We start from the raw sequence: 113,502 nt of genomic DNA, 5'->3' as shown, positions 1-113,502 counted from the left end.
GCGGGTCCTGCCCGGCGGCGCGGATTGCGCCGATCACAGCAGGGACCGCGCCATACACCAGGGTGGCGCTGCCATCGCCGATGCGGCGCAGCATCTGCTCGTAGTCCGCTTCCTGCGACAGCAGGCGATAGCCTTGCTTCTGCAGGCTGTTCGAACTGAGCGCGCCGCGCAGGGTGAGTACCTTGGCTGCGCGAGCGCCCGTCTCGTCGATGCCCGCCGGCCAGCGGCTGCGCAGGCCCATCAGGGCATAACGCTGCGTATAGAGCGGCACCAGCCAGCGGTATTGGGACTCGCGCTCCGGCGTGCGGGCCAGTGGCGCCATCAAGACCTGGCGACCTGTGCGTGCCATCAGCGTGGCTCGGGCGAAGGGGTAGAAGTGCGGGTGGAGCTCCCAACCCGCTCTGCTGCAGAGCAGGACCAGGAAGTCGCCCAGCGGGCCCGGTGCCTCACGGCCCTGGGGGCTGATCACGCCGGGGAGGTCGGCGCTGGCCAGCTCCATGGACCGGGCCGGTGCTGAGGGCAGGGCCAGGGAGAGTCCGCAGGCCAGCGCGATGCGCAGAGCGGCCTGCCAGGTGCTGCACAGCCAGCCTTGCAGGCCGGGAAGTCCAGGCGGAAGAGGAGCTGCTGCCATGCCGGGGTGGAGGTGGTGGTGGGCAGGAAGGGGCCGTTCGGCCCCATTGGAACCCAGCGCCCCAGCCTCCTGCAAGCCGCCCGGAGCCCGGCTCCGCGTTCAGTCCTCGTGCTTGGAGCCGGGCAGGGCCGCGGCCAGGCCCAGCACCCCGGCGACCAGCAGCACGTACCACAGCGAGAGGCTGGTCTCCAGCTTCAGCACGCCGGCGCTGGACAGCACCAGCATCGCGGCAGCGCTGCCGGCCAGCAGCAGCAGGGCCGCGCCAGCCACGCGGGTGATCATCAGGCTCTGGTCTCGGCGCGCGGCCATGGTGAAGAGCACATAGCCCAGCAGGCTGAACAAGGGAAAGAAGACCCACAGGCCCGTACCGGCGCTGATTTGGGCCAGGTGCAGGGGTTCGGCCAGCAGGGCTGCGCCGGAGAACAGGCCCAGCAGCAGCAGGAAGGCAGCGGCGATGCGCATCATGTCGAGGCTCCTTGTCCGGTGTCAGGGTGCAATGCAGAGGCAGTGCACGGTGGTGGCGAAAGGCTTGCGGCCCTCCAGCAGCTCGCTGGCCATGGCCAGGTCCTGCTGTGACTGCAGCAGGACCGGGGGGACCTGGAAGCCCAGCTGGGCGCGCACCGAGGCGGCGACGCCCGGGGCAACCGCATCGCCTAAGCTCTGCAGCAGCTTTTCCAGGCGGCCCGGTTCCTTCTCGATGTAGCTCACGCGCGGCTTGCCCTCGAGCTTGGCGCGCTTGGCAGCGGCCTGCACCGCGTCATCCAGGCTGCCCAGGCGGTCGACCAGGCCGCGCTCCAGGGCCTGCTTGCCGGTCCACACGCGGCCCTGGGCCACAGCGTCGATCTCGTCCACCTTCTTTTTGCGCGCAGCCGCAGCCTTGCCCGTGAACTCGTCGTAGATGTGCTGGATGCTGCTCTGAACCGCCGAGGCCATGCGCGGATCCAGCCCGGTGCGGAAGTCGTAGCCCTTGCCCAGCCAGGTGGTGGTGTGGCCGCCGGTGTGCAGGGAGAGCTTCTCCATCAGCTTCTCGCCGGTGGGCAGCAGGGCGAAGACGCCGATGGAGCCGGTGATGGTGGCGGTGTCGGCAATCACCTCGTCCGAGGACATGGAGATCCAGTAGCCGCCCGAGGCCGCCACGTCGCCCATGGAGATCACGACCGGCTTGCCCGCCTTCTGCGTCAGCTCCAGCTCGCGGCGGATGATTTCCGACGCGAAGGCGCTGCCGCCCGGCGAGTTGACGCGCAGGACCACGGCCTTGATCTGGTCGTCCTCGCGGGCCTGGCGGATCAGTCCGGCGGTGGAGTCGCCGCCGATGGTGCCTGGTGCGGCCGATCCATCCCTGATCTCTCCCTGGGCGACGATCACGCCCACTGCGGGGCCGACGGGCAGGGCCGGCTTCTGGCGGCCCAGGTACTCACCCAGGCTGACGTGGGCGAAGCTGTGGCCTTTCTCGTCCTTGGCGCCGCGCTCCATCAGCAGGGCGCGGACTTCGTCGCGGGTCTTGATGCCGTCGACCAGCTTCTGCTGCAGTGCCAGCTTGGCCAGGTCGCCGCGCAGGGCCAGCAGGTCCTTGTCGGCCTGATCGACGGCGCGGGCCAGGCTGCCGGACTCCAGCTTGCGGACCTTTTCGATGTCGGCCAGGAATCCGGACCACAACTCGTTGTAGAGGTAGCTCTCGGCTTCCAGCGAGGCGGGGGAGGGGCCGTTGGCGATGTAGGGCTCGCCGGCATTCTTGTAGGTGCCCACGCGCAGCAGGTTGGGGCTGATGCCCACGCGTTCCAGCGCGTCCTTGTAGTACAGGCGCTGGCGGCCGAAGCCTTCCAGCAGCACGCCCCCCATGGGATGCACATAGACCTCATCCGCCTGGGCTGCGAGGTAGTAGGCGCGCTGGCTGAAGTTGTCGCCATAGGCCAGCACCTTCTTGCCGGAAGCCCGGAAGCGCTGCAGCGCCGCAGCCACCTCGTGCAGGCCAGCCAGGCCTGCGCCGCTGAAGCCATCCAGTTCCAGCAGGACCTGGCTCACCTTGGGGTCCTTGCCCGCGGCGTCCAGTGCGGCCAGTACATCGCGCAGGCGCACTTGCTTGGGATCCTCGCCCTGCAGCTGCTGGAGGGCCTGATCACGGGGCGAGCCGGAGAACTGTTCCACCAGCGGCCCATGGAAGTTCAGCACCAGGGTGCTCTTGTCGCGCAGGGGCTTGGGGCCGCCGCTGACCAGGCCCCAGACCAGCGCGGCCAGCAGCAGGAGCAGGAGGATGTTGAACAGCGCACGGCGCATGCCGTCCACCACCCACCATACCTTCTTCAGCAGCCACCAGACGGGTGAGATGAGGGTCTTGATGCCCATGCGATTCCTCCAGGTAGGGCGCGCGCTTGGCGCAGGTCTTGATGCGCGCCGATTGTGCAGCAAGCCGATATCTGTGGCGTGTGTGCAAAGGCACTGCACTGCAGCGTGACAGCGGCCCGCTTTGGTGCTGCACTGCAGCCCTGGGGACGGGTGCCGGGGTCGGGTCTTGCGACGGGGCGCCGCCCCGCTTCAGGAGACCGCCCGCATGCTGCCCTGGCTCAGAAAAGTCGACGACTACTTCCCCCTGCGCTACCTCAGCTGGTGGCTATGCGGCCTGGGCGCGGTGCTCAGCGCGGTGGGCACCTGGTACTTCTGGCCGGCCTGGCCGTGGTTCATCCTCTTCATGGGCCTGAGCGTGTTGGGCTTGCGCGACGTGCGCCAGACGCGGCGCGCCGTGCTGCGCAACTACCCGGTGATCGGCCATCTTCGCTTTCTGCTGGAATACATCCGGCCGGAGATGCGCCAGTACTTCATCGAGTCCGACAATGAGGCCACACCCTTCTCCCGCCAGCAGCGCTCCCTGGTCTACCAGCGGGCCAAGGGCGAACCGGACAAGCGGCCCTTTGGCACGCAGAAGGACGTGGGCGCCCCGGGCTACGAATGGATCAACCATTCCATGCAGCCCACTCAGCTGCAGGGACACGACTTTCGCGTCACCATCGGTGGCGAGCGCGCCCAGCCCTACTCGGCCAGCGTCTTCAACATCTCGGCGATGAGCTTTGGCGCGCTGTCGGCCCATGCCATCCTGGCACTCAACGCGGGCGCGCGCCAGGGGGGCTTTGCCCATGACACGGGCGAGGGCTCCATCAGCCCTTACCACCGCCAGCATGGCGGGGACCTGATCTGGGAGATCGGCTCGGGCTACTTCGGCTGCCGCACGCCCGCCGGCCGCTTCGACCCCGAGAAGTTCGCCGCCAATGCCCGTGATCCCCAGGTCAAGCTCATCGAGATCAAGCTGAGCCAGGGGGCCAAGCCCGGCCACGGCGGCGTGCTGCCGGGCGCCAAGGTCACGCCCGAGATCGCCCTCACGCGCGGCGTGCCCGCAGGCGAAGACTGCAACTCGCCTGCAGCGCACGCCGCCTTCACGACGCCGGTGGAGCTGATGCAGTTCATCGTCGAGTTGCGCCGGCTCTCGGGTGACAAGCCGGTGGGCTTCAAGCTGTGCATCGGCCATCCCTGGGAGTGGTTCGCCCTGGCCAAGGCCATGCAGGAGACGGAGATCCTGCCCGACTTCATCGTGGTGGACGGGGCCGAGGGCGGCACAGGCGCCGCACCGCTGGAGTTCACCGACCACGTCGGCGCACCCCTGCAGGAGGGCCTGCTGCTGGTGCACAACACGCTGGAGGGGCTGGGCCTTCGCGAGCGTGTGCGCATCGGCTGCGCCGGCAAGATCGTCAGCGCCTTCGACATCGCTCGCGCCATGGCCCTGGGCGCGGACTGGTGCAATTCGGCGCGCGGCTTCATGTTTGCCCTGGGCTGCATCCAGGCCCAGGCCTGCCACACAGGACGCTGCCCCACCGGCGTCACCACCCAGGACCCGCTGCGCCAGCAGGCCCTGGTGGTGCCGGACAAGGCGGAGCGGGTCTACCGCTTTCACCGCAACACCCTGCAGGCCTTGCAGGAACTGGTGCAGGCGGCGGGCCTGCTGCACCCGGGTGAGATCAGCGCCAATCACATCGTGCACCGTGTCAGCCAGCACGAGGTGCGCCTGCTGACCAATCTGCTGCCCTTCGTGCGTCCGGGCGCCCTGCTGGAGGGGGAGCTGCCCGGCCCAGTGTTCAAGACCTACTGGCCCATGGCCAGTGCGCATAGCTTCGAGCCTGTGCGACCCCTGCGCAGGGGCTTTGTCGAGGCCTGACCCGGGCCGCTGGTCCGGATTCTTGATCTTGCGCAGATGCGCGCAGGTTCGGGCTTCAGCCCCGTGCCTGCGGGGTGGTCAAGTCCCCCCGCTGGGGGAGAATGCGCGGCTTGTAACCAAATGCACGCATGTCCTCGGTCTTCCTGCTTCGCCACAGCCAGCGCTCCCTGAACCGGGCAGCGCAGGACCTGGCAGCCACTGGCTGGCATTGCCTGGGCACCAGCCAGCACTGGCAGGAGGCGGCCGTCAGCCTGGGACATGCGATGCCGGACTATGTGGTCAGCGACGTGCACCTCAGCGATGGCCATGCAAGCCGCCTGCTGCAACACCTGAGCACCCTGGCGCCTGCCCTGGCGCGGCCTCGCGTGCTGCTCATCAGTGATGCGGTGGACGACATGAGCCTGTTCCGTACGCTCAGCTGCGGGGCACATGCCTATCACCTGGAGCAGCCCCGCGGCCCGCGCCTGCAGGACAGTCTGCGGGCCCTGGAGCAGGGTCGAGCCCAGATGTCGCCAGCGATCGCGCGCGAGGCGCTGCAGAGCTTCGGAGCCTCGCGGCGCCAGGTGAGCGAGGCACGACGCCTGGAAGCGGGCCATGATCGCCAGCCGCTGTCGGCGTTGAGCCTGATCAGCCGGGCGGAGCAGGCCCTGCTGAGCCTGCTGGCCCACGGCTGGCTGGTGCCTGAAATCGCTGAGGCCTGGTTCGTGATGCGCGATGAGGTGGAGCGCCGCATCGCCCGCCTGTACCGCAAGCTGCATGCGCTGTGCCCGCCTGCGCATGTGAGTGTCGCTGCTGCGGAGCAGCGGTTGATTGCGGCTTGATCGCGGCCGGCACCGTGCCGACGCGGGCCTGCAGAGCGCAGCTCAGGCTGCCGGCGGGGCGGTGTCGACGAAACTCTGGCGCGTGGCCAGCTTGGCCAGGTGGCGGGCCAGATTGGGGTATTCCTCGCGCCAGGCGATGGCGGGGAAGCGGAAATCCAGATAGGCCAGGGCGCAGCCGGTGGCGATGTCGGCCAGGCTGAAGTGATTGCCTGAGCACCAGGGCTTTTCGCCCAGGCCCAGGCTCATGGCCTTCAGCGCGGCCTGCATCTTGTCCAGCTGGCGATCCACCCAGGCGGCGCTGCGCTGAGCCTCGCTGCGGCCCGACCAGGTCTGCTCCAGGCGCGCCAGGATGGCGGCGTCCAGCAGGCCGTCTGCCAGCGCTTCCCAGGTGCGCACCTCGGTGCGCTCGCGGCCCCGCTCGGGGATCAGCTTGCCCACCGGCGACAGCGTGTCCACGTATTCAACGATCACGCGCGAGTCGAAGACCGCACCGCTGATCGAGTCCTGGCCTTCCATGACCAGGCAGGGGACCTTGCCCAGCGGGTTCATCTTCATGATGGCATCGGAGGCCCAGACGTCTTCCAGCACGAACTGGTAGTCGAGCTTCTTCTCCGCCATCACGATGCGGACCTTGCGGACGTAGGGGCTGGTAAGTGAACCGATGAGTTTCATGTGTGGGCAGGGGACGCTTGTCCTCGTTTCGGCCGGATTCTAGGGGCAGAGCCCTGCGCTCAGGCTGACACCCGGGGCGCAATCCAGGCCTCGCATGGGGGATTGCTGACGGGCAGGAAAGCACGGCTTGCCAGCGCCTGCCTGCCCCGTGACACTCTTGCGCGCCCCATCACCTCTCCTGAGGGGTGCACGCCGGTGCATCCCGCTGCTCCATGACTCCTGCTCCTGCCGCCCTGTCTGCCACGCCCGCGATCTCCCTGCGCCATGTGCGCGAGGAGGACATGCCCCTGCTGATCCGGGCGGTGACCGATCCGGCCTGGCGCGGCCCCTTCGCGCCAGGCCGCGTGACCTCGCCGGCCACGCTGTGGCAGCGCTTCCGCGACAACGGCTTCTCAGGCGAGGACATGGAGCGCCTGATGGTGATCAACGCCCAGGGCCGCGTGGTGGGCGATGTGGTGCACTTCCTGGCGCATCGCTATTCGACCGCCCGCGAGATCGGCTGGTCGGTCTACGACCCGGCGGACCGCCGCCAGGGCTATGGCGCCGCCGCAGCGAGGGCGCTGGTGGACTACCTCTTCCGCAGCCTGCCCATCCACCGGCTGTGCTGCAGCCTGTCGCCCGACAACATCGCTTCGGCACGCGTCGCGCAGAAGGCCGGCTTCCATTGCGAAGGCCTGATGCGTGGCGTCGTGTTCTCAGGCGGGGAATACCTGGATGGCGAGTTCTACGGCATGACGCGCGAAGACTGGCGCCTGGCCAAGGCGGTCTGTTCAGAATAAATGTTCTAGACATTTTGTTCTAGAAAATCTATGCTGGCGACATGAAGACAGCGTCCCCCCCTCTTTCAGCGCCCAAGCCGACCCCTGCCGAGCTGGACCTGCTGCGCGTGCTGTGGCGCCTCGGCGCGGCCGATGCCCGCCAGGTGCACGAAGCCCTGCTCGCCGAGCGTCCCGAAGCCAGCTACGCCACGGTGCTGCGCCAGCTGCAGCTGATGCATGCCAAGGGCCTGGTCGAGCGGGATGAATCCTGCCGGCCGCATCAGTACGCCGCCGCGCAGGCGCAGCAGACCCTGCAGACCCGTCTGCTGAAGGACCTCATCGCCAAGGCCTTCGCCGGTTCCGGCAAGGCCCTGGTGATGGCCGCGCTCAAGGGCCATGTGAGTCGCAAGGAGCGTGAAGAGATCCGCCGCCTGCTGCAAGGAGGCGAGGAATGAGCGAGATCCTGGATCTGCTGGACACCCTGCCCTGGCTGCCTGCCCTGGGCTGGGCCTTGCTGAATTTCGTGTGGCAGGGCGCGCTGATCGGCGTTCTCATCGCGCTGGCCTTGCGCCTGCTGGCCCAGGCGCCCGCGCGGCACCGCTACCTCGTCTGCGGCCTGGGCCTGCTGTGGTGCCTGGCCCTGCCCCTGGGCGCTTGTCTGCAGGCCTGGATGGCTGCGCCCGGCGAGCTGGAGCAGGCCCTGGAGTTCAGCAGCGAGCTGTTGTGGATGCAGGCCCTGACCGAGCTGATGCCCCAGGTCGTCCTGGCCTGGGGTCTGGGCGTGGCGCTGATGAGCCTGCGTCTGGGGGGCGGGCTGTGGTGGGTGCGCGGCCTGCGCCGCGAGGCCAGGCCGGCGCCGGCCGCCTGGCAGGCCCGCCTGGAGTCATTGGCCCGGCGCCTGGGCCTGCAGCGTCCGGTGCAGCTGCTGCTGTCAGAGCGCGTCAGCGGCCCGGTGGCCCTGGGCCTGTGGCGTCCGCTGGTGATCCTGCCCTGCAGCCTGCTCAGCCAGATGCCCCCGCCGCTGGTGGAGGCCTTGCTGGCCCACGAGCTGGCGCATGTGCGCCGCTGGGACTACGGCATCAACCTCCTGCAGAGCCTGGCCGAAGCCCTGCTCTTCTTCCACCCGGTGGTCTGGTGGCTGTCCGAGCGCATGCGGGCCGAACGCGAGCAGGTGGCCGATGCCCTGGCGGCCCAGGCCCTGGCCCAGCCGCGCGACCTGGCCCGTGCCCTGCAGCATCTGAGCGAATGGCAGCCGCCTGCCATGCCTCTGGTGCAGGCGGCTCGCGGTCCGAGCGGTGGTCTGCTGCTGCGGCGTGTGCGTAGCCTGCTGCAGCCGGGCGAGCGCCTGTTGCCGGCCTGGAAGCTGGCCTTGCCCGCCCTGGTGCTGGCCCTGGGCGGCCTGCTGGCCCAGGCGCAGGCCAGAGTCAACGCACGCACAGAGGCCGACGCCGTGCTCGCCGCCGCGCCTCAGCCGGCGGCCTCGGCGGCCGCACCCGCAGCGGCCGCCAGTGAGGCTTCAGCGCCAGAAGCCGTCCTGCAGTCCGCCACCCAGGCGGCCTCCCAGCCCATGGCCGTCCAGGCTGTGCCGGCAAGGCCCAGCACCGCTGCTTGGCACCTGCCCGTCAACGCCCGTCATGCCGTGGTGATCGAGGAGGGCAGCGGCCGGGTGCTGATGGCCAAGAATGCCGATGAGCCCGTGCCCATCGCCTCGCTCACCAAGCTGGTGACGGCCATGGTTGTGCTGGACGCGCGCCAGGATCCGCAGGAGCAGCTGCGCATCGCCGACGAGGACGTGGACCGCCTCAAGCACAGCGCCTCCCATCTCAAGGTCGGGACCCGCCTGCCGCGCGATGCGGCGCTGAAGCTGGCCCTGCTCTCCTCCGAGAACCGCGCGGCCTCGGCCTTGGCGCGGGCCTATCCGGGCGGCCTGGAGGCCTTCCGCCAGGCGGTGCGCCGCAAGCTGCAGGGCCTGGGCCTGCAGCACACGGTGATCCAGGAGCCCACCGGCCTGTCGCCCGAGAACGTCTCTACCGCCAGCGAGATGGCACGCATCGCCGCCGCCGCCAGCCGCTACGGCGAGATCAACGCCATCACCAGCGCTTCGAAGGCCAAGGTTCCTGTGAATGGTCAGGCCCGCGAGTTCCACAACACCAACCGCCTGGTGGGGCGCAAGGGCTGGGACATCCTGCTGTCCAAGACCGGCTACACCGAGGAGGCCGGCCGCTGCCTGACCATGCGCATGAAGGAAGCCGGCAAGGCTGTCACCGTCGTGCTGCTGGACGCCGACGGCTCGGCCCAGCGCCTCAAGGACGCCGCCGCCATCCGCCGCTCGCTGGGGCGCTGAGCCCCCAGGCAGCGGGCCATCCAGCGGCCCGCTGCCTCCACTCCCTTCCCGTGCAGACGGGCCGGCATGACCGGCCCGGGCTGCCGCATGCCTTGCATACCCTGCCCTGGAGGCCCATGTCCCGCCTGATCCATCTCCTGTTCGTGCTGGGGGGCCTGCTGCCCTGGGGAGCGCCTGGCGCTGCGCTCGCCCAGCCGGCAGCTCAGCCCGTGCCTGCGCCCTATGCGCTCGACCGCACCGAGGTCCACCGCCTGCATTCCCGGCTGCTGCAGCGGGACTACGAGCTCTACATCGGCCTCCCGCCCGAGAGCGAGGCCGGTGCGCGCCTGCCCCTGCTCTTCGTCACCGATGCGCCGGTGGCCTTTCCCCTCATCCATGCCATGAGCCGGCGGCTGTCGCACGAGGGGCCGCAGTCCCGGCAGATGGTGCTGGTGGGCCTGTCCTATGCCCTGGGCGACAGCCCCACGGTGAGCCGCAACCGCGACTACACGCCCAGCCAGCGCGCCTCTTCCGCCGAGGACAGCAGCCCCCGCTACGGCCAGGCCGAGGCCTATGTGCGCTTCATCCGCGAGGAGGTGCTGCCCTATCTGGCGGCGCACGTGCCGCAGGCCGATATGTCACGGCGCTATTTCGCGGGGCATTCCTACGGCAGCCTGCTTGGCGCCCACGTGCTGCTGCATCACCCCGGCCTCTTCCAGCGCTACATCCTCAGCAGCCCCTCGCTCTGGTATGACCAGGAGCGGGTGTTGCGCGAGGCCGAGCAGCTCGCGGCGAAGCGGCAGCCCCTCCATGCGCAAGTGCTGCTGCTCGCAGGCGCGAAGGAGCAGACGGCGCCCGGCCGCCGCCCGCGGCCGGGCCAGGAGGCCGATGGCGACATCGTCGGCAATGTGCGCCGTTTCGAGCGCCTGCTCAGGCAGATGCCCGGCGTGCAGGTACAGGCCCGGATCATTCCTGACGAGGACCATCTCTCAGTTTTCCCCAGCGCCATGGTGCGCGGCCTGCGTTGGGCCCTGCCGCAGCGCTGAGGGCGTTCAGCGCAGCGACTGGTGACTGGCCTGGTCAGCGCATGGCGGACCGTCGTGCCAGGTGATGGGCAGACGCTTGAGCAGATACGCCGACGGCTCGGCTTGAGTGCACAGGCCGGACCCGCGGAGGGCAGCACCATGGCTCGGCAGCAGATGGCGGTGGTCGTGGCCCTGCGGCGGCTGCAGGACGAGATGGCTCCGGACCACATCCTCCCCCGAAGGAGGTGGGGCGCCGCGGCCCCAGGCTCGGCGACACTCCCGCCCGGCCGCAGCGGGGCTGCGCCACGACGCTTCCGACGACTCCTCCAAACGCTGGCATGAACGACACCGCCCAACGATTCCTCGACGCCTATGCCCGTGGCGAGATGCCCCCGGGCGGCTGGCTCTTCCCCACGGCCCTGCAGCAGTCCCGCCTGGACCATTCCCAGGACAGCCTGGCCCGGCTGGACCACCTCATGGATGCCATCCTCCGGCGCGTCAAGCCCTCGCGCGAGCAGCTCTTCGAGAGCGAGCCCGGCCGCAACTTCTGCGCGCTGATTGCCTTCTACCTGATCGAGCAGGCACGCCGCCGCACGGGAGCCTTCATCGAGTGGTTCCCGCGTGAGGCGGCGCCGCAGGTGCTGGCGGATGGCCAGGCCCTGCCGGACGAACCTTTCGCCCGCTTCTTCGCGCGGGCGCCGGACCAGGACCTGGTCTTCTTTCCCCTGGGCTGGGTCGAGTCGCGCCTGATGGGCGAGGACTCGCCGATGCCGGCGGCGGACTACCTGGCGCGTTCGGTCGCGCGTATCGAGCGCGCCGGCCCGACGCACTGGTGGGACGGCATGCACGCGCTGGGTGTGCTGGCGGCCTGGCAGATGATCATGGCCTGCGGCGGCTCGGTGTTGCCGACCCTGCTGAGTTCAGCCCAGCCGCGCACCTTCGTCGGCTTGGGGATGCCCGGCATCTCAGAGAGCCTGGAGGACTCGCTCCAGCAGGGCGCCGACCGGCTCGACACGAATCCCGACGGCGCGCAATGGCAGGTCTTGTCCTACGACGGCTGGCTGGAGGGCCCGGACGGGCGTCAGGATGCCGTGATGGTGGTTCTGCAAACCTATGGCGAGTCACCGCTTGCCATCAAGCTGGCCTTTCCCTATCGGCCAGCGACGGCGAGCCGGCCGCTTGTCATCCTGCAGCCCGTCATGCAGGGGGCCAATCAGCCGACCGAGACACTGACCTTGTTGCAAGGCGCCCTGTGGCGCGGTGTCTACAGCGTGCAATGGCCCGAGGGGGAGAGCTGGGATGGGCACCGGGAAGGCCCGGCGCCCACGGCCGTCGCCGCTGCGCCCACGGCTGCCGGCGATGCCGAACTGGCGCCCCTGCTCGACAAGCTGCGCGCCAGCTTCGAGCTGCGCCAGCAGCGCATGAGCGATCTGAGCCTGGCCTCGGTGCTGGCGCCCGGGCCAGAGTGGATGGGGCCTTCGGACGGGCTGAACGAGGTCGTGGCCCAGCAGCGTCTGCTGCTCACCGAGGGCCACATCGTGTGGGGAGCCCTGGTGCAGGCCAATGGCCAGCTCTTCCAGCCGGGGATCGAGGACCTGCCCGCCCTGCTGGTGCATTCGACGGACCGCCATTTCGATGCACACCCGCAGGAGCTGCGCCAGGTCGGCCAGGCCCTCTTTGCGCTGAAGGACACGACGCCGGCCGATCCCGAGCTGGCGCGGCTGGCTGCGCTGGTCACGGGCGAGAAGGAGCGGGTCCTGGGGCTCGACCTGCCCCCGGTGCTCTCCAGCCGGCCGGTGCGTGCGGGCGTTTTCATGGTGTACCGCAAGCATGTGCCCACCGGCATGCTGCGCTGCGGGCTCTTCCCCGTGCTGACCCACCCGGCCACGCCGGTGGCGATGATGCTGCCCTTCGAGTACTGGCCTATCGAGCTGATCATCCTGTGGAAGGAAGGGCGGCTGTAGCCCATGTCGAGTTTGCGACCGTCCGTCGCATGTTGCTGGACCTGAGGGGGCCGCTGGCTAGCATGCCCCCCAGTCGGCCGCGGAAGGCCTGCAGTCCGGTGGAGAGACGATGCGTGTGATGCGATGCGTGCTGGGGGGCCTGTTGCTTGGGCTGGCTTGCTCATGGGGCCAGGCCCAGATGCCGGCCGCGCAGGCTCCCGCAGTGGAACTGGTCCGGGATTTGAACGCCGCCGACCTGGACACTTTTCTGGACGGCTACCTTCCCCGCGAGCTGCAGCGCAGCGGCATTGCCGGCGCGGTGGTGGCTGTCGTCAAGGACGGCCGCCTGCTGAGCGCCCGGGGCTACGGCTTCGCTGACGCCGAGCGCCGCCAGCCCGTGAGGCCGGACCAGACCCTGTTCCGCGTGGGCTCCATCTCCAAGGTCTTCACCTGGGTGTCGGTGATGCAGCTGGTGGAGCAGGGGCAGCTGGACCTGGACGCCGATGTGCAGCGCTACCTGGATTTCCCCTTGCCGCCCGGCCCCCGCGGCGCCGATGGCAGCAGTCCGGCCATCACCCTGCGCCAGCTGGCTTCTCACACGGCTGGCTTCGAGGAAAGCTATCGGGAGGCCTGGTCGCTTGCGCCGCAACCGACAGCGCTGCGCGAGCTTCTCGTGCGCACCATGCCGGCGCGCATCTATCCGGCTGGTCAGGTAGCGGCCTATTCCAACTACGGCGTGACGCTGGCGGGCTATGTCGTGCAGCGTGTCAGTGGCCTGCCCTTCGATCAGTACGTGCAGCAGCGCGTGCTGCAGCCGCTGGGCATGGCGCACAGCAGCTTTGCCCAGCCCCTGCCGCCGGCCCTGGCGGCGCAGATGTCCGCGGGCTTCGAGGACGCCAGGGGCCGGGCCCAGGCGTTCGAGATCATCAACCTCGCGCCAGCCGGCGCTCTCTCGGCCACCGCGACCGACATGGCGCGCTTCATGCAGGCCGTGCTGGGGGGTGGTGCGCCCCTGCTGCAGCCGCAGTCCCTGCAGCAGATGCTGTCGCCCCAGCAGCGCCTGCGGCCCGAGGCGCCCTTCGTCGGCCTGGGCTTCTATGAGGACGGCGGCTGGCCCGTTCGCGTGGTTGGCCACAGCGGGGACACGCAATGGTTCCATGCCGGGCTCTACCTGATGCCTGAGCGGGGCCTGGGCGTTTTCATTGCGCAGAACAGCAGCGGGCAGCAGGTGATGCGTAGCGACCTCTTCGCCCGGCTCCTGGCACGCTACGTGGGCAGCACCCGGGCCGCGGCACCGAAGCCCCAGGCCGGGGCCGCCGAGCGCCTCGCTGGCTGGTACCTCGACAGCCGTCGTGGCGAGACCCATCCCTTCTACGGCTTTGCCCTGGCGGGCGCCCTGCATCTGAATGCGGATGAGCGCGGGCGGCTCTTCAGCAGCCACTTCAAGGGACGGGACGGTCGACTGCTGCACTTCGTCCGCGTCGGCGAGGGGGTCTGGGAAGCCGAGGAAGAGCCGCGTCGCCGCCTCTACACGCAGACCCTGGCGGATGGGCGGCAGGCCGTAGGCATGCATCACGGGGTCTCCATCTGGTTGCCGGCAGGCTGGGCGCAACGGCCCTACTGGCTGCTGGGTCTGGGCGGTCTCAGCGTGGTGCTGGCCGCGCTGTCGCTGCTGGCATGGCCCGTGGCCAGCGCAGTCAGGCGGCAGATGCTGGGCCCCCGGCGGCCGCAGCATTGGCCGGGCCGGTGGACGCTGCGCGCCCTGGCGCTGTTGCTCTTGCTGCCTCTGCTGGGCCCGGCCTGGCTGGTGCTGGACAGTGCCGGCGGCTTTGCGGCCGTGATGGGCGAGCCGGGCCTGACCGCGGTTCGCGCCGCCCAGGTCCTGGCATGGCTGCAGATGGCCGCGCTGCCTGCTGTGAGCTGGCTGGTCGTCAGGCACTGGCATGCCTCGCCCTGGCCGCGCCGGCTGCACCAGTCTGCCCTGCTGCTGAGCCTGGTGGCCCAGCTGCTGCTGAGCTGGCAGTTGCAGCTGCCCTTGTGGAACGGGCGCTTGTAGGGGGGGCCGGCCGGTCTTTCCCGGCTGCGATGGATCCCACGGACGGGCTGGCGGGCGCACCGCTAAAATCCCCCGGGTTTGCCCTCGCTCTTCCTGACATCGCCCGGCTTCGCCGCCGGCTCCCGCCATGAACCTCTCCGCCCTCACCGCCCTGTCTCCCCTGGACGGCCGCTATGCCTCGCGCATGGGCAGCCTGCGCCCGCTGCTGTCCGAGTTCGGCCTGATGCACCGCCGCGTGCAGGTCGAGGTCGAGTGGTTCATCGCCTTGTCGGATGCCGGCTTCGATGAGTTCAAGCCCCTGTCCACCGCCGCCCGCGAGCTGCTGCGCGCCCTGGTGACGAACTTCGGCGAGGCCGATGCCCAGGCCATCAAGGACATCGAGAAGACCACCAACCACGACGTCAAGGCCGTGGAGTACTGGATCAAGTCCCGCTTCGAGGGCCATGCCGAGCTGAAGGCCGCCGGCGAGTTCGTGCACTTCGCCTGCACCAGCGAGGACATCAACAACACCAGCCACGGCCTGATGCTCAAGGCCGCCCGCCAGGACGTGATCCTGCCGACGCTGGACCGCATCATCGAGAAGCTCAGCAGCATGGCCCACACCCTGGCCGCCGTGCCCATGCTCTCGCGCACCCACGGCCAGACCGCCAGCCCCACCACCGTGGGCAAGGAGATCGCCAACGTCGTGTCCCGCCTGCGCAATGCCCGTGCCCGCATCGCCGACGTCAAGCTGCTGGCCAAGATGAACGGCGCCGTGGGCAACTACAACGCCCACCTCAGCGCCTGGCCCGCCTTCGACTGGGAAGCCTTCAGCCAGCGCGTGATCGAGCAGCAGCTGGGCCTGACCTTCAACCCCTACACCATCCAGATCGAGCCGCACGACTACATGGCCGAGCTGTTTGATGCCGTGACCCGCGCCAACACCATCCTGATCGACTGGTCGCGCGATGTCTGGGGCTACGTGAGCCTGGGCTACTTCAAGCAGCGCACCAAGGCCGGCGAGATCGGGTCCTCGACCATGCCGCACAAGGTCAACCCCATCGACTTCGAGAATGCCGAGGGCAATTTCGGCCTGGCCAATGCCATGCTGACCCACCTCAGCCAGAAGCTGCCCATCAGCCGCTGGCAGCGTGACCTGACCGATTCGACCGTGCTGCGCAATATGGGCGTGGGCCTGGGCTACGCGCTGCTGGGCTACGACTCCCTGCTCAAGGGTCTGGACAAGCTGGAGGTCAACGAGGCCGCCCTGGCCGCTGACCTGGACGCCGCCTGGGAAGTGCTGGCCGAGCCCATCCAGACCGTGATGCGCCGCTACGCCCTGCCCAACCCCTACGAGCGCCTGAAGGAGCTGACCCGCGGCAAGGCCATCACCCGCGAGTCCATCCAGGACTTCATCCGCGGCCTGGAGCTGCCCGAGGCCGAGAAGGCCCGCCTGCTGGAACTGACGCCGGGCGGCTACACCGGCACGGCCGAGTCCCTGGCCCGCCGCATCTGAACGGACCCGGGGCCGCCCTGAAGACCACTTCATGAGCCGCCCCGCCGACGGCGCCACCCGCTTCGCCACCCTGCGCCGCATCCCGGGCGCCGTCTGGGTGCTGGGCTTTGTCAGCCTGCTGATGGACATCTCCTCGGAGATGATCCACAGCCTGCTGCCCCTGTTCATGATGGGCAGCCTGGGGATGAGCGCCACCGCCGTGGGCCTGATCGAGGGCGCGGCCGAGGCCACGGCCCTCATCGTCAAGATCTTCTCCGGCATGCTCAGCGACCACTGGGGCCGTCGCAAGCCTCTGGCCCTGCTGGGCTACGGCCTGGGCGCCCTCAGCAAGCCGCTCTTCGCGCTGGCACCGGGCGCGGGCCTGCTGGTCACTGCACGGCTCAGCGACCGCATCGGCAAGGGCCTGCGCGGCGCCCCGCGCGACGCCCTGGTGGCCGACATCGCGCCGCCTGAATTGCGCGGCGCGGCCTTTGGGCTGCGCCAGTCGCTGGACACCGTCGGCGCCTTCCTCGGCCCCCTGCTGGCGGCAGCGCTGATGCTGCTGTGGGCGGGTGACTTCCGGGCCGTGTTCTGGGTCGCCTGCGTACCGGCCGTGGCCTGCGTGCTGCTGCTGGCCGTGGGCGTGCGGGAGCCGGCGCTGCCGCCGGCCGCGCATCGCCCCAATCCCCTGAGCCGCGCGCAGCTGGCCCAGCTCGGGCCGGCCTTCTGGTGGGTGGCGGGCCTGGGCGCGCTCTTCACCCTGGCGCGCTTCAGCGAGGCCTTCCTGGTCCTGCGCGCCCAGCAGCAGGGCATTCCCCTGGCCCTGGTGCCGCTGGTGATGGTGGCGATGAACCTGGTCTACGCCGCCTGTGCCTACCCCTTCGGCAAGCTGGCCGACCGCCTGCCTGCCACGCGTCTGCTGGCCTGGAGTCTTCTTGTGCTGCTGGCCTCCCAGGCCTTGCTGGGCGTGGCCCAGGGCTGGGCCTGGGTGCTGGCCGGTGTGGCCCTGTGGGGCGTGCACATGGGCATGAGCCAGGGCCTGCTGGCGGCCCTGGTGGCCGAGGTCGCGCCGGCCACGTTGCGCGGCACGGCCTATGGCTTCTTCAACCTCTTCTGCGGCCTGGCCATGCTGGTGTCGGGCGGCATGGCCGGCTGGCTATGGGATGGGCAGGGACCGGGCAGCACCTTCGCGATGGGCGGGCTGTGCAGCCTGCTGGCGCTGGCGGCGCTGAGGCTGCGGCCGCGGGCTTGAGCCGTCCTCGCGCCAGGTACGGACCTGGGCGCGGGTCGCGCACGGCCACCCTGCCCGGTCCTGTCCGGCGCGGAAAATGGTCGCCGCTGGACAAGTAGGACGAGGACATGGGGACAAGTCGACAGAGCCGCCGGGCACGCAGGAAGCCGGGCGCATGGATCTGAACAGGATGGCGGCCAGCGCCGAGGCCGGGACGGCCGCGCCGAACCGCCGCATGAATGCGGTGCTGGACCACATTGACCGCCACCTCGAGGCGCCCCTGGACCTGGCCGTGCTGGCGGAAGTCGCGCACTACTCGCCCTTCCATTTCCATCGGCTCTTCGCCGCCTGGCTGGGGGAGTCGGCCGCCGCCTACGTGACGCGCCGGCGCCTGGAGGTGGGTGCCCTGTCGCTGGCCTCGTACCCGGCCCTGAACGTCACCGAGGTCGCGCAGCAGGTCGGCTTCGGATCGCCGGAAGCCTTCGCGCGGGCCTTCAAGCGCCACTTCGGCCTGACGCCCTCGGCCTGGCAGCGCGACACCCCGCAGCGCTGGGAAGCCCTGCGCGATGCGCGCCGCCTGCAGGACCGCAAGCTGGATCAGGCGCCGGCTTCGGACCCTGGGCAGCATGCGAGCTCTTTCAACGAGGAGCTTGTGATGATGAAGGTGACGGTCACTACCGTGCCGGCGACCCGGGTCGCCTACTTCCGCCGCCTGGGGGCCTATGGCCCGCAGATCGGCCAGTTCTGGGCCGAGACCGTGCGGCCCTGGATCCAGGCGCAGGGCCTGGAGTCGGCCCGCTGCTATGGCGTGGGCTGGGACGATCCCCAGCTGACCCCGCCGGGCAAATGCCGCTACGACGCCTGCGTCGAGCTGCCCGCGGGCTTTGCGGCGCCCGGTGCGGTGAGTGTCCAGGAGTTGCCGGGCGGGCGTTACGCGATGGCCGCCTTCCAGGGAACGGGTGCAGAGCTGGCGCAGGCCTGGCAATGGCTGCTGACGGACTGGTTCCCGCGCAGCGGCCACCAGCTGGACATGCGGCCCTTCTTCGAGCGCCTGTCAGCCGCGGCGCGCCCCGATCCGCAGACCGGCGCATTTGCCTGCGAGCTGTGCATCCCCATTCAGCGGTCCTGAGGACGCCTGCCCCGGGCCTCAGCGCACCACGCCTTCCGCGAACCACTGTCCCCAGACGGCCGCCTGCAGGCGCTCGTCCGTGCGGCCGGGCAGGCGTGCCAGGGCGGCCTGCAGCGGGGCCTCGTCAGTGCCGGCGCGGAAGAGCACGTGGTCGATGGGCCCGGCCTGCATCGCATACCAGGCGCCCAGCGTACCCTCGTCGACCAGGGCCTGCAGCGCGGCTTCGAGCTGCAGGCGTTCCTCGGGACGCAGCGCCGCGGCGCCGGACAGCATCACGATGCGGTTCTCGACGATCTTCTTCAGGTTCAGGCCCGTGGTGTTCAGAGCCTTCTTCACCTCGCAGGGCTGCGCATTGAGCGTCATGTGGCCCAGGGCCACGTACTCGTCCTCGGTGAAGTAGGTGTGCAGGGCGTCCAGATCGGGGGCGCGCACCACCACGATGCCGCGCTTGTGCTGGGAGGGGTCGCGCATGGGGCCGGCGGCGAAGAGCTTGCCCGCCGCGAAGAGGCGGCCGAAGTTCTCGATGTGACCCTTCTGCATGGCCATCACCCGCTCCTTGTCCGGCGGGGTAGGCACGCCGCGTTCCAGAAAGACGAACCAGTCGCGGCCCGGCACGGGCGTGGGCGCGGGGGCCTCGTCCGCATGGACACGGGGCAGGGCCATCGAGGCGGCGAGGCCGGCGGCCCCTTGCAGCACAGAGCGTCTTTGCATGGCGAACTCCTGAGAGCGGGATGCCCGAAGCATAGCGGCGGCCTCAGCGCCCGGGAGGCGTCTGCTGCGGCCAGCGGATCAGCAGGCGCGCGCCGCCGAGCTCGGGGGCACGCTGCATCAGAGCCTCGCCGCCGTGGCTCTCGGCCACATGGCGCACGATGGCCAGGCCCAGGCCGAAGCCGCGTGAGCGGCGGTGGCGCTCCAGGCGCTTGAAGGGCGTGAAAACCAGCTCGCGCAGGGCCTCGGGCACGCCCTCGCCGTCGTCGTCGATGGCCAGCCAGATCTGCTCCTGGTCCAGCCAGGCCTGCAGGCAGATGCGGGAACGGGCATGGCGGGCCGCGTTACGCAGGCCATTGCGCAGGGCATAGGGCAGGATCTGGGCGTCGAAAGGCAGGGCGGTGTCGGGCAGCTTGAGGGTCAGGCTGAGGTTCTTGCCGTCCAGCAGGGGGCGCAGGCTGTCGGACTCGGCGTTGAGCAGCTCCGTGAGATCTCCCGGCTCGGGCTTGGCGCTCAGGGCGCCGGTGTCCAGCCGGGCCAGCATGAGGCTGGCGTCGATCAGGCCCTCCAGTTCTTCGATGTCGCGCTCGCAGGCCTGGACCTGGGCCTCGCGCCGGGCGGCGTCGTCCTCGTCAATGAGAGCGTCGATGGCGAAGCGCAGGCGCGCCAGCGGTGTGCGCAGCTCGTGCGAGACCGCGCCGGTCAGCTCGCGCTGGCTGGCCAGGGCGCTGGCCAGGCGCTGCAGGGTGGAGCGGATGGCATGGGCCAGGGGCGCGAAAAGCCGGCTGCGCGGGCGCGGCAAGGGCGTGTCGAAATGGCCGGCGCTGATCTGGTCGGCGGCGGCCTGCAGCTCGCGCAGGTCTCGCCAGGCCGGGCGCAGGAGCCACCAGGCCAGGCCCATCACCGCCACGGCCAGCGCCAGCGCGGAGAAGAGCTGCAGCCACAGCTCGCGCGGCAGCTGCCAGGATTGGCCCGGCTCCCAGTCGGCATTGAGCGGACCCAGCTGCAGCACGGCGTCGCCCTTGGGGTCCAGCCGGGCATAGACGCGCCGGTTGAGGCCGGCCACCACCAGCTCGCCGCGCAGCAGCTGCTCCTGGCGCGCACCGCTGAGGTCCTGCATGCGGACCAGGCTCACCGGGTAGGCGAAGGTCTGGTCCAGCTGGCGGATGCGGGCTTCACGGGCCTTGGGGTCCAGGGGGCGCAGCTCGTTGACCAGCACGTCCACCGTGCCGCGCATGAAGCGCTTGACGTAGTCCGCCGTGAACTGGTCGACGGCCACCGCCACCAGGCCCTGGGCCAGCAGCATCAGCGTGAGCACCGCCAGGCCCAGGCCCAGGGCGATGCGCGCCAGGGGCGAGGGCTTGAAACGGGGCAGGCGCAGCCAGCGCGGCATGGCGTCAGGGGACAAAAAGATAGCCCTGGCCGCGAACGGTCTTGATGCGCTCCGGCGCATGCGCATCATCGCCCAGCTTGCGGCGCAGGCGCGAGACGCGGGCGTCGATGGCGCGGTCCAGGCCGTCGAACTCCAGGCCGCGCAGGCCCTGCATGATGTCTTCGCGCGAGACCACCTGCCCGGCGCGCCGGGCCAGGAAGAGCAGCAGCTCGTACTCGGCCGTGGTCAGCTCCACGGCCTCGCCGTTGACGCGCAGCTCGCGTGCGGCGGGGCGGATCTGGACGGGGCCGAAGTCCATCTCATCGCCTGCTTCGGCGGGGGAAGCTTCCAGCGGCGGCGCCGACACATCCCGGCGCAGCAGGGCCTTCAGCCGGGCCAGCAGCACGCGCGGGGCGACGGGCTTGGTGATGTAGTCGTCGGCCCCGCCTTCCAGGCCGAGGACCTGGTCGATGTCGTCGTCGCGGGCGGTCAGCATGACGATGCGGCCCTTGAAGTCACGGCGCACGTCGCGCAGCACGTCGAAGCCGTCCTTGCCGGGGAGATGGCCGTCCAGCAGCACGACATCGAAGGGCTCGGCGCGCAAGCGGGCTTCGCCCTCGGCGCCGTCGCTGCAGCATTCAACGGCATAGCCGGCCTTGCGCAGGGCCTCGGCCACCAGCGCGGCCAGGCGGTCGTCGTCTTCAACGAGGAGGATGCGGGCGGGGTCCATGGGGGCGGTGCTCATTGCTGGCGCAGTGTATGCAAGCGGGCGTCCGGAGCCAAAAGATACCGGGATTCGCAAGAGGACCTCAGCCGCCCTCCCCCGCATTCAGCCCGTACTTGCGGATCTTGTCCGCCAGCGTGGTCTTGGGCGTGCGCAGGGCCTGGGCGCTGCGGGCGATGTTGCCGCCGTGGCGCTGCAGGGCCTCGCGGATGAGGCTCTTCTCGAAATCCTCCACCGTCTCGGCCAGCGAGAGGGCCTGGGGCGCGGGGGCGGGGGCGCTGCTGTCTCCGGGCACATCGCCCAGCACGTCGCTGCGCACGCCCAGCACCAGGCAGTCGGCCACGTTGCGCAGCTCGCGCACATTGCCGGGCCAGTGGTGGGCGGTGAGGGTGCGCAGCTGCAGGGCGCTGACCGTAGGCACGGCCAGGCCGTAGCGGCTGGCGGCCAGCAGCAGGAAGTGCTCCAGCAGCAGGGGGATGTCCTCGCGCCGCTCGCGCAAGGGCGGCAGGTCGATGGTCACCACATTGAGGCGGTAGTAGAGGTCGCTGCGGAAAGCGCCCTGGCGGGACTTCTCCAGCAGGTCGTCCTTGGTGGCGGCCACCACGCGGCAGTCCACGGGCAGGGGCTGGTTGGAACCCAGGCGCTCGATCTGGCGCTCCTGCAGCACGCGCAGCAGCTTGATCTGCGCGGCCATGGGCATGCTCTCGACCTCGTCCAGGAACAGCGTGCCGCCGCTGGCGTGCTCGATCTTGCCGATGCGGCGCTTCTGCGCGCCGGTGAAGGCGCCGGGCTCGTGGCCGAAGAGTTCGCTGTCCAGCAGGGTCTCGGGCAGGCCGCCGCAGTTGAGGGCGACGAAGGGGCCGCTGCGCCTCGCCGAGAGCTCGTGCAGGGCCTGGGCCACCAGCTCCTTGCCGGTGCCGGTCTCGCCGCGGATCAGTACGTCCACCCGCGACTCCGCCACGCGGGCCACCAACTGGCGCACGGCCTCGATCTGCGGTGAGCGCCCCACCAGCTGGCCGGCCACGCCGTCGCGCCGGGCCAGGGCCTCGCGCAGCTGGGCGACCTCCAGCGTCAGGCGGCGCTTGTCCAGCGCGCGGCGCACCACCTCGACCAGGTGCTCGGGCGAAAAGGGCTTGGGGATGAAGTCATAGGCGCCGGCCCGCATGGCCTCCACGGCCAGGCTCACGTCGCCATGGCCGGTGATCATGATGACGGGCAGGGCCGCGTCCATCTCCTGGCACTGGCGCACCAGGCTCAGGCCGTCGGCGCCGGGCAGGCGCATGTCGGTGACGACCACGCCGGCAAAGCCCTTGTGCAGCAGAGGCCGGGCCTCCTCGACCGAGGCCACGGCGCGCGCCGCCAGCCCCGCCAGCTGCAGGGCCTGGACGCAGCCCAGCTGCATGTGCAGATCGTCCTCGACCAGCAGGACGGACAGCTCGGTGGGGGGCGGCAGGCTCATGACGGCATTGTCAGGCCTGGGCGGGGCTGTCGGGCGCGTCGGCGGCGGGCAGGTGCAGGATGAATTCCGCGCCGCCTTGCGGGTGGTTGCGGGCCTCCAGCTCGCCGCCGCCTTCGCGGGCGATGTCGCGCGAGATGGCCAGGCCCAGCCCCAGGCCCACGCCCTGCTCCTTGGTGGTGAAGAAGGGCTCGAAAAGGCGCTGCAGCGCTTCCTCGCCCAGGCCGGGGCCGCTGTCGTGCACCAGCAGCAAGACCTGACCCCCGGCCTGCGTCGCCTGCACCCGGATCAGGCCCTCCTCCTGACCCTGCACGGCGTCCAGGGCATTGCCGATGAGGTTCAGCAGCACCTGCTCCAGGCGATTGGGGTCGAAGAAGGCGAAGACCTGGCCGGGCGCCAGCTGGCGCTCCAGGCTGACCTGCTGCTGGCGGATGCGCTGGTCATGCAGGAAGAGGGCGTTGCCCAGGGCCTGGCCCACGTCGCAGCGCTGCGGGCGGGCCTGGCTCTTGCGGGCGAAGCCCTTGAGCGGCTGGATGATCTGGCCCATCTGGTCCGCCAGCCGGGTGAGGATCTCCAGATTGCCCTGCACCGAGCGAAGGTCCTCACGCCGCATGAACTCCAGCGCGTTGCCAGCCAAGGTGCGTATGGCCCCCAGGGGCTGCGCCAGCTCATGGGTGATGCCGGTGGCCAACTGGCCCAGGGCGGCCATCTTGCCGGCGTGCACCAGCTCGTCTTGCGCGCGGCGCAGCGTGGCCTCGGCCTGCTGACGCTCGTTGACCTCCTGGGCCAGCTGGGCATTGGCCTCGGACAGGGCCTGTGTGCGGCGCGCCACCTGCTCTTCCAGGGCCGCATGGGCCTCCAGCTTCTGGCGCAGGATGCGGCGGCGCTGCTGCAGGATCATCGCGCTGAGCAGCACCACCCCCAGGACCAGGCTGGCCAGCAGGCCATGGGTGCTGGCTTGCTGGCGCACGGGGCGCAGGTCGCTGAACATCATCAGCCGCCAGTCCATGCCGTTGAGCGTGCGGCCCATCACCAGCATGGCGCGGCTGGCCAGGCGTGGCGTGGAGGCGGCAGCGCCCAGGCCGTTGGGCAGCACGCCCTCGACCACCTGGCTGTCCTCGTCCACCCGCAGGTCCACCTGCAGGGGGAAGCGTGGCAGGGGCTGGGCGGCGTAGAGGCGCGAGAGCTGCAGGTCCACGCGCTGGTCCACGCTCAGCTCGGCCAGGCTGGTGTAGCGCCAGGCGGGCTCGGAGGAGAGGATGACGACCTGGTTGGAATCCGCCAGCAGGGCCGGCGAGCCCAGGGTGGCCCAGGCCTCGTTGATGGGGTCCAGCTTGATCTTGATGGCCGCCACGCCTACCACGCGGGCGCCGTCGTGGATGGGATGCGAGACGTAGTAGCCCGGTCGCCCGTCCCGCGTGCCGATGGCGAAGTGCCGGCCCACCCGGCCGGCCAGCGCCTCCAGGAAATAGGGGCGGAAGGACAGGTCCTCGCCCAGCAGCCCGGGCTCGCTGGACGCCAGCACCAGGCCCTGCTGGTTCTGCACGAAGAGCTCCAGGCTGCCCAGGTGGGCATTGAGCCGGCGCAGGTAGAGGCTGGCGGCCTCGGCGCGGGCGGCGGACTGCGGCTCGCGCAGCAGGGCCAGCACCTCGGGGCTCAGCTGCAGGGTGGCAGGGATGGACTCCTGCCGCTTGATCACGCCCTCCGCCGCGGCGGCGAAGAGCTCCAGCTGGTGGTTGGACTCGCGCCGCAGCACTTCCGTGCCTTGGCGCAGGCTGGCGGTGTAGGCCAGCCAGCCCGCGCCGCCGACCAGCAGCGCCGCGGCCAGCGAGCCGAGCAGAATACGCAGACCTCTTTTCAAGCGAACACCAGCATGCTCAGTACTCTGGCTTGGACGGGGCGGAGCCACCGAAGGTGGCCAGCCCCTCAGGCACGGCGTGCGCGGATCCGGCTCTGCCGGGCCGTCGCATGCGCCCCCCTGGGGGGCTGAGGCCGGACACCAAGGGCATGCCCTTGGTGCCTGCCGAAGGGGCGGGCCTCTGGCCCGGCGTGGTCGGCACGACCGCGAAGCGAGTAGGGGGGGTCAATGATTCAGAATTTTCGAGAGGAAGTCCCTTGCACGCGGCGAGCGCTCCTCGGGCTTGCCGAAGAAGTCCTCCTTGCGGCAGTCCTCGACGATCCTGCCGGCGTCCATGAAGATCACGCGGTGGCTGACCTTCTTGGCGAAGCCCATCTCGTGCGTGACGCACATCATGGTCATGCCCTCGTTGGCCAGCTGCACCATCACGTCCAGCACCTCGCCGACCATCTCGGGGTCCAGGGCCGAGGTGGGCTCGTCGAAGAGCATCACGATGGGGTCCATGGACAAGGCCCGGGCGATGGCCACGCGCTGCTGCTGGCCGCCGGAGAGCTGGCCGGGGAACTTGTCCTTGTGGGCGGAAAGGCCCACGCGGTCCAGCATCTTCAGGCCGCGCGTCTTGGCGTCGTCGGCATTGCGGCCCAGCACCTTGATCTGCGCCAGCGTCAGGTTCTCGGTGACCGAGAGGTGCGGGAACAGCTCGAAGTGCTGGAACACCATGCCCACGCGCGAGCGCAGCTTGGGCAGGTCGGTCTTGGGGTTGGCCAGGGAGATGCCGTCCACCACGATGTCGCCCTTCTGGAAGGGCTCCAGGGCGTTGACGGTCTTGATCAGGGTGGACTTGCCCGAGCCCGAGGGGCCGCAGACCACCACGACCTCGCCCTTGCGGATGCTGGTCGTGCAGTCGGTCAGCACCTGGAAGCTGCCGTACCACTTGGAAACGTTCTGGATCTCGATCATGGGGCCACCTCAGCGGATGATTTGGATGCGACGCTGCAGCCGGCGCACAAGCATGGACAGGCTGAAGCAGATCACGAAATAGAGGCCCGCGGCCAGCAGATAGGTCTCCACCGGGCGGTTGAAATTGCGGCCGGCCACCTCGAAGCCCTTGAGCAGGTCGTAGGCGCCGATGGCGTAGACCAGCGAGGTGTCCTGGAAGAGGATGATGGTCTGCGTGAGCAGCACCGGCAGCATGTTGCGGAAGGCCTGGGGCAGGACCACGAGGCTCATGGCCTGGCGGTAGTTCATGCCCAGGGCGAAGGCGGCGTGGGTCTGGCCCTTGGGCACGCTCTGCACGCCGGCACGCATGATCTCGGCGTAGTAGGCCGCCTCGAAGAGCGTGAAGGTGATGAAGGCCGAGAGCTCCGCGCTGATGGGGCCGGTGAGCAGGGGTACCAGCAGGAAGAACCACAGGATCACCATCACCAGCGGGATGGAGCGCAGCAGGTTCACGTAGGCCGCGGCGGGCTTGCTCAGCAGCGGGTTGCTGGACAGCCGCATCAGCGCCAGCACCGTGCCCAGCAGGATGCCGCCCACCATGGCCACCAGGGTCAGCTGGATGGAGAAGAGGAAGCCCTTGGCGATGAAGGCGCGCAGGAACTCGCCGGTCAGGAAGGAGAAGTCGAGATTCATTTGTGGCCCGCTCCGGCAAGACCTGGCACCCGGACCCAGCGCTCGATCAGCGCGGAGACCAGGTAGACCGCAAAGGCGGACAGGAAGTACAGCAGGGTCACCATGGCATAGACCTCGGTGGGGCGGGAGGTTTCCTCACCGACCTGCCGCGCGAACTGCGTCAGCTCCAACACCGACAGCGCGAAGGCCACGGAGCTGTTCTTGACGATGCTCATGGCCTCGCTGGTCAGCGGCGGCACGATGATGCGGAAGGCCACCGGCAGCAGGATGTGGCGGTAGGTCTGGGGCAGGGTCAGGCCCAGGGCCAGGCCGGCCGCCTTCTGGCCGCGCGGCAGGCTCTGGATGCCGGCCCGCACCTGCTCGGAGATGCGCGCCGAGGTGAAGAAGCCCAGGCCGATGGCCGCGATCAGGAAGCTGGGCATGGTCTTCATCACCGGCACGAGTTCCGGCATCACGAAGAACCACAGGAAGAGCTGCACGATCAGCGGGATGTTGCGGAACAGCTCCGTCCAGGCCTCGCCCAGGAAGGCGAGCTTGCGGTTCGGGCCGGTGCGCAACACCCCCATCAGCGAGCCCAGCATCAGGGCGATCAGGAGGCCGATGGCCGAGACAGCCAGGGTCCAGCCCCAGGCCGAGAGCAGCCAGTCCAGATAGGTCTGGGTGCCGGGCTCGCCGAAGCAGCCCTGGACGACCGTCCCTTCGACGGTGTCCTTGCACCAGAGTTCCTGCCATTCGAATGTCATGGGGATCCTTTCTGCGGGGTCAGGTCTTGCCTGACCCTGGGCGGCCGGTGCGGCCGCGTCTGCTTACTTCTTGGCGTAGGCTTCCATGGGCTTGTCATTCGGTGCGGCCAGCACGGACTTGAGGTTCTCGCTCATGGGCAGGCCCACGCGGGCGTTGGTCGGGGGGATGGGCTGCATCAGCCACTTGTCGTAGAGCTTGGCGATCTCGCCGGATTTCATCATCGCCACCAGGGTGTCGTCCACGGCCTTCTTGAAGGCGGGATCATCCTTGCGGAACATGATCGCGATGGGCTCGACGGACAGCACCTCGCCGACGATCTTGAAGTCAGCCGGGTTCTTGGCCTTGGCGATCAGGCCGGCCAGCAGGGAGCCGTCCATCACGAAGGCGTCGGCGCGGCCGGATTCCAGCAGCAGGAAGCTGTCGGCGTGGTCCTTGCCGAAGACCTCGTGGAAGTCCACGCCCGTGGCGCGCTCATGCTTGCGCAGGGTCTGGACCGAGGTGGTGCCGGTGGTGGTGGCCACGGTCTTGCCGGCCAGCTGGCCGATGTTGGCGATGCCCGAGCCGGCCTTGACGGCGATGCGCACTTCCTCGACGAAGGTGGTCACGGCGAAGGCCACGTCCTTCTGGCGGGTCAGGTTGTTGGTGGTGGAGCCGCACTCCAGGTCCACCGCGCCGTTCTGCACCAGGGGGATGCGGTTCTGCGAGGTCACCGGCTGGTACTTGATCTCCAGCTTGGCCAGGCCCAGCTGCTTCTGCACGGCGGCGGCCACCTTCTGGCAGATCTCCACGTGATAGCCCACGTACTTGCCGTCGCCCAGGGTGTAGGAGAGCGCGCCGCTGGACTCACGCACGCCCAGGGTGATGGTGGCGCTGTCCTTGATCTTCTTGAGCGTGTCCTCGGCGCGGGCGGGTGCGGCGCTGAGGGCGGCCAGGCCCAGCAGGGCGGCCAGGGCGGAGGTGCGGAAGGAGGTCTTCATGCGGATGCCTGTCTCTTGACTTGTTGGAAGGGAAGGGTTCATTGCAGGGCGCGGTCCGAGGGCTGCCGGTACAGCTGCAGCAGGGCCTCGGTCGGCGGCCAGTTGAGGTTCAGCCCCTTGGGCGGGATGGGGCGCTGGAACCAGCGCTGGTAGATCTTCAGCGCCTCGCCGCTTTGCATGAGGCGGCTCAGCTCGCGGTCCACCAGGGTCTTGAAGCCGGCGTCGTCGCGGCGCAGCATGCAGCCGTAGACCTCCGAGCTCATGGGCGTGCCGGTGAGACGCCAGTCCTCGGGCTGGCTGGCCTTGGCGCGCTCGCCCAGCAGCAGCGCGTCGTCCAGCATGAGGGCGTCGACCTTGCCCGTTTCCAGGGACTGGAAGGCCTCGCCATGGTCCCGGGCCGAGAGCAACTGGATGCGCCCGCCGTGGGTCTCGTTCCAGGCGCGCAGCAGGCGCTCCGAGGTGGTGCCGGCGGTGACCACGGCGCGGCGGCCGGCGAGGTCGGCGAATTCCTGCAGGGAGGAGTCCTTGCGCACCAGCATGCGGGTGCTGACGATGAAGATGGAGACCGAGAAGGCCACCTGCCTCTGCCGCGCCAGGGTGTTGGAGGTGGAGCCGCACTCCAGGTCCACGGTGCCGTTCTGCACCAGGGACATGCGGTTCTGCGAGGTGACGGGCACCAGGCGCTGGGTGATCGCAGGCAGCCTGAGCTCCTGGCGGATGCCCTCGACGACCTTGAGCATCAGGTCCTGCGAGTAGCCCACGACCTGGCGGCGCTGGTCGTAGTAGGAGAAGGGCACCGAAGACTCTCGGTGGCCCAGGTTGATGGTGCCGGTGGCGGCGATGCGGCGCAGGGTCTCGCTCTGGGCGAGCAGGGGGCTGGCGTCCTTGCCGGCGGCCAGGGCGCTGCCGGCCAGCAGGGGCAGGCTCAGCAGCAGGGCGGGGACGGACAGGCGGCGCAGCATGCCCCGCTTCTTGCAGGGGCCGTGCCAGCTCGGGTTATCCCTTGGGTTTCAGGACCTGGGATGCCGCAAGTGCTTGATTTGACGGGGAGGGCGGGCGCCAACCTTTGGAGGCCTGAACGGAAAACCGTCCGGGCGGGGCGGGGCGGGACGGAATCCCGTGCGATCAGCGACGGCGGCGGCGCGCCGCCCCCACCGCCAGGTCGCCCAGGGCCAGGGTCTGGGGCTCGTCGACCTGGGACTTGCCGTCCAGGAACAGGTCTTGGAAGCAGTACTGCCCGGTCGAGTCCTTGAAGCCGCCGGTGTAGACCATCTTGAGGCTGAAGACGTTGCCGGTGTTCAGCCGGCTGATCCGGCGCTAGGCCTCCACATCCTCCCACAGCACCGCCGCGATCTTCCAGCCCCGCGCGGTCTTCACGCACTGCAACAGCTTGTGCCCACGCCCCTCGAAGGCCAGGCCTTCGCGCCGTCCGGCCTTGGCGTAGTGAAGGCGCAGTTGGGCCAGGCCCCCTTCGTGCTCGATGCGCAGGGTCTCGATCCATTCGTGGAAATCCTGCAGAGTGCCGCTGGCAAAGGCCGCGGTGCGGGGCTCGATGAACTCGCGCAGGCCCAGGCTGCTCAGGGCTTCACCCTGGCGCACCACGATGCGGGCCTCGGGTATCAGCCAGTGCGGCAGGGCGGCGAGCTGCGGGATGCGGCCCTCGCGGTTGTCGAAGGCACCCAGGAAACGCTGCACCAGGGTGCGGAGCTGCTGTGCATCGTCGCCCGCGGGCTCCGCTGCGCGCCATTCGTAGACACGGGACAGGCCCTCGTGCGCCTCGGTCTGCTGCAGGCCCAGGTCCTGGAAGCCGATGTCCATCAGCACGCGGCCTGAACTGTCGTTGTGGGGGGCGGTGGTGGCCAGCAGATGGCGCAGGCCCAGCACCTCATGGGCATAGCGCAGGGCGGCTGCGGCGGCCTCGCGGGCATAGCCCTGGCCCCAGTGGCGCTCGGCCAGGCCATAGCCCAGGTCCGGTTCTGGCAGGCCCTCGCGGTGGATCAGGCCGGCCAGGCCCAGGCGTTCGCCGTCGTCCTTGCGCTCTATGCACCAGAAGCCATGGCCCTGGGCCCAGTAGCGGTTGAGCAGGCGGTCCTGCATCCACTGGCGGGCCTGCTCGGGCGTGCGCACGCCCGGGTCGGCGATATTGGCCTTCCAGGACGGCTCGTTGATCAGGCCCAGGACGAAGGGCACGTCGCTGTCATTGAACCAGCGCAGGCGCAGGCGCTCGGTCTCCAGAATCTGCATCGTCGGGTCTCCAGATGGTGTCGGGGCGGTGTGGAAACGGCAAGAAAACCGGCCAGAAGCGAGACAATACGGCACCTCCACCAGCCCAGCCCGCCCAAGGGTGCGATCCATGACCTTCCTCCAGCAACTCCACGCCGCCGAACGCCTGAACCAGTCGATGCTCTGCGTGGGCCTGGATCCGGAACCGGCCAAGTTCCCCGGGGCCTGGAAGGGCGATGCCGGCCGCATCTACGACTTCTGCAGCGCCATCGTGGACGCCACCAAGGACCTGGTCAGCGCCTTCAAGCCGCAGATCGCCTACTTCGCCGCCCACCGCGCGGAGGACCAGCTCGAGCGCCTGATGGCCCACATCAAGCGCGTGGCGCCCCAGGTGCCGGTGATCCTGGATGCCAAGCGCGGCGACATCGGCTCCACCGCCGAGCAGTACGCCCGCGAGGCCTTCGTGCGCTACCAGGCGGACGCCGTCACCCTCTCGCCCTTCATGGGCTTTGACACCATCGAGCCCTTTCTGCGCTACGCGGACAAGGGCGTGATCCTGCTGTGCCGCACCTCCAACCCCGGCGGCAGCGACTGGCAGAACCAGCGCCTGGCCGACATCCCCGGCCAGCCGCGTCTCTACGAGCACCTGGCGCAGCTGGCCCAGACCGAATGGAACAAGACCGGCCAGTTGGGTCTGGTCGTGGGCGCGACGTTCCCGGAGGAGATCGCCCGGGTGCGCGAGATCGCTCCGACCCTGCCCCTGCTGATCCCTGGCGTGGGCGCCCAGGGTGGGGATGCCGCGGCCACGGTGCGCGCGGGCTGGCGCGGCACAGCCGAGGGCAGCAGCGCGCCCATCATCGTGAATTCCTCCCGCGCGGTGCTGTACGCCAGCAGCGGCGAGGACTTCGCGGCCGCAGCCCGCCGCGTGGCGCTGGCGACACGCGAGCAGCTCCACGCCGCCCGCAGCTGAGCCTTCGCCGTGCCAGCTCCTGCGCATTCCTTCTCGCTCGCCCGGCGGGCGTTGTGCCGGACGGGGATTTGAGGGGCCGCATGGCTGGTCAGCCAGCCTGGTCTGACCGAGACTTGCGACCAGCCATGGTCCCGCGGTGGGGCTGGCGCCTTTGGAGCACGGCCGCCCCGTGAGCACGGACCCTCTCGACGACCTCAGCAGCCTGGTGGGCCAGGAGATGTCGCTGGATGAGCGGCGCCTGGCCCTGGAACGGGGCCTGCGCTGGCGCTCGGTGCGCATGCTGCTGGGCGCCTCGGCCCTGATCGGCGGTCTGGTCACCCTGCTGCTGGCCGCCACCGTTCGCGAGGGGGAGCCATGGGGTGGTGTGCTGCCGCCCCTGCTGGCCGGCCTGGTCTGCATGGTCGGCACCGCCTTCTACCTGCGTCTGCCGCGTGAACGGGCCAAGTCCGGTGTCATGCTGCTGATGAGCCTCGTGATGATGATGGGCCTGGCCCTGGCCTGGTCCCGCGGCGCGGGCCTGGGCTCGCCGGGCCTGGGCGTGCTGGCCCTCATGGTGGCGCTGGGCACCGCCCTGACGGGGTTGACCGCCGGCCTGTGGCTCTTCGGCGTGGGCGCCCTTTGCCTGGTGCTGATGGCCTGGCTGGAGGCCCACCAGATGATGCCGCCGGTGCTTGCCGGCTCCAGCGTATCGGCTCAGCTCATCACGCAGCTGGTGCTGCTGAGCACGGGCCTGGTCGTGGGCCTGGGCACCCTTCGCCTGGTACGACGCTCCATGCGCGAGGCCAGCGAGCGCAATGCGCGCTTCCGCCACCTGCTGTCCATGGCCGCGGACTGGTACTGGGAGATGGACCGCGACTTCCGATTCACCCACATGGCCGAGAACATCCCCGGCCAGTCGGGCCTGGACCTCAACAACCGCCTGGGCAAGACGCCCTGGGAAGTGGACCAGGCCCAGGGCCTGGGTGACGAGGACATGGACGCCCACCGCGCCGACCTGGAAGCCCACCGCCCCTTCCGCGGCATGGTGGCCCGCCGCCGCGGCGAGGACGGCACGCTGCGCTACGTCTCGGTCAGCGGCGAGCCGCGTTTTGATGCCGTGGGCAATTTCCGCGGCTATTGGGGTGTGGGCCGCGACGTCACCGACGAGGTGCAGGCCGAGCAGGCCATCGTGGCCACCGAGGCCCGCTACCGCGAGCTTTTCCGCCGCTCACCCTCGCCCCTGGTGCTGCACCGCTGGGGCCGGGTGCTGGACGCCAACCCCGCCGCCATGGCCATGTTCGGCTACACCCAGCGCTCCAGCATGATAGGCCAGGACCTTTTCGCCCACTACGAGACCGGCGAAGACGAGCGCGCCCGCGAGCGCGCCGCCAAGATCGAGTCCATGCCAGTGGGTGCCATCCTGCCCGTGGCGGAATTCAAGCTGCGCACGCTGTCCCGGCGGCGGCGCCTGGTGCAGGTCACCAGCGTGCGGGTCGAGGCCGCCAGCGGTCCCGCCACCCTGTCCTTCTTCATCGACCAGACCGAGGCTTCGCGCGCCCAGGAGGCGCTGCGCCGCTCCGAGGGCCTGCTGTCCCACCTGGTGGCCACCAGCCCGGATGTGATCACGCTGACCGAGATCGCCACCGGCCGCTACGCCATGGTCAACAAGACCTTCGAGGAGCTCTCCGGCTACAAGGCCGAGGAGGTGCTGGGCCGCACGGCGGACGAGCTGGGCGTCTGGCACAACCCCGAAGACCGCCAGCGCCTGGTGGACGGCGTGCAACTGCACGGCCGGGTGAACGACATGCCGGCCGCCTTCAAGTGCAAGAACGGCGAGCTGATCTCCATGGTGATGTCGGCCGCGCCCTTCAACATGGAAGGGCAGGCCTACCTGGTGATCAACGCCCGGGACGTGTCGGAGTCGGAACGCACGCGCCTGATCCACGCGGCCATCCTGGAGAACGCCTCCATCGGCATCACCCTTACCCGCGACCAGCGCTTTGTGCAGGTCAACCGCGCGGTAGAGGAGATGTTCGGCTGGCCGGATGGCAGCTTGATCGGGGAGTCCGGCCGCGTGGTCTGGCCCAGCGACGAGGAGTACCGTGACGCCGGCCGCGAGATGGGCCCGCGCCTGGCCGCCGGCGAGCAGGTCGAGACCGAGCGGCGCATGGCCCGCCGGGACGGCAGCACCTTTCTGTGCCGCATCCTGGCCCGCGCGGTGGACCCCGACCACCCCAGCCGCGGCGGCACCATCTGGATCCTGGAAGACGTCACCGAGAAGCGCCGCGTCGAGGCCGCCCTGGCCCAGGCCAAGGACGAGGCCCAGGCCGCCAGCCGCGCCAAGAGTGCCTTCCTGGCCAACACCAGCCATGAGATCCGCACCCCGCTCAATGGCGTGGTGGGACTGGCCCGCATGCTGCAGCAGCCGGACCTGGACGAAGAGACCCGCCGCCACTACCTGGACCAGATGCTGGACAGCGCCGAGAGCCTCTCCGGCCTGATCGCCGACATCCTGGATCTCTCCAAGATCGAGGCCGGCCGCCTGACCCTGGAGTCCCAGCCCTTCGCCCTGCGCGACATGCTCTCCACCATGCGCATGGCCTACCTCACTTTGGCGCAGGCGCGCGGCCTGGCCTTCCGCATCGACGTGGACGAGGACGTGCCCGGCTGGGTGGTGGGCGACCCGGTGCGCACCCGCCAGATCCTCTCCAACTACCTCACCAATGCGCTGAAGTTCACCGAGAACGGCTCGGTCTCGGTACGCGTGGCGCGCATCAGCGACGAACGCCTGCGCATCGAGGTCACCGACACCGGCCCCGGCATCACGCCCGAGGTGCAGGCCCGCCTCTTCCAGCCCTTCACGCAGGCGGACGAGTCCACCACCCGGCGCTATGGCGGCACGGGCCTGGGCCTGTCCATCTGCCGTGAGCTGGCCCATCTGATGGGTGGCGAGGTGGGCGTGCAGTCCGAGACCGGACGAGGCTCCACTTTCTGGGCCGAACTGCCGCTGGTGGCCGCGGCCAGCAGCCTGTCCTCCCAGCCGCGCGAGGCCCGCGACAACGCCGACCTCGAAGGCCTGCGCGTCCTGATGGTGGAGGACAACCCCGTCAACATGATGATCGCCGTGGCCTTGCTGGAGCAGTGGGGCTTGGAGGTCTCGCAGGCCAGTGACGGCCACCAGGCCATCGAGGCCATCCATGCCTCGGCCAGCATGGGCAAGCCCTTTGACGTGGTGCTGATGGACGTGCAGATGCCCGTGATGAGCGGCCACGAGGCCACCCGTGAGATCCGCCGCCGCTTCCCCGCCGAGCAACTGCCCATCGTGGCTCTCACGGCCGCGGCCCTGGTCTCCGAGCGCGACGAGGCCCTGGAATCCGGCATGAACGAGTTCCTCACCAAGCCCATCGACGCCAACCGCCTGCGCCAGGTGCTGGTCAAGCTGATCGGGCACAAGCCCAACGACAGGCAGCGGCGCTGATCGCCGCGGGGCTCAGGCCTGGGCGTGTGTGTGGCCTGTGAGCAGATACAGGGTGTCCAGGCTGCGGCGCTCCAGTCGGTAGTCCGCAAGCAGCGGCAGCAGGCCCTGCCAGGGCGCATGCAGGGCCTCGAAGCAGCACAGCGAATGCCAGGCCGCGCTCCAGACGATGGCATTGCCCAGCCATTGCCAGGGTGGGGCCCAGACCAGGCCCGCCGCGACCACCCGTGCGCCGGGCTTGAGCGCCGACTGCAGCCGGTCCAGCGCCTGCGGGCATTGCTGCAGGTCATGGGTGAAGAAGAGCAGGGTCGCATCCGCCCGGGTGGGCCAGGCGGCGGCCTCGGCAGGGGCCTCGATCAAGGTCAGGCGCGGATCCGGCCCGCAGCGCTGCCTGGCCTGGTCCAGCATGGCCTTGCAGGGCTCCAGGCCGATCACCTGCCCCGTTGGGCCCACGGCCTCCAGCAGCAGAGGCAGGCTCAGGCCGGTGCCGCAGCCCAGGTCCAGGACGATGTCTCCTGGCTTCAGCCCCAGGCGCGCGATGGCCTCGCGACGCAGCCCTGCCAGGGCCGCCAGTTCCAGGTCATAGACGGGTGCGCGCCGAGCGTACAGCGCCTGCGACTGCTGGCGGCGCAGCTGGTGCAGTCTGGCGCTGGGCGGCGGCGATGACGGCATGGCGGGACTCCGGTGGTGACCAGGCTGCTTGGTCGCAGCCGGGTGGCTGGCGCGGTTGGCAAGTTCCCTGGCAAGTGACAGCCAGCTTCGGGCCGGACGCTGCGCCCGTCAAGCGCAGGGCCTGAAGCCCCTGCGCCCTTGGGGCCGCGCGCCGACTGATGACTTGAGCTGGCGCAAGGCGGTGATACCGCTCACCGCAGGCTCAGACTTGCCGTCTTCCACCCCGCATCCGCCCAGCGCTGGAAAGGCCCCAGTTGCTGGGCATCGCCGCTGCGGCGCAGCACCTGCAGGGTCTGCAGGTCCAGCAGCTCGAAGCTGCGCGGGGTGTAGCGGCCTTCGGCGCGGGCCTCGCGCACCATCAGCAGCTGCTGGCCACCGGGCACCCAGCCGGCGAACTCGGCATAGCCCAGGCCGGGGTTGGCGGCCGCGGGAGGCAGCACGTCCATGCGCCAGCCCTGGGGCGTCTGGCGCAGCAGCCACAGCTCGCGCCAGGCCTCGGTGGGCTGCACGGCCAGCGTGGCGGCGTTGCCTTCGCGGTTGACGCTGAAGGAGGCCGTCTGGATCAGGCCGAAGCTGCAGTGGCGCAGCAGGGCCTCCTTGGCGCGCGTCGACTGCAGCACCAGGCATTGGTCGCCCTCGGTGCCGGGCACGAGGCGCAGCTGCAGCTCCTCGTTGCCACGTCGCCAGCTCATCGACGCGGCGCCGGCAGGCAGGGTCTGCCAGCGCACGGCATTGGCGCGCATGGCGGCGTCATTGGCCAGGGGCTGGTCGTCGTCGGCCAGCTCGCCGGGCTGCAGGCGGGCCAGGGCCTGCAGGGCGCGTGCGCTGGCAGCCTGTGACTGGCTTGCGGCGCTGGCATCGGCCTGGCGGGCCTGCGCATAGGCCAGGCTGCTCCAGACGCTGGCCTGGCGCAGGGCCAGGCGGTTGCGCCACAGCGGGGCCAGGCCGGTGGTCGGCACGCGCTCCAGGATGTCTGCCCGCCAGAGCTCGCGCTGCAGCTTCTGCGAGGGCGTGGCGGCAGGGTTCTGGCACTCCGGGCGGGTCAGCGCCAGGGCGGCGCGCGCCTGCTGCTCGGGCGTGCTCGCAGGCAAGGCCAGCACGCGGCGGAAGACCTCGCCCTCGTAGCAGAGCTGCAGGCTGCCAGCCTCGCGCTCGAAGCTCTGGAACTTCAGGCCGTAGCGCGCGGCCACGTCCAGCTGGGCGGCCAACTGGGTGTCGGCCGAGGTCGTGGGCGTGTCCAGCTTCGCTGCGCTGCTGCGCGAGGCGCGCTCGGCCAGGCGCTCGGCCAGGCTGCCCAGAGCGTCCAGGGCCTCGATGCCGCCGGGGCCTGCCATCTGCTCGGCACTGGCCTGCTGCACATAGGCCGCGGCCAGACCCAGGCCCAGGGACTCCGCGCCCGGCTGCAGGCGCACCAGACGCAGGGCGGCCAGCAGGGCGGCGGGCTCGGCGGCCGGCCCTTCCAGGGGCAAGACCTGACCCTTGCGGACGAAGCCGCCGCGCTCGCGGCGGTAGTCGTAGACCTGGTAGAAGTCCAGGCGCTCGCCGCGGATCTCCACCGCCTCGCCGCGCCACAGGGCGGCCTGCGAGGGAGCGGCGTCGCGGGCGGCGGCGCGCAGGGCAGCCTGGTCCTGCAAGACCAGGGCGGTGGCGGCGTGGGCCTGCACGGGCTGCAGGAATGCCGCGGTGGTGGCCAGGGCGGCGGTGCTGAATAGGCGGCGCATGGTTGGGTCCTCGCGGGTGTGGTGACGGGGTCAGTTGTTGCCTTCAGTCTGTTCTTCCTGCGCTTCGCGCGCCTTGGCCACGGTCTCCGTCTTGCCGCCCAGCAAGGCCTTGCCGATGAAGCCGCCATCGGCCGGGGGCGGGGCGATGATGACCTGCACCTTGTCCGAGAGCTTGTCGGCCATGGCCTTCTGGATCAGCAGGGGGTGCCGGCTCAGCAGGGCGCCTTCGGCCGACATCTGCTCCAGGCTCACCTTGCCCAGGCGGCCCTGGCGGTAGGCCTCGGCATCGGCCAGCTTCTCGCGAGCCCGAGCCTCGCCCTCGGCCTCGATGCCGCGTGCCTGCGCGGCGCCCTCGGCCATGCGCACGCGGGCCACGCGCTCGGCCTCGGCCTCCAGCTGGCGCTGCTCGACCTGGCGCTGCTTGAAGGGCAGCACATGCTTCATGGCCTCTTCCTGGGCCTTGGCTGCGATGACCTGCTCGCGTGCGGCGGCCTCGGCAGCGGTCTCGCGGCGGATCTTGTCGGCGGCGGCCTCCAGCTCGGTCTGCTTGACCTTCTTCTCCTGCTGCTCCAGCGTGTAGCGCATCTTCTCGGTGGCCAGGCCCTCGGACAGCAGCTTCTCCAGGCCCTCGCGGTACTCGTGCGGCAGGTCCACATTCCCGATCTGTACGCTGTGGAGCACGATGCCATCGGCGATCAGCTTCTTGCGCAGCTCGGTTTCCAGGGCCTGCTGGATTTCGGCGCGCTGGGTCGAGAAGATCTCACGCACCGTGTGGCTGGCAATCTGGCGGTAGATCACGCCCTGCAGGATGGGGTCGATCAGCTCGCGCTCGATGTGGTCCGGCAGGCTGCGGGCCAGCTGGGGCAGGCGGCTTTGATCCACGCCCCAGCGCAGGGTCAGCGTGAGTCCCAGCGACAGGCCTTCCACCGACTGCAGCGGTGCTGGCCCGTCAGCCCGGGCGAAGGCGTGGGGCTGGTAGCTGCGGTCCTGCTGGGGCAGGGTGCGGATCTCGTGCAGGCCGGGCAGGCGAAAGAGGCTGCCATCGCGTGCCTGGGTGACGCCGCCGGTGAGGGTGTTGGTGCGCAGGGCGACTTCACCGCGGGGCACGGGAAAGAAGGGCGGATGCAGGGCCAGGGCCGTGACGCTGGCCATGCTCACGCCCAGCGCGATCAGCAGCGGGGCATGGCGGCGCAGTTGGGCGCGCAGGGAGGGTCTGGCGGCTTCGTGGGCGGCAGCGGCCTGGTAGTCCTCGACAGCGTCGTCGGCGAAGCGGGTGTGCAGGGCTTCGTCGTCCTGGCTGGCGTTGGTGCCGGGGGTGTGCTCGTTCATGTGCAGCTCCTGGTGCGGATCAGGGTCAGGGCCCTGTGTGGATCGATGGCTGCAGTGTTCGGCGAAGGGCGCGGAGGGCGCCAGGGCGGCGGCGGGCCACTGTGCTCACAGCCCGGAAGAAAGCTTCACAGGGGGCGGTGCGGGGCCTGCCGATAATCCGCCCATGAACAAAGTCGCCGTCATCGAGGACGACCGCCCGACCAGCGAGCAACTGGCCGGCTGGATACGCGCTGCTCGCCCCGAGCTGCAGGTGGACCAATGGTTCGACCGCGACAGCGCCGAAGCCGCCCTGGGCCGCGAGTCCTATGCCATGGTGGTGCTGGACATCGAGCTGGGCCGCGAGCGCCATGCCGGCGTGGCCCTGATCAATGCGATCAACAAGCTGCATCAGGGCACGCCGGTCCTGGTGGTCTCGGCCATGCCGGCGGCCATCTACCGCGGCATCATGAAGGCCCTGGATGCCTGGGACTACCTGCAGAAGACCAGCTTTGACGAGGCCGAGTTCACCGAGACCTTCCTGGACATCCTGCGCGCCGCCCGTGCCCGCGCGCCCAGCCCGGCGCCGGACGCCGCGACGACGCTGCAGCTGGACCCCCTGTGGCAGCGCAGCCCGTTGTGGAAGGGCCAGCGCATCAACCTGCCGCTGACCGCCCAGCGCATCCTGGCCACCCTGCACCAGCGGGCGCCCGAGGTGGTGAGCTACGAGGAGCTGTTCGACGTGGTCAAGAGCGGCCGCACCCGGGACAACGTGCGCAAGCATGTCTCCACCCTGCGCGAGGCCCTTCGCGAGGTGGATGCCGGCTTCGACGCCATCGAGAACGTCCCCATGCGCGGCTTCCGCTGGGCCGGGCCGCGATGAGATCGGCCGGCGCATGAAGCTCGGTCCTGTCGAGCTGCCGGCCCTGCCGGTGCCGCGCCTGGGGCTGGCGGCCTTCCGCCGCCGCCTGGTGGTGCACCTGGCCTTCGTGCTGCTGGTGGCAGCCACCCTGGGCCTGGCCCTGACCGTGCTGCAGGATCAGAAGCAGCGCAGCTATCAGCGCTACGAGCAGGGCTTCCGACAGTCCCTGGCCGAGATCACCCTGCAACTGCGCCATCCCGCGGGGCAACTGGCACTGCTCAATCCCGGCATGGAGCCGGGCAATGGGCAAGACCTGGCCCCCGTGCTGCTGCCCTTCTCGGCCATCGACTTCGACGACCAGTACAAGGCCCTGCGCGCCGTGGAGATGGCCGGCTGCGGCCTGCGCTGGCCGCAAGGCGCCAGCCTCTGCGCGGCGGTGGGCAGCAATGCCTACGCGGGCGGCTTCGTCTACCTGGTGGGCAGCCTGGACGCCGGCCCGCTGCAGCCGCGCAGCGTCGGTCAGCTGGACTTGGACGGCGTACACCGCCTGCGCGTGAGCCTGGACTACCGTGGCCAGCGCAGCGTCTGGACCGCGCCCTATGAAGCCGCTCGCCCCGATGAAGGCCCGGCCCTGCAGCGCGGCCGCCTGACGGGCTTCCTGGCCGAGGGCGATCAGCTGGAGCGTCAGGCCCGCCCGCAGCGCGAGTTCCGCGGCTGGTTGTGGCGTGAGGGCCCCTGCGTGCAGTCGGGCGATGCGGCTAATGCCGAGGCGGCCTGCGCGCGGCACACGGTGTTCTCGGTTCGCCTGCCGGTGGAGGCCTTCAAGGCGGCGCTGTTCGAGCGTGGCGCCCAGTCCTGGCCGCCTAGAGACCTGGACCGGCTGCGCCTGCGCGTGCAGCTGCTGGGCCCGGCGGGCGAGGACGGCGCTGCCGTCGCCCTGTTCGACAGCGCCCGGCCGGGCGCGACGGTGGGCGTCTCGCTGGACCGCCTGGGGGCGGCCCTGCAGGCCGGCGAGACCCTGCGGATCGAGCGCCTGGGCGAACACCCGCTGGTGATCGCCGAGCGCCGCGGCGCCGAGATCGGCGATGCACCCCTGCCCTGGCTGAGCCGCCTGATCCGTCGTCTGCCGGTGGACGTGCCCGTGGGCGATGCCCGCCTGCGCTTGCAGGCCCAGGAGGAGGTTGTCACCGCCACTGGCCGCTACCGGCTGAGCCTGCAGGGCGATCTGCGCAGCCTGGACCGCCAGCTTGCCCGCGAGGCCCGCAGCCTGCTGTGGCTGGTGGGCGCCATGCTCGCGGCCATTGCCTTTGCCTGGCTGCTGGTGGAGCTGGGGCTGATCCGCCGCATCACCGTGCTGACGCGCCGCGCGGCGGCCGTGTCCTACAACATGCAGGACCCGCGGGCCGAGCAGCGCATCGGCGAGCTGGACGTGGCGGACCTCGAAGGCCGCGACGAGCTGGGCATCCTGGCCGGCACCCTGCAGGCCCTGCTGCAGCGGGTGAAGGACGGCCTGCGGCGCGAGCAGCTGCGGGCCGAGCGCGAGCGCGAGATGTGGCATGCGGTGGGGCACGAGATCATGTCGCCCCTGCAGTCCCTGATGGTGTTGCATGCCACGGCGGACGACCCCAGCCACCGCTATGTGCAGCGCATGCAGCAGGCGGTGCGGGTGCTGTACGGCACGGCCTCGCCCTCCGAGGCGCTAGAGGCCGCGGACCTGCAGCTGGAGACCCTGGACCTGGCCCAGTTCTGCCGCGAGGTGGTGGCCAATGCGCCGCATGCAGGCATTGCGGACGTGCAGCTGCAGGGCGACGACGGTACCCCGCTGCCCGTGCGCGGCGAGGCCTATGCCCTGGAGGACGTGGTCACCCATGTGCTGCGCAATGCCCAGCGCTACCGGCTGCCGGGCACGCCCATCACCCTGAGGCTGGCAGCCGAGGACGGCTTTGCCCTGCTGGGCATTCACAACCGCGGGCCGGCCATTCCGGCGGACATGCTGGCCCGCATCTTCGAGTACGGCGTCTCTGACCAACCGCCCGACGCCGGCCCCGAGCGGCGCGGGCAGGGGCTGTTTGTCGCCCGCAGCTATCTGGCCAAGATGGACGCGCAGATCGAGGCCCGCAACGAGGACGGCGGCGTGCGTTTCTGGCTGCGTCTGCGTCGGGCCTGAGCTGGACCTGCGCTGTTCCTGAGGCGGGGCGGTTCATTCGGGGGACTTGCGATCAGGCCCCCGCCGCGCACAATGCGGGCATGAGTGATGCTGTCCCCCACCGATCCCACGCCCTGGCCCTGCTGCCCGACAAGGGCGTGCCCAATCTGCTTTTCCTGCTCTTCCACGGAGCCGGGGCGGATGCCACCCAGATGCGGCCCCTGGCCCAGGCCCTGCGCGGCCAGTACCCGCAGGCAGCGGTGCTGGCGCTCAGCGGCCCCGAGGCCTATGACCTGATTCCCGGCGGCGGCAGCGGTCTGCAGTGGTACTCGCTGGACGGTGCCAATGACGAGAACCACGCCCGCCGCGTGGCTGACGCCTTGCCCGATTTCATCGCCCTGATCCGGGCCTGGACCGCGCATTTCGAACTGCCCTGGCAACAGGTGGCCCTGGGCGGCTTCTCCCAGGGCGCCGTGCTGGCCCTGGAGGCCGTGCAGGCAGAGCTGGCGCTGGCGGGCCGCGTGATGGCCTTCGGCGGGGCCTATGCCACCCTGCCCGAGCATGCGCCTCAGGAGGTCTCCGTGCATCTGCTGCACGGCCAGCAGGATGGCGTGCTGCCTTACCAGGACCAGATCCATGCCGCCAGGCGCCTGGTGGCCCTGGGAGCGGATGTCACGGCCGATGTGCTCCCGGACATCGGCCATGAGCTGCATCCCGAGCTGATCGAACGGGCGCTGCACCAACTGCGCACCTTCGTGCCGGCCCGCCTCTGGCGGGCGGCCCTGCAGGCGGCCGAGGAGCAGGGGCTCAAGGCCCCGCTGCAGTGAGCATGACCCGGGGGCAGCGCCGGATCTCGGGCCTGCTGGCCCTGGTGGCGACCCTGGGGTCAGGTCTTGCCAAGGCCTCTGGCGCCGAGTCCCCGACCTTGCCCAGCGTGGACCTGCTCTACCAGGACCGCCCGCCCTACTACCTCCCCCAGCCCGGGCGGCAGCCGCCGCAGGGCCTGGTGATCGAGCCCCTGCGGCGCGCCCTGGACCGCACCGGCCTGCCCCACCGCTGGGTGCTGACACCGGCGGTGCGTCAGCTGCTGATGGTCGAGAACGGCGAGCACCTGGTCTGCGGGGTGGGCTGGTTCCGCAGTCCGGTCCGTGAGGCCAAGGGCCAGTTCAGCGCAGCGCTGTACCGCGGCCAGCATCTGGCCATGATCGCGCGCCGCGATGCCGCCCTGCGAGAGGGCATGAGCCTGCGCGAGGCCCTGGACTCCCCGGCGCGCCTGCTGGTGAAGCAGGGCTATTCCTACGGCGCGGAGCTGGACGCCCTGATCGCCGAGCGCCCCGGCCGCGCCACGCAGGGCAGCGGGGAGGTCGGTCAGCTGCTGCGCATGCTGCAGGCCGGCCATGCCGACTGGATGCCGGCCGCCCCCGAAGAGGTGCAAGCCCAGCTGCAGCGCGACGGCCGCCGCGAGCAGACCCTGCAGCTGCTGCACTTCAGTGACCCGCCACCCATCGTGCCCCGCCACCTCTACTGCAACAAGGCCGTGCCGGCGGCCTGGCTGGAACGGCTGGGGACGGCGCTGCGTTGAGTTGGCCGGCCGGGCCCGCTCAATCCAGCGTCACCTCCGCCTTCACCACCCCCGCCCGCTCTGTGCGGGCCGAGAGCGAGAGCCGCGTGCCATGCGGCGCGCGGACGATCCATTCGGCGACGGCGCGGTCGCCGGTGATCTCCTCGGTAGGCAGGAAGCTCAGCTGGGAGGCCTGCGGCGCGTGGCCGGCCAGGTGCGGGCCTTCCATGCGCTCCTTGCCGGTGACCAGGCTGGCGCTGCCGTCCGCGGGCAGCCGGATCTCGAAGATGACCCCGCGCACCACCTGGCGCTCCTTGGCACGGGCGGTGACGGCTGCGCTGAGATAGCCGCTGTTGGCCACGGCCAGGCGCACGCGCCAGCTGTCGGCGCCCAGGGCACGCACCTCGGTACGCAGCAGCTCCAGGCGGGGCAGTGAGAGGCCGATCTGTGTCAGCCAGGCCGGGAAGCGGGCCGCCTCGCGCTCGCGCAGGGCGGGCGGCGGGTTGCGCCAGTAGTTCATCTTGTCCCAGCCGCCGATCTCCACCGCGCCCAGCTGTGGGTGCTGGAAGGGCGTCCAGTCCACATGGGCCTGGCCGGCGCAGTGTTCATCGCTCCACTTGAGCAGCTTGATCTCGTCCTCGACCGGATGGTCGCGGAACCAGTCGATCCACTTGTAGCCGGTGATGCCCGCCTCCTGGTTCGGGTTCCACAGCTCCACCACCCAGAACAGGGCGCCCAGGTGCTCGTAAAGCCATTCCTGCGTGCCGCTGATGCTGTCCTTGGGGTGGTACTTGAAGTCGTGCCAGATGCTGACGGCGGGGTAGCCCGTGTGCTTCTCGCCCAGGGCCGAGAACTGCTTGATCAACCAGAGGTCCTCGGGCGTCATGTCTTCGTCGGCGCAACTGCCCATGGGGCGCAGGATCACGCCGCTGTAGGTGTGGAAGCTGATGGCGGCGCCGATGTTGGGGTGCTTCACGATGAAGTCCACCATGGCCCGCACCTCGGGCTCGCTGGCCGGGTAGGGGCCGGCGCCGTTTTGCTCGTGCTCCTGGCGCCAGCCGCCGGGAAAGTTGCGGTTCAGGTCCAGGCCCTCGACGTCGCCGTTGACCTTGATCTGCAGGCCGTCGTAGTGCTGCAGAAAGCCCTCGGGCATCAGCCGGTAGTACTCGCCGCCGTACTCACCGGGCTCGCGCGCCACCATCAGGCGCGGGTCCTGCGGGTGCTTCTTGTAGCCGCCATGCGGGTCGGGCACTCGCATGGTCAGGATGCGGCCGTCGCCGTCCACATCTTCCATGGTGAGGCCATCCACCGGGTCCTCGTCATGCGGGTAGCGGCGGGTGGAGGAGCGGATGTGGCGTGGCCGGTCGGCCAGGGCCAGCTCGGCGCCATCGGGGTTCAGGCGCGGGACGATGTAGACCACGCGGCTGTCCAGCAGCTGCGTGACGCGGCGGCCTTGCTCGCTGTCCTGCCCATGGTGGTTCAGCAACTGGTGCAGGTAGTAGAGGCAGGTGGTGCAGGCCGTGAGTTCGGCGGCATGGATATTGCCGTCCAACCAGAGGGCGGGCTTGTCGGTGTCGGGGCCGGTGGCTTCGTTCGTCACGGCCAGCAGCCAGATCTCCCGACCCTCATGGCTGCGGCCGATGGCGCGCAGCGTCACGAGATGTGGTCGCGCCGCGGCATAGGCCTGCAGCAGTTCGGTGAGGGGCTGGTGGCGGAGGAACTGACTGAAGTCCGGGATCGGAAGGGCGGCGGCCATGGCATGCGTCTTGTGGAGCAGAGGGCCATGCTACGGGTGGCCCCGCCGCTTACGGGTGGGGGCGAACCCGTGCCAGCATCCACGGCGTCAGGCACCGCCCGGCTTGCTCATTGGCCCTTGAACAGCCCCTGGAACTGCCGCGACACCGGCAGCTTTTCCTCGCGACCCTTGAGCGTCAGCTGCATGGTGTTCTCGTCCACGCGCACGGCGCTGGCGATGCAGCGGCTGTTGACCAGCACCGAGCGGTGCACCTGCCAGAAGAGCTCGGCATCCAGCGAGGCCAGCAGCTCCTTCAGCGGTGTGCGGATCAGGGCCTCGCCGCCGTCATAGACCACGCGGGTGTAGCGGTTGTCGCTCTCGAAATAGACCACGTCCTGAGGGTCAATCATCTTGACCTCGCGGCCCAGCGAGGCCTGGATCAGGCGCGGCTTCGGCGCGGCCGTGGCCATGGGCAGCAGCTGCTTGAGCAGGGCCTGAAGGTCCGGGGCGGGTTGCTGCAGCCGGGACTTGAGACGCTCGATGGCCTGGGCCAGGCGCGCATCCTCCACGGGCTTCATCACGTAGTCGACGGCGCCGGCATCAAAGGCGGCCAAGGCGTGGTCCCCATAGGCCGTGACGAAGACCACATGCGGCGGGCGTGCGGTGCCACCCATGCGGCGAGCCACCTCGATGCCGGTGAGGCCGGGCATGTTGATGTCCAGGAAGCAGACCTGGGGCTCGTGCGCCAGGAAGTCGTCCCAGGCGTCGACGCCATGGCGGCTGGCTGCCACGATGTCCAGCTCGGGCCAGAGGCGCTGCAGGGCGGCGCGCAACTGCTCGCGGGGACCTTCCTCGTCGTCGGCGATGAGGGTGCGGATGGGGGTGTTCATGAGGCTCCTCTTTCCTTGTCTTTCCTTGTCGTGTCGGTTCATGCGGCCTGGATGCGGACCACGGCCGCGCAGCCGCCTGCTTCCCTGGCCTGCAGCTGCAGGCTGGCGCGATCGCCGAAGGTCTGGCTCAGGCGATGCAGGGTGTTGCGCAGGCCCAGCCCGCCCTGGCGTGCGGCGCCGGCCGAGGCTGTGCTGAAGTCGAGCCCGGGCGCGGGGCCCTGGCCGTCGTCCATCACCCGCAGGCACAGGCCGTCAGTGTCCAGCACCGCCTGGATGACGATCTCTCCGCCGTCCAGCTGCGGCTGCACGCCATGCTCGACAGCATTCTCGACCAAGGTCAGCAGCACGCCCGGCGGTAGCTGGGCGCTGGCGGCTTCCGGCGCGATGTCCAGGCGAAAGCGCAGTCGCTCGCCCAGCCGCGCCTGCATGACCTCGAGGTAGCGGCAGGCGGCCTCGGCCTCCTCGGCCACGCTCAGCAGTGGGCGATCGAAGAGTGGCAGCGTGGCGCGCAGGTAGCCGGTCAGCGAACCCAGCAGGGGCGCGGCCCTGTCGTCCTTGGACTGCACCCAGTACTGCAGCGCGGCCAGTGAGTTGAAGAGAAAGTGCGGCTGGATCTGCGCCGTGGCCAGGCGGCGGGCCAGCTCCAGGGCCTCGGCCTGGCGTTCCTGCTCGCGCAGCCACTGGGCGCAGTACTCGTTGCGCCAGGTCGCAAGCGCCCACAGCCCCAGGGAGCACAGCACCAGCACCATCAGGCCGGTGCTTTCCAGCACCTTCAGGGCTTGCGGCGTCAGATCCCAGTGCCGGCGGGCCTGCGCGGCCAGCAGCCCGGCGATCAGTGCGCCAAGAAATCCCCAGGCATAGGCCTGGTAGAGGCGCTTCATGGTGGGGGTGCGCCAGAGCCCCAGCAGCAGGGCTCCTGTTCCCACGCCCAGTCCCAGCGCCAGCAGCACGACGGCGGTCAGATGGGGACCACTCAGGTAACGCCAGCTCAGATGAACGACGGCCAGCACCGCACAGGTCAGGTTGATCAGGCCGCCGACCACGATGCTGGGGTTCAGGGAGGTGATGGCCTGCAGCTTTTGCCATTGCTCCGGTGTGAAGCGGTGCCGCGGCCCCAACATCAGGGCGACGCGCCAGTCCACATCGCGCCAGAAGCCCAGGAAACGCTCCTTTGCTGCTCGCACGCTCACGCCTGTCCCTCCAGCTGCAGGCATACGCGGGTGCCCGGGCCGTCCTCGCACGGACTGAGCTGCAGGGAGGCGCGTTCACCGAAGAAGCCCTGCAGGCGGGCGCGGCTGTTGCCCAGGCCCAGTCCTTCTCGCCAGCCCTCGGTCAGGCCGACGCCCGTGTCTTCGATCAGCAGACGCCAGCCGCCCGCGGGCTGCTGTGCCAGCTGGATCAGCAGGTCGGCGCCGTTCAGCGTGGGGGCGATGCCGTGCTCCAGCGCGTTCTCCACCAGGCTCAGCACGATGCCCGGCGGCAGGCTGGCGGCCGAGGCGCAGTCGGCGTCGATGTCCAGCCGGTAGCGCAGGCGCTCGCCCCAACGGGCCTGCATCACGCCCAGGTAGGCCTGCACCAGCTGCAGCTCCTCTGCCAGGCTCACTTCGGGCCGCAGCATCAGCTCGGCCGAGCCGCGCAGGAAGCTGCTGAGCTGGCGCAGCAGGGGGCTGGCGCGGGTGTCGCCGGTGTCCACCCAGTGCTGGACGGCGGCAAGGGTGTTGAAGATGAAGTGAGGCTGGATCTGGGCCTGCAGCAGGCGCAGCCGCGCCTCGCTGGCCTCGCGCCTGGCCTGCTCCTGCTCGGCCCGGCTCTGGGCCAGGGTCAATTCCCGGGCCATGTGCTCGCGGCGCTGGCTGGCCGTCAGGATCACCACCAGCAGCAGCGCGAAGGCCAGCATCAAGGGCAATGGCATGCCGACCTTGGCGGCGACAAACATGCCGTGCAGCTGTTCGCGCCAGGGCAGGCCGTGGTCCACCGGGGCGCGGCGCAGGCCCTGCGTCATCCCGAAGGCGCCGGCAAGGAAACCGGTCAGGGTGCTGAGAATGACCGCGGGCCGGCCCGAGAACCACAGGGGGCGCAGCCAGGACAGCCCCATCAGCCCGAGGAATCCGCTGCTGAACCCCACCCAGGCCAGCAAGGCCAGCAGCAGGTTGCCCGTGTCCTGGACGATGCCTGCGAATATCCCCATGCCGCCGAACATGGCCCCGAGCACCGCACCCATGAGCTGAGAGTTGCGGCAGACGCTGTTCTCGTTGCGCAGGATGCGGCCCAGGGCCTGCGCGGCGTCGCTGCGCAGTGATGCATGCCAGGAGAGGGAGGAGGAGGGGGTAGCCATGGCGCGAGTATCTCTGCCGTGGCGCGGGTCGATCACCACGATGCGGCGAACGGCAGCCTGCCGCGGTGAATGGCGGCCCGCCCCGTTCGGCAGGGCTCAGCCCGCCAGCGTGCCGCCCACGAAGACCTTGAGCTCGCCGGGCTGGAAGGCCACCCAGGGCTCGTCGCGGGTCAGGGGTTCGGTGGCGATGATGGCGGCACGGTCCAGGGGCGAGGTGTGCTGCGACAGGTCCAGGCTCAGGTCCTCGTCCTGCAGGTGCACGCGCCCGAAGGGATGCTGGCGCAGCAGGTAGTGCAGCCTGGTCGAGCCATGCGCCCACAGGGCCTGGCCGTTGGAGAGCAGCATGTTGAAGGTGCCGTAGGCATTGAGCCGTGGCATGAGCTCGGCCAGGGTCAGGCTCAGTTCCTCGACGCTGGGCACGGTGCAGTGCGCCTTGGCCAACTCCTGCATCAGCCAGCAGAAGGCGCGCTCGCTGTCGGTGTCGCCCACCGGACGGAAGGCGGCGTGCAGGGACGGATGGAAGTCCTTCAAGTTGCCGTTGTGGGCGAAGACCCAGTAGCGGCCCCACAGCTCGCGCACGAAGGGATGGGTGTTCTCCAGCATGACCTGACCCTGCGTGGCCTTGCGGATGTGGGCGATGACGTTGTCGCTCTGGATCGGGTAGTGCCTGATGAAGCCGGCCAGGGGCGAGACGCGCGCGCTGTGGTGGTCCACGAAATGGCGCAGGCCGCGGCCCTCGAAGAAGGCGATGCCGAAGCCATCCTTGTGCTCCTCGGCCCGGGTGGCCAGGCCGGTGAAGCTGAACATCACGTCGGTCGGCACATTGCAGTTCATGCCCAGCAGCTGGCACATGGGAAAGGTCCTTGCTTACTCGAGGAACAGGCGTCTGAAGCCCTTGAGGCTGAGCAGATTGCCCGGGTTGCTGGTCTCGTTGAGCACGCCGCTCATGCGTCTCAGCAGGCGCGGGCTGCGCTTGGCGCGCCAGATCAGCAGGTCGGCCAGCCAGGGCGCCGCATTGATGCGGTTGGCACGCTCGTAGAGATCGTAGCGGGGCTTGAGCTGGTGCAGCACGGCTTCGTAGCGCTGGCGGGTGTCGTCGTCGTCCTGGCCCGCCAGCACGGCCTCGGCGGCGGCCATGCCCGTGGCCATGGCTTTGCCGATGCCTTCGCCGGTGAAGGAATAGGTGCTGCCGGCGGCCTCGCCGCTGACCAGCAGGCCCGGCCGCGTCCAGCGCGCGCCCTGCAGAGTGCAGCGCAGGGGCGCGCCCTTGAGTTCACCCTCCAGCTTGCCGTGGCGCATCAGTTCCGCCGCCGGTGGATAGTGCTGGCAGAAGGCGTCGAAGATGGCTCTCAGGTTGACGTCCTTCTTCTGCCCCTTGCCGGCGACGGCGCTGTGGCTGTCTGTCACGCCCACGCCAATGTTGAAGCGGCCCTGCGGTGCAGGAAAGATCCATCCATAGCCCGGCCGGACCTCGCGCGACCACACCACTTCCATGGTCTGGATGCGGCCGACCATGGCCGGCGCATGGACGTAGCCGCGCAAGGCCACGCCGCTGGGTGTGTGCCGCTCGCACATGCCGGCGGCAACCAGGGCCTTGGGTACGGCACCTGTGGCCAGGATGACCCAGCCGGCCCGTACTTCCATGCGCTCGCTGCCCCGCTGGAGCACCGCACCGCACACGCGGCCCTGCGCGTCCTCCAGCACCTGCTCGAAGCGGGCCTGCTCGAAGCGGGCGCCCGCGGCCAGGGCATGACGGGCCAGCAACTCGTCCAGGATCTGGCGGGGCAGCACGGCAAGTTCTCCGGGCACGTCGATGCGGCCGCCGCGCGGGCCGATGCAAGCCACCTCGCGGACCGGCTCGGCGCAGGCCATCACTGCTTCCAGCAGGCCCAGCTTCTGAAGAGCCTGGTGGGCATCGGGAATCAGGCCGTCGCCGCAGGTCTTGTCCCGTCCCAGGGGGTGCTGGTCGACCATCAGGACCTCGTGGCCGGCCTGTGCAAGCAGGCGGGCTGCTGCAGCGCCGGCCGGGCCGGCGCCGATCACGAGCACATCGACGCTCATCACGCCGACGGCGCTGGCGGGCATGGGCGGCGGAGGCACGGTGTCATCCGGCGAACGCGGCAGGGGCGGCAAGGGCGAGGTGTTCGTCATGGCAAGGGCAGTGTTGGCGGCGCGATTCTAGAGAGCGGCCAACCCCGATCAGCGCCACGCGACCTTGCGGCCGCTCATCGAATATGGCCAGGACCGCGCCTGGGAGATCTGTTGGCGCGCTGCAACAAAATGTGTTTCTGCGCGTCTGGCGCACCCCTCATCCACGGGGAAAAAGTCATCAAAAATTGCTATTTCGCCGCAAATATCGCCCTTCTGTTCATTTGTCGGATCGCTTGGAAGATTCGATGGTGGAAACCCTAGCAGTCCCCCAAAGGTGGGTCGTAAAAAATTCGGGGTCCCTCCGCGAGCGCGCACCCGCGCCGTGAGAAGGTTCAGTGGAGGTGGGCCATCAGCCTGCTTCTTTCATACACAGACTTCCGATTCCCGAGGAGAAGGAATGTTCAAGAAAACTGCCGTTGCCAAGGCCATGGTGCTGGGTTTTGGCCTGGGCGCTGCGTTGGGCGTGGCTCAAGCACAGGAACAGCTGGAGCGCGTCGAGATCACCGGTTCGGCGATCAAGCGCACCAATGCCGAAGGCCCGTCTCCCGTTGAGATCGTGACCCGCAAGCAGATCGAGCGCACGGGCGCCACCTCTGTGAACGAGTTGCTGCGCTCCATCCCCTCGATCGACATCTTCGACCAGGGCGAGCTGGCCTCCAACTCGCCGGCCGGTTCCGGTACCGCCAACGTGCGTCTGCGTGGCCTGTCCAGCAGCGAAACCCTGGTGCTGCTGAATGGCCGTCGCCTGCCCGTCAACGCCCTGTACGATTCGTCGGGTGCCGGCGCAGCCTTCGACATCAACTCGCTGCCCATCGGCGCGATCGAGCAAGTCCAGATCCTGAAGGACGGCGGCTCGGCCATCTATGGCGCTGACGCCATCGGCGGTGTGGTGAACTTCATCACCAAGACCGACTACCAAGGCATCGAAGCCAACCTGAGCACCGGCCAGAGCAGCCGCAGCGATGGCAAGGAAACCCGCTTCGGCGCTTCCGCCGGCTTTGGCGACCTGAACAAGGACCGCTTCAACATTCTGGTGGGCCTGGACTACCTGAAGCGCGACCCGATCTACCGCAAGGACCGCGACATCTCCAGCTCGGTGGACTTCCGTCGCTTTGGCGGCAATGACGCCCGCAGCTCGTTCTCGCCCTTCGGCAACGTCATCGATCCCAACAGCGGCGCTCTGGTGGGCGTGCCCTATTCGGCCTGCCCGGCTGAAAGCCTGAACGGGACGGTCTGCCGCTACGACTTCAACAAGAGCATCCTGACGGCCTACAACGGTGCCGACCGTCTGAGCGCGATGGCCATTGCCTCGTACCAGATCAACCCGGACACCCGCGCCTTCGCGGAAGTGACCTACTCGACCTCCAAGGACCACTTCGAGGCCCACCCGGTGCCCGACTACTTCGTGGTGCCCATCACCAACGCGGCGCAGCGTCCTTACGAGATCCCGGCTGACTTTGGCCTGGGCGCCGACAAGGTCTACATCGCCGGCCGCTTCATGCAAGGTGGCCCCCGCATCACCGACCGCAAGGCCGACTTCATCAACGCCGCCGCCGGCGTGGAAGGCAGCTTCGGCACCTATGACTGGAAGGTCAATGTGTCGCGCGGCGAGAGCAAGGTGGTCAACACCGACCACAACTACTACGACGCCACCAAGTGGGGCCCGGCCACCGAGAGCGGCAAGCTGAACCCGACGGTCAACACCAATGACCCGGCCTTCGTGGACAGCCTGAAGGTCAACCCGGTTCGCACTGGCAAGTCCGTCCTGACCAGCTTCAACGCCCTGCTCAGCGGTGACGTCACCAAGCTGCCCGCCGGCATGATGAAGTTCGCCGTGGGCGTCAACTTGAACCGTGAAACCCTGGTTGATACCCCCGACCTGCTGACGCAAGCCGGCAAGGTGGTGGGCTCGATCAAGCAGGCTCCCGTGGATGCTGCCCGCACCTACAAGGCCGTGTTCAGCGAGCTGTCCATCCCCGTGCTGAAGAGCCTGGAAGCCCAGGCCGCGCTGCGCTACGACAAGTACCCCAACGCCAGCTCCAGCAGCCCCAAGATCGGCCTGAAGTGGACGGCCACCCCGACCTTCGCCCTGCGTGGCTCCTACTCCGGCAGCTTCCGCGCTCCCGTGCTGAAGCAGCTGTTCGGTGCCCAGGAAGAAGGCGCGGTGACCATCACCGATCCGGATCAGTGCAAGATCCTGGGCGTGCCGCTGGACGCTCAGGGCAAGTGCCTGGTGTCGGCCTATCAGGTCAATGGTTCCAACCCCGACCTGCAGCCTGAGAAGGGCAAGACCTTCAACGTGGGCGGCGTGTTCGAGCTGAGCAAGAGCTTCAGCGCCAGCGTCGACTGGTGGAAGATCAAGAAGACCAACGACATCAGCACCCCCACGCTGGCGTCGTCCATCGAAGCTGGCCGCTTCACCAAGGTGGGTCCGCGCTTCAACATCTTCACCAACCTGCAGAACTTCGCCCAGCGCGAGACCTCGGGTGTGGACGTGGATGCCCGCTGGCGCCTCAACGGCACCATCCTGGGCAATGTGTCGGTGCGTGAACTGCTGACCTACTACTCGACCAACAAGACCCGTGGCAGCGACGACGGCGAGTGGTCCGAGTACGTGGGCACCTACAACACGCCGCGCTTCCGCAACAGCGTCAACGTCTCGGTCGAGAACGGCCCGTGGACCTATGGCGTGACCTGGAAGACCGTGGGCGGTTTCTACGATACCGACAAGCCCTTCCCCATCAAGCCCAACACCGGCTATGTGGGCACCTACGAAGAGGCTGATGCACTGCTGCAGTACTCCGGTTTCAAGAACCTGGAGCTGAGCGTGGGCGTCAAGAACCTGTTCGACCGCATGCCGCCGCTGAGCCTGACCAATGCGTCGAGCAACAGCTACACGCAGATGGGCTTCGCCGAGATCTACTCGAACCGCGGCCGCTACATCTACGTGAGCGGCAAGTACACCTTCCGTTGATCGACCACGATTGACGTAAGGTCCCAAGGCGCCTTTGCGGGCGCCTTTTTCATTCAGATCAGGGCCGTGGACCCGGCAGCAGCGCCTGCTGCCGGCCGCGAGCCCGACATAGGAGGTTTCATGTCAGGAGAACACATGTCCATGCAGCGTCGCAGCCTGCTGGGCGCTGCGATGGCCGCACCGCTGATGAGTGTGCCGGCCTGGGCGCAAGGGACGCCCGCCCCCATTCCCATGGCGGACTTCTTCAAGTCTGCCGCCCTGATGCAGCCGCGCCTGTCGCCTACCGGCAAGTTCATGGCCGCGCTGCGCGAGGTCAAGGGCCGCTGGAACATCGTGGTGGTGGACCTGGCCACCCGCAAGGCCACCATCATCACCAACTTCACCGACGGTGACGTCACCGACCTGCGCTGGATCACCGACGAGCGCCTGCTCTTCTCCATCCACGACCAGGAACGCGGCAGCGGCGACCAGATCGCCTCGGGCCTCTTCGCCATCAACCGCGACGCCAGCGATTTCAAGCAGCTGTCCGAGCGCGCTTTCCTGTCCGATGGCCAGAAGCTGCTGCCCGCCAGCGCCGACTTCCTGCGCACCGTGTTCGAGAACGGCAAGCCGACCAACGAAGTGCTGGTCACCGTCGGCTCGCGCCAGGCCAAGGGCAAGGTCAGCTCCAATATCTATCGCCTGAACACCATCACCGGTCGCCACAGCATCGTCAGCCTGGGTGGCCCTGGCGATGTGATCCATTGGGTGCTGGACACCCGCCTGGTGCCCCGTGCGGCCGTGTCCCGTTCGGAAGACTCGCTCACCCTGCACGTGCGCGACAGCGCTGACGCGCCCTGGCGTGCCGTGTACAGCTACAACCAGCTGGATGTGGCGCAGACCCTCAATCCGCTGAGCTTCGATGCCGAGGGCAATCTGTACGTGTCGGCCTACGCCGGCAACGACAACCTGGGCATCTATCGCTTCGACCTGAAGTCCGGGCAGCTCGACAAGGAGCCGGTGGCCGCCATCAAGGGCTATGACCTGGACGGTGGCCTGATGATGTCGCCGGACGGCAACCGTCTGATCGGCGTGAGCTACGAGGCAGCGCGCCCCGGCACCTACTGGATCGACGAGAAGATGGTCGCCATCCAGGCGGCGGTCGACAAGCAGCTGCCGGGCCAGCACAACATGATCCAGCTGCGCGGCCCGGAAGATGCCCGCGTGGCCCTGATCCTGTCGAGCTCCGATCGTGACCCGGGCAGCTTCTATCTGTTCGATCTGAAGTCGGGCAGCTTCGAAGGCATCGGCCGCGCCAAGCCCTGGATCAATCCTTCGCAGATGCGTCCGACCACCTTCTTCCGCTACCCGGCGCGCGACGGTCTGAGCATCCCGGGCCAGCTGACGCTGCCGGCCGGCGAGGGCAAGTTCCCGCTGATCGTGCTGCACTACGGCGGTCCGTGGGTGCGTCCCATCCACTGGGGCTTCGATGCCCGCGTGCAGTTCCTGGTGTCGCGGGGCTACGCCGTCTTCATGCCGGCACCGCGCGCCTCCACCGGCTTCGGCATCAAGCTCTACAAGGCCGGCTGGAAGCAGTGGGGCCTGGGCATGCAGGACGACGTGGCTGACGGCGTGAAGTACCTGATCGAGCAGGGCAAGATCGACAGCAGCCGCGTCTGCATCATGGGCGCCTCCTATGGTGGCTACATGACCATGATGGGCCTCGTGAAGGAGCCCAAGCTCTACAAGTGCGGCATCAACTGGGTGGGCGTGACCGACCCCAACTTCATGTTCACCGTCACCTGGGCCGACTTCAACCGTTTCGGCGGCCCGGACACCACGCTGCGCGTGCTGATCGGCGATCCGGAGAAGGACGCCGAGCAGTTCAAGCAGACCTCGGCCGTGCACCGCGCCGCCGAGATCAAGCAGCCGGTGTTGATGGCCTACGGCGGCCTGGACGTGCGGGTGCCGCTGATCAACGGTGAGAAGATGCTGGCGGCCCTTCGTCCGCATAACCCCAATGTGGAGTGGGTGGTGTATCCGGACGAGGCCCACAGCGGCTGGCGGACGGATACCACGATGGACTTCTTTGGCCGCGTCGAGAAATTCCTGGCCAAGAACCTCTGATCCGGCACGCCGTGCCAAAGCAAAGGGCGACCCGAGGGTCGCCCTTTTTCATGGCGCCGGGCCCATGCTGCGGCCCGGCGGCAAGGCTCAGGCCTGGCCGGCCTTGACCTTCAGGCGCCAGGCGTGCAGCAGGGGCTCGGTGTAGCCGCTGGGCTGCGCCTTGCCCTTGAAGACCAGGTCCAGCGCGGCCTGGAAGGCGGCGCCCTGCGGATGCGCGGCCAGGGACTTGTAGGCAGGATCGCCGGCGTTCTGCTGGTCCACCACGGCGGCCATACGGGCGAAGGTCTCGCGCACCTGGGCCTCGCTCACCACGCCATGGTGCAGCCAGTTGGCGATGTGCTGGCTGGAGATGCGCAGCGTGGCGCGGTCTTCCATGAGCCCGACGTTGTGGATGTCCGGCACCTTGGAGCAGCCCACGCCCTGGTCCACCCAGCGCACCACATAGCCCAGGATGCCCTGGACGTTGTTGTCCAGCTCCTGCTGGCGCTCGGCGGCGCTCCAGTTCGCCTGGGCGGCTACGGGGATGGTCAGCAGCTTCTCCAGGATGCCGGCGCGCTCGGCGGCCTCGTCGGTCTTCTCCAGCGCCTGCTGCACCGCCGCGACGCTGACCTGGTGGTAGTGAAGGGCATGCAGGGTGGCGGCGGTGGGGCTGGGCACCCAGGCAGTGTTGGCGCCGGCCTTGGGGTGGCCGATCTTCTGCTCCAGCATGGCCGCCATCAGGTCCGGCATGGCCCACATGCCCTTGCCGATCTGGGCACGGCCGCGCAGGCCGCAGGCCAGGCCCACCAGCACGTTGCTGCGCTCATAGGCCTGGATCCAGGCGCTGGTCTTCATGTCGCCCTTGCGCAGCATGGGGCCGGCCAGCATGGCGGTGTGCATCTCGTCGCCGGTGCGGTCCAGGAAGCCGGTGTTGATGAAGGCCACGCGGCTGGCGGCCGCGGCGATGCAGGCCTTGAGGTTGACCGAGGTGCGGCGCTCCTCGTCCATGATGCCCAGCTTGACGGTGCTGTCGGGCAGGCCCAGCAACTGCTCGACGCGGCCGAAGAGCTCATTGGCAAAACCCACCTCGGCCGGCCCGTGCATCTTGGGCTTGACGATGTAGATGGAGCCGCGGCGCGAGTTGCGCAGGCCGCTGCCGGAGAGCTGCTTCAGGTCATGCAGGGCAATGGCGGTGGTGATGACCGCGTCCATGATGCCCTCGGGGATCTCCTTGCCGCCGTCCCAGAGGATGGCCGGGTTGGTCATCAGGTGGCCCACATTGCGCACGAACATCAGCGAGCGGCCATGCAGCACCAGCTCGCCGCCCGTGGGTGCGGTGTAGCGGCGGTCGGCGTTGAGGCGGCGCACGAAGGTCTTGCCGCCCTTGGCGACTTCCTCGGTCAGCGTGCCACGCTGGATGCCCAGCCAGTTGCGGTAGGCCAGCAGCTTGTCTTCGGCGTCCACGGCGGCCACGGAGTCTTCGAGGTCCAGGATGGTGGACAGGGCGGCTTCCATCACCACGTCGGCGATGCCTGCGGCGTCGGTCTTGCCGATGGCGGTGCTGCGGTCGATCTGGATGTCCAGGTGCAGACCGTGGTGGACCAGCAGCACGCTGCTCGGCGCCGCGGCCTCGCCCTGGTAGCCGGCGAACTGTGCCGCGTCCTGCAGGCCGGTGCTGCTGCCATTGGAGAGGCTCACCACCAGGCGGCCGTTCTCGACGCGGTAGCCGGTGGCGTCCTTGTGCGAGGCGCCGGCCAGCGGGGCGGCCTGGTCCAGCACCTGGCGGGCGAAGGCGATCACCTTGGCGCCGCGCACCGGGTTGTAGGCGCCGACGCGCTCGGCGCCGTCGGTCTCGGGGATGGCGTCCGTGCCGTAGAGCGCGTCATAGAGCGAGCCCCAGCGCGCATTGGCCGCGTTCAGCGCATAGCGGGCATTGAGGATGGGCACCACCAACTGCGGGCCGGCCTGGGTGGCCAGCTCGGCGTCGACGTTGGCGGTGGTGGCCTGCACCTGCTCCGGCACGGGCACGAGGTAGCCCAACTGCTCCAGGAAGGCCTGGTAGGCGGGCATGTCGGTGATGGGGCCGGGGTGGGCGCTGTGCCACTGGTCCATCTCGGTCTGGATGCGGTCGCGCTCGGCCAGCAGGGCGGCGTTCTTGGGCGCCAGCTCATGCACGAGGGTGTCGAAGCCGGCCCAGAAGGCCTCGCGGTCCACGCCGGTGCCGGGCAGGACCTCCTGGTCGATGAAGGCAGCCAGGCGGCTGTCGACCTGCAGGCGGTGGAGGGAAGTGCGTGCGTTCATGGCAAACCTCGTGAAGGCAAGGGGATGGAATCAGGAAACGGAATCGGGAAAGAGCGCCAGCACCCCGCGCAGGGAGCTGGCCTCGTGATGCGGCGCCGGGCCGAGCTGCTCGCGCGGCAGGCCTTGGCGGTTGACCCACAGCGTGGTGTAGCCGTACCAGGTGGCGCCCAGGGCGTCCCAGGCATTGCTGGAGACGAAGAGGATCTCGCGCGCCGGCAGGCCCAGGGCGGCGGGGCCCAGGGCATAGGCGGCGGGGTCAGTCTTGTAGCGGCCGGTCTCGTGCACGCTGAGCACCGGGTCCAGCCACGGCGTGAGGCCCGCGCTCTGCACGGCGATCTGCAGCATGCCGGGGTCGCCATTGCTGAGGATGCCGGCGCGCACGCCGCGGGCCTGCAGCTGCTGCAGCACCTCGCGGTTCTCGGGGAAGGCGCTGAGGTGGCGGTACTGGTTCATCAGCCGCTCTTCGCCTGCGGGGCCGGGTGCGAGCTTCAGGCTGAGGCAGGCATGGCGCAACGCGGCGCGGGTGAGGTCCCAGAAGGGCTGGTACTGGCCGCTCATGGAGCACAGGCGGCTGTACTCGATCTGCTTGTCCCGCCAGCGCTGGGAGAGCAACTGGCCCTGGCCGGGAAAGAGCTGCTCGGCCATCAGCGCGACGCTGTGCACGTCAAAGAGCGTGCCATAGGCATCGAAGAGCACGGCGCGGACAGGGGGGCGGGTCATGTTGCCAATTTAGGGCCAAAAGGTCGTCTGATTGCTGCGCTGCACACCAGGAGATTCGTGATCAAAACGCAAAGATCTGGCGATTCATGGCGCTGATTCCACTTTGAGAAACATCTTTTCATTGAGTGAAATGAGGATTGCAACCTTACATAGGTGTAAATCCAACAATTTCAGATCCATTGCCATCTTTTCAAAGCTGCGGGCGCAGAATGTGACGCATGGACCGGCTCAAACAGATCGAATCCTTTGTCGCCGTGGCGACCAAGGGCAGCCTTACCGCCGCCGCGCAGGCGGAAGGTGTGGCGCCTGCGGTCATGGGGCGGCGCATCGACGCCCTGGAGGCTCGCCTGGGCGTGAAGCTCCTGCTGCGCACGACGCGGCGGCTCTCGCTGACACATGAAGGCACGGCGTTCCTGGAGGATTGCCAGCGCCTGCTGGTGGACTTCGCCAATGCGGAGGCCAGTGTCAGCGCGGGCGGCATCAAGGCCAGCGGCCACCTGCGCATCACGGCGCCGGCCGGTTTCGGCCGCCGCCATGTGGCGCCCCTGGTGCCGGACTTCCTGGCCCAGCATCCGGACGTGTCCCTGTCCCTGAACCTCTCGGACCGCGTGGTGGACATCGTGCACGAGGGCTTCGACTGCGCCGTGCGCGTGGGCGACCTGGCTGACTCCAGCCTGGTCAGCATGCGCCTCGCGGACAACCGCCGCCTGTGCGTGGGGGCGCCCGGCTACCTGAAGCGCGCCGGCATCCCGCAGCATCCGGACGAGCTGTCCCGCCATGCCTGCCTGGTGCTGAGCTCTGATGCCAGCCAGTCGCGCGGCTGGGCCTTCACCGTGGACGGGCAGCTGCAGCACATACGCCCCGTGGGCCGGCTGGACTGCAGCGATGGGCAGGTGCTGCACGACTGGTGCCTGGCCGGCCTGGGACTGGCTTGGCGCAGCACCTGGGAGGTGGAGGCGGACGTCGCCGCAGGTCGCCTGGTCTCGGTGCTGGACGACTTCGCCGCGCCGCCGAATGGCATCTACGCCCTGATCCCGCAGCGCAAGCACTTGCCGCTGCGGGTGCGGTTGTGGATCGACTTCCTCAAACACCACTACGGCAGCACGGAGTACTGGCAGCGCCAGGGTGCTGCGTCTGAGGCACACTCCGCCTGAATTTTCCGCAGGCATTGCAATTCAGGGAGTGCGTCGATGGTGCTTGAGACCGGCCTGGCCATCTTTCATTGGCTGTCCATCCTGACCCTGGTGGTTTTCATCAGCAGCGAGGCGGCGCTGTGCCGCGTCGAGTGGCTCAATGCTGCGGTGGTGAAGCGCCTGCAGCGGGTGGACCTCATCTACGGCATCGCCGCGGTGGCGGTGCTGGCCTCGGGCCTGCTGCGCGCCTATCTGGGCATCAAGGGCTCGGCCTGGTACTGGGGCCAGCCCCTGCTGCATGCCAAGCTGACGCTGTTCGTGATCGTGGGCCTGATGTCCATCAAGCCCACGCTGACCTTCCGCCGCTGGGGCCGGCAGTTGGCCGCGGAAGGGCGTCTTCCCGAGGCCGCGGAAATTGCCGCCACGCGCAGGCTGGTGATGATCCAGGCGCACCTGATCCTGGTCTTCCCCATCCTCGGGGCCTTGCTGGCGCGAGGCGTGCTGACCCGCTGAAGGGGCGCGCCTGGAAGAACCAAGGCCCGCTCGAGGCGGGCCTTGGCATGTCAGCGCAGGAGCGGGGGTCAGCCCTTGGCGGCGTCCGCCGCACACTTCTTGACGAAGCTGTTCTTGGCGGCGCCTGCCAGTTTCTTCTCTGCGGCCTTGGCCTCGCAGGCGGCGGCCGGATCGGGCTTGGCTTCTGAGGCAGCACCACCGGCGGCATCGGCAGTGCACTTCTTCAGGAAGCTGGTCTTGGCAGCGCCGGCCAGCTTCTTCTCGGCCGCCCGGGTATCGCAGCCATTGGCGGCGCCAGCGTCGGCATTGCATTTCTTCAGGAAGCTGGTCTTGGCCGCACCGGCCAGCTTCTTCTCGGTGGCCTGCTCGTCACAGCTGGCGGCCAGGGCCGAGAAATGGGCGGCGCCCAGCACGAAGCTCAGGGCCAGGAGGGAAAGGGACTTCTTCATGGTGGAACTGCCTTTGATGGTGGACTACGGGTACAGCACTGCGAACTGCGGGGAACGGCTGTCGTGAGGGCACTGGGGTCAGGTCTTGCCTGAGGGCGCCGTGGGGATTCAATGCATGGGGCGGGCTCGCGGTTGACCTCGCTCAGAGAATCCGCCGCGGATGGGCGATGGCCTCATGCGCCGCATGCAGACGCCGCACCAGGACCTGGATGAAGGCCCGGTCGAAGCGGTGCTGGCACTCTGGGCTCAGCAGGGCCAGGGACTCGGGGGTGAAGGAGATCGTGGTGCAGACCTGTGTCACGCGGATGTCGGTGCTGTGCCGGCGCAGCTCGGGATTGGGCGCGAGGTAGGCCATCTCGCCCACGGACGTGCCGGTGCCCAGGGTCGCGACCTGCTGGCCGTCGCGGAAGACCTCCACCTCGCCCGCGGCGATGATGTGGAAGCTGTTGCCCTCCTGGCCCTTCTTGTAGAGCGCATGGCCCTCGGGGTAGCGGCGCCACTTGGCACGGTGCACCACCTCCCACAGCTCCACGTCCCCGAAGCCGGCGAAGAACTCCAGGCTGCGCGCCAGGTTGAAGCGCTCGGAATCCTTGACCTCGTACAGCCGCGCCAACGGCACCAGTTGCTTCGCCACCAACTGGGACAGCGCGGTGGCGAAGCTGTCCCAGTCCGGGAAGCGTTCGGCCGGGTGCTTGGCCAGGGCTTTCTGGATGACGGCGTCCAGCTCGGGCGTCACCCCGCCGCGCAGGTCGGTCAGGGGCTGCGGCGTCTGGTGGTAGATCTGGTGCATCAGCGCCATCTGGTTGGGCGCGTCGAAGGGCGGGCGGCCTGCGATCAGGTGGTAGAGCACGGCGCCCAGGGCGTAGATGTCGGCCTGGCAGCCGACGTCGCCGCCCTCGATCTGCTCAGGCGGCATGTAGGCCAGGGAGCCGACGCGGTGGATCTGGGTCTGGTCGGCGTTGAGGTTCAGGGCGCTGCCGAAGTCGCTGACCTTGACGTCCGTTACCTGGCCCTGGGCGTCCAGCACGGCCAGCAGATTGGCCGGCTTGACGTCGCGGTGGATGACGCCCTGGCGAAACACATAGCCCAGGGCCATGGCGCACTTGAAGCCCAGCTCCACGATCTGGTCCAGGGGCAGCAGGCGGTCGCTGCGGCAGAAGCTTTTGAGAGTGACGCCGGGCACGTACTCCATCACGAGGAAGGGCGCGTCGGCGTCGGGGACGGCATCCAGGATCTGGACCACGTTGGGGTGCTGCAGCCGCCCCGCCAGTGCGGCCTCGGCGGCGAAGAAGCGCCAGCTGATCTGCCCTTCGGCGGACTCGGGCTGCTGGCTGGCCCAGGCGCGCTGGCGCTTGATGGCCACCTCCAGGTCGCGGAATTCGTCCAGAGCCAGGAAGACATCGCTGGTGGCGCCCTCGCCCAGCTGCCGCAGCACCTTGTACTTGCCGATGTAGGCGGGCAGGTCCCGCGCGGAGATCGGGCCCAGGGCATCCGAGCCGGCGGACGGCAGGGAACCGGCGAGGGTGCGGGAGTCAATGCTCATGACGGCACGTATCGTGCCCCAGGCCCCCGGACGAGGCAAGACCGTGAACAGGCAGTAACAGGCCTCGGCAACAGCTGTTCCGCGATGGCACAGGCTGCCGACTGCGGCGTTGGGAGGCGGGGGTTTCGTAGAATCGCGCCCATGATCCAAGCCAAGCAGGAACTGCTCGCCGCCCTGGGCGAGGCCATCCACTCCCTCAGCCCCGAGGCCGCCCTGGCCCCGGCCTTCGAATCGCCCAAGCAGGCCAGCCATGGCGACCTGGCCTGTACGGCCGCCATGCAGCTGGCGCGGCCGCTGAAGGCCAACCCGCGCGCGCTGGCCGAGCAGCTGATCCAGAAGCTGCAGGCCAGTCCGGCCTTCGAGCGCTGGGTCTCGGCGATGGAGATCGCCGGCCCGGGCTTCATCAATATCCGCCTCAAGGATGCCGCCAAGCAGGCGGTCGTCGCCGAGGTGCTGGGCACCGGCAGCCATTTCGGCGACCGTCCGGCAACCGGCAAGCACGTGATGATCGAGTTCGTCTCGGCCAACCCGACCGGCCCGCTGCATGTGGGCCATGCCCGCCAGGCCGCGCTGGGTGATGCGATCTGCTCGCTGCTCAAGACCCAGGGCCACGATGTGACCCGGGAGTTCTACTACAACGACGCTGGCGTGCAGATCGCCACGCTGGCCCACTCCACGCAGTTGCGGCTCAAGGGCTTCAAGCCGGGCGACGCCTGCTGGCCCACCGATCCTGACAATCCCGAGAGCAAGAAGTTCTACAACGGCGACTACATCCAGGACATCGCCGACGCCTTCCTGCGCAAGGAAACCGTCAAGGCCGATGACCGTGAGTTCACTGCCTCGGGCGATGTCGAGGACCTCGACGGCATTCGCCAGTTCGCCGTGGCCTATCTGCGTCACGAACAGGATCTGGACCTGCAGGCCTTCGGCCTCAAGTTCGACAACTACTTCCTTGAATCCAGCGTCTATGCCAACGGCCAGCTCGAAGCCGCGGTGCAGCGCATGATCGACAGCGACAAGACCTACGAGAAGGACGGCGCACTGTGGTTCCGCTCGACGGACTATGGCGACGACCAGGACCGGGTGATGCGCAAGCGCGAGGGCGGCTTCACCTATTTCGTGCCGGACGTGGCCTACCACGTCAACAAGTTCGGCCGCGGCTACACCCAGTGCATCAACATCCAGGGCACCGACCACCACGGCACCATCGCCCGCGTTCGCGGCGGCTTGCAGGCGCAGAACCTGGGCATTCCGCAGGGCTTCCCGGACTACATCCTGCACAAGATGGTCACGGTCATGAGGAACGGCGAGGAGGTCAAGATCTCCAAGCGCGCCGGCTCCTACGTGACCCTGCGCGATCTGATCGACTGGACCAGCCGTGACGCCGTGCGCTTCTTCCTGATCAGCCGCAAGGCCGACACGGAGTTCACCTTCGACGTGGACCTGGCCCTGAAGCAGAACGACGAGAACCCGGTCTTCTACGTGCAGTACGCCCATGCGCGCATCTGCTCCGTGATCCGCAAGTGGGCCGAGCAGGGCGGCGACGAAGCCGGCCTGGCCGGTGCCGACCTGAGCCTGCTGACGGCCCCTACCGAGGCCGCCCTCATGCTCAAGCTGGCCGACTACCCCCGCATGCTGTCCAGCGCTGCGCAAGACCTGGCCCCGCATGACGTGGCCTTCTACCTGCGCGATCTCTCCGGCGCCTATCACAGCTACTACGCCGCCGAGCGCGTGCTGGACCAGGCTCCCGAGCTGACCCGCGCTCGCGTGGCCCTGCTGGCGGCCACTCGGCAGGTGATCCGCAATGCGCTGGCGGTGCTGGGCGTCAGCGCCCCGGAAGTCATGGCGCGCGAGGCAGCGGCCTGACGTCCGCCTTGACCGGTCGGCGGACCTAGAATCCGCCGCGTTGAAGGGTCGGTCCCGGGTGGGGCCGCGAGCATGGAGATGGCATGAGCAAGGCTGAAGCTGGCAAGCAGCGCGGTGGATTTGTCCTGGGGCTGATCGTGGGCCTGCTGCTGGGTCTGGCGATCGCGCTGGGCGTGGCGCTCTACATCACCAAGGTGCCCATCCCCTTCGTCAACAAGGTGCCGCAGCGCACGGCCGAGCAGGACGCCGAGGAGGCTGCCCGCAACAAGAACTGGGACCCCAACGCCCCCTTGGCAGGCAAGGCTGCGCGCAGCGCCAGCGGTGTGCTGAGCCCCGCGGCACCGGCCTCCACGCCCCTGCCGCAGGAGGCGGTGCGGCCGCCGGAGAAGGCGACCGACAAGCCCGTCGACAAGCCCGTCGAAAAGACGACCGACAAGCCCGTCGACAAGGTCATGGAAAAGGTGGCCGAGAAGACCGCGGAGAAAGCCGCTGCCGATGCCGGCAGCCTGTACTACGTTCAGGTGGGGGCCTTTCTCAAGGCTGAAGACGCCGAGGCGCAGCGCGCCAAGCTGGCCATGGCCGGCTTCGCGTCCAAGGTCTACGAGAAAGAGCAGTCGGGTCGCACCGTCTATCGCGTGCGCATCGGCCCGCTGGAGAACCGCGACGAGGCCGAAGGGCAGCGCAGCAAGGTCGAGGCCGCCGGCATGGAGGCCAATCTGGCCCGTGTCGCACGCTGACAGGCGGCCGGTGGATACCATCGATTCCAGGAGATCGTCATGAGCATCAAGCGCCGTGATTTCACTGCCGCAGCCGGCCTGGCTGGGTTGAACCTGCCCCTCGTCGCCCTGGCCCAGGGTGGGCCGGTCGAGGGCCGCCACTACCAGAAGCTCCAGCAGCCGCTGCCCACCATGCCCGGCAAGATCGAGGTGGTGGAGTTCTTCTGGTACGGCTGCCCGCACTGTTATGTCTTTGAGCCTGCCCTGTCGGTGTGGACGGCCCAGCTGCCGCCTGACGTCGCTTTCCGCAAGTGCCATGTGCTGTTCCGTCCGAACATGCGCGTGCACCAGCGCACCTTCTTCGCGCTGGAGGCCCTGGGCAAGGAGGCCGAACTGCGGGGCAAGATCTTTGACGCCATTCACCGCCAGAACCAGCGCCTGGATGAACTGGACGCCATGACCGCCTTCGTGGCCAGGCATGGCGTCGATGCGGCCAAGTTCAAGGACACCTTCGGCTCCTTCGGCGTCGACAACAAGTGCCGCCAGGCCGACAAGCTGGCCGAAGCCTTCCGCATCGAAGGCGTGCCCTCCGTGGGTATTGCGGGTCGCTACCTGACCTCCCCTGCCATGGCAGGTGCCGGCCAGCGCATCGACGAGGAGCAGAGCGTGCTGCGTGCACTGGGCGTCATGGACTATCTGGTCAAGCGGGTCCGCCAGGGCGTCTGAGCCGCGACATTCCCTGCGCCAAGCCCCCGGCCATGGGGGCTGGCAAGAGCCGCCTCGTGGCAGAATGGTCTGCAAGAACCGTGCCTTGGCGCGCGGCGTCTGCGGGCGCCCAAGCTGCCGGGCCGTGCAACCCCTGAACTTCCGTCCGAGCGCTGTATGACTGCCACCGGCTTGCGAGCCTCCGCCCTGCTGTGCCTGTCCCTGTCGACGGGACTGATGGGCATGACCCCGGCCCACGCGGCGCGGGACGATGCCAACAAGCCACTGAGCGTCAGTGCCGAGAAGGGCGGGCGCCTGGACGTGGTGCGCCAGCGGACCGAACTCAACGGCAACGTCATCCTCAGCCGCGGCAGCATGCAGCTGAAGGCCGAGCGCATGGACATCCAGGAGGGGGCTGACGGCTTCTACCTGGCCTATGCCCAGGGCGAGACCGGCAAGCCCGTCAGCTTCCGCCAGGACCGCGACGTGGCCGGCGAGTCCATCCAGGGCTATGCCGACCAGCTCGAGTACGACGGCCGAGCCGATACCGTGCGCTTCATCGGCAATGCCGTGGTGCGCCGCATGCGCGGCACGGTGGTGGTGGACGAGGTCAGCGGCGCCGTCATCGTCTATGACAACCGCACCGAGGTCTTCGGCGTGGAGGGCGGGCAGGGCGCCCTGCAGCCCAATGGTCGGGTCCGTCTGGTGATGAGCCCGCGCGGCAGTGCCTCGGCGCCTGCGCCGGCCGCTTCCACGCCTTCCCTGCAGCTGCAACCCAGCCCCGGTCTGCAGCCCCAGCGCAAGACGCCATGAACCAGCGCCCCGCCCTCGAAGCCGGGCCGCCCAGCCGCCTGGAGGCCGAAGGCCTGCAGAAGAGCTACGGCGTGCGCAAGGTCGTCAAGGACGTGCACCTGGCTGTCAACAGCGGCGAGGTGGTCGGCCTGCTGGGACCCAACGGCGCCGGCAAGACCACCAGCTTCTACATGATTGTGGGCCTGGTGCGTGCCGATGCCGGCGAGATCCGCATCGATGGCCGGCCGGTCCAGCGCCTGCCCATCCACCAGCGCTCCCGCCTGGGCCTGAGCTACCTGCCCCAGGAAGCCTCCATCTTTCGCAAGCTCAGCGTGGAGGAGAACATCCGCGCCGTGCTGGAGCTGCAGCAGGACGAGCACGGCAAGTCCTGGCCCGAGTCCCGGGTGCACGAGGTGCTGGAGAGCCTGCTCGCAGACCTCAGCATCGAGAAGCTGCGCGACAGCCCGGCGCCGGCCCTGTCGGGGGGCGAGCGCCGCCGCGTGGAGATCGCGCGTGCCCTGGCTACCCAGCCGCGCTTCATCCTGCTGGATGAGCCCTTCGCGGGCGTGGACCCCATCGCGGTGCTGGAGATCCAGCGCATCATCGGCTTCCTGAAGGCACGCGGCATCGGGGTGCTGATCACTGACCACAATGTGCGCGAGACCCTGGGCATCTGCGACCGCGCCTACATCATCAGCGAGGGCCGCGTGCTGGCCGAGGGGCAGCCGGACGAGATCGTCCAGAACCCCGAGGTCCGCAAGGTCTATCTGGGCGAACACTTCCGCATGTAAGGGCGGCCGCCGATGAAGCCCTCCCTGCAGGTCCGCCTGTCCCAGCATCTCTCGCTGACGCCCCAGCTTCAGCAGAGCATCCGGCTGCTGCAGCTCTCGACCCTGGAGCTGAACCAGGAGGTCGAGCAGATGCTGGCCCAGAACCCGCTGCTGGAGACCGAGGAAGAGTTCGAGACCCGCCAGGAAGCTCCACGCGCAGAGCTGCAGGCGCCTGCTGGCAATGCTGCCGACGAAGGCACGGGGGGCGAGGAAGGCGGTGAAGCGCTGGGCGAGATGCGGGCCGAGGACTTTGGCACCACCGAGCGCGAGGACTGGGAGAACGGCACGGAGGGCGACGACTTCGACGGCATCCGCGAGCTGCCCAGCGGCAATGCCGCGCCCAGCGACGATGGCGAGGACCGCGCAGACACCGACGCCGGCAGCATCAGCCTGCAGGAGCATCTGCAGGCGCAGATGGCGGGCATGACCCTTGGGGACGAAGACCGGGCCGCCCTGCTGGTGCTGATCGAGTCCCTGAACGAGGACGGCTACCTGGAGGACTCGCTGGAAGAGATCGCCAGCAGCCTCAATCCGGAAGGCGACCCCGAGGCGCAGGACGAGCTGCTGGACCGCCTGCGCTGCGCGCTGAAATGGCTGCAGAGCCTGGAGCCGGCCGGCGTGGGGGCGCGCGATCTTTCCGAGTGCCTGGTGCTGCAGCTGCGCGCGCAGCCGCGCAGCCAGGTTCAGGCGGTGGCCATCCTGATCTGCAAGCAGCACCTGGAACTGCTGGCGCGGCGCGACCTGCGCCGCCTGGGCTCGCTGACGGGCGCCGACGAGCCCCTGCTGCGCGAGGCACAGGCCTTGATCGCCCGACTGGAGCCCAAGCCTGGCCGCCCCTTTGCCCGCAGCGTGGCGCAGGCAGTGATTCCTGACGTCATCGTGCAGAAGTCGGGCCGCGGATTCCGGGTGATGATCAACCCCGAGGTGGCGCCCAAGCTGCGCATCAACGAGCTGTATGCGCAGGCCTTGCGGCAGACCCGCGGGGGCGTCACCAACTCGCCGCTGGGCGGCCAACTGCAGGAGGCGCGCTGGTTCATCAAGAACATCCAGCAGCGCTTTGACACCATCCTGCGCGTCTCCGAGGCCATCGTGGAACGCCAGAAGGGCTTCTTCACCCACGGCGAGCTGGCCATGAAGCCCCTGGTGCTGCGCGAGATCGCCGACGAACTCAGCCTGCACGAATCCACCATCTCCCGGGTGACCACCGCCAAGTACATGGCCACGCCCTGGGGGACCTTCGAGCTCAAGTACTTCTTCGGCTCCGGTCTGGCGACGGAGACAGGCGGCAATGCCTCCAGCACGGCGGTGCGGGCCCTGATCAAGCAGTTCGTCGCGGCCGAGGACCCGAAGAAGCCGCTGTCCGACAGCGCCCTGGCCAGCATGCTGGAGGAGCAGGGCATCCAGGTGGCGCGGCGCACGGTGGCCAAATACCGCGAGGCCCTGAAGATCGCGCCGGCCAATATGCGCAAGACCTGACCCTTGTTGGCCCCCTGCCCTACGGAGATGCCTCATCCATGGACCAGCTCAAGGCGATGCGAGTGTTTGCCCGGGTCATCGACGAGGGCAGCTTCGCCGGCGCCGCGCGGGCCCTGGACCTGGCGCCGGCCGTCGTGACCCGCCTGGTGGCCGACCTGGAGGAGCACCTGGGCGCCCGGCTGCTGAACCGCACCACCCGCCGCCTGGCCCTGACCGAGGTGGGCGAGGCCTATCTGGAGCGTTGCCGCCGCGTGCTGATGGAGCTGGAGGATGCCCAGGCCCTGGTGCAGTCCGCCACTCATGAGGCACGTGGCCATGTGCGCGTGCTGGTGCCGCCGGCCATCGCGGTGCACCAACTGGCCAAGCACCTGGCCCGCTTCCATCAGCAGTACCCGCATGTGACCCTGGAGCTGCACTCGCCGGGCCCGGTGACCCAGATCGACGAGGCCTTCGACATCAGCATCCTCAGCACCAAGGAACCGCTGCAGGGGGACTTCGTCGCCCGACGCCTGGCACGCACCGAGGTCATTCTCTGTGCCGCGCCCGAGTATCTGCAGCGCCGCGGCCGGCCCCAGCATCCGCAGGAGCTGCATCAGCACGATGTGCTGGTGCCGCCCATGGCCATCCAGCAGCGCGGCATCGTCTTCGTGCGGGGCCGGCGTGAGGCGCCCGACGAGCGCATCGAGGGCGAATGCCGCCGCGGCGTGCTGACCACCGGCCACAACGACACCAACTACGCCGCTGCCCTGCACGGCCTGGGCGTCGCCGCCCTGCCTTCCTTCATGATCGAGGACGCGCTGATGGAGCACGCGCTGGAGCGCGTGTTGCCGCTGTGGCGGCTGCAGAGCTATGACATCTGGGCCGCCATGCCCTCGCGCAAGTTCCTGCCGGCCCGCACGCGGGTCTTCCTGGACTTCCTGGTCAGCGTCTTCGGCGGCCAGGATCATGACCCCTGGCTGGAAGCCGCGGGGTGCGCCACCCGCTGATCCTGGCCCCGAGGCCGATCAGCGCAGGCTGAAACCGTCCTGCACCAGGTCGCCGCGCAGGTCCTGCAGCAGATGCGTCAGCGGGGACAGCTCCACATAGCGCGTGCTGACTTTGATCGCGTAGGCGAACAGGCGCGGCAGGTCCTCGGCGTAGCGGGGTTTGCCGTCGCGGTGCTTGAGGCGGCAGAAGATGCCCAGGATCTTCAGGTGACGCTGCAGGCCGCACCATTCGATGCGGCGCCAGACCTCGCCGAAGTCGTCGCCGATGGGAACGCCAGCGCGGCGCGCCTGCTCCCAGTAGCGGATGGCCCAGTCCAGCTCGCGCTCCTCGTCCCAGGAGATGAAGGCGTCGCGCAGCAGGGAGGCGATGTCGTAGCAGAGCGGGCCGCGCACCATGTCCTGGAAGTCCAGGATGCCGGGCAGGGGCTCGCAGACCATCAGGTTGCGCACCATGTAGTCGCGGTGCATGGCCACCAGGGGCTGATCCAGCATGTTGCGCACCAGGGCCTTGCAGCTCATCTCCCACCAGGCCTGCTGCTGCTCGGTCCACTGGCGTCCGTATTCCTTGAGCACGCACCAGTCGACGAAGATCTGCAGCTCGCGGCGCACGAAGGCCTCGTCATAGGCCGGCAGAGCGCTCGCATCGGCGCGGGACTGCCATTGCACCAGGGCGCCGATGGCCGCGCGCATCAGGCGGTCCGCCTCCCTGGGTTCGGCCTGCAGCAGGGCCTGCAGATAGGGTGTGTTGCCCAGGTCCTCCAGCAGCATGAAGCCAAGCTCGGTCGAGCTGGCCAGCACCTGGGGGGCATGCAGGCCAGCCTGGCGCAGCTGCTCGCCGACCTGCAGGAAGGGGCGCAGGTCGTTGCTGGCTGGCGGGGCGTCCATCAGCACCAAGGGGCCCTGGGCAGCGTCCAGGCGCAGGTAGCGGCGGGTGCTGGCGTCCTCGCTGGCCGGCCGCAGGGTGCCGGCGCGCAGGCCGAGGGCGGGGTCCAAGCCTTGCAGCCAGTGGTGCAGGAGCTCGGCACGGGCAGGATCGGGCCAGGAGACAGTGGACATGTGCGATTGCTGATCAGGGCAGCGCACAGCGCTGCAGGCGGAAGGGGAGGCGGGCCGGTCCCTGCCCAATCCCTGCCTGATGGCAGGGGGGCGCGGCGGCCGGCTCATGGATAATGAATTCTACAAACCGCCGTCATGGCGAGCGCCGGCCTGCCCCGCAGGCTGCCACTCCACCTCGAACGATGCCGTCGCCGTGCTGCGTCCCGCTCCCGTCCTGCTGCCCTCTCTGCCCCCCTTGCGCTCCCTGCTCGTCCTGACGCCATTGGCGTTGGCGGCCATGGGTGTGGGTGCACAGACCCTCGATCCCGAGGCCATCCCGCCACGCCTGAAGCCTGCTCGCAGCCTGGACGCGGTGCGCCACGGTGGTGTCGAGCAGAAGCCTGCCCTGGTGCTGGAGGCCGAGTCGCTCAAGAGCCAGCTGGATGCCCAGACCCTCGCCCAGGGGCAGGTCCGCCTGCGCTACGGCGACCTGCTGCTGCGTGCAGACCAGCTCAGCTATGACCAGGTGAAGGACCTTGCCCGTGCCGAGGGCTCCGTGGAGGTCAGTCGCAACGGCACCGTCGTGCGCGGGCCCAGCCTGCAGCTGTACCTGGAGAGGTTCGAGGGCGAGTTCCTCTCGCCGCAGTACAGCTTCGCGCTGACCGGCGGCAGCGGCCGCGCTCAGCGCCTGCGCTTCATCGACGCCTCGCATGTGCAGGCCGATGGGGCGACCTACTCCAGCTGCCCCGTCGAGGAAGGCAGCGGACGACCGGCCTGGCAGCTCACGACCAAGCAGCTGCGCATGAACTTCGATGCCAACGAGGGCGTGGCCGAGGACGCCGTGCTGCGCTTCTACGGTGTGCCCATCCTGGCTGCTCCGGCGCTGAGCTTCCCTCTGGGCGAGGGGCGCAAGTCGGGCTGGCTGCCGCCCAATATGGGCCTGGACAACCGCAGCGGCTTCGAGCTGGGTCTGCCCTACTACTGGAACATCGCGCCGCAGCGCGACGCCACCCTCACGCCCTTCTTCATGACACGCCGCGGGGCGGGCCTGGACAGCGAGTTCCGCTACCTGGAAACGGGCCATGCCGGCCAGCTGAACCTGGCCTGGCTGCCGCGCGACCGCATCATCGATCGCAGCCGCTGGGACCTGCGCCTGAGTCACGACGGCGAACTCATGGACGACTGGCGCTATCGCTGGCGCCTGGAGCGCGTCTCGGATGACGAATACTGGAAAGACATGCCCCGGCGCCTGCAGAACGTGCCGCAGCGCCTGCTGCCGGCCGATTTCAGCCTGAGCCGCCTGCGCAGCCATGGCTGGGGCGAGATGCAGACCTACGTGCGCGTGCAGCGCTGGCAGGCCTTGCAGGGCCTGGACGAGACCGCACAGTTCGAGACGCCCTACCAGCGCTCCCCGCAGGTGGGCCTGCGGCTCAATACCCAGGCCGACGACCTGGTGCTGGGCGGTTTCCGCCCTTGGGGGCGCCGCGCTCGTCTTGAGGGCGGGCTGGAGCTGGAATACAACCGCTTCGACCTGGCCACCGCGGCGCTGCCGCAAGGCCAGAACACTGGCGAGCGCGTGCACCTGCTGGGCCATGTAAGCCTGCCCATGGGCGGTGCTGCCTGGTGGCTGGTGCCCAAGCTCTCGCTCAACGCCGCGCGCTATCGCCTGGATCAGCCCGTGGCTGACGGCCGGACCAAGCTGGGCCGCAGCATCCCGACCTTCAGCCTGGACCATGGCTGGGTCTTCGAGCGCAACACGACCCTGTTCGACCGCGCCATGCAGCAGAGCCTGGAGCCCCGCCTGCTGTATGTGCGCACGCCCTATCGCCAGCAGGACCTCTTCCCGCGCTTCGACAGCGCCGCCAAGGACTTCAACGCTGACTCCATCTACGCCGAGAACCAGTTCTCCGGCGTGGACCGCGTGTCTGATGCCCATTCACTGACGGCAGGAGTGACCTCGCGCTGGCTGGATGCCGCGCAGGGCGAGGAGATGCTGCGCCTGGGCCTGGTGCAGCGCTTTCTGTTCGCGGACCAGCGTGTGACGCCGGACGACAAGCCGGTGTCGCAGCGGGTGTCCGACGTCCTGCTCCTGGGCGCCGCCCATCTGGACCGACGCTGGTGGATGGATGGTGCCTTGCAGTACAGCCCCGAGGCCGGCCGGACCATGCGCTCGGTGCTGCGTGCCCGCTACGCACCTGGGCCCTTCCGCACGGTCAGCGTGGCCTACCGCCTGGCGCGCGAGCAGAGCGAGCAGGTGGAGCTGGCCTGGCAATGGCCGCTGTTCGGTGCCTCCGACCGCCCACAGCGCCGCAGCAGCAGCGCCGGCAGCTGCAGCGGCGCCTGGTACAGCGCGGGTCGCATCCAGTACAGCATGCGGGACCGGCGCCTCACCGACTCGGTGGTGGGCTTCGAGTACGACGCCGGCTGCTGGGTGCTGCGCGTGGGTGCAGAGCGCCTCTCCGCGGGACGCGCCGAGACCAACACGCGGCTGCTGCTGCAGATCGAGCTGGTGGGCCTCTCCCAGCTGGGTTCCAATGCGCTCAAGGTCTTGAAGGACAATATCCCCGGTTACCGTCAGCTGAGCTCAGACCGCTCGGCCAGCTCTCATGGCATCTATGACTGATCTGTCCCTACGCACTCTTCTTGTCGTCGGCCTTTGCGCCGGCGTGCTGCCCCTGGCCTCGGCCCAGTCCGGTGCCAGTCGCATCAAGCCCGGGGACCACATCGCCGTGGTGGTGAACCAGGACGTCGTGGCCGCCAGCGAGATCACGCTGCGGGCCGAGCGCGCGCGTGCCGAGGCGCGGCGGCGCGGCGAGGCCAATCCTGACATGGAGGCGCTGCGCAAGCAGGCCATGGAGGCGCTGATCGAGGAGCGCGCGATGGTGACCCTGGCGCGCGAGACCGGCCAGCGGGTGGATGAGCCCGAGCTGGATCGTGTGGTGGCCAATGTGGCCACGCAGAACAAGCTGACCATGCCCGAGCTGAAGGAGCGTCTCAAGGCCGACGGCATGGACTTCAAGACCTTCCGCGAGAACCTGCGCGACCAGATGCTCATGGAACGGGTCCGCGAGCGGGAAGTGCAGAAGCGCATCAGCATCAACGACGGCGACATCGACCGCTACCTGGAGGAACGCCAGGCCAAGGCGGACAGCAATCCCCAGCTGAACATCGCCCAGGTGCTGGTGCCCATTCCGGAGAAGAGCACGCAGGCCCAGGTGGCCGAGCGCCTGGCTCGCGCCGAGACCGCCCTGGCGCGCATCAAGGCCGGCGAGGATTTCGCCAGAATTGCGCGCGAGTTCTCCGAGGATGCCAACAAGGACCGCGGCGGCGAGGTGGGCCTGCGACAGGCGGAGCGCCTGCCGGACGTTTTTGTCGATGCCGTGCGGGAACTCAAGCCGGGCCAGGTCAATCCGCGCCTGATCCGTTCGGAAGTGGGTGTCCATATCATCAAGCTGCTGGCTCGGGAGGCAGCGGCCAATCCCAACATCATCACCCAGACCCATTCGCGCCACGTGCTGCTGCGCCCCTCGCAGCAGTTGACGCCCGAGGTGGCGGCTCGCCGCCTGCAGGAGTTCAAGCGAGCCATCGAGGCTGGACAGACCAGCTTCGAGCAGGTGGCCCGGGACAACTCCGAGGATGGCAGCGCGCCCAATGGCGGCGACCTGGGCTGGGTGAGTCCGGGTGCTTTCGTGCCCGAGTTCGAGGAAGCGATGAACGCGCTGCCGCTGAACGGCATCTCCGGTCCGGTGATGTCCCGCTACGGGGTGCACATGATCCAGGTGCTGGAGCGCCGCCAGGTCGAGCTGGAGCCCAAGCAGCTGCGCGAGCAGGCGCGAGTCGCCCTGCGCGAGCGCCGCTACGAGGATGCCTACAAGGACTGGCTGAAGGAGTTGCGCGCCAACGCCTTCATCGAGATGCGCGAGTGGCAGTGAGCGAAGGCGCCTGATGCAGCACGTCGCCCGCAAGCGCTTCGGTCAGCATTTCCTGACGGACGGCGCGATGATCGAATCCATCATTGATGCCATCGCGCCGGAGCCTGGCGATGTCATGGTGGAGATCGGCCCCGGCCTGGGCGCGATGACGCTGCCGCTGCTGGCCCGCATCCAGCCGCTCACCGTCATCGAGCTGGACCGAGATCTCGCAGCCCGTCTGCGCAAGCGGGGCGACCTGGAGGTGATCGAGTCCGATGTGCTGAAGGTGGACTTCGCGGCCATTGCTGCAGCCAAGGGCAGGAAGCTGCGCGTGGTGGGGAATCTGCCCTACAACATCTCCACGCCCATCCTGTTCCACCTGCTGGGTTTCGTCGACCATGTTGTCGACCATCACTTCATGCTCCAGAAGGAAGTCGTGGACCGCATGGCGGCCTCCCCGGGCTGCAAGGACTACGGCCGGCTGTCGGTGATGCTGCAGTGGCGCTATGACATCGAGTCGGTGCTGGACGTGCCGCCCGAGTGCTTCGATCCACCGCCGCGCGTGGACTCCGCCATCGTGCGCATGATCCCGCTGGCTCAGCCGCCGGCGCTGGATCCGGCACTGCTCGAGCAGATGGTTGCTGCGGCCTTCTCCCAGCGCCGCAAGCTCCTGCGCCACAGCCTGGGCGTCTGGCTCGCCCAGCGCGGCTTCCAGGGCCATTTCGACTTGCAGCGCCGGGCCGAGGAAGTGCCGGTCCACGAATACGTGGCCCTGGCCCAGCAGCTCCAGAATTGAGCACAGCCCGCCAGTGAGCGGGCTTTTTCTGCTTGCGCGGCATTACTCGGCGGCCTCGGATCCGGCTCTGCCTGCCCCTTGAGGGGGCGGCCGTCAGGCCGTAGGGGCGGGCAATCCGCCAGCGCCAGATCCTGCACGGGATCGACCCCCAAAAGCAAAGAAGCCCACCGGAGCAAGCCGGTGGGCTTCGCCCCTAGCGAATACCGCTGATCCGGCTCTGCCGGGCAGTCGGTATTGCCCCCTTGAGGGGGCGGCCGTCAGGCCGTAGGGGGTGTTCAATCAGGCCGCGCTCAGCCACATGGCCGTATCAAAGGCGCTGCTCATCATTGGCATGTTCATGCCGAAATTGGCATTTGCTGCAGCCTTGCTGCTCTTCGTTGCAGGCTTCTCAGCAACCGGGGCCACCTCAGTAGCCCGCTCCCATGACCCGTTTTCTTGGGAGCGGGCTACTGAAAAGAATAGAAACACCGGAAGGGGACTTTGCGGTCCGCCCAGTAGTCGGCGGCATCGCGGAACACGTCCAGCAACTGCTCACGGGACTCGCGGTCGAAACGCAGGTTGTCCGGCAACTGCTCCAGCACCACGACGAAGCCCGGCTGTGCACCCGACTTGTGAACCAGATCGGTCATGCAGTCATAGAGGGCGTCGAGGTTCTTGCCAAAATGCGCAGGGAAGAGGAAGGACTGCGCGATCCCTTCCAGCACATCCTGCTTGGACTCCGCCTCGGTCAGGTTGGCGTAGAGGAAATGCTGGCCGGCCGCCTGGGCTGCCTGCATCAAGTCCTCTACGCGGTAGGCCCGTATGGCCTGCACGATATTGGGACGGACGGTCTGCAAAAGCATGGTCACGTTCCTCCTAGAATGGTCACAGAACTGGGTGCGCCGCTGCTCATTTCACGATCTTGCGAAAGCTCGCGTAATGATCCTCGGTGTAATAGCAAACCTCGGGATTGCTGGGGGGCAGGCCACCGCACACGATCCGCCTGGCGCCACGGTTGCGTGCGCCGGGCGTTTTGACGGTGTACTCGTGGTAGAAGCCTCGAGCCTTCTTCGGCAGCTGCCGCTCACGATTGCCGAACACCACGCCATCCTTCGCATAGGGGAAAGGACCCCCGGAAAGAATCAGTTGGTGGGTTTGTTGGGCTTCGCGCGGCAAGGCCGACAAGGCCACCGTGCCGCTGGCTGTGTCGGTCGTGCTGGCGTTTTCCTTGGCCTGCGCACTGGGCGCAACTGCCAAGACCACGGCGGCTGAGACGGCAGCGACAAGGACGCTGCCCCTCTGTCGCCACGCGGGCCAAAGCCCTGACCGATCAAGCAAAAACACGGGTTTACCCTGAATCCTGAAGGCAAGATGGTACCGAAGCCCCCCGGAAATCTCAAGCCGAGGGTTTTGCCGATGCCTAGAAATGCGGCAATGTGAGTGTGCGCACACCATGCTTATGGCGCGCTTAAAGACTCACTTTGGGTTCAGGAATCAGGCTCAGTGAGCCGTCACAAACTTTTATGAAGAGGCTGCGTTCCAGAGGGAGGATTGCACAAAAAAGGTGCAATTCCAGGCTACGATATCTCTGAAATTTCTGCATCGCAGCATCGTGGCTGGCCCTGCGGCAGCGCGTCCCGGCCCTCTCGGGCCGGGACAGTCAGGGTGTCAGCGGGCGGCGTTGGCGTCCGCCACGGTCAGGGCCGTCATGTTGACGATGCGCCGCACCGTGGCCGAAGGCGTCAGCACATGCACCGGCTTGGCCGCGCCCAGCAGCACCGGGCCGATGGCAATGCCGCCGCCGGCCGTGGTCTTGAGCAGGTTGTAGCTGATGTTGGCCGCGTCGATATTGGGCATCACCAGCAGGTTGGCCTCGCCCGAGAGCGTCGTGCGCGGCATCAGCTGGGTGCGGTAGTTGGCGTCGAGTGCCGTGTCGCCGTGCATCTCACCATCCACCTCCAGCCAGGGGGCGGCCTGCTGGATCAAGGCCAGGGCCTCACGCATCTTGACGGCCGAGGGATGGCTGCTGGAGCCGAAGTTGCTGTGCGAGAGCAGGGCGGCTTTGGGGCGGATGCCGAAGCGGCGCAGTTCCTCGGCGGCCATCACGGTGATCTCGGCCAACTGCTCGGCGCTGGGGTCGTAGTTGACGTGCGTGTCCACCAGGAAGACCTGGCGGCCCGGCAGGATCAGGCCGTTCATGCAGGCATAGGTCTTGACGCCCGGGCGCTTGCCGATGACCTGGTCGATGTACTGCAGGTGCATGGCCGTGTTGCTCCAGGTGCCGCAGAGCATGCCGTCGACCTCGCCCTTGTGCAGCAGCATGGAGCCGATCAGCGTCAGGCGGCGGCGCATCTCGATCTTGGCCAGCTGCTCCGTCACGCCCTTGCGTTCGGTCAGGCGGTGGTAGGTCTGCCAGTAGTCGCGGTAGCGGTGGTCCTGCTCGACATTGACGATGTCGTAGTCGCGACCTTCCTGCAGGCGCAGGCCGAAGCGCTCGCAGCGCTGGGCGATGACGGCGGGGCGGCCGATCAAGGTGGGGCGGGCCAGGCCTTCGTCGACCACCACCTGCACGGCGCGCAGCACGCGCTCTTCCTCACCCTCGGCATAGGCCACGCGCTTGGCCGTCGCGCGCTTGGCGAGCTGGAAGATGGGCTTCATCGTCGTGCCCGAGGCATAGACGAAGCTCAGCAGCTTCTCGCGGTAGGCGTCCCAGTCGCTGATGGGGCGGCGGGCCACGCCGGAGTCCATGGCGGCCTGTGCCACGGCCGGGGCGATCTTGATCATCAGCCGCGGGTCGAAGGGCTTGGGGATCAGGTACTCGGGCCCGAAGCTCAGCGTGGCGCCGGCATAGGCCGCGGCCACCACCTCGCTCTGCTCGGCCTGGGCCAGCTCGGCGATGGCGTGCACGGCGGCGATTTCCATCTCATCGGTGATGGTGGTGGCGCCGCAGTCCAGGGCGCCGCGGAAGATGTAGGGGAAGCACAGGACGTTGTTGACCTGGTTGGGGTAGTCCGTGCGGCCGGTGGCCATCACCGCATCGGTGCGCACGGCCTGCACTTCCTCGGGCAGGATCTCCGGCGTGGGGTTGGCCAGGGCGAAGATCAGCGGGCGCTCGGCCATGCTGGCCACCATGTCGGGCTTGAGCACGCCACCGGCCGAGAGGCCCAGGAACACGTCGGCACCGGCAATCACCTCGCGCAGGCTGCGCGCATCAGTCTTCTGCGCGAACTGGGCCTTGTCCGGGTCCATCAGCTCGGTGCGGCCTTCGTAGACGACACCGGCCAGGTCCGTCACCCAGATGTTCTCGCGCGGCAGGCCCAGCTTGAGCAGCAGGCTCAGGCAGGCCAGGGCGGCGGCACCGGCGCCGGAGGTCACCAGCTTGACCTGCTTGATGTCCTTGCCCAGCACCTTCAGGCCGTTGAGCAGGGCGGCGCCCACCACGATGGCGGTGCCGTGCTGGTCGTCGTGGAAGACGGGGATCTGCATGCGCTCGCGCAGCTTGCGCTCGACGTAGAAGCAGTCCGGCGCCTTGATGTCCTCGAGGTTGATGCCGCCGAAGGTGGGCTCCAGCGCGGCGATCACGTCGACCAGCTTGTCGAGGTCGCGCTCCTGGATCTCCAGGTCGAAGACGTCAATGCCGGCGAACTTCTTGAACAGCACGCCCTTGCCTTCCATCACCGGCTTGGAGGCCAGGGGGCCGATGTCGCCCAGGCCCAGCACGGCGGTGCCGTTGGTGACCACGGCGACGAGGTTGCCGCGCGAGGTGTAGCGGAAGGCATTGGCCGGGTCGGCGACTATCTCCTCGCAGGCTGCGGCCACGCCGGGCGAGTAGGCCAGGGCCAGATCGCGCTGGTTGACCAACTGCTTGGTGGGCGTGACGGCGATCTTGCCCGGGGTCGGGAACTCGTGGTACTCCAGGGCGGCTTGGCGGAGCTGGGCGCGTTTTTGTTCAGCAGTGGGCATGGACAGGTCTCGTCGTTCAGGGCCGGAACCGGAGCCGGGCCGAGGGGCCCGAGCGCCTGTCCGGACAAGCCGGGGTGGGCGGCGATTGTAGGAGCCGGGTCCTGACGCCAGCTGACGCCGCCATGCCGAATCGGCATGCGCCCCAGCCGGTGCCGGCGAGCGGCTCCGGTGCTCGAATGTCCTAGTGTGAACCCGAATGGCTGCGGCGGGATACGCGAAACTGCGCATCTGAATTGCGCCCCCTGCAGCAATACTGGGCCGACCCCATGAACGACCCTCGCGCCCCTTCCTCCGGCCCCTCCTCCCATCCCCTGTCGCCCCGGCGCGGCCGCCGCTGGCTGCTCTGGGCCGCCCTGGTGAGCCTGCTGCTGGTGGCCCAGAGCCTGCTGCTGGCCCTGACCCTCAGCTACGAGACCCAGCGCGCCCAGGACCAGGTCGACGCCCTGGCGCTGGAACTGGTAGGCCGACTGCAGCAGCTCGGATCGCACCAGATGCAGGACGTGCAGGCCCTGATGTGGGAGGAGGGCGCCATGAGCTGGCAGGCCGAGGCTGCCCGCCTGATGCGGGCGTCCCGGCCCCTGTTGCGCCTGGAATGGCGGGATGCGCGGCGCCAGGTGCAGCGCGCCGTGGAGTCGCCCTTCGGTGGCCCCATGTTCGCCCGCCTGGCCCGCACGGAGCTGCAACTGGAGACCGAGCTGGCCTGCACGGCCGCCGTGCGCCAGGGCTCGCCGCAGTATTCGCGCAGCTATTTCGTGCCCCTGGGCGGCGGCGATGGCCTGGAGGTGATCGACCTGTGCCTGCCTCGCCTGCAGGCAGGCCGCACCGAGGGCTATCTGGTCGCGACCATCGGCCTGCACCAGTGGCTGGAGGAGGCCTCCACGCCCGAGCAGGCACGCCGCCACGAGTTCAGCTTTGTCGAGGGCGACGGCACCCGGCTGGCTCGCGCCGGCCTGGTCCGCGGCGCCGGGCATTTCCGCGCCGAGCGCGTGCTCGACATGCCGGGCCTCACGCTGCAGCTGCGCGTGGACAGCGCGGCCGGCAGCCCCAAGCTCATTCCCAACCTCATGACCTCGCTGGTGCTGGGCCTGTCCCTGGCGCTGTTCGCCGTGGTGATCCTGCTGGCCCGCGACGTGCGCCGCCGCGCCGCCGCTGAGCGCGCCCTGGCCGAGGCCCTGGCGCTGCGCAAGGCCATGGAGAACTCCCTGATCACCGGCCTGCGGGCCCGTGACATGGACGGCCGCGTGAGCTACGTCAACCCGGCCTTCTGCCAGATGGTGGGCTTCAGCGCCGAGGAGATCCTGGCCACCGGCGGCGAGCGCGAGCAGAGCGCACCGCCTTACTGGCCGCCCGAGTTCATCGAGGAATACCGCCGCCGCCACCGCGAGCGCAGCGCCCGCTGGCAGGCTGACGAGCCCGCCCCGGCCGGCCAGGATCCGCGCCAGGGCTTTGAGACCGTCTTCATGCGCCGCAATGGCGAGCGCTTCCCGGTGATGATCTTCGAGGCCCCGCTGCTGGACGCCCAGGGCCAGCAGACCGGCTGGATGAGCGCGGCCCTGGACATCAGCGAGCAGCGCCGCATCGAGGAGCTCTCGCGCCAGCAGCAGGAGCGCCTGCAGGCCACGGCCCGCCTCGCGACCGTGGGCGAGATGGCCTCGCTGCTGAGCCACGAGCTGAACCAGCCGCTCTCGGCCATCGCCAGCTATGCAGCGGCCTCCTTGAACCTGCTGCGCCTGGAGGCCGCTGACCCGCAGACGCCAGACATGGTCCGCCAGGCCGTCAGCCGCATCGCCGAGCAGGCCGAGCGCGCGGGCCGCGTGATCAAGAGCGTGCACGACTTCGTGCGGCGGCGCGAGCAGGCCCGCGAGTCCATCGCCGTGGCCCGGCTCTTCGATGCCGTGCTGCCCCTGATACGCCTGCAGGCCCGCAAGAGCGGCGCGCGCATCGAGGTGACGCTGCCAGAGGGCCTGCCCGCCTTGCGCTGCGACCGCACCATGGTCGAGCAGGTGCTCCTCAACCTCAGCCGCAACGGCATCCAGGCCATGGAGGCCCATACCGCGCTGAGCGAGCGCGTGCTGACCCTGGGCGCCAGCCAGCAGGGCCGCTGGGTGATGATCACCGTGCAGGACTGCGGCCCTGGCATCCCCGAGGGCGTGGCCCGCCAGCTCTTCACGCCCTTCTTCACCACCCGCAGCGAAGGCATGGGCCTGGGCCTGAGCCTGTGCCGCACGGTCATCGAGCAGCACGGCGGCGCCATGGACTTCGAGAACCTGGGCGAGGAGGGCGCGCGGCGCGGCTGCCTGTTCCGCTTCACGCTGCCTGCCGATGCAGGGGGCTGACGCTCTACCATCCGGACTGCCGACAAGGAGCTTGCCCATGCCCTCCAGCCTGCCCATGGTCTACATCGTCGACGACGAGGAGGTCGTGCGCGACGCCCTGGGCTGGCTGCTGCGCTCGCGCCGCCAGCTCTTCGAGGGCTTTGCCAGCGCCGAGGCCTTCCTGGATTTCCTGGACAGCCTGCCCGAGGGTGGCGCGCACTGGCCCAACTGCCCCAGCTGCCTGCTGCTGGATGTGCGCATGCCCGGGCTGAGCGGCCTGGCCCTGTTCGAGCGCCTGATCGAGCGTGGCCTGCTGCAGCGCCTGCCGGTGATTTTCCTCACGGGCCATGGCGATGTGCCCAGCGCGGTCGATGCCCTCAAGCGCGGCGCCTTTGACTTCGTCGAGAAGCCCTTCTCCGACAACGCCCTGGTCGACCGCGTGCTGCAGGCCCTGGCGCAGAGCGGCGAGGCCATCGCCCTGCGGGCCCGCGACCGCCTGCTGCAGCAGCGCGTGCAGGAGTTGACCGAGCGTGAGCGCGAAGTGATGCAGCTCATCGTGCGCGGCCTGCCCAACAAGCTGATCGCCGACCAGCTCCACATCAGCGTGCGGACGGTGGAGGTGCACCGGGCACGGGTCTTTGACAAGATGGAAGTGAAGTCGGCCGTCGAGCTGTCCAACCTGCTTCGCGAGCCCGGCGCAGCCTGAGCGCCCCGCCGCCCGGCGACAATCGCCGCATGAGTGCAAGCCTGGGTGAATTCGAGCTGATCCGCCGCTTCTTCGATCGCGCCGATCGATCCGCGCCGGCCGTGGTCAAGGGCATTGGCGACGACTGCGCCGTGCTGGCGCCGACGCCGGGCTGGCAATGGCTGGTGTCGACCGACATGCTGGTCGAGGGCCGGCACTTCCTCTCCACCGTCGATGCCGAGCGCCTGGGCCACAAGGCCCTGGCCGTCAACCTCAGCGATCTCGCTGCTTGCGGCGCCACGCCGCGGGCCTTCTTCCTGGCCCTGGCCCTGCCGCGCGCCGATGCGGCCTTCCTGGAGGGCTTCGCCCGCGGCCTCTTTGCTCTGGCCGATGCGCATGGCATCGCCCTGGCCGGCGGGGACACCACGGCGGGCCCGCTCAACGTCTGCATCACCGTGATGGGCGAGGCACCGCAGGGTCAGGTCTTGCTGCGCAGCGGCGCCCGGCCCGGTGACGAGCTGTGGATCAGCGGCACGCTGGGCGATGCGCGCCTGGCGCTGGAGGTCTTCCGAGGCACGGCCTCCTTGCCGGGCGAGCAGTTCGCGCAGGTGCGCCGCGCCATGGAGCTGCCGCAGCCGCGCCTGGCCCTGGGGCAGGCCCTGCGCGGCATTGCCAGCAGTGCCATCGACGTGTCGGACGGCCTGGCTGGCGATCTGGGTCATGTGCTCAAGGCCTCCGGCGTGGGCGCGGAGCTGGTCTTCGAGGCCCTGCCGCGCAGCGCCATCCTGGCCGGGCAAGACCTGGCCCTGCAGCAGGAATGCCTGCTGTCAGGCGGTGATGACTACGAGCTGATCTTCACCGCGCCGCCCGGGCGTCATCAGGACGTGCGGGAGGCCGCGGCCCGCGCGGGCACGCCGGTGAGCTGCGTGGGCCGCATCAGCCCCGATCCCGGCCTGCGCCTGCTGGACGCCGCAGGTCGGCCCATGGCGGAGCGCTTCGCGTCCTTTGACCATTTCAAGAGCTGAGCATGAGCGAGCCGCAAGACCTGACCCCAGAGGCACCAGACGACGTCGGCGCGCCCCTGCGCCCCGATGACGTCCATATGGCCGACGCGCCCTCCGGCGGTGCTTCGCCCGCCCGCAGTGCCCCGCGCCGTGCCACCGCCGCCTTCATGCTGCGCCACCCGGCGCGCTGGATCGCCCTGGGCTTCGGCAGCGGCCTCTCGCCGGTGGCGCCGGGCACGGTGGGCACCCTGTGGGCCTGGCTGAGCTTCGTGCTGCTGCAGCCCTGGCTGACGGACCTGCAATGGCTGCTGCTGATTGCCGCGGGCACGCTGGTTGGCGTCTGGGCCTGCACGCGCTGCGCGCAGCACCTGGGCGTGGCCGACCCGGGCGCCATTGTCTGGGACGAGATCCTGGCCTTCTGGCTGATCCTGTGCCTGGTGATGCCCGTGGGCTTCGGCGGGCAACTGCTGGCTTTCGGGCTTTTTCGCTACTTCGACGCGGCAAAGCCCGGCCCCGTGCGATGGGCGGACGGCCTGTTCAAGAGCAAGTCCGGCGAGCCCATCACCTGGCGCCAGGGGCTGGGCATTCTGCTGGATGATTTCGTCGCCGCTGGATGTACCCTCGTGGTGTTGGCGCTGTGGCGCTTCACCATTGGAGGATGACCATCATGCTGTGCCCTGACGAACCCGAACTGATTGAACGCATCGCCCTGGCCCTCATCCAGCGCCGCGAGCGCATGGGCACGGCCGAGTCCTGCACCGGCGGGCTCATTGCCGCGGCCTGCACCAGCCTGGCCGGCTCCAGCCAGTGGTTCGAGCGCAGCGTGGTCAGCTACAGCAACCAGGCCAAGACCGAGATGCTGGGCGTGCCGCCCGGCCTGCTGGAGTTGCATGGCGCCGTCAGTGCCGAGGTGGCGCAGAGCATGGCCCGCGGTCTCTATGCGCATGCGCCGGTCGAGTGGACCCTGGCCGTGACCGGCATCGCCGGACCCACCGGCGGCAGCGAGGACAAGCCCGTGGGCACGGTCTGGCTGGCGCTCTACCACCATGGCAAGCCGATCAAGGTTTGGCAGGAGCTGTTCAAGGGCGACCGCCATGCCGTGCGCGCCGCCACCGTGCGCGTGGGCCTGACGGCCCTGTGCGAGGCCCTGGAGGACCGGGACAGCTGATGGCGATATTCCTGTGTGGCGGCTGGGCACTGGACCAGCCCGAGGGGCGGGCCGAGCAGCAGCGCTGGCTGCAGGCCCTGCAGCAGGTCCTGCCCGGCGAGGACTGGGTGCTTCAGAAGCCTGATGGCCCGGCGCAGGCCGCGGCCATCGAGATTGCCGTCGTGGCCAACCCGCCGCCCGGCAGCCTGCAGGGCTTGCCGCGCCTGGCGCTGATCCAGTCTCTGTGGGCCGGCGTGGACCGCCTTCTGCAAGACCTGACCCTGCCGCACGACGTCCCCCTGTGCCGCATGGTCGATCCTGCCATGAACGAGGCCATGGTGCAGACGGCCCTGTGGGCCACCCTGGCCCAGCACCGCGGCTTCTTCCGCTGCCAGCAGCAGCAGCGCACGGCACAGTGGCGCCAGCCGGCGCAGCTGCGTGCCGGGGAATGGCAGGTGCTGGTGCTGGGGCAGGGCGAGCTGGGCGGCCGCGTGGCGCGGGCCCTGGCCGGCCTTGGCTATGCCGTCGCAGGCTGGAGCCGCCGTCCTCGTGCTGGCGAGGGTCTGAGGACTCTGCACGGCGCGGCTGGCCTGGCCCAGGGCCTGGCTACGGCCGACACCGTGATCAACCTGCTGCCGCTCACCGAAGAGACGCGGGGCTTCTTCGACGCGGCCCGCTTCGCCGCCTTCAAGCGGGGCGCTGCCTTCGTCAACCTCGCGCGCGGCGCCCACGTCGACGAGCCGGCCCTGCTGGCGGCGCTGGACGCCGGGCAGATCGGCCATGCGATGCTGGACGTCTTTCGCGAGGAGCCCCTGCCGGCGCCCCATCCCTTCTGGTCGCATCCGCAGGTGACCGTGCTGCCGCATACCGCTGCCCAGACCGACCCACGCTCGGCGGCCGAGGTGGTGGCAGCCAATGTCCGGGCCCTGCGGAGCGGCGCAGCACTGCAGCATGGCGTGCTGCGCAGCCAGGGTTACTGATCAGCCCGCCGCCCTACCGGCATCCCTGATGCAGGGCTTCTCAGAGGCCACGCGCCTGCGTTAGCCTTGGGGCTCGTCGTCGGGATGAGAAAGCACCATGGACTGGGTCCGCAGACCTGCGCTGTTTCCGGGTCGCCTGGCTTTGGCCGCCGCGGGTGCCGTGGCGCCTTCGTCCTTGCAGGAGCTGGCCCGGCGCGCCTGGGCTGAGCGCCAGCTGGACAGCCGCCAGGCCCTGTCATGGGCTGCCACCGTGCTGGAAGGCCTGCCCTCACTGGGCCTGCCGGCGGACGAGGAGCGCCTGCTGGCGGCCCGCATGACCCTGGTGCGGGCAGAGATCCATCTGCAGCAGCTTCGTCTGGACGAGGCTCAGCAGGAGGTCCTGGCCGCCCGTGCCCTGTTCACCGCCTGCGACGATGACTGTGGCCTGGCCGACGTCTGCTGGCTGGACCATCTGCTGGCCAGCGATCGGGGCGACACGCAGGGCCTGCGTCGCGCGCTGCTGGAAGCGTTGGCCTGCGCCGAGCGGGCCGGGGAGCCGGAACGGCAGCTGTTTCTGCAGATCGTGCTGGCGCGCTCCGACATGTTCCGCGACGCCGGGCAGGCCCGGCAGGCCTGGGCTGGGCGGCTGCCGGAGTCCATCGAGGGCCTGTCCCCCATGTGCGCTGCGGCCCTCGCGGATTTCCTTGGCGTGCGCGAAGGGCTGCTGTCGCACTACTCTGCGTCCGCGGCCTGGTTCGAGCAGGCCTTCGAGCTGTCGCTGGCCTCGGGACAGCTGCGCCGCGCCATGGCCCTGGCCTCCAACCTGGGCTACACCTTCACCGCCGCCTCGGACTACGCGCGAGCCATCGACTGGCTGCAGCGCGGCCTGGAGCTGGCTCGGAGCGCTGGCTGGCCGGGTTCCATAGGCCTGTGCCTGGCCCAGACCGGCGAGGCCATGCGGCGCGTGGGGCAGGTGGAGGCGGCGCGGGACCTGCTGCAGGAATGCCTGCACACACTGGCCGGACATCCGGACAACCGCACCCTTCTCCTGGCCCTGGGCTATCTCGGCCAGGTGGAGCTGGACTCGGGTCATGGGCCTGAAGCCCTGGCCAGTTTCGAGACCCTGGTGCAGCGCGCCCTGCAGGTCGGCTCCAGCGACCTGCGCCTGGACGGCGAACTGGGCCGCGCACGCTGCTTGCTGCGCCTGCACAAGCTCGAGGAGGCGCAGGCCGTGGCGAGCGCGGCCCTGAGCCTGGCTCGCGAGTTGCAGCAGCAGGCCGTGGAGGTGGAGCTGCTGTGGCTGTTGGCGGCCATCGGTCGCGCGGGTGCGGCACCGGCCATGGAGGTGCTGGACGGCTTGCAGCAGGCCTCGGCGCTGGCTGCCGTGATCGAGGGCTATCGCCCGCCGCCGGCTCTGCTGGAGGAGACGGCGGAGGCTCTGGCTGCTGCCGGCCGGCACGCGGAGGCCTATGCCAGCGCGCGCCAGGCCGGCCAGGTCCGCAAGGACAGCCTCAGCGACGAGGCCGCCAAGCGCGCTGCGGCCCTGCACCTGCACCAGCGGATCGAGGCCCTGGCCGCGGAGCGCGAGCACCTGCAACGCCTGGCGGAGTCGGAGTCGGCCCGTGTCCAGGCCCTGGAAGATGCGCAGCAGGTGCTCAGTCACCTGAGCCGCGTGGGGCAGGAGATCACCGCTGAGCTGGTGGCCGAGCGGGTGTTCGATTCACTGGAGCGGCACGTGCATGCCATGCTGCACGTGGCCTGCATGGCGATCTACCTGCTGGACGAGGCGGGCACCCAGCTCTACTGTGCCTTCGGCGTGGAGGAGGGGCAGCCCTTCGTGGACCCGCCGGTGCCGGTGGACGCCGCGCACAGCTATTGCGCACGCTGCGTGCGGGAGCGCTGCAGCTTCGTCCTGGGCGTGGACGAGACGCCGCACGAAGATGCGCAGGTGCCAGGCACCAGCCAGATGCTCAGCGTGATGTTCGCGCCTCTGATGATAGGCGAGCGGGTGGTGGGGGTGATGACGGTGCAGTCGCCGCGCGCGGCGGCCTACGGCCAGCGCGAGGAACTCATCTTCTCCAGCCTCTGCGCCTACGCCGCCATCGCGCTGGACAACGCGCGTGCCTACCAGCGCCTGTCGGAGCTGCAGCGGCATGTGATGGCCCAGGAGAAGCTCGCCGCCCTGGGGGCCATGGTGGCCGGTGTGGCCCATGAGCTGAACACGCCCATCGGCAACAGCCTGCTGGTGGCCTCGGCCCTGCTGGGCGACGCGCGGGACTTCGAGGGCAGGGTGGGCCGTGAGGCCCTGCGCCGCAGCGACTGGCAGCAGCATGCCGCGCGAACCCGCGAGGGCCTGGAGGTCATCGAGCGCTGCATGGACACGGCGGCTGCCCTGGTGCGCAGCTTCAAGCAGGTGGCGGTGGACCGCAGCGCCGAGCAGCGCAGGCGCTACGAGCTGCTGGAGCTGTGCCAGCAGGTCCACCAGAGCCTGGGGCTCATGCTGCGCCGGGCGGGCGTGCAGCTGGAGATCGCCGTGCCGGCAGGGCTGCTCCTGCATGGCTATCCCGGGGCCCTGAGCCAGGTGCTGGTCATACTCATCAACAACGCCGTCACCCATGCCTTCGAAGGCCGCGATCAGGGCTTGCTGCGCATGGACGCGCAGCTCAACGGGCCGCAACACGTCCAGCTGAACCTCCGGGACGACGGCCTTGGCATGGAGCCGGCCGTGCTCCGGCGGGTTTTCGAGCCCTTCTTCACGACCAAGTTCGGGAAGGGGGGCAGCGGCCTGGGCCTGTCGATCTGCCTCAACATCGTCGAGACGCTGCTGGGCGGCCGCATCCGGGTCAGCAGCGAGCCAGGGCAGGGCAGCTGCTTCACGCTGGAGCTGCCTCTGATCGCGCCTTGATCGAGTCCTTCGTTCGACGCGGTCAGTAGCCGGAGCAGCTCAGCTGAGCCCGGCCAGCAGCGTGTCCGGCGGATCCAGGGCATCCAGGGCCGGCGGCGTCCACTGTGCCAGCCACTCGCCGAACTGAGCCTCGGGCATGGGCTTGCTGATGAAGTAGCCCTGGCCTTCGTCGCAGCCCAGGCGGGCCAGGATCTGCCAGGCCTGAAGGGTCTCCAACCCCTCGGCCACGACCGAGAGCCCCAGGTTGTGCGCCAGCTCGATGGTGGAGCGCACGATCTTGGCATCGTCCAGGTCGCGCTCCATGGCCATCACGAAGCTTTTGTCGATCTTCAGCTCATCCACCGGCAGGCGCTTGAGGTAGGCCAGTGAGGAGTAGCCGGTGCCGAAGTCGTCGATGCTCAGCTTGAAGCCCATGGCGGAGAGCTGCTCCAGCGTGCTCAGCGCACGGGCGGGGTCGTCCATGATGGCGCTCTCGGTGATCTCCAGGCACAGGGCTGATGGAGGGGCGCCTTCGGCCTCGATGGCGGCGCGGATCTTCAGGGGCAGGTCCTGGTCCATCAGGTCGCGCGTCGAGAGGTTGACGCTGATGCGCAAGACCTGACCCCGTTCGTGGGCCAGCCGCCAGGCGCGGGCCGAGGCGGCCACTACCCAGGCGCTGAGCTGGCGGATGAAGCCGGTCTGCTCCGCGAAGGGAATGAACTGCATGGGCGGCACCAGGCCGCGCTGCGGGTGCTCCCAGCGCACCAGGGCCTCGGCGCTGATCACCTGCCCGCTGCGCAGGTCCACCTTGGGCTGAAGAAAGAGCCGCAACTGCCCACCCTCGACGGCACGGCGCAACTCGCCCAGCAGGCTCAGCGACTCCTGGCTACCGGCATCCAGGCTGGGGCTGTAGAGCTGGCTGCCGCTCTGCCGCTGCTTGGCGGCGTACATGGCCAGCTCGGCGCGGCTCAGCAGGCTGCTGGCGTCACGGGCTTGGCGGGGGTAGAGCACGATGCCTATGCCGGCGCCCAGGTCCACGGTCTGGTCTTCGATGTGCAGGGATTGCTCGAAGTCTCGCTGAATGCGATCGGCCATGGCCAGGGCGGCCTCCTCGTCGGCACCCTCCAGCAGCAGCGCGAATTCGTCCCCGCCCAGTCGTGCCAGCAGGCTTTGCGAGCCCCGGCACAGCTCGCTCAGGCGGTCGGCGACGCCGCACAGCAGCTGGTCGCCCAGGCGGTGGCCCAGCACGTCGTTGACATGCTTGAAGCGGTCCAGGTCCAGCATCAGCACGGCGCAGGGCGCCTCGCTGGCCTGGAGCCGCTCCTGCAGGCGCTGGCTGAATTGCTCGCGGTTGGGCAGGCCGGTCAGCGGATCCCAGTAGGCCAGGCGATGAACCTGCTCCTCGCGTTCGCGGATGCCCAGGCGCATGGCCTCGAAACTGCGGGCCAGCTCGGCCACCTCGCCCAGGTCGGAGCCCGAGGCGACGGGCGTGTCGTAGTCTCCAGCGCCCAGGCGCTGGGCGCATTGCGTCAGCGAGGCGATGGGGCGGCTGATGCGCCGCGCGGTGAAGACGCTGCCCATGGCAAAGGCAGCGATGCCCGCGGCCGTCAGGGCCAGCAGGGACCACTGCAGCTGGCGGTAGGGTGCCACGGCCTCGTCGAAGGAGGCCCACATTACCGCACCGATCTGGCGATTGCCGGCCAGCTCCTGCGGCAGGGGCAGCAGGCGCACCCGCCAGTGCTGCCCGCCCCATTCGCGCTGAACGGACTGGCCGGGGCTGAGCTCCGCCATGGCGTTGCTGAAGGCCGGGCCGCGCTCGCTGTCCTCCACCACGGACACGCTTTCCTGCCAGCGCCCGTGCTCGCCGGTGACAAACATGGCGTCGACATTGATCAGGCGCTTGAGGTCCAGCAGTGGGACTTCATCCAGCCGGAAGCCCATCAGCACATGGCCTATGGTCATGGGCGCGCGCACCGGCACGGTGACGACCTGCATGATCTCGCGGTCCACCAGGACCAGGGTGGCCTGCTCGGGGTCGGGGTTCTGGCGCTTGAGCAGGGGCAGATAGAGCTCGGCCTGATCACGCGTGGCCGCGACCAAGCGGCCCGTCACATCGGCATAGGCGACCAGGGCGGCGCTGACGCGCTCGCCGTTGTTGTTGAGCGCATCGCGCAGGGTTTCGATGTCGGCCTGCTCGGCAGAGGCCTGGCTGCTGCCCAGGGCCTGGCGGAAGCCGTAGTCGGCGGCCAGCAGCTCCGCCGCGGCCTGCTCGCGGGCAGCCTGCTGGACCAGCAGGCGCTGCAGCATGCGGCCTGCGGTGGCCAGCCGGGCCTCGATGGCGGCCTCGGCATTGGCCTCGATGGTATGGCCGATGAAGCCAAAGCTGGCCAACTGGACCAGCAGCAGCAGGCCCAGGAACAGGGCCACGATGCGGCCCTCGATGCGGCGCGGATTGAGGAAGGCTGGCAGCTGCATGGACGACATCAGGACAGGCTCGTCACTGGGGGGCCAGCACCAGGCTGGACGTGCCGGCGGCCTGGCCGGCTGGCACGCTCAGCTTCTGGCTCAGCAGCAGGGGCTGCAGGCGCGAGGGGTGCCAGAGCTTCAGCGCATGCTCGCCCGGTGGCAGGTCCAGGCTCAGCTCGCCTTGGCCATTGGTCTTGCCGAAGACAGGGGTGTCCACCACCACGATGAAGGCGCCCATGCGGTCATGGATGTTGCAGCCCAGGGCCGCGATGCCGGGCTTGTCGAACACGATGGGCTCGACGGGCGTGCCCGAGTAAAGCCTGATGTCGAAGGGCTTGATCGGCGAGAAGGAATAGACGTGGTGACGAACCGTGTCGAAGTTCGGGAAGGACACGGCCGTGCCCGTCTGGACCACCAGCACATGCGGCTGGAACTGGCGATCACGCTGCGCCATCTCGGCGCGGCTGCTGCTGGTGCGCGAGGGCCCCTTGATCTCGACGGCGACCACGGCATCGGCCAGGGGCTGCCCGTCCGGATTGCGCAGCTGGAACTGCCAGGGCGTTGCGCCGGTCCAGGTCGGGAGCAGGCACAGGACGGCGCTGCAGCCGCCCAGCAGGGCTCGAATCGTCGCTTGGAGGTCCATGCGGTGCATGCCTGCGCCTTCCAGGAAGGAAATACAGGCCAGACCATAACGCGAAACACCGGCTTGCGGCGCGCCTGGACGACTGTCTCAGACCTTGAGAACGAGGCTGGCGTGACGTCCGCCCGCCCCGCGGCCCTGCTGACCCTGTGCGGTCTCCAGCAGCATCAGGGCCAGTCTTTGCAGGGCGGCCCAGGGATCCAGGGGCCAGTCCCGGTTGCGCAGGCCCTTGACGATGCCGTCGCAGACCTGGGCCGCATCCACCAGGGCCTGGACCTGGATGCCATGCAAGCCCGGCACGATGCGCTCGAAGAGCCGCTCCTTGGCACCCCAGACGCGCGATTCGCGCAGGGCCATGGGCAGGGGCTTGCCGGCATCGACCGCTTCGCGCACGCGCTTGAGGGCGCGGATGTCGTCAGCCAGGGCCCAGTGCACCAGGACGGCGGCCTCCCCCTCGGCCTCCAGACCTTCGAGCATGCGCAGCACACGCGCCGTCTGACCGGAGAGGACGGCCTCGCTCAGCTTGAAGACGTCGTAGCGCGCCACATTGAGCACTGCACTCTCGATCTGCTCGAAGCTCAGCGGCCCCGGCGGGTGCAGCAGCGCCAGCTTCTGCAGCTCCTGGTGGGCGGCCAGCAGATTGCCTTCCACCCGGTCGGCAAAGAAGGCCAGGCTGCGCTGCCCCTCCTCGCCCTCGGTCACGGACTGCCCCTGGGCCGAGAGGCGCTGGGCGATCCACTGCGGCAGTGCGCGGCGCTCCACCGGTTCGACCTTGATGCTCACGCCCCGCTGGTCCAGCGCGGTGAACCAGGCGCCGGAGAGCTGGGTCTTGTCCAGCCGGGGCAGCGTGACCAGGGTGAGCACGTCCTCGGGCAGGGCATCGCAGTAGCGCTGCAGGGCCTCGGAGCCTTCCTTGCCGGGCTTGCCCGAAGGAATGCGGATCTCGATGAACTGGCGCTCTGCGAACAGGCTCAGGGCCTGGGCGGCACCCAGCACCGGGCCCCAGTCGAAATAGGCCCCGCTGACGATGAACACCTTGCGCTCGCTGTAGCCTTGCGCACGGGCTGCGGCACGGATGGCATCGGCGGCTTCCTGGGCCAGCAAGGGCTCGTCACCGTGCACGGTGTACAGAGGCTTGAGGCCTTTGGCGAGCTGCGCGGCCAGCGCGTCGGGGCGGATCTGCATGGGGCGGATCAGCGCAGCCGCACGCTACCGAGCCGGCGCATCACCTGCGCGGCGGCGTCGTACTGCATGGCACGGTAGAGCGCGGCCTCCTCCTGCTCCTTGGCCAGGGCCTGGGACTCGAGGTAGCTCATTTCTCGGCTCATGCGCAGCTCCGTGTTGGGCAGCAAGGGCTCGCCACCGGGCGTACGGACGAGGTAGTCGAGCTGCAGCTTGAGCTGCCATTCCCGCACCTGCCCGGCGCTGGTGGACACGACCACCGAACGCTCGCGGCTGTCCCGCAGCGCTTCCAGCACCACCTGTGCCTTGGAGGGGTCCTGCACCAGTTGCAGGGGCGACTGCCGCAGCTGCCGCCGCAGTTCCTCGGCCAGGGGCGAGTCGGGCGCGAAGCCCGTGAGCGCCAGGGACTGGAAGGCGAACTCGGGATCGCGGCGCAGCTCGAAGCCGCAGGCCGCAAGACCCGAGAGCAGGGGCAGCGCGAGCAGCCCGCGGCGCGAGAGATGGCTCATGGCGCTCAGACCACCACGTTGACCAGGCGGCCCGGCACGACCACGACCTTCTTGGGCGCCTGGCCGCCGCTGAACTCAGCGAACTTCTCGTGGGCCAGGGCGGCGGCCTCGATGGCGGCCTTGTCGGCGCCCGCAGGCACCTTCAGCGAGCCGCGCAGCTTGCCGTTGACCTGCAGCATCAGCTCGATCTCGTCCTGCACCAGGGCGGATTCATCCACCGTCGGCCAGGCCGCATCGAGCAGATCGCCCAGCTGGGCCGCGAAGCCCAGCTCTTGCCACAGCGTGTGTGCAATGTGCGGGCAGGCCGGGTAGATCACGCGCAGCAGCACCGAGACGCCTTCGCGCACGGCGGCGGACTGGCCCGCCACGTCCTTGAAGGCTTCCAGCGCATTGAGCAGCTTCATGGCCCCGGAGACCACGGTGTTGTACTGCATGCGCTCGTAGTCGTAGGAGACCTGCTTGAGCACCAGGTTTACCTCGCGGCGCAGGGCCTTGCCCTCGGCGCTGAGCGCGGCAAAGTCCTCGCCGGCCGTCTTCAGCGCCTCGGCGTTCTTGGCAGCGAAGCCCCAGACGCGCTTCAGGAAGCGATGTGCGCCTTCCACGCCGGCGTCGTTCCACTCCAGCGTCTGCTCGGGCGGGCTGGCGAACATCACGAAGAGGCGGGCGGTGTCGGCGCCGTACTGGTTGATCAGCTCCTGCGGGTCCACGCCATTGTTCTTGGACTTGGACATGGTGCCCACGCCCTCGTAGTCGATGGCCGAGCCATCGCTCTTGAGCCTGGCACCGACGATCTTGCCGCTCTTCTCGTCGAAGACGTTCTCGACCTCATGCGGCCAGAAGTACTCGATGCCACCCTTGTCGGTGCGGCGCGAGTAGATGTGGTTGAGCACCATGCCCTGCGTCAGCAGCTTGGTGAAGGGCTCGTCGAACTTCACGAGGCCCAGGTCGCGCATGACCTTGGTCCAGAAGCGCGCATACAGCAGGTGCAGGATGGCGTGCTCGATGCCACCGATGTACTGGTCCATCGCGGCGCCCTGGCGCATCCAGTAGGCCGTGCCGTCGCCGACCATGGCGTCCTTGTTCTGCGCGTCGCAGTAGCGCATGAAGTACCAGGACGAGTCCACGAAGGTGTCCATGGTGTCGGTCTCGCGCCTGGCGGGCTTGCCGCAGACGGGGCAGGGCACGTTCAGGAAGGCGCTGTGCTTGTTCAGCGGGTTGCCGCTGCCGTCGGGGATGCACTCCTCGGGCAGCACCACGGGCAGGTCCTTCTCGGGTACCGGCACCGCGCCGTGCTCCTCGCAGTGGATGATGGGGATGGGCGTGCCCCAGTAGCGCTGGCGGCTCACGCCCCAGTCGCGCAGGCGCCAGGTGGTCTTCTTCTCGCCCAGGCCCTTGGCCCCGACGAGCTCGGCGACCTTGTCCACGGCCGCCTTGTGATTCAGGCCGTCGAGCACGCCGGAGTTGATGCAGACGCCCTGCGTCTTGTCGCCGTACCAGTCGGCCCAGGTGCTGGTCGAGAAGGCCTGGCCTTCGACGGCCACGACCTGCTTGATCTCGATGCCGTACTTGTTGGCAAAGGCGAAATCGCGCTCGTCATGTGCGGGTACGCCCATGACGGCGCCGTCGCCATAGCTCATCAGCACGTAGTTGCCGACCCACACCGGCACCTGCGCGCCGGTCAGCGGATGCGTGACCACGAGGCCGGTGGGCTGGCCCTTCTTCTCCTGCGTGGCGAGCTCGGCCTCGGTCGTGCCGCCCTGCTTGCATTCCTCGATGAAGGCGGCGAGCTGCGGGTTCGTGGCGGCGGCATGCGCGGCCAGGGGGTGCTCCGGCGCGACGGCGCAGAAGGTCACGCCCATGATGGTGTCGGCGCGGGTGGTGAAGACGTAGAGCTTGCCGTCCTGGATCAGCTGGCCGTCGGTCCCTTTGATCTCGTGCGGGAAGGCGAAGCGCACGCCCTGGCTCTTGCCGATCCAGTTCTCCTGCATCAGGCGCACGCGCTCGGGCCAGCCGGACAGGTAGTTCTTGTCCTCGGGGTTGGCCACCGCGGCCAGCAGTTCTTCGGCGTAGTCGGTGATCTTGAGGTAGTAGCCGGGGATCTCGCGCTTCTCGACCAAGGCGCCGGAGCGCCAGCCGCGACCGTCGATCACCTGCTCGTTGGCCAGCACGGTCTGGTCCACCGGGTCCCAGTTGACGACCTGGGTGCGGCGCTCGGCGATGCCCTTCTCCAGCATCTTCAGGAACAGCCACTGGTTCCACTTGTAGTAGGCGGGCTGACAGGTGGCGATCTCGCGCGACCAATCAATGGCCAGGCCCATGGCCTGCATCTGCGACTTCATGTACGCGATGTTGGAGTACGTCCATTGCGCCGGGGGCACCTTGCCCTTCATGGCGGCGTTCTCGGCCGGCAGGCCGAAGGCGTCCCAGCCCATGGGCATCAGAACGTTGTAGCCCTTCATGCGCAGCTGACGCGTGAGCATGTCGTTGATCGTGTAGTTGCGCACATGGCCCATGTGCAGCTTGCCGCTGGGGTAGGGCAGCATGGAGCAGGCATAGAACTTGGGCTTGTTCTCGTCCTCTAGCACGCGGTAGGCGTCGCGTTCGTTCCAGTACTGCCGCGCGGCGGCTTCGATCTCGTTGGGGGCGTACTTGTCGTTCATGCGCCAAATTGTAGGCGCAGGGTGTGGCGCAGCCGCTTCAGGGCTTGTCGCTGCTCGGTGCTTGGGCGACGAAGGCAATGCGGTGCAGGCCGCCGTCCTGGATCCAGCCAATCAACTCGGCCACCCGGCCGTAGGGCACTGCCTGGTCGGCGCGCAACTGCACTTCCATTTCAGGGCGAGCCTGGCCCAGCTGCTTGATGCGGGTCTTGAATTCCGCAGGAGTGAGGCGCTCCTCGCCGAGATAGAGCTCGCCCTTGGGGTTCAGGGCCACGGCGATGAACAGCGGCGTGTCGGAGGGCGTGGCCGCCTCGCTCTTGGGCAGGTCCAGCCGGAGCGAGGAACTCATCAGCGGCGCCGTGATCATGAAGATGACCAGCAGCACCAGCATGACGTCGATCAGCGGCGTCATGTTGATCTCGCCCATGGGCTTGGGCGATTCGCGGCGTTCGAGGCGACCGAATGCCATGTTGACGGGCTCTATTCGAGGAACTCGCGCAGGTCGTGCGCAAAGCCTTCCAGCTCGGCCTCGCAGGCACCGATCAGCTTGCCGAAGACGTTGTAGGCCAGCACGGCAGGGATGGCAACGGCCAGGCCGGCGGCGGTCATGACCAGGGCCTCGCCCACCGGGCCGGCAACCCGGTCAATGGTCAGGTTGCCTGCAGCGGCAATGCTCTCCAGCGCGTGGTAGATGCCCCAGACGGTACCGAACAAGCCTACGAAGGGCGCGGTACTGCCCACTGAGGCCAGCAGCACCTGACCGTATTGGAGTTGCTGCACAACGTGGTGCAGGGCGTCTCGCAGGCGGCGGGTCAGCTGGGATTCCTTGTGCCCCTGTCCAGCCAGGGTCTGAGCGGAGGGGCTTTGCGTGGCGGCCTGCAGCAGGGGCGCCAGCACACCTTCGCGGTCCAGGCGCGACACAGCAGAGCGCCCCTCTTCCAGTGAGGGGGCGTCCCAGAAGGCCGACATGCCCTGCGCCAGATCCCGCCTAGCGCGACGCAGCTGCCAGGACTTCCAGAAGATCAGCACCCAGGCGCTGACGGACATGGACAGCAGCAGCAGGGCCACGGCGCGGCCCACGGCATCGCTCTGCGTCCAGAACTGGAGGAAGCCGCCCATGGGTTCAGGGGTTCCGGGCGTTCAGGCCCAGGACGTCGTCCATGTCATAGAGTCCGGGGCCGCTGCGGGCCAGGAAGCGTGCGGCACGCAGGCTGCCCTGGGCATAGGTCGCGCGGCTGGAGGACTTGTGCGAGATCTCGATGCGCTCGCCCGTGCCGGCGAACAGCACGGTGTGGTCGCCGATGATGTCGCCGCCGCGAACGGTCGCAAACCCGATGGTGGAGGGGTCGCGCTCGCCGGTTACGCCCTCGCGGCCATAGACGGCGCAGCTCTGGAGGTCGCGACCAAGGGCCTTGGCCACCACCTCGCCCATCTTGAGGGCCGTACCGCTGGGCGCATCGATCTTGTGGCGGTGGTGGGCCTCGATGATCTCGATGTCATAGCCCTCGTTGAGGGCTCGGGCGGCCATGTCCAGGAGCTTGAGCACCACGTTGACGCCCACGCTCATGTTGGGCGCCATCATGATGCCGATCTTCTGGGCGCCGGCTGCGATGCGGGCCTTCTGTTCGGGCTCGAAGCCGGTGGTGCCTATCACCATGGCGATGCCCAATTCCTCGCACAGGGCCAGGTGTGCCAGCGTGCCCTCGGGGCGGGTGAAGTCGATCAGCACCTGGGCATTCTGCAGACCGGCGCGCAGTTCGTCCGTGACACGCACGCCGCTCTCGCGGCCCAGGAAGCCGCCAGCATCCTGGCCCAGCAGCGGGCTGCCAGCACGGTCCAGGGCGCCGCTGAGCTGGCACTCGGGGGATTGCAGCACGGCTTCGATCAGCATGCGGCCCATGCGCCCGGAGGCGCCGGCAATGGCAATGCGCACGCTCATGAGCGAGGTTCCAGCGGCGGGTAGCTGCGGACGGGGCCCATGGGCTCCAGCGCCGTCGGTGCCTGCTTGGCGGGGGTCGGCAGGGCCTTGCGCTCGCTCTCGCTCAGGGCCAGCTTCGGGGCCTCGCCTTTCAGCTTCAGGGTGTTGATGGAGGCCACGAATTCACGTTCTGTGGGGATGTCGTTCGGGGCATCCACACTCTTGAGGGCGTCCCCCTGGAACCAGACCACGACATGGCGGCGCTGGGGCTCGGTACCTTGGCGGCGGATGGTGAAGATGTAGTCCCAGCGGTCTTCGTGGAAGACGTCGGTCAGCATGGGCGAACCCAGCAGGTCCTGGACCTGAGCGCGCGGCATGCCGGGCTTGACGCTGGCCAGCAACTCCTTGGTCAGCACATTGCCCTGCACCACTTCGACGCGGTAGGGGCGCACCAGGCCCAGCACCTTGTCGCCCGTGGCGGAGGTCAGCTCGCTCAGTTTGGGCATCTGGCTGCAGCCGCTCAGGGCCAGCAGCGCCAGCGCCAGCGCGCCGGTCAGCGGCCAGCCTCGGGGGCTGGCGTCGGGAGAAATGAGTCGCATGTCACTAGGGGCTTAGAAGTCGGCGGCCCAAGCTGGCTATGATCGACCCATTCTAGCGGCAGGCCCGGCGCCTGCTGAATGCACGCTGATTGCCAGCAAGACCATGAACCGCACCGACGAAATCAAGAACAGCGGCCTCAAGGCCACGCTGCCGCGCATCAAGATCCTGGAGATCTTCCAGAAGACGGCGCAGCGGCACATGACGGCCGAAGACGTCTACAAGGCCCTGCTCGTCGAAGACGCGGACATCGGCCTGGCCACCGTCTACCGGGTGCTGACCCAATTCGAGCAGGCCGGCCTGCTCTCGCGCAATCATTTCGAATCCGGCAAGGCGGTGTTTGAGCTCAATGAGGGGCACCACCACGACCACCTGGTGTGCCTGACCTGCGGCAAGGTCGAGGAGTTCTTCGACCCGGAGATCGAGTCGCGCCAGCACAAGATCGCGCTGGACCGCGGCTTCGAGTTGCAGGAGCACTCGCTGTCGCTCTACGCGAACTGCATCAAGAAAGACTGTACGAACAGGCGTTGATCCCCATGCCGCTTGCGCTGGTCACCCTGAGAAGGTAGCCGCAGGTCCGGCGGAGCCGGATCCCAGGGCATGGCCTGAGCGGGAATGCCTTGCGCCCCATCAATCGCATGCATGGCGGCATGCGGCGAGGGCTGAATCGCCCGTCAAGGCCTCAGGCGTCGTCCTGCAGGCCTTTTTCTATGGCGCGCTGGTGGCGCTCGACGAACTCGCGGTAAGTGTCGATGCCGCGCAGCTGCAGGATGGTGTTGCGCACCGCAGCCTCCACCAGCACGGCCAGGTTGCGGCCGGCGTCCACGGCGATGACGACCTTGCGCACGGGCATGCCCAGCACTTCCTCGTACAGCGGCTCGTAGGGCAGGCGTTCGAAGTCGCGCTCCATGGTCTCTTTGCGGACCAGGTGCACGATGAGCTTGAGCCGCATCTTGCGGCGCACGGCGGTCTCGCCAAAGATGGCCTTGATATCCAACAGGCCGATGCCCCGCACTTCCAGCAGGTTCATCAGCAGCTCGGGGCAGCGGCCTTCGATGGCGGTCTGGGCGATGCGGAAGAAGTCCACGGCATCGTCGGCCACCAGGCCGTGGCCGCGGGAGATGAGCTCCAGGCCCAGCTCGCTCTTGCCCAGGCCGGATTCACCAGTCAGCAGCACGCCCAGGCCCAGGATGTCCATGAAGACGCCGTGCCGGGTGGTCCGGTTGGCGCACAGCAGCGCCAGATAGGAGCGGACCACGTCGATGGTGTGGCCAGCGGACTCGGCGGTTACGAAGAGCGGGATCTCGGCGCGGTCGCACATGGCCACCAGGCGATCCGGCGGGGTCTGGTCGTCGGCGACGATGATCACCGGCGGCTCCAGGGTCACGATGCGCGCGATGCGGCGGTCCAGCACCTCGCCCGAGGCTTCGCTGAGATAAGCCACTTCACGGCGACCCACCAGCTGCACGCGGTAGGGGTGGATGTAATTCAGATAGCCCACCAGGTCGGCGGCGGACTGGGCGTCGCGCACCGCCGTGTCGTCAAAACGGCGCTCGGGGTGGGCGTGTCCGGCGATCCAGGCCCAGCGCAGGGCCTCGCGGAGTTCTTCGAAGAGGCGGTCGGCGCTGATCGAGGTGGGCTTCATCCCGTCATCGGCCTCAGGCGACCGACTTCAGCGGTTCCCAGTCGGCGATCAGCTTGTGCAGCGTCGCCGCCTCCGCCTCGGTCTTGAGGCGCTCGCGCAGTTCGCGGTCCGAGAGCATCTCGGCGATCTCGGAGAGGATTTCCAGGTGGCGCTGGGTGGCAGCCTCAGGCACCAGCAGGAAGATAAGCAGGGACACGGGTTCATCATCCGGCGCGTCGAAGCCGATGGCCTGCTGCACGCGCAGCACCGCCGCCAGCGGATTCTTCAGGCCCTTGATGCGGCCATGAGGGATGGCTACGCCATGGCCCAGGCCGGTGGAGCCCAGTCGTTCCCGGGCAAAGAGGTTGTCCGTGACCAGCGCACGCGCAATGGAATGGTTGTTCTCGAACAGCAAGCCTGCCTGTTCGAAAACTCGCTTCTTGCTGGAGGCGTCCACATTTACCAGCACATTGCTGGCAGGCAGGATGGCGGCGAGACGGTTCATCGAGGTCACAGCGCCGATTACGGCCGGGTCGGCCTTGGGCGGGACGCTTGGTCACTAGGATTGGAAAACCGATTATAGAAAGCTCCTTGACCCCGGACGCCCTGCCGGACCGAAGAGCCCTGCAAATGGGGGCGATAGCGTGACATTGCGGCAATCCGGCAACGGTGCGCCGCCGGGACGGGCCAGCAAAAAGGCGCCCGGGTGGGCGCCTTGCGAACAGGGTAGCTGCAGGAATCAGGCGGCCGGTACGTCCATGCGTTTGACGGCTTGATGGTGATGGTCCTGGAGCTTGTCCTTGTGGCGGCAGACCTGACGGTCCAGCTTGTCCATCAGCTGGTCAATGGCGGCATAGAGGTCTTCGTGAGCTTGCTCGACAAAGATGTCGCGTCCCTTCACATGGACGGTGACTTCGGCCTTTTGCCTGCGCTCCTTCTCCTTCTGCTTCTCCACCGTGAGCAGGACGTTGATGTCAACAACCTGGTCAAAGTGGCGGGTCACCCGGTCCAGCTTGGTCAGCACGTATTCGCGCAGCGCTGGGGTCACTTCAAGATGGTGGCCGCTGATAGTCAGGTTCATAAAGCCTCCTTTCACAGGGCTTGGTCGCGAGAAAGCATTGATGCTTGGGAACACTGGCGGACGCCATAAGCGGCCGCCCTTCTTCAGGGATACAGAGGTCTTGAGGGGGAGATTGAGGCGTCTTTGAAAGGTATGCGGCAGTCAGTAGCGGAGTGGAGAAATCGTTCTTGCTGCGATTCAGTGTGCTCCCTAAGCATGACTGTGACAAGCGTTTTAAAGCGCGGTCTGATGGCTTGCAGGGGTGCTCATTTGCTTCAGCGCAAAGGCGTGATGGAATGCGCGGTCGGGTGGCGTGCGGCGGCTGTGCTGCCTCAGGGCAAGCCCGCTGATATCGGCTGCCCCGGCGCCATAGAAATGCTTGATGCGCCCAGGGGCACGACGCGATAATGCGGCGGTCCCCACCACTGGAGCCCTTTTTGGACAGCGATCACCCTTGGTGACCGTCCACTCCAGCGTCCTGGTGCACGCGGCCTCTTGAGCTGGCCCTGCGTTGCGGCCGGTGTCCGGAGTGAGACGGGTCGCCTTCACCCCCTTCCCCGGACTTGGCCTGCCCTGCACGCTCGTCCATCGCCCACAGACTGTTCCCGCCGCACAGGGTTGTCGGCCGGACGCATGCGCTGGAGCCCTCATGCTCAATGTCTTCACGCTGGATAACGGCCGCCTCAAGGGCGGGCTGTTCCAGGACGAAATCGAATCCGCCGCCGATCTGGCCATGGCCCGCCCCGTCTGGGTGGACCTGGAGAATCCGACGTCCGAAGAAAAGGGCTGGATACGTGAACGCTTCGGGCTGATCATTCCCGAGGACATCGTCGACGACGACCTGGAGGAATCCGCCCGCTTCTACGAGGAAGACAACGGCGAGCTGCACATCCGCTCCGACTTTCTCATCGAGGACGACGAATCGGCCCGCAACGTCCGTGTGGCCTTCATCCTTCACCAGAACGTGCTCTTTTCGGTGCACAACGAGGACCTGCCAGTCTTTCGCCTGCTGCGCCTGCGCGCCCGCCGCATCCCGGCCCTGATCGAGGATGCCAAGGACGTGCTGCTGAAGCTCTATGACGCCGACGCCGAGTACTCTGCCGATGTGCTGGAAGGCATCTACGACAAGCTGGAGCGCATCAGCGCTCGCGTGCTGAAGAGCGATGTGAACGACGCCGAGGCTGGCGAGGTGCTGGCCGCCATCGCCCGCGAGGAAGACTTGAACGGCCGGATCCGCCGCAATGTGATGGACACGCGGCGGGCCGTCAGTTTCATGATGCGCAGCCGCATGCTCAACGCCGAGCAGTTCGAGGAATCGCGCCAGATCCTGCGCGACATCGACTCGCTGGACTCCCACACGGCCTTTCTGTTCGACAAGATCAACTTCCTGATGGATGCCACGGTCGGCTTCATCAACATCAACCAGAACAAGATCATCAAGATCTTCTCCGTGGCCAGTGTGGCGCTGCTGCCCCCGACGCTGATTGCCAGCATCTACGGCATGAACTTCAAGCACATGCCGGAGCTGGACGCGGAGTGGGGCTACCCCTTCGCCGTCGCTCTGATGATTGCCTCTGTGGCGGCCCCCTTCATCTACTTCCGCCGCAAGGGCTGGTTGCGCTGAACGTCCGCGCTTGGCGCAAGTTGGCTGCGGTGCGCCCGCGCTCTGGGGGCGCGTGGGGCGACGCCACCGTCCTGGCCCTTCGCAGTGCGGCGATAGGATTCGTCATTGGTGATGTTGGCGATCGCGTGATGCGAAGCGCGTGCGCTGTCCGAGATCGCCTGTATATCGATTTCGGCTGTAGCTTTACATCAGCCGGCAGGCAAGAAAAAGGGCTCCCGCAACAGCGGGAGCCCTGGACATAAAAGAAGCCGCAAGATGCCCCGGGACCAACGAGGGAGGGAGGGAGGAGGAGGAGAAGAGTCCCGGGATTTCAGCCCCAACACTGGGGAGATCTTGCGACTGAAAGCTTGTGGTTACTGTACTCGTTTGTGCTTTGGCTGTGTGAGAGCCGCTGGCGTACTTTTCAAACCTTTGCGCAAATCTGTAAATGATTTGGCGCCACACTTCGGATTGTTGGGCCTGGGCGTCGGGAGTTTTGCTACTTCTGTCCCTCGTGCTGGGTACAAGACCCAATTCCTGAGGACGAGTTTGAGGTGCTGGGCTTACGCCAAGCTTGAAGACACGGGGTTTCACCTGATAAAGATGGGATGGCGTGTCCCGCATTTCTGTGTCATGCGGAAATGCGACGCGTGCTGCCGTGTTGCAGACAGGCCTGGACGCCCCGCTTTTGCCAGGCTTCGGGGCGAATACCCGTGACTTGTCACAAGGCTGCAAGCCTGAACTGGTGAACTATGCGCGGGGCGCTTTCGTGGTGACCCTGTACAGGCGCTTTCCTGACGGTGGCGCTGCGGCACCCCTGCCTGCGGGGCCTTGCGGGGCCGGCAAGGTCGCTGCGTGCCATCCCGTTTAGAATGCCGCCCCTAAACCATAGGACGGACCATGCTCTACCCCGAACTCTTCAAGCAACTGGAAGCCGTGCGCTGGAACATGGACACCGACATCCCCTGGGACAAGTTCGATGCCAGCCTGCTTACCGAGGACCAGGCCCAGACCATCAAGATGAACGCGATCACCGAGTGGGCGGCGTTGCCGGCCACCGAGATGTTCCTGCGTGACAACCGTGACGACAGCGACTTCTCCGCCTTCATGAGCGTCTGGTTCTTCGAAGAGCAGAAGCATTCGCTGGTGCTGATGGAGTACCTGCGCCGCTTCCGCCCCGACCTGGTCCCAAGCGAGCAGGAACTGCACGAGATCCGCTTCGACTTCGATCCGGCGCCAGCGCTGGAGACCCTGATGCTGCATTTCTGCGGCGAGATCCGCCTGAATCACTGGTATCGCCGAGCTGCCGAGTGGCACACCGAGCCTGTGATCAAGGCCATTTACGAGACCCTGGCCCGCGACGAGGCCCGTCATGGCGGCGCCTATCTGCGCTACATGAAGCGTGCCATGCAGAAGTTCGGCGACGAGGCCCGCGCTGCCTTTGCCAAGGTTGGTGTGCTGATGGCCAGTGCCCGCCGAACGGCCCAGGCCCTGCATCCGACCAATCTGCATGTCAATGCCAAGCTCTTCCCGCGCGACACCATTCAGAGCCGTCTGCCGGATCCGGAGTGGCTGGAGAAATGGCTGGACAAGCAGATCCAGTTTGACGCTGTCTGGGAGACCAAGGTGGTCGAGCGCATCCTTCACAACATGAGCCTGCTGATGGAGCGCAGCTTTGCCAGCGTGCAGGAGCTCAACCGCTTCCGCAAGGAGGTCAGCGCCAAGGTCTCCGCCGCGGGTGCTGCCGAGCCCAGCCCGGCTGCCTGATCACCCTGAAGAACGCCCCATTGCAAAGCCCGCCGATTGGCGGGCTTTTTTGTGGGCTCAGGGAGGGTCAGCTGGCCTGGCGACGCTTGAGTACCAGCAGGTGGAAGCAGAGGGCAGCCAGGGCCAGTCCCCCGACAAAATGCGGCGAGGCCAACTGGGCGAAGGCGGCACCCAGGTCATGCAGCATCAGCTGCAGCAGGCGGGCGAAGCTCTCGTGCTCCAGCTGCTGGGCGGCGCCGCGGCCCTCCAGGGTCATGCTGGCATTGAACAGAGCCTTTCCGGCGCCTTCGAACTGGGCCTTCAGCAGCTGGGCCACCACACGGTTCTGATAGAGCTTGTCCAGCACGTTTGCGAGGATCACCGTGCCGCCGATCAGCACCGGCACACCCCAGCGCTTGAGCCAGGCCGCGGCCGCCATCAGGGCCATGAACAAGGGCGCCAGCCAGAGAGTCATCAGCAGCAGACCGATGCTCAGGCGCAGCCAGCCCAGGAAGGCCATGCCCATCAAGCCGCCCCAGGGCACCGCGGAGAATCCTGCGAAGCCGTGGATCTTGAGCATGGCGGCAGCGGCCATCACCGGACCGCAGACCAGGCCTACCGCCATGGCGGCCAGGGGCACCAGCAGAGCGTGGGTCAGCACGGTGGCACCGATGCTCTCCACATGGGTGGCCGGCAGGGACAGCCAGAACTCGACGGACCGGTCCTGTTGGTCGCGCCGGGACAGGCCGGGCAACTGGAACATGGACACGATCCAGCTCAGGGCGAACACGCCCACTACGCTGCCCAGCATGGCGATGGCGGCGACCACCACCGGCGGCGGGGGTGTGTTGTCGCCATCAACGATGGGGCCCTGGAGGGGCATCAGCAGCAGGATCAGTGCTGGCGGCACCAGCATCACCAGCAGCCAGCCAAGGCGGTGCTGCATCCACTCGCGCTGTATGAGGGTCTTGAATCGTTGTGCATTCATGGTCGGAGCTCCTTCAGGCCTCGCGGGGCTGCAGTTCTGGCTTGCGGGTCAGGGCGACGAAGAGGTCGACCAGGCTGGGGCGAAAGCGCTGGCCCAGGGCTTGGATGTCCGCTGGCGGCTCGCCGTCGAACAGCGCCGCCGAGCGGCCCTGCTGGCGATAGCGCAGCAGCGGGTGGGCACGGGCCACGGTGTCGGCAGCTGCCGGGTCGTGGGCCAGGGCCACGAAGCGCGAGTCCATCTCCTCCAGGCTGATGTTGAGCACCAGCTTGCCCTCGTCCAGCATCATCACGTCGGACAGTAGGCTCTCGATTTCCTCGACCTGGTGGGTGGAGATCACCACCGTGCGTTCGCCGTCGCACCATTCGTCGATGAGCATCTCGTAGAAGCTCTTACGCGAGATCACGTCCAGCCCCAGGGTAGGCTCATCCAGGATCATCAGCCGCGTGTCGATGGCGGCAACCAGGGCCAGGTGCAGCTGGGTCACCATGCCCTTGGACAAGGATTTGACCTTGTCGTTGAGGCTCACGCTGGTGCGCTTGAGCAGGGCGCGCGCCCGCTCGGCGGAGAACTGCGGCTGCAGGCCGCTCATCAGCGTGATCAGTTCATGAACACGGGCCCAGCGTGGCAACACGGCCACGTCAGGGATGTAGGACAGGCCCTTCAGCAGCTCAGTGCGTTGGCTTCGCGGATCCAGGCCCAGCACGCGCAGCTCGCCTTCGCCTCCTTGCAGGCCCACCATGGCCTTCATCAACGAGGTCTTGCCGGCACCGTTGTGACCCAGCAGGCCCACCACGCGGCCCTTGGGAATGTTGAAACTGAGGTGGTCGCAGGCCACTTTGCGGCCGTAGCGCAAGGTGAAGTCGCGTGCGCTGACCAGGGCCTCGGCGGTGTTGTTCGTGTTCATTGCAGGTCCTCCCATTGCAGATCCTTGGCGCCGATCCCCAGGCGCTTGAGCTTGTCCCGCAGCAGCGGCCATTCCTTGCTCAGGAACTGCTCGCGCTCGCTCTCCAGCAGACGCTGGCGGGCACCGGGGCGCACATACATGCCCAGCCCGCGTCGGCTCTCGACCAGGCCGTTGTCCGCCAGGGATTGCAGCGCGCGGCTGACGGTCAGCGGGTTGATCAGGTATTGAGTTGCCAGCAGGCGGACCGAGGGCAGGGCTTCGCCTTCAGGCGGGTTGCCGTCCAGCAGCTGGCTGGCCAGGCGGTCGGCCAACTGCTGGTAGATCGGCGCATTGTCGTTCCAGCTTTGCATGTCGCTTCAGGCCAGGAGCCTGCGGTGTGTTGCTGATGTAGCACACCATAACAATGACCCCCTGGATGGCCCAGGGGTGGGCGACAGACTGCAGGGGAAGGGGGATGAACTGCATCTGTCGAGTATGTCGGTTTGTGTCCCGGCCGATGCAAATCTGAGCCACTGTCGGTTTGCGCTGTAGTTCGAACTATTTGCGCTGTAGTTTGAACTCAGAAGGCCGTGGTTCGCGACTTTCTTGTGGGTGTAAGTTATTGATTTGATAAGGAAATTTTGGGCTGTGAGGCCATGGAATGGTCATGGCTGCGAAGGCCGCTCACTGCACATATGCACGCCTTTTGGAGCGCTGTGCAAGATTTGTAAGAAGGCGCCTGAGCAGCCAAACTCGCGCGCATGAACTGGTCGTGCGAGTGGCTGACTTGCAGCGATCTCGGGCGGTCAGCGCCGCGCGTCGCGCAGGAGGTGACTGGCACATTCCGGCCATCGCGTTAAGAGCTTGACTAAGGCTTAAGCGACTGGGCCGCGGCCGTTCTCTGCAGGTCACGTACCCAGCGCTGACTTCGATCGCAGCAACAGTCTGCTCTCTGAGTCACTAAACGGCCTGGACGAAATCAGCCAACTCGCTCAGGCTCGCCAATGCTCTTCAAGAGAGAGTTGTATTGCACCTTGTCTGAGGCATAGATCTTGTCCAAGACATAGTTGGCAACCTTGGCAATCTCTGGAATTTCAACGGGCTTAAAGCCTCTATCTGGAACAGCCTCTAGATGTGAGAACTCGTTGTTGAGACGATTGACAAGTGCAATGGCTGTGTCTTCCTCTTCCCCGAAGAACTTCTTGATCCGTTCAAAAGAATCGTTCTTGTCGTCGTGATATGGAAACTTGAAGAACAAAAATGCCTCTAAGAATTTGCGCAAATTATTGCCGAAGCCAAAGAATGGCTCGTGGTTTTCCGCGGCGGCAGCTTGATCCTTGCACTTATAGATTTGATGGAAGAGGTAGTGAAATTCTGTGATGTAGTCCTTGAGGTAAGAGGGCATAAGCATGATATTGCTTGAGGCGCCGTTTCTTTCAATCATAAAGTGTTCATGATCAGCAACACTTCTTGCCTTTGCTCCCTCTGCAGCTGGAAGCTTTTTCATCGGAATGGAAAGGCGCTTGAGGTATTTCAAGAAGTCCAAATTGTGCGTAGAGATGAAAAGTTGCTTGTAGCGGTACGAATTTGAGCCATCTGGCTTCTTCACTGGCTTGGTGATCAAGCTTTCAATCAAACTAAACATGAAGAAGATGTGGTTGCCGTCCAAACTTGAGATTGGATCGTCAATGTAGATGATTAGGTCTTTTCCCTTGCTCTCAGGCTCATCAAGCTTGGCAATGAAATAGCAGAAGGCGATCAGGCTGCATTCGCCTTCACTCAAGTTGTACGCCGACTTGCCATTTCGGGTGATCTCAAACTTGACGGTGGCTTTGTCCCCGCCGTCACGAGCTTCCAGCTTGATTCCGTCATGGCCGAAGAAGTTGTTGAGCAGGGCATTGACCCGTTCTGCCCCCTTGCGCTCATCCTTCTGTTTGGCCCTCAAGGCTTGGACCTCAGCCTCGGCGTCACGGATCTCTTTCTCCGCATCGGTGAAGACTGTGCCTGCCGTTTCGGAGGTGGTCTTGAGGGTGGCGATCCGGCCAAGCTCCTTGTCATAGGCGATGGCGTCTGCAAAGGCGAACACGTCAGCCAGGCGAAGCGCATCCCTGGCGGCGGCCTTGTCCTTTTCCAGCGAGGCAGTCTTGCCGTTGCTCGTGGCGATCAGTGCATTGATGTCGGCAACATGCTTTGCGATTTCCTGGGCATCATGGGTAGGGGGCTTGAGGGCTGTGGGCTGGAACAGGTTGTTCTTGCGAGTCTCAAGCGACTTCTTCAGCGCCTCCAGATCCTTTTTGTAGGCGGCCAATGCTAGGGACAGGGCTTTGCTGCTGACTTCAAACGCGGTGCGCTCGTCAGCGTAGAACTGCGCACCCGTGAAAGTGTTGAGTCCAGTGATGCTGCCGATCTCGTTCGTGACTGACGTGATTACGGCGTCTAAGGAAGCTTCCAGGTCGCCAGACTCCTTACTGAAATGCTCATCGAGCACCTGCCAAATGTCGTGCGGCAGGTCTTGTCGGCAGAAGGCGCAGGTGCTTCGCTTCTCGCGGTGGTGCCCCATACCCTGCTTGACCCAAAGTTGCAGTGCGCTCTCTTTGAGCAGTTCCTCAATGGCTTTGGTCGGCGTGATCGTCTTGGACAGTAGCGGTTCGGCAGTGGCCGTCAACGAGTCCAGCTTGAGAGTGACAACCAGGGTATCTGTGATGTCGGGTAGCGCTTCCTGCTTGAGAAGTTTGATCCGACCTGCTTGTTCCTCGGTCGTGAGAGCGACGAAGCCTGGCTTGCAGGTCGTGGCAATGTCACGTCTGATGTGCTCGATGTTGTAGATGGGGCTGCGGAAGTTCGGGTTCTTCTTGATCTTCTCGGCGGCATGTGAGCGCAGTTTGTCGTCCAACCCATTGCACGCTGTGGTGTAAGCAGACTTGGCGCGATCGCGCTCTTTCTTTTTGGCTTCAAGGTCAAATCGAAGGCCCGCCTTACCTTCCACGCTGCCAAGCTTGGCCTCTATCGCAGCGATGGCGTCGTCAATCTCTTTGTTCTGCTCGCCGACTATGGCAAAGGTCTTGATGACACCTCCGATATCCTGATTGACCAGAAAGCTGAGGTTGTCGGTAACGAAGTCGCGGTTGTAGACCCGCACGTCGTAGTTGTGACCTACGAGCCCTGTTTGGGTAACGGTGCCATTCTCCCCGTACACCGTGAAGGAAGAACCAACATAGTTCAGCGGAATTTTCTGCGTCTCCAATGCACGGAAGACGCGAGACAGGGTTGTCTTGCCTGAGTAGTTGCGCCCATAGAGGATATTGAGCCGCTGGAACTGCTTGACGTTTTTTCCGCTGTCGCGCACGGTCTTCTTCCATTCCAGACCTTGAAAGCTGCCAAAGTTGGCTATGTCAATTTGATTGATCACCGATTTCCTCCCCGGTAGTGGCTTTGCACCTATTGCAACTGAATGTTGACTCCGTCACAAGAGATGAGCAAAGCGGCCCACTCGAAACGTCGAAGATGCGCAGCGAGTAGCGAGATAGAAAATTGATTTGGACAATCGTCGTGACCTTGCTTAATCGCCTGCGCTGCAGCCGGTCGCAATGCGGCGCCCGCGTCAAGAGCCGCGGGCTCCAGTAGCGATTGGCCGAGGTGCTTGACGTGCCATGTGCGCACCTGATCTTCACGCTGCCGCAGCCGCCTGTTCCGCCTCGCTGCATTGGTTCGGCGTCAGCCGAACTGCGACTTTGATCGCCTGCTTTCTGAAGACGACGTTAGCAGGATGAATGTCAGCAATGAGGATTGGATTTCCAACGTGTCGCGGGTCGACGAACGGCCGCTGTCAGCCTATTGCTGACGGCCCAGTTCGACCGACAGCTCTGCAGCGGTTGCTGTCGCCGGCAACGAGCAGCCGAGGTAACGCTTTCTTTCTCAAAGCTGCCGTCGGCCCAGTTCGACCAGAGCTAACGCTCCGGCCGGAAGGCTTCAGGCAGAGCCAATGACGGTCAACATGAGGAGACCGGGTAGAACTGAACGGCTCTACATGAAGAGCCGGTACGGATAGACGCTTCTCGGCAGGTCCTGCACGTTCGCGATGGTGCGGGCGAGTCGCTGTGAGTACCTGATGCTGACCGGAACCGGGTCGTACAGCGCGTCGTTGTTCCAGTCCATCTTGGTCAACGCCAGCGCCTCATGCGCGATGAGTTCTAGCGAACCTTTGCCTGCGTGCCGGATGAGCTGCAGCGGCTTGGGAATGCTCTTACCGCCCTGGTAATAGTCGCCCTTCGTTGAGGCCTCTGGCGCATTGCCTGCGACCCAAACAAGGACTGAATTGCCCGAGCGGATCACGGTTGTTCCGCGCGGCACTGGGTACATCGCAGGCTTATATGGAGGGTTCTCGTGCCCCGACTCGATGAGCCAGACACCTCGCCAGCAGGACGCCGCGCCCACCTCGATGCATTCAATCTCCGCGACGCCGCTCAGGGCGTCGAATGCGCCGTCGATTTCCTCCTGTTTGAATGCCGTGGTCTTGTGGATCACGAGCCGCTTTGGCAGGACGCCCCCATTGCGACTTTGATAGAGTTCCAGACTTCGAGCCAAGACCGCACGCATGTCGTCGCGGCTGAGGAACGGGTTGCGCTTCGCTTCCGCCACATCCTCGACCGGATCACGCGCCTCGAATGCCACGAACTGCATGCCGCCGCCGTCCATGTCGAACACCTGTGAACAGCAGGTCACGTAGTGAGCGTCGCGGGCATCACCACGTAGCGCATACGCAAGACCGATGTACGCAGTGCCATCTGGCACACCCTTCAGCGGAGCAAGCTTCCATGGCGTCCCAGCAGCCTTCACGTAGAGCGCGGTCGAAAGCCGCCACGCCAGCGACGCTGTATGGCCAAAGGTGAACACGCGGTCATTCAACACCTGAGTCGGGATGTTGTACTTCGCCCCAAGTGCCTTCAATGCATCGTGAGCGTCGAACTCCTTGGAGCGAGTCGCAGGCTCCCAGGAGTCTGGGAAATGCACCAGCACGACGTCGAGCTCGTCACGCATACCGTCCAGGCGTCGCAGGGCCGCTTCCATCGCATGGAAGAGGCGCTGGTGGATGTCGCCGTCTCCCGGTAGGTCGTCTACGCGATCCGGCCACCGGACATGGGCCGCCGCAACCGCCGATTCGAGCTTCACGCGGTAGAGGGCTTCGAACCCTGGATACAGCGGGACGTACTCGGACTTATCGTGCGGCCGGTGCTGGTCCCGCAGCGAGGCCATCAGCGCGCCGCGGCGCTTGAAAGTGCCAACTGGGCCCACCGTCGCAATGCGAATCGCGGACGTGTAGCCGCCGAAGGAGCCCTTCGAAAAAGGGCCATGGTGCAGCAGCCCGCGAAGGGGATGCACAGACGTCTGCGTGTGGTCGGAGGGCGAAAACGCCAGCAGCGGCTCCTCGAGCAGTTCGAAAGGGGGCAGCTTTGACGATGCCATCACTTGGTCCTTTCGAAGTAAGGATGGTGATGGCCAGGCCGGCTCCACCCAGTCCGCGTGGAAATGGAGAAGGAGGCGTCGACGCCGGCCTGCTGATCTATTCCAAACGCGCGCACCGTGCCGTCTTTGGTTGTGGTCAGCATCGCGGCCCAGGCATCAATGATCTTGGCCCAGTGCTTGTTGTACTTGGTCGCCCAGTGCTCGCGGCGCCAGTCGCCTGCTGGATCACCCCCGCGGCGCCCGTAGTGCACCCCCAACGCTTCTTGAACGCTCGCGGCCTCCGTAGGAGGCGTCTGGTCCAGCAGCTCTCGCGGTATGTCCACGAAGGTGTACGGCTCGAAGCCGCACCACCAGCGGTCCTCGATCTGCTCCAGTTTCAGGAAGACCCCCTCGTGGAATGGAAAGTCGAGCTTGGGCACTTGGCCGGTCAGCCGGGCCTCATATGCGGCGCTGAGCCGCGCGAGGTCCTGGGCACGTTTGCGAGCCCATTCCTGGTCCTCGCCCTCCCTAGGTCCGGCGACCAGAAGGGAGTGACCTGAGCGCTTGTAGCGCGGTATCAGCGGTCTGTGCCGCGACAGCGCCTTCGTCAATGCTTCGTACAACAGACCCAGCGCCCAGCTGTCCTGCGTCGGATTCAGGTCCACCGTGCCTGCGAGTTGGCCCCCGACAGAGGCGAGCGCCGCGACTATCTCTTCGTCTTTGCCGAACACGGCCAGGTCGCGCCCATAGGCCGCGACAACCGCCTTGCAGTTCTGCTCCCTGATAAGGCCACGAGCCGCAGGCGTGGTCAGTGGTTGAGCCAAAGTAACCCTACGCGCCACCCGCGGCATTGACTCAATGAGCAGCGCAGAGAGGCGAAGCATCGGGTACTGCCGGGTCGCGTTCGATGGAAGCTCGACCGGCACCAGTCGAGGCGTAGGCCGGCCCTGGGTGACCATGTTCAAGAGCGGCGATGGAAGGTCCACTTCCTTGATGAGGTCCGCCGCCAGCTCGTCGAAGGTCGAGCACTCGACCACGGCGACATCCACGCCTGCATGGTGGGCGATAGTCAGGAACTCGGTGACCGCAGGTAGAAGCTTGGCGGCGGAGCTGGCAACCCAGTAAAGCCCGTTAGGGAACGGCGTCTTCTCCTTCAGCACCGAGGTCAGCGCCTCCATGACGGACTGATCGCGGCCGCTGTAGCCTACGAACACCATCCCGAAGCGCTGGCTCGCCTCAACCAGGACGTGCCTCATGGTCTCGTCCTGCTTCTCCAGCTCTGACCCGGTGTTCTTGATCCTGACGGACTGGTAGTCCCCGTGGAGCTTGGCCACCAGCGGCCAGCCCGATTCCTTCAGGCAGCGCATGGCTCGCTCGCCGGAGTCGATGGCAGCAACCGTGGGACGTGTTTGGTCAGCGACTTGCAGCAGCGCGTTGGCGGCCAGCACAGTGTCCTCGATGAGCGGATCGAAGTTGGTCGTAAAAACGCAGTCCACCTTGCGAGCCGCCATCAGGGCGCCGAGCACCTTGTGCCCGTAGCAGGGAGTCCCCTTCCTGACGGCGTCCTCGATGTACTGGCGACGATGGCGCTCCTGCGGGTACACCATCTCGAAGGCTGCGGCGTACTCGTTTGGGTCGCCATCCGGTGGCAGAACCGAGGTACGCCGGAAGAAGTCGTCCATACGGTCGATCCACACTTGGTCGCCCGCGTCGATTTCGCGCCGGGAGATGTCGTTGTGGCTGCAGAAAATCTTGGCCTTGAAGTCCCGGATCATGGCGTAGCCTGTCGGGATACCTGACGCAGCGGACGCGCCAGCACCCAGGAACCAGTTCACCAGGTTTGGCCTCAGGGCAAACGCCGTCGCGAACGCTCGCGACGTCATCGTCGGAATGGATTTCGTCACAACACTCCCTTGTGTCCTAGGTGTTGCGCTTTTCGCGCTATACGCCTCGCACCTTATGCGAAGCTTCAATATAGCGCCACGCTCAAGCCGGAATCGGCCGCCCAAGCGGACAATTCGCTAACTACTGGGTTAGCCGAATAGCATCGCGCGGGCGCCGGGCGTCCAATGCGACCACAGGGGGGAGGGGCAAGGCCACATGGCAAAAGACGATTCCGACGACACCTGGATTCGGGAGCTTGAGGCGCACGTCGCCCACCACCCTATCGTCATCCTGAACCTGGAGGAGCGCGAGCTGCATGGGCTGAAGGAGACCCGCGATGGGATGCGCCAGTTCTCGCTGACGCGCGCGCACGATGACGCCAGAGGCGTCTCCACCCCATGCATCTGCCTCTTCTTCGCTGAAAAACCGCGGCCATTCGGTGGACAGGCTGACCCACCAGCGGCCTATGCCGCGATCTTCAAGGCTAAGGGCGCGGCGACGACGTTCGACTCCAGGCTGACGATCCGCCGAGGTGTCGAGATTCAACCGAGCACGCCGGCGGGCCTCGTCAAACTCTTCAAGGGTGGGAAGTTCGAGCAGGACATCAAGAAGCGCCTCAACAAGGATGAACCCCTAGTCCCGCTGGGACCGAAGTAAGCGTCCTGGCATGTCATGTTGATCCGCTGAGCCGCGCCTAGGATGCTCGTATCCATCAACGACTTGATGGGTACGTACGCACTATGGAGCAAGCAGCGCCAGGCCGCCGTCGCCGAGTT

Annotated in this window: 93 protein-coding genes (1 of these 93 only partly in view); 42 read left to right on the top strand and 51 right to left on the bottom strand. The window is 68.0% G+C overall.

The genetic code is table 11. From position 1 onward, the window contains the following. The 3 genes from ACS5PK_RS14945 to sppA form a co-directional block, all read right to left on the bottom strand. Window positions 1–631 carry the 5' portion of a substrate-binding periplasmic protein gene (locus ACS5PK_RS14945; RefSeq protein ID WP_439441054.1) on the bottom strand. It extends 185 nt beyond the left edge of the window, so only the first 631 of its 816 coding nucleotides appear in the window; it begins with the start codon at window positions 629–631; its stop codon lies off the left edge, out of view. Window positions 632–730: 99 nt separating this feature from the next. Then, entirely contained in the window at window positions 731–1,096 is a 366-nt protein-coding gene (locus tag ACS5PK_RS14940) for a hypothetical protein (protein ID WP_439441053.1), read from the bottom strand. A 21-nt stretch (window positions 1,097–1,117) separates the two neighbouring features. Next, complete coding sequence (gene sppA, locus ACS5PK_RS14935) at window positions 1,118–2,974, bottom strand: signal peptide peptidase SppA (protein ID WP_439441052.1); 1,857 nt, start codon at window positions 2,972–2,974, stop codon at window positions 1,118–1,120. 205 nt (window positions 2,975–3,179) lie between these two features. Here sppA and ACS5PK_RS14930 point away from each other — a divergent pair, with 205 nt between their 5' ends. Together ACS5PK_RS14930 and ACS5PK_RS14925 are read left to right on the top strand one after the other, a co-directional pair. Further along, the gene (locus ACS5PK_RS14930; RefSeq protein WP_439441051.1) at window positions 3,180–4,832 is read left to right on the top strand and encodes an FMN-binding glutamate synthase family protein; all 1,653 of its coding nucleotides are present in this window, start codon (window positions 3,180–3,182) and stop codon (window positions 4,830–4,832) included. Window positions 4,833–4,960: 128 nt separating this feature from the next. Further along, complete coding sequence (locus tag ACS5PK_RS14925; RefSeq protein WP_439441050.1) at window positions 4,961–5,653, top strand: hypothetical protein; 693 nt, start codon at window positions 4,961–4,963, stop codon at window positions 5,651–5,653. 42 nt (window positions 5,654–5,695) lie between these two features. On the opposite strand, the gene ACS5PK_RS14920 is transcribed toward ACS5PK_RS14925, so the two are convergent. Then, a complete protein-coding gene (locus ACS5PK_RS14920; RefSeq protein ID WP_439441049.1) occupies window positions 5,696–6,325 on the bottom strand; it encodes a glutathione S-transferase family protein in 630 nt (209 codons plus the stop codon). 212 nt (window positions 6,326–6,537) lie between these two features. On the opposite strand from ACS5PK_RS14920, the gene ACS5PK_RS14915 reads away from it, so the two are divergent. The 9 genes from ACS5PK_RS14915 (at window position 6,538) to ACS5PK_RS14875 (ending at window position 18,264) form a co-directional block, all read left to right on the top strand. Beyond that, a complete protein-coding gene (locus ACS5PK_RS14915) occupies window positions 6,538–7,104 on the top strand; it encodes a GNAT family N-acetyltransferase (RefSeq protein ID WP_439441048.1) in 567 nt (188 codons plus the stop codon). Window positions 7,105–7,145: 41 nt separating this feature from the next. Beyond that, the gene (locus tag ACS5PK_RS14910; protein ID WP_439441047.1) at window positions 7,146–7,538 is read left to right on the top strand and encodes a BlaI/MecI/CopY family transcriptional regulator; all 393 of its coding nucleotides are present in this window, start codon (window positions 7,146–7,148) and stop codon (window positions 7,536–7,538) included. Next, entirely contained in the window at window positions 7,535–9,427 is a 1,893-nt protein-coding gene (locus ACS5PK_RS14905; RefSeq protein ID WP_439441046.1) for a M56 family metallopeptidase, read from the top strand. Before ACS5PK_RS14910 ends, ACS5PK_RS14905 begins: the two co-directional genes overlap by 4 nt. Window positions 9,428–9,543: 116 nt before the next feature. Then, the gene (locus tag ACS5PK_RS14900) at window positions 9,544–10,452 is read left to right on the top strand and encodes an alpha/beta hydrolase (protein WP_439441045.1); all 909 of its coding nucleotides are present in this window, start codon (window positions 9,544–9,546) and stop codon (window positions 10,450–10,452) included. Between the two features lie 317 nt (window positions 10,453–10,769). Beyond that, a complete protein-coding gene (locus ACS5PK_RS14895) occupies window positions 10,770–12,395 on the top strand; it encodes a hypothetical protein (protein WP_439441044.1) in 1,626 nt (541 codons plus the stop codon). A 220-nt stretch (window positions 12,396–12,615) separates the two neighbouring features. Beyond that, on the top strand, window positions 12,616–14,430 hold the full coding sequence (locus ACS5PK_RS14890) for a serine hydrolase domain-containing protein (protein ID WP_439441043.1): 1,815 nt from the start codon (window positions 12,616–12,618) through the stop codon (window positions 14,428–14,430). Window positions 14,431–14,557: 127 nt separating this feature from the next. Then, window positions 14,558–15,925, top strand: coding sequence for an adenylosuccinate lyase (gene purB, locus ACS5PK_RS14885; protein WP_439441042.1), 1,368 nt, complete (start codon window positions 14,558–14,560; stop codon window positions 15,923–15,925). Between the two features lie 31 nt (window positions 15,926–15,956). Beyond that, on the top strand, window positions 15,957–17,156 hold the full coding sequence (locus ACS5PK_RS14880) for an MFS transporter (RefSeq protein WP_439441041.1): 1,200 nt from the start codon (window positions 15,957–15,959) through the stop codon (window positions 17,154–17,156). 154 nt (window positions 17,157–17,310) lie between these two features. Then, complete coding sequence (locus ACS5PK_RS14875) at window positions 17,311–18,264, top strand: AraC family transcriptional regulator (RefSeq protein ID WP_439441040.1); 954 nt, start codon at window positions 17,311–17,313, stop codon at window positions 18,262–18,264. Between the two features lie 18 nt (window positions 18,265–18,282). Here the strand turns inward: ACS5PK_RS14875 and ACS5PK_RS14870 are convergent, their stop codons facing one another. From ACS5PK_RS14870 to ACS5PK_RS14815, 12 genes are all read right to left on the bottom strand, one after another. After that, the gene (locus ACS5PK_RS14870; RefSeq protein ID WP_439441039.1) at window positions 18,283–18,975 is read right to left on the bottom strand and encodes a YciI family protein; all 693 of its coding nucleotides are present in this window, start codon (window positions 18,973–18,975) and stop codon (window positions 18,283–18,285) included. A 43-nt stretch (window positions 18,976–19,018) separates the two neighbouring features. Beyond that, window positions 19,019–20,380 (bottom strand): ATP-binding protein, encoded by a 1,362-nt coding sequence (locus ACS5PK_RS14865; RefSeq protein WP_439441038.1) that lies wholly within the window; start codon window positions 20,378–20,380, stop codon window positions 19,019–19,021. Continuing rightward, the gene (locus ACS5PK_RS14860; RefSeq protein ID WP_439441037.1) at window positions 20,370–21,089 is read right to left on the bottom strand and encodes a winged helix-turn-helix domain-containing protein; all 720 of its coding nucleotides are present in this window, start codon (window positions 21,087–21,089) and stop codon (window positions 20,370–20,372) included. The genes ACS5PK_RS14865 and ACS5PK_RS14860 overlap by 11 nt, the downstream gene beginning before the upstream one ends. 64 nt (window positions 21,090–21,153) lie before the next feature. Next, entirely contained in the window at window positions 21,154–22,527 is a 1,374-nt protein-coding gene (locus tag ACS5PK_RS14855) for a sigma-54-dependent transcriptional regulator (RefSeq protein WP_439441036.1), read from the bottom strand. Window positions 22,528–22,537: 10 nt separating this feature from the next. After that, window positions 22,538–24,385 carry a sensor histidine kinase gene (locus tag ACS5PK_RS14850; protein WP_439441035.1) on the bottom strand — a complete coding sequence of 616 codons (1,848 nt, stop codon included), beginning with the start codon at window positions 24,383–24,385 and terminating at the stop codon, window positions 22,538–22,540. A gap of 222 nt (window positions 24,386–24,607) precedes the next feature. After that, window positions 24,608–25,342: an amino acid ABC transporter ATP-binding protein gene (locus ACS5PK_RS14845; RefSeq protein ID WP_439441034.1), complete on the bottom strand. Its 735-nt coding sequence runs from the start codon at window positions 25,340–25,342 to the stop codon at window positions 24,608–24,610. Between the two features lie 9 nt (window positions 25,343–25,351). Continuing rightward, a complete protein-coding gene (locus ACS5PK_RS14840) occupies window positions 25,352–26,014 on the bottom strand; it encodes an amino acid ABC transporter permease (RefSeq protein ID WP_439441033.1) in 663 nt (220 codons plus the stop codon). Further along, window positions 26,011–26,757: an amino acid ABC transporter permease gene (locus ACS5PK_RS14835; RefSeq protein ID WP_439441032.1), complete on the bottom strand. Its 747-nt coding sequence runs from the start codon at window positions 26,755–26,757 to the stop codon at window positions 26,011–26,013. The genes ACS5PK_RS14840 and ACS5PK_RS14835 overlap by 4 nt, the downstream gene beginning before the upstream one ends. 63 nt (window positions 26,758–26,820) lie before the next feature. Further along, a complete protein-coding gene (locus ACS5PK_RS14830) occupies window positions 26,821–27,735 on the bottom strand; it encodes an amino acid ABC transporter substrate-binding protein (protein WP_439441031.1) in 915 nt (304 codons plus the stop codon). A 38-nt stretch (window positions 27,736–27,773) separates the two neighbouring features. After that, on the bottom strand, window positions 27,774–28,697 hold the full coding sequence (locus ACS5PK_RS14825) for a transporter substrate-binding domain-containing protein (protein ID WP_439441030.1): 924 nt from the start codon (window positions 28,695–28,697) through the stop codon (window positions 27,774–27,776). A 163-nt stretch (window positions 28,698–28,860) separates the two neighbouring features. Then, the gene (locus ACS5PK_RS14820; protein ID WP_439441029.1) at window positions 28,861–29,007 is read right to left on the bottom strand and encodes a hypothetical protein; all 147 of its coding nucleotides are present in this window, start codon (window positions 29,005–29,007) and stop codon (window positions 28,861–28,863) included. Between the two features lie 45 nt (window positions 29,008–29,052). Next, on the bottom strand, window positions 29,053–29,979 hold the full coding sequence (locus ACS5PK_RS14815; RefSeq protein WP_439441028.1) for a GNAT family N-acetyltransferase: 927 nt from the start codon (window positions 29,977–29,979) through the stop codon (window positions 29,053–29,055). 109 nt (window positions 29,980–30,088) lie between these two features. Between ACS5PK_RS14815 and pyrF the strand changes: the two genes are divergently transcribed. Together pyrF and ACS5PK_RS14805 are read left to right on the top strand one after the other, a co-directional pair. After that, window positions 30,089–30,928, top strand: a complete 840-nt coding sequence (pyrF, locus tag ACS5PK_RS14810) for an orotidine-5'-phosphate decarboxylase (RefSeq protein WP_439441027.1) — start codon at window positions 30,089–30,091, stop codon at window positions 30,926–30,928. 169 nt (window positions 30,929–31,097) lie between these two features. Beyond that, window positions 31,098–34,385, top strand: a complete 3,288-nt coding sequence (locus ACS5PK_RS14805; protein WP_439441026.1) for a PAS domain S-box protein — start codon at window positions 31,098–31,100, stop codon at window positions 34,383–34,385. A 12-nt stretch (window positions 34,386–34,397) separates the two neighbouring features. On the opposite strand, the gene ACS5PK_RS14800 is transcribed toward ACS5PK_RS14805, so the two are convergent. The 3 genes from ACS5PK_RS14800 to ACS5PK_RS14790 all read right to left on the bottom strand — a co-directional run bounded on the left by ACS5PK_RS14800 (window position 34,398) and on the right by ACS5PK_RS14790 (window position 38,104). After that, window positions 34,398–35,054, bottom strand: a complete 657-nt coding sequence (locus tag ACS5PK_RS14800) for a methyltransferase domain-containing protein (protein WP_439441025.1) — start codon at window positions 35,052–35,054, stop codon at window positions 34,398–34,400. A gap of 191 nt (window positions 35,055–35,245) precedes the next feature. After that, window positions 35,246–36,775, bottom strand: coding sequence for a hypothetical protein (locus tag ACS5PK_RS14795; protein ID WP_439441024.1), 1,530 nt, complete (start codon window positions 36,773–36,775; stop codon window positions 35,246–35,248). A 30-nt stretch (window positions 36,776–36,805) separates the two neighbouring features. After that, on the bottom strand, window positions 36,806–38,104 hold the full coding sequence (locus tag ACS5PK_RS14790) for an SPFH domain-containing protein (protein WP_439441023.1): 1,299 nt from the start codon (window positions 38,102–38,104) through the stop codon (window positions 36,806–36,808). Window positions 38,105–38,267: 163 nt separating this feature from the next. Here ACS5PK_RS14790 and ACS5PK_RS14785 point away from each other — a divergent pair, with 163 nt between their 5' ends. From ACS5PK_RS14785 to ACS5PK_RS14770, 4 genes are all read left to right on the top strand, one after another. Continuing rightward, window positions 38,268–38,963, top strand: coding sequence for a response regulator (locus ACS5PK_RS14785; protein WP_439441022.1), 696 nt, complete (start codon window positions 38,268–38,270; stop codon window positions 38,961–38,963). A gap of 13 nt (window positions 38,964–38,976) precedes the next feature. Further along, window positions 38,977–41,109, top strand: coding sequence for an ATP-binding protein (locus tag ACS5PK_RS14780; RefSeq protein ID WP_439441021.1), 2,133 nt, complete (start codon window positions 38,977–38,979; stop codon window positions 41,107–41,109). A gap of 80 nt (window positions 41,110–41,189) precedes the next feature. Beyond that, on the top strand, window positions 41,190–41,915 hold the full coding sequence (gene ypfH / locus ACS5PK_RS14775; RefSeq protein WP_439441020.1) for an esterase: 726 nt from the start codon (window positions 41,190–41,192) through the stop codon (window positions 41,913–41,915). Window positions 41,916–41,917: 2 nt separating this feature from the next. Next, window positions 41,918–42,670 carry a hypothetical protein gene (locus tag ACS5PK_RS14770; protein ID WP_439441019.1) on the top strand — a complete coding sequence of 251 codons (753 nt, stop codon included), beginning with the start codon at window positions 41,918–41,920 and terminating at the stop codon, window positions 42,668–42,670. A gap of 19 nt (window positions 42,671–42,689) precedes the next feature. Here the strand turns inward: ACS5PK_RS14770 and ACS5PK_RS14765 are convergent, their stop codons facing one another. From ACS5PK_RS14765 to ACS5PK_RS14740, 6 genes are all read right to left on the bottom strand, one after another. Beyond that, window positions 42,690–44,405, bottom strand: a complete 1,716-nt coding sequence (locus tag ACS5PK_RS14765) for a M14 family metallopeptidase (protein ID WP_439441018.1) — start codon at window positions 44,403–44,405, stop codon at window positions 42,690–42,692. A gap of 107 nt (window positions 44,406–44,512) precedes the next feature. Then, window positions 44,513–45,274: a LytR/AlgR family response regulator transcription factor gene (locus ACS5PK_RS14760; protein ID WP_439441017.1), complete on the bottom strand. Its 762-nt coding sequence runs from the start codon at window positions 45,272–45,274 to the stop codon at window positions 44,513–44,515. Between the two features lie 38 nt (window positions 45,275–45,312). Beyond that, window positions 45,313–46,458, bottom strand: coding sequence for a sensor histidine kinase (locus ACS5PK_RS14755; RefSeq protein WP_439441016.1), 1,146 nt, complete (start codon window positions 46,456–46,458; stop codon window positions 45,313–45,315). A gap of 2 nt (window positions 46,459–46,460) precedes the next feature. Beyond that, on the bottom strand, window positions 46,461–47,609 hold the full coding sequence (locus ACS5PK_RS14750; RefSeq protein ID WP_439441015.1) for a sensor histidine kinase: 1,149 nt from the start codon (window positions 47,607–47,609) through the stop codon (window positions 46,461–46,463). Window positions 47,610–47,705: 96 nt separating this feature from the next. Continuing rightward, window positions 47,706–48,461: a class II glutamine amidotransferase gene (locus ACS5PK_RS14745; protein WP_439441014.1), complete on the bottom strand. Its 756-nt coding sequence runs from the start codon at window positions 48,459–48,461 to the stop codon at window positions 47,706–47,708. Between the two features lie 15 nt (window positions 48,462–48,476). Then, window positions 48,477–49,760: an NAD(P)/FAD-dependent oxidoreductase gene (locus ACS5PK_RS14740; RefSeq protein ID WP_439441013.1), complete on the bottom strand. Its 1,284-nt coding sequence runs from the start codon at window positions 49,758–49,760 to the stop codon at window positions 48,477–48,479. Between the two features lie 397 nt (window positions 49,761–50,157). On the opposite strand from ACS5PK_RS14740, the gene ACS5PK_RS14735 reads away from it, so the two are divergent. Then, window positions 50,158–52,734, top strand: a complete 2,577-nt coding sequence (locus ACS5PK_RS14735) for a TonB-dependent receptor plug domain-containing protein (RefSeq protein ID WP_439441012.1) — start codon at window positions 50,158–50,160, stop codon at window positions 52,732–52,734. Between the two features lie 135 nt (window positions 52,735–52,869). Further along, window positions 52,870–54,840: a prolyl oligopeptidase family serine peptidase gene (locus ACS5PK_RS14730; RefSeq protein WP_439441011.1), complete on the top strand. Its 1,971-nt coding sequence runs from the start codon at window positions 52,870–52,872 to the stop codon at window positions 54,838–54,840. An 87-nt stretch (window positions 54,841–54,927) separates the two neighbouring features. Here ACS5PK_RS14730 and ACS5PK_RS14725 read toward each other — a convergent pair whose 3' ends face one another. Continuing rightward, window positions 54,928–57,120, bottom strand: a complete 2,193-nt coding sequence (locus ACS5PK_RS14725; RefSeq protein WP_439441010.1) for a malate synthase G — start codon at window positions 57,118–57,120, stop codon at window positions 54,928–54,930. A 30-nt stretch (window positions 57,121–57,150) separates the two neighbouring features. Further along, window positions 57,151–57,840 carry a haloacid dehalogenase type II gene (locus ACS5PK_RS14720; protein ID WP_439441009.1) on the bottom strand — a complete coding sequence of 230 codons (690 nt, stop codon included), beginning with the start codon at window positions 57,838–57,840 and terminating at the stop codon, window positions 57,151–57,153. A 218-nt stretch (window positions 57,841–58,058) separates the two neighbouring features. Between ACS5PK_RS14720 and ACS5PK_RS14715 the strand changes: the two genes are divergently transcribed. Together ACS5PK_RS14715 and ACS5PK_RS14710 are read left to right on the top strand one after the other, a co-directional pair. Continuing rightward, window positions 58,059–58,994, top strand: a complete 936-nt coding sequence (locus tag ACS5PK_RS14715) for a LysR family transcriptional regulator (RefSeq protein ID WP_439441008.1) — start codon at window positions 58,059–58,061, stop codon at window positions 58,992–58,994. Window positions 58,995–59,030: 36 nt separating this feature from the next. Further along, a complete protein-coding gene (locus ACS5PK_RS14710; protein ID WP_439441007.1) occupies window positions 59,031–59,486 on the top strand; it encodes a DUF2214 family protein in 456 nt (151 codons plus the stop codon). 68 nt (window positions 59,487–59,554) lie between these two features. Here ACS5PK_RS14710 and ACS5PK_RS14705 read toward each other — a convergent pair whose 3' ends face one another. Then, entirely contained in the window at window positions 59,555–59,935 is a 381-nt protein-coding gene (locus tag ACS5PK_RS14705) for a hypothetical protein (RefSeq protein WP_439441006.1), read from the bottom strand. Window positions 59,936–60,077: 142 nt separating this feature from the next. Continuing rightward, window positions 60,078–61,478: a serine/threonine-protein kinase gene (locus tag ACS5PK_RS14700; protein WP_439441005.1), complete on the bottom strand. Its 1,401-nt coding sequence runs from the start codon at window positions 61,476–61,478 to the stop codon at window positions 60,078–60,080. Between the two features lie 141 nt (window positions 61,479–61,619). Between ACS5PK_RS14700 and argS the strand changes: the two genes are divergently transcribed. The 7 genes from argS (at window position 61,620) to ACS5PK_RS14665 (ending at window position 68,849) form a co-directional block, all read left to right on the top strand. Then, window positions 61,620–63,344, top strand: coding sequence for an arginine--tRNA ligase (argS, locus tag ACS5PK_RS14695; protein ID WP_439441004.1), 1,725 nt, complete (start codon window positions 61,620–61,622; stop codon window positions 63,342–63,344). An 83-nt stretch (window positions 63,345–63,427) separates the two neighbouring features. Then, window positions 63,428–64,081 carry an SPOR domain-containing protein gene (locus tag ACS5PK_RS14690; RefSeq protein WP_439441003.1) on the top strand — a complete coding sequence of 218 codons (654 nt, stop codon included), beginning with the start codon at window positions 63,428–63,430 and terminating at the stop codon, window positions 64,079–64,081. Window positions 64,082–64,120: 39 nt separating this feature from the next. Then, the gene (locus ACS5PK_RS14685) at window positions 64,121–64,786 is read left to right on the top strand and encodes a thiol:disulfide interchange protein DsbA/DsbL (protein ID WP_439441002.1); all 666 of its coding nucleotides are present in this window, start codon (window positions 64,121–64,123) and stop codon (window positions 64,784–64,786) included. 156 nt (window positions 64,787–64,942) lie between these two features. After that, window positions 64,943–65,578 (top strand): lipopolysaccharide transport periplasmic protein LptA, encoded by a 636-nt coding sequence (lptA, locus tag ACS5PK_RS14680; protein ID WP_439441001.1) that lies wholly within the window; start codon window positions 64,943–64,945, stop codon window positions 65,576–65,578. Continuing rightward, a complete protein-coding gene (gene lptB / locus ACS5PK_RS14675; RefSeq protein WP_439441000.1) occupies window positions 65,575–66,348 on the top strand; it encodes an LPS export ABC transporter ATP-binding protein in 774 nt (257 codons plus the stop codon). The genes lptA and lptB overlap by 4 nt, the downstream gene beginning before the upstream one ends. 12 nt (window positions 66,349–66,360) lie before the next feature. Then, on the top strand, window positions 66,361–67,863 hold the full coding sequence (locus ACS5PK_RS14670) for an RNA polymerase factor sigma-54 (RefSeq protein WP_439440999.1): 1,503 nt from the start codon (window positions 66,361–66,363) through the stop codon (window positions 67,861–67,863). Between the two features lie 38 nt (window positions 67,864–67,901). Continuing rightward, window positions 67,902–68,849, top strand: a complete 948-nt coding sequence (locus ACS5PK_RS14665) for a LysR family transcriptional regulator (RefSeq protein WP_439440998.1) — start codon at window positions 67,902–67,904, stop codon at window positions 68,847–68,849. A gap of 18 nt (window positions 68,850–68,867) precedes the next feature. Here ACS5PK_RS14665 and ACS5PK_RS14660 read toward each other — a convergent pair whose 3' ends face one another. After that, the gene (locus ACS5PK_RS14660; RefSeq protein ID WP_439440997.1) at window positions 68,868–69,905 is read right to left on the bottom strand and encodes an aminoglycoside phosphotransferase family protein; all 1,038 of its coding nucleotides are present in this window, start codon (window positions 69,903–69,905) and stop codon (window positions 68,868–68,870) included. 106 nt (window positions 69,906–70,011) lie between these two features. On the opposite strand from ACS5PK_RS14660, the gene ACS5PK_RS14655 reads away from it, so the two are divergent. From ACS5PK_RS14655 to rsmA, 3 genes are read left to right on the top strand one after another with little or no spacing between them, the layout of a single operon-like run. Beyond that, window positions 70,012–72,507 carry an LPS-assembly protein LptD gene (locus ACS5PK_RS14655; RefSeq protein WP_439440996.1) on the top strand — a complete coding sequence of 832 codons (2,496 nt, stop codon included), beginning with the start codon at window positions 70,012–70,014 and terminating at the stop codon, window positions 72,505–72,507. Continuing rightward, window positions 72,500–73,816, top strand: coding sequence for a peptidylprolyl isomerase (locus tag ACS5PK_RS14650; protein WP_439440995.1), 1,317 nt, complete (start codon window positions 72,500–72,502; stop codon window positions 73,814–73,816). The genes ACS5PK_RS14655 and ACS5PK_RS14650 overlap by 8 nt, the downstream gene beginning before the upstream one ends. 13 nt (window positions 73,817–73,829) lie before the next feature. Next, window positions 73,830–74,591: a 16S rRNA (adenine(1518)-N(6)/adenine(1519)-N(6))-dimethyltransferase RsmA gene (gene rsmA / locus ACS5PK_RS14645; RefSeq protein WP_439440994.1), complete on the top strand. Its 762-nt coding sequence runs from the start codon at window positions 73,830–73,832 to the stop codon at window positions 74,589–74,591. A gap of 446 nt (window positions 74,592–75,037) precedes the next feature. Here rsmA and ACS5PK_RS14640 read toward each other — a convergent pair whose 3' ends face one another. The 3 genes from ACS5PK_RS14640 to ACS5PK_RS14630 all read right to left on the bottom strand — a co-directional run bounded on the left by ACS5PK_RS14640 (window position 75,038) and on the right by ACS5PK_RS14630 (window position 78,533). Next, window positions 75,038–75,433, bottom strand: coding sequence for a barstar family protein (locus ACS5PK_RS14640; protein WP_183103513.1), 396 nt, complete (start codon window positions 75,431–75,433; stop codon window positions 75,038–75,040). 46 nt (window positions 75,434–75,479) lie between these two features. Beyond that, the gene (locus ACS5PK_RS14635; RefSeq protein ID WP_439440993.1) at window positions 75,480–75,827 is read right to left on the bottom strand and encodes a ribonuclease domain-containing protein; all 348 of its coding nucleotides are present in this window, start codon (window positions 75,825–75,827) and stop codon (window positions 75,480–75,482) included. Window positions 75,828–76,238: 411 nt separating this feature from the next. After that, window positions 76,239–78,533: an NADP-dependent malic enzyme gene (locus tag ACS5PK_RS14630; protein WP_439440992.1), complete on the bottom strand. Its 2,295-nt coding sequence runs from the start codon at window positions 78,531–78,533 to the stop codon at window positions 76,239–76,241. Window positions 78,534–78,799: 266 nt separating this feature from the next. On the opposite strand from ACS5PK_RS14630, the gene ACS5PK_RS14625 reads away from it, so the two are divergent. The 7 genes from ACS5PK_RS14625 to ACS5PK_RS14595 all read left to right on the top strand — a co-directional run bounded on the left by ACS5PK_RS14625 (window position 78,800) and on the right by ACS5PK_RS14595 (window position 87,548). Beyond that, window positions 78,800–80,869: a PAS domain-containing sensor histidine kinase gene (locus tag ACS5PK_RS14625; RefSeq protein WP_439440991.1), complete on the top strand. Its 2,070-nt coding sequence runs from the start codon at window positions 78,800–78,802 to the stop codon at window positions 80,867–80,869. A gap of 37 nt (window positions 80,870–80,906) precedes the next feature. Next, a complete protein-coding gene (locus ACS5PK_RS14620) occupies window positions 80,907–81,554 on the top strand; it encodes a response regulator transcription factor (protein WP_439440990.1) in 648 nt (215 codons plus the stop codon). 41 nt (window positions 81,555–81,595) lie between these two features. Continuing rightward, a complete protein-coding gene (gene thiL / locus ACS5PK_RS14615) occupies window positions 81,596–82,558 on the top strand; it encodes a thiamine-phosphate kinase (RefSeq protein ID WP_439441130.1) in 963 nt (320 codons plus the stop codon). Between the two features lie 77 nt (window positions 82,559–82,635). Further along, window positions 82,636–83,199, top strand: a complete 564-nt coding sequence (locus tag ACS5PK_RS14610; RefSeq protein ID WP_439441129.1) for a phosphatidylglycerophosphatase A family protein — start codon at window positions 82,636–82,638, stop codon at window positions 83,197–83,199. 5 nt (window positions 83,200–83,204) lie between these two features. Further along, complete coding sequence (locus ACS5PK_RS14605) at window positions 83,205–83,705, top strand: CinA family protein (RefSeq protein ID WP_439440989.1); 501 nt, start codon at window positions 83,205–83,207, stop codon at window positions 83,703–83,705. Beyond that, complete coding sequence (locus ACS5PK_RS14600) at window positions 83,705–84,664, top strand: 2-hydroxyacid dehydrogenase (RefSeq protein ID WP_439440988.1); 960 nt, start codon at window positions 83,705–83,707, stop codon at window positions 84,662–84,664. Before ACS5PK_RS14605 ends, ACS5PK_RS14600 begins: the two co-directional genes overlap by 1 nt. A 97-nt stretch (window positions 84,665–84,761) precedes the next feature. After that, window positions 84,762–87,548: an ATP-binding protein gene (locus ACS5PK_RS14595; RefSeq protein ID WP_439440987.1), complete on the top strand. Its 2,787-nt coding sequence runs from the start codon at window positions 84,762–84,764 to the stop codon at window positions 87,546–87,548. A 39-nt stretch (window positions 87,549–87,587) separates the two neighbouring features. On the opposite strand, the gene ACS5PK_RS14590 is transcribed toward ACS5PK_RS14595, so the two are convergent. The 9 genes from ACS5PK_RS14590 to ACS5PK_RS14550 all read right to left on the bottom strand — a co-directional run bounded on the left by ACS5PK_RS14590 (window position 87,588) and on the right by ACS5PK_RS14550 (window position 97,498). Then, complete coding sequence (locus ACS5PK_RS14590; RefSeq protein ID WP_439440986.1) at window positions 87,588–90,002, bottom strand: putative bifunctional diguanylate cyclase/phosphodiesterase; 2,415 nt, start codon at window positions 90,000–90,002, stop codon at window positions 87,588–87,590. A 22-nt stretch (window positions 90,003–90,024) separates the two neighbouring features. Continuing rightward, window positions 90,025–90,636, bottom strand: a complete 612-nt coding sequence (locus tag ACS5PK_RS14585; protein WP_439440985.1) for a methylamine utilization protein — start codon at window positions 90,634–90,636, stop codon at window positions 90,025–90,027. 87 nt (window positions 90,637–90,723) lie between these two features. Continuing rightward, complete coding sequence (gene holA / locus ACS5PK_RS14580; RefSeq protein WP_439440984.1) at window positions 90,724–91,818, bottom strand: DNA polymerase III subunit delta; 1,095 nt, start codon at window positions 91,816–91,818, stop codon at window positions 90,724–90,726. Between the two features lie 8 nt (window positions 91,819–91,826). Beyond that, window positions 91,827–92,324: an LPS-assembly lipoprotein LptE gene (locus ACS5PK_RS14575; protein ID WP_439440983.1), complete on the bottom strand. Its 498-nt coding sequence runs from the start codon at window positions 92,322–92,324 to the stop codon at window positions 91,827–91,829. Window positions 92,325–92,329: 5 nt separating this feature from the next. After that, window positions 92,330–94,984 (bottom strand): leucine--tRNA ligase, encoded by a 2,655-nt coding sequence (leuS, locus tag ACS5PK_RS14570; RefSeq protein ID WP_439440982.1) that lies wholly within the window; start codon window positions 94,982–94,984, stop codon window positions 92,330–92,332. A 37-nt stretch (window positions 94,985–95,021) separates the two neighbouring features. Next, window positions 95,022–95,450 carry an ExbD/TolR family protein gene (locus ACS5PK_RS14565; RefSeq protein ID WP_439440981.1) on the bottom strand — a complete coding sequence of 143 codons (429 nt, stop codon included), beginning with the start codon at window positions 95,448–95,450 and terminating at the stop codon, window positions 95,022–95,024. Between the two features lie 11 nt (window positions 95,451–95,461). Next, window positions 95,462–96,100: a MotA/TolQ/ExbB proton channel family protein gene (locus ACS5PK_RS14560; RefSeq protein ID WP_439440980.1), complete on the bottom strand. Its 639-nt coding sequence runs from the start codon at window positions 96,098–96,100 to the stop codon at window positions 95,462–95,464. A gap of 4 nt (window positions 96,101–96,104) precedes the next feature. Next, window positions 96,105–96,920: a 4-hydroxy-tetrahydrodipicolinate reductase gene (dapB, locus tag ACS5PK_RS14555; RefSeq protein WP_439440979.1), complete on the bottom strand. Its 816-nt coding sequence runs from the start codon at window positions 96,918–96,920 to the stop codon at window positions 96,105–96,107. Then, complete coding sequence (locus ACS5PK_RS14550) at window positions 96,917–97,498, bottom strand: outer membrane protein assembly factor BamE (RefSeq protein ID WP_439440978.1); 582 nt, start codon at window positions 97,496–97,498, stop codon at window positions 96,917–96,919. The genes dapB and ACS5PK_RS14550 overlap by 4 nt, the downstream gene beginning before the upstream one ends. Window positions 97,499–97,601: 103 nt before the next feature. On the opposite strand from ACS5PK_RS14550, the gene fur reads away from it, so the two are divergent. Then, the gene (fur, locus tag ACS5PK_RS14545; RefSeq protein ID WP_439440977.1) at window positions 97,602–98,027 is read left to right on the top strand and encodes a ferric iron uptake transcriptional regulator; all 426 of its coding nucleotides are present in this window, start codon (window positions 97,602–97,604) and stop codon (window positions 98,025–98,027) included. A gap of 151 nt (window positions 98,028–98,178) precedes the next feature. Here fur and hprK read toward each other — a convergent pair whose 3' ends face one another. The 3 genes from hprK to hpf form a co-directional block, all read right to left on the bottom strand. Continuing rightward, complete coding sequence (gene hprK, locus ACS5PK_RS14540) at window positions 98,179–99,141, bottom strand: HPr(Ser) kinase/phosphatase (RefSeq protein WP_439440976.1); 963 nt, start codon at window positions 99,139–99,141, stop codon at window positions 98,179–98,181. Between the two features lie 13 nt (window positions 99,142–99,154). Further along, window positions 99,155–99,625, bottom strand: a complete 471-nt coding sequence (locus ACS5PK_RS14535; RefSeq protein WP_183103497.1) for a PTS sugar transporter subunit IIA — start codon at window positions 99,623–99,625, stop codon at window positions 99,155–99,157. A 234-nt stretch (window positions 99,626–99,859) separates the two neighbouring features. After that, a complete protein-coding gene (gene hpf, locus ACS5PK_RS14530) occupies window positions 99,860–100,201 on the bottom strand; it encodes a ribosome hibernation-promoting factor, HPF/YfiA family (RefSeq protein WP_439440975.1) in 342 nt (113 codons plus the stop codon). 628 nt (window positions 100,202–100,829) lie between these two features. Here hpf and corA point away from each other — a divergent pair. Then, window positions 100,830–101,804 (top strand): magnesium/cobalt transporter CorA, encoded by a 975-nt coding sequence (gene corA, locus ACS5PK_RS14525; RefSeq protein WP_439440974.1) that lies wholly within the window; start codon window positions 100,830–100,832, stop codon window positions 101,802–101,804. 879 nt (window positions 101,805–102,683) lie between these two features. Next, a complete protein-coding gene (locus ACS5PK_RS14520; RefSeq protein ID WP_439440973.1) occupies window positions 102,684–103,550 on the top strand; it encodes a ferritin-like domain-containing protein in 867 nt (288 codons plus the stop codon). Between the two features lie 67 nt (window positions 103,551–103,617). On the opposite strand, the gene ACS5PK_RS14515 is transcribed toward ACS5PK_RS14520, so the two are convergent. The 6 genes from ACS5PK_RS14515 to ACS5PK_RS14490 all read right to left on the bottom strand — a co-directional run bounded on the left by ACS5PK_RS14515 (window position 103,618) and on the right by ACS5PK_RS14490 (window position 112,746). Further along, the gene (locus ACS5PK_RS14515) at window positions 103,618–104,517 is read right to left on the bottom strand and encodes a hypothetical protein (protein WP_439440972.1); all 900 of its coding nucleotides are present in this window, start codon (window positions 104,515–104,517) and stop codon (window positions 103,618–103,620) included. A 13-nt stretch (window positions 104,518–104,530) separates the two neighbouring features. Continuing rightward, on the bottom strand, window positions 104,531–105,421 hold the full coding sequence (locus tag ACS5PK_RS14510) for an ABC transporter ATP-binding protein (RefSeq protein WP_439440971.1): 891 nt from the start codon (window positions 105,419–105,421) through the stop codon (window positions 104,531–104,533). Further along, window positions 105,418–105,771: a GntR family transcriptional regulator gene (locus ACS5PK_RS14505; protein WP_439440970.1), complete on the bottom strand. Its 354-nt coding sequence runs from the start codon at window positions 105,769–105,771 to the stop codon at window positions 105,418–105,420. Before ACS5PK_RS14505 ends, ACS5PK_RS14510 begins: the two co-directional genes overlap by 4 nt. A gap of 608 nt (window positions 105,772–106,379) precedes the next feature. Next, the gene (locus tag ACS5PK_RS14500) at window positions 106,380–108,809 is read right to left on the bottom strand and encodes an AAA family ATPase (RefSeq protein ID WP_439440969.1); all 2,430 of its coding nucleotides are present in this window, start codon (window positions 108,807–108,809) and stop codon (window positions 106,380–106,382) included. Between the two features lie 614 nt (window positions 108,810–109,423). Then, complete coding sequence (locus ACS5PK_RS14495; RefSeq protein WP_439440968.1) at window positions 109,424–110,863, bottom strand: argonaute/piwi family protein; 1,440 nt, start codon at window positions 110,861–110,863, stop codon at window positions 109,424–109,426. Continuing rightward, on the bottom strand, window positions 110,863–112,746 hold the full coding sequence (locus ACS5PK_RS14490) for an SIR2 family protein (protein ID WP_439440967.1): 1,884 nt from the start codon (window positions 112,744–112,746) through the stop codon (window positions 110,863–110,865). Before ACS5PK_RS14490 ends, ACS5PK_RS14495 begins: the two co-directional genes overlap by 1 nt. Window positions 112,747–112,942: 196 nt before the next feature. Here ACS5PK_RS14490 and ACS5PK_RS14485 point away from each other — a divergent pair, with 196 nt between their 5' ends. After that, window positions 112,943–113,383 carry a hypothetical protein gene (locus ACS5PK_RS14485; protein ID WP_439440966.1) on the top strand — a complete coding sequence of 147 codons (441 nt, stop codon included), beginning with the start codon at window positions 112,943–112,945 and terminating at the stop codon, window positions 113,381–113,383. The last annotated feature ends 119 nt before the right edge of the window (window positions 113,384–113,502 follow it).

Origin of the sequence: Roseateles sp. DB2 (genome assembly GCF_051857535.1) — a bacterium.
Taxonomy (GTDB): Bacteria; Pseudomonadota; Gammaproteobacteria; order Burkholderiales; family Burkholderiaceae_C; genus Roseateles_B.
Note: the sequence above shows the minus strand (reverse complement) of the source record. Positions and strands in the feature narration are given on the sequence as shown.

What these genes read in the sequence shown, in the direction of transcription:
- ACS5PK_RS14940 (WP_439441053.1), bottom strand. Translation starts at nt 1,096, where the DNA reads ATGATGCGCATCGCCGCTGCCTTCCTGCTGCTGCTGGGCCTGTTCTCC.
- sppA (WP_439441052.1), bottom strand. Translation starts at nt 2,974, where the DNA reads ATGGGCATCAAGACCCTCATCTCACCCGTCTGGTGGCTGCTGAAGAAG.
- ACS5PK_RS14930 (WP_439441051.1), top strand. Translation starts at nt 3,180, where the DNA reads ATGCTGCCCTGGCTCAGAAAAGTCGACGACTACTTCCCCCTGCGCTAC.
- ACS5PK_RS14925 (WP_439441050.1), top strand. Translation starts at nt 4,961, where the DNA reads ATGTCCTCGGTCTTCCTGCTTCGCCACAGCCAGCGCTCCCTGAACCGG.
- ACS5PK_RS14920 (WP_439441049.1), bottom strand. Translation starts at nt 6,325, where the DNA reads ATGAAACTCATCGGTTCACTTACCAGCCCCTACGTCCGCAAGGTCCGC.
- ACS5PK_RS14915 (WP_439441048.1), top strand. Translation starts at nt 6,538, where the DNA reads ATGACTCCTGCTCCTGCCGCCCTGTCTGCCACGCCCGCGATCTCCCTG.
- ACS5PK_RS14910 (WP_439441047.1), top strand. Translation starts at nt 7,146, where the DNA reads ATGAAGACAGCGTCCCCCCCTCTTTCAGCGCCCAAGCCGACCCCTGCC.
- ACS5PK_RS14905 (WP_439441046.1), top strand. Translation starts at nt 7,535, where the DNA reads ATGAGCGAGATCCTGGATCTGCTGGACACCCTGCCCTGGCTGCCTGCC.
- ACS5PK_RS14900 (WP_439441045.1), top strand. Translation starts at nt 9,544, where the DNA reads ATGTCCCGCCTGATCCATCTCCTGTTCGTGCTGGGGGGCCTGCTGCCC.
- ACS5PK_RS14895 (WP_439441044.1), top strand. Translation starts at nt 10,770, where the DNA reads ATGAACGACACCGCCCAACGATTCCTCGACGCCTATGCCCGTGGCGAG.
- purB (WP_439441042.1), top strand. Translation starts at nt 14,558, where the DNA reads ATGAACCTCTCCGCCCTCACCGCCCTGTCTCCCCTGGACGGCCGCTAT.
- ACS5PK_RS14880 (WP_439441041.1), top strand. Translation starts at nt 15,957, where the DNA reads ATGAGCCGCCCCGCCGACGGCGCCACCCGCTTCGCCACCCTGCGCCGC.
- ACS5PK_RS14875 (WP_439441040.1), top strand. Translation starts at nt 17,311, where the DNA reads ATGGATCTGAACAGGATGGCGGCCAGCGCCGAGGCCGGGACGGCCGCG.
- ACS5PK_RS14870 (WP_439441039.1), bottom strand. Translation starts at nt 18,975, where the DNA reads ATGCAAAGACGCTCTGTGCTGCAAGGGGCCGCCGGCCTCGCCGCCTCG.
- ACS5PK_RS14860 (WP_439441037.1), bottom strand. Translation starts at nt 21,089, where the DNA reads ATGAGCACCGCCCCCATGGACCCCGCCCGCATCCTCCTCGTTGAAGAC.
- ACS5PK_RS14855 (WP_439441036.1), bottom strand. Translation starts at nt 22,527, where the DNA reads ATGAGCCTGCCGCCCCCCACCGAGCTGTCCGTCCTGCTGGTCGAGGAC.
- ACS5PK_RS14845 (WP_439441034.1), bottom strand. Translation starts at nt 25,342, where the DNA reads ATGATCGAGATCCAGAACGTTTCCAAGTGGTACGGCAGCTTCCAGGTG.
- ACS5PK_RS14840 (WP_439441033.1), bottom strand. Translation starts at nt 26,014, where the DNA reads ATGAATCTCGACTTCTCCTTCCTGACCGGCGAGTTCCTGCGCGCCTTC.
- ACS5PK_RS14835 (WP_439441032.1), bottom strand. Translation starts at nt 26,757, where the DNA reads ATGACATTCGAATGGCAGGAACTCTGGTGCAAGGACACCGTCGAAGGG.
- ACS5PK_RS14830 (WP_439441031.1), bottom strand. Translation starts at nt 27,735, where the DNA reads ATGAAGACCTCCTTCCGCACCTCCGCCCTGGCCGCCCTGCTGGGCCTG.
- ACS5PK_RS14825 (WP_439441030.1), bottom strand. Translation starts at nt 28,697, where the DNA reads ATGCTGCGCCGCCTGTCCGTCCCCGCCCTGCTGCTGAGCCTGCCCCTG.
- ACS5PK_RS14820 (WP_439441029.1), bottom strand. Translation starts at nt 29,007, where the DNA reads ATGGTCTACACCGGCGGCTTCAAGGACTCGACCGGGCAGTACTGCTTC.
- ACS5PK_RS14815 (WP_439441028.1), bottom strand. Translation starts at nt 29,979, where the DNA reads ATGCAGATTCTGGAGACCGAGCGCCTGCGCCTGCGCTGGTTCAATGAC.
- pyrF (WP_439441027.1), top strand. Translation starts at nt 30,089, where the DNA reads ATGACCTTCCTCCAGCAACTCCACGCCGCCGAACGCCTGAACCAGTCG.
- ACS5PK_RS14800 (WP_439441025.1), bottom strand. Translation starts at nt 35,054, where the DNA reads ATGCCGTCATCGCCGCCGCCCAGCGCCAGACTGCACCAGCTGCGCCGC.
- ACS5PK_RS14795 (WP_439441024.1), bottom strand. Translation starts at nt 36,775, where the DNA reads ATGCGCCGCCTATTCAGCACCGCCGCCCTGGCCACCACCGCGGCATTC.
- ACS5PK_RS14790 (WP_439441023.1), bottom strand. Translation starts at nt 38,104, where the DNA reads ATGAACGAGCACACCCCCGGCACCAACGCCAGCCAGGACGACGAAGCC.
- ACS5PK_RS14785 (WP_439441022.1), top strand. Translation starts at nt 38,268, where the DNA reads ATGAACAAAGTCGCCGTCATCGAGGACGACCGCCCGACCAGCGAGCAA.
- ACS5PK_RS14780 (WP_439441021.1), top strand. Translation starts at nt 38,977, where the DNA reads ATGAAGCTCGGTCCTGTCGAGCTGCCGGCCCTGCCGGTGCCGCGCCTG.
- ypfH (WP_439441020.1), top strand. Translation starts at nt 41,190, where the DNA reads ATGAGTGATGCTGTCCCCCACCGATCCCACGCCCTGGCCCTGCTGCCC.
- ACS5PK_RS14770 (WP_439441019.1), top strand. Translation starts at nt 41,918, where the DNA reads ATGACCCGGGGGCAGCGCCGGATCTCGGGCCTGCTGGCCCTGGTGGCG.
- ACS5PK_RS14765 (WP_439441018.1), bottom strand. Translation starts at nt 44,405, where the DNA reads ATGGCCGCCGCCCTTCCGATCCCGGACTTCAGTCAGTTCCTCCGCCAC.
- ACS5PK_RS14760 (WP_439441017.1), bottom strand. Translation starts at nt 45,274, where the DNA reads ATGAACACCCCCATCCGCACCCTCATCGCCGACGACGAGGAAGGTCCC.
- ACS5PK_RS14750 (WP_439441015.1), bottom strand. Translation starts at nt 47,609, where the DNA reads ATGGCTACCCCCTCCTCCTCCCTCTCCTGGCATGCATCACTGCGCAGC.
- ACS5PK_RS14745 (WP_439441014.1), bottom strand. Translation starts at nt 48,461, where the DNA reads ATGTGCCAGCTGCTGGGCATGAACTGCAATGTGCCGACCGACGTGATG.
- ACS5PK_RS14740 (WP_439441013.1), bottom strand. Translation starts at nt 49,760, where the DNA reads ATGACGAACACCTCGCCCTTGCCGCCCCTGCCGCGTTCGCCGGATGAC.
- ACS5PK_RS14735 (WP_439441012.1), top strand. Translation starts at nt 50,158, where the DNA reads ATGTTCAAGAAAACTGCCGTTGCCAAGGCCATGGTGCTGGGTTTTGGC.
- ACS5PK_RS14730 (WP_439441011.1), top strand. Translation starts at nt 52,870, where the DNA reads ATGTCCATGCAGCGTCGCAGCCTGCTGGGCGCTGCGATGGCCGCACCG.
- ACS5PK_RS14725 (WP_439441010.1), bottom strand. Translation starts at nt 57,120, where the DNA reads ATGAACGCACGCACTTCCCTCCACCGCCTGCAGGTCGACAGCCGCCTG.
- ACS5PK_RS14720 (WP_439441009.1), bottom strand. Translation starts at nt 57,840, where the DNA reads ATGACCCGCCCCCCTGTCCGCGCCGTGCTCTTCGATGCCTATGGCACG.
- ACS5PK_RS14715 (WP_439441008.1), top strand. Translation starts at nt 58,059, where the DNA reads ATGGACCGGCTCAAACAGATCGAATCCTTTGTCGCCGTGGCGACCAAG.
- ACS5PK_RS14710 (WP_439441007.1), top strand. Translation starts at nt 59,031, where the DNA reads ATGGTGCTTGAGACCGGCCTGGCCATCTTTCATTGGCTGTCCATCCTG.
- ACS5PK_RS14705 (WP_439441006.1), bottom strand. Translation starts at nt 59,935, where the DNA reads ATGAAGAAGTCCCTTTCCCTCCTGGCCCTGAGCTTCGTGCTGGGCGCC.
- ACS5PK_RS14700 (WP_439441005.1), bottom strand. Translation starts at nt 61,478, where the DNA reads ATGAGCATTGACTCCCGCACCCTCGCCGGTTCCCTGCCGTCCGCCGGC.
- argS (WP_439441004.1), top strand. Translation starts at nt 61,620, where the DNA reads ATGATCCAAGCCAAGCAGGAACTGCTCGCCGCCCTGGGCGAGGCCATC.
- ACS5PK_RS14690 (WP_439441003.1), top strand. Translation starts at nt 63,428, where the DNA reads ATGAGCAAGGCTGAAGCTGGCAAGCAGCGCGGTGGATTTGTCCTGGGG.
- ACS5PK_RS14685 (WP_439441002.1), top strand. Translation starts at nt 64,121, where the DNA reads ATGAGCATCAAGCGCCGTGATTTCACTGCCGCAGCCGGCCTGGCTGGG.
- lptA (WP_439441001.1), top strand. Translation starts at nt 64,943, where the DNA reads ATGACTGCCACCGGCTTGCGAGCCTCCGCCCTGCTGTGCCTGTCCCTG.
- lptB (WP_439441000.1), top strand. Translation starts at nt 65,575, where the DNA reads ATGAACCAGCGCCCCGCCCTCGAAGCCGGGCCGCCCAGCCGCCTGGAG.
- ACS5PK_RS14670 (WP_439440999.1), top strand. Translation starts at nt 66,361, where the DNA reads ATGAAGCCCTCCCTGCAGGTCCGCCTGTCCCAGCATCTCTCGCTGACG.
- ACS5PK_RS14665 (WP_439440998.1), top strand. Translation starts at nt 67,902, where the DNA reads ATGGACCAGCTCAAGGCGATGCGAGTGTTTGCCCGGGTCATCGACGAG.
- ACS5PK_RS14660 (WP_439440997.1), bottom strand. Translation starts at nt 69,905, where the DNA reads ATGTCCACTGTCTCCTGGCCCGATCCTGCCCGTGCCGAGCTCCTGCAC.
- ACS5PK_RS14655 (WP_439440996.1), top strand. Translation starts at nt 70,012, where the DNA reads ATGGATAATGAATTCTACAAACCGCCGTCATGGCGAGCGCCGGCCTGC.
- ACS5PK_RS14650 (WP_439440995.1), top strand. Translation starts at nt 72,500, where the DNA reads ATGACTGATCTGTCCCTACGCACTCTTCTTGTCGTCGGCCTTTGCGCC.
- rsmA (WP_439440994.1), top strand. Translation starts at nt 73,830, where the DNA reads ATGCAGCACGTCGCCCGCAAGCGCTTCGGTCAGCATTTCCTGACGGAC.
- ACS5PK_RS14640 (WP_183103513.1), bottom strand. Translation starts at nt 75,433, where the DNA reads ATGCTTTTGCAGACCGTCCGTCCCAATATCGTGCAGGCCATACGGGCC.
- ACS5PK_RS14630 (WP_439440992.1), bottom strand. Translation starts at nt 78,533, where the DNA reads ATGCCCACTGCTGAACAAAAACGCGCCCAGCTCCGCCAAGCCGCCCTG.
- ACS5PK_RS14625 (WP_439440991.1), top strand. Translation starts at nt 78,800, where the DNA reads ATGAACGACCCTCGCGCCCCTTCCTCCGGCCCCTCCTCCCATCCCCTG.
- ACS5PK_RS14620 (WP_439440990.1), top strand. Translation starts at nt 80,907, where the DNA reads ATGCCCTCCAGCCTGCCCATGGTCTACATCGTCGACGACGAGGAGGTC.
- ACS5PK_RS14610 (WP_439441129.1), top strand. Translation starts at nt 82,636, where the DNA reads ATGGCCGACGCGCCCTCCGGCGGTGCTTCGCCCGCCCGCAGTGCCCCG.
- ACS5PK_RS14605 (WP_439440989.1), top strand. Translation starts at nt 83,205, where the DNA reads ATGCTGTGCCCTGACGAACCCGAACTGATTGAACGCATCGCCCTGGCC.
- ACS5PK_RS14600 (WP_439440988.1), top strand. Translation starts at nt 83,705, where the DNA reads ATGGCGATATTCCTGTGTGGCGGCTGGGCACTGGACCAGCCCGAGGGG.
- ACS5PK_RS14595 (WP_439440987.1), top strand. Translation starts at nt 84,762, where the DNA reads ATGGACTGGGTCCGCAGACCTGCGCTGTTTCCGGGTCGCCTGGCTTTG.
- ACS5PK_RS14590 (WP_439440986.1), bottom strand. Translation starts at nt 90,002, where the DNA reads ATGCAGCTGCCAGCCTTCCTCAATCCGCGCCGCATCGAGGGCCGCATC.
- ACS5PK_RS14585 (WP_439440985.1), bottom strand. Translation starts at nt 90,636, where the DNA reads ATGGACCTCCAAGCGACGATTCGAGCCCTGCTGGGCGGCTGCAGCGCC.
- holA (WP_439440984.1), bottom strand. Translation starts at nt 91,818, where the DNA reads ATGCAGATCCGCCCCGACGCGCTGGCCGCGCAGCTCGCCAAAGGCCTC.
- ACS5PK_RS14575 (WP_439440983.1), bottom strand. Translation starts at nt 92,324, where the DNA reads ATGAGCCATCTCTCGCGCCGCGGGCTGCTCGCGCTGCCCCTGCTCTCG.
- leuS (WP_439440982.1), bottom strand. Translation starts at nt 94,984, where the DNA reads ATGAACGACAAGTACGCCCCCAACGAGATCGAAGCCGCCGCGCGGCAG.
- ACS5PK_RS14565 (WP_439440981.1), bottom strand. Translation starts at nt 95,450, where the DNA reads ATGGCATTCGGTCGCCTCGAACGCCGCGAATCGCCCAAGCCCATGGGC.
- ACS5PK_RS14560 (WP_439440980.1), bottom strand. Translation starts at nt 96,100, where the DNA reads ATGGGCGGCTTCCTCCAGTTCTGGACGCAGAGCGATGCCGTGGGCCGC.
- dapB (WP_439440979.1), bottom strand. Translation starts at nt 96,920, where the DNA reads ATGAGCGTGCGCATTGCCATTGCCGGCGCCTCCGGGCGCATGGGCCGC.
- ACS5PK_RS14550 (WP_439440978.1), bottom strand. Translation starts at nt 97,498, where the DNA reads ATGCGACTCATTTCTCCCGACGCCAGCCCCCGAGGCTGGCCGCTGACC.
- fur (WP_439440977.1), top strand. Translation starts at nt 97,602, where the DNA reads ATGAACCGCACCGACGAAATCAAGAACAGCGGCCTCAAGGCCACGCTG.
- hprK (WP_439440976.1), bottom strand. Translation starts at nt 99,141, where the DNA reads ATGAAGCCCACCTCGATCAGCGCCGACCGCCTCTTCGAAGAACTCCGC.
- ACS5PK_RS14535 (WP_183103497.1), bottom strand. Translation starts at nt 99,625, where the DNA reads ATGAACCGTCTCGCCGCCATCCTGCCTGCCAGCAATGTGCTGGTAAAT.
- hpf (WP_439440975.1), bottom strand. Translation starts at nt 100,201, where the DNA reads ATGAACCTGACTATCAGCGGCCACCATCTTGAAGTGACCCCAGCGCTG.
- corA (WP_439440974.1), top strand. Translation starts at nt 100,830, where the DNA reads ATGCTCAATGTCTTCACGCTGGATAACGGCCGCCTCAAGGGCGGGCTG.
- ACS5PK_RS14520 (WP_439440973.1), top strand. Translation starts at nt 102,684, where the DNA reads ATGCTCTACCCCGAACTCTTCAAGCAACTGGAAGCCGTGCGCTGGAAC.
- ACS5PK_RS14515 (WP_439440972.1), bottom strand. Translation starts at nt 104,517, where the DNA reads ATGAATGCACAACGATTCAAGACCCTCATACAGCGCGAGTGGATGCAG.
- ACS5PK_RS14510 (WP_439440971.1), bottom strand. Translation starts at nt 105,421, where the DNA reads ATGAACACGAACAACACCGCCGAGGCCCTGGTCAGCGCACGCGACTTC.
- ACS5PK_RS14505 (WP_439440970.1), bottom strand. Translation starts at nt 105,771, where the DNA reads ATGCAAAGCTGGAACGACAATGCGCCGATCTACCAGCAGTTGGCCGAC.
- ACS5PK_RS14495 (WP_439440968.1), bottom strand. Translation starts at nt 110,863, where the DNA reads ATGGCATCGTCAAAGCTGCCCCCTTTCGAACTGCTCGAGGAGCCGCTG.
- ACS5PK_RS14485 (WP_439440966.1), top strand. Translation starts at nt 112,943, where the DNA reads ATGGCAAAAGACGATTCCGACGACACCTGGATTCGGGAGCTTGAGGCG.